Below are 113,662 nucleotides of genomic sequence, written 5' to 3'. Positions count from 1 at the left end.
ACGGTAACCCGTGAAATCGGATAAACCGCTCATTTCGCGCCCGCGGCCGCTCCTCGGCGTGCTCGGTGTCCTCGGCGTCTTCGAGGTCTCAGGCGTCGTCCGCCGAGGAGCCGGCCGTCACTCCCCGTTGAGCAGCCGCTCCCGGGACTCCTCCACATCGAAGCCGGCCTTCGGGTACTGCGGGTCCAGGGCTTCGAGGTGCTCGAGCAGCAGCTTGCTGATGGCCCAGTTGCGGTACCACTTGCGGTCCGAGGGGATCACGAACCACGGCGCCGCCTCCGTCGAACAGCGCTCCAGGGCGATCTCGTACGCCTCCTGGTACGCGGGCCACAGGGCGCGCTCGTCGATGTCGCCCGGGTTGAACTTCCAGTGCTTGTCGGGGCGGTCGAGACGTTCGAGCAGCCGGCCGCGCTGCTCCTCGTTGCTGATGTGCAGGAAGCACTTGATGACCGTGACGCCGTCGTGCGTCAGGGACTTCTCGAAGCGGTTGATCTGCCCGTAGCGGCGGCCGAGCTGGCTGCGCGGGACCAGCTCGCGGACGCGGGCGATCAGGACGTCCTCGTAGTGCGAGCGGTCGAAGATGCCGATCTCGCCGCGCTCGGGCAGCGCCTTCATGATCCGCCACAGGAACGGGTGGTTCTGCTCCTCGGGCGTGGGCGCCTTGAAGGCCTTGATCCGGCAGCCGGACGGGTTGAACAGACCGATCACGTGCTTGACCGTGCCGCCCTTGCCGCTGGTGTCCATGCCCTGGAGCACGAGCAGCACGCGGCGCCGGTCGCCCGAGGTGCTCGCGGCGTAGAGGCGCTCCTGGAGGTCGGCGAGGCGTTCACCCATACGGGCCAGGTCGGCGAGGGCCTCGGCCTTGTTCGCCGGGCCCGCGGGGGTGGAGCGCGAGTCGTACGCGGAGAGGTCGAGGCGCTCGCCTTCGGGGACGCGCAGGAGCTCGGAGAGCGGAGCGGCCTTCACGGGCTTCCCGGCCTTCGGGGCTTTGGCCTTGGCCGCGGCGGCCTTCGCGGTCGACGCCTTGCCCTTCGCCTTCACCGTCTTCGCCTTGGCTTCGCCGGCCTTGACCTTGGCTTCGCCGGCCGTGACCTTGGCCTTCTCGGTCCCGCCGGTCGCCCTGCCCGCCTTGTCGGGCTTCAGCGCCTTGCTCTTGCCCTTGCTCTTCGCCACGGCCTTACCCCTTACGTCAGTCCACTCGATCCTGCGACGGATCGGCGGCGACCGCGACCGCTGCGCACCCGCCGCCGTAGAGCATTCCGTGCCGGACGGCGCGGGTCGCGGGGCCTATGACCCGTATCGCGTCCGCATAGGGCTTCAGAGTGCAGGTCCCATGGTCCCGGGTCCCGGCCAGGGGGCGGGTGTGGTCCCGGGCCCGAGGGGCGGGCTGCGTCCACAGCCCGCCCACGCCGGCGCCTACGAGTGCCAGGGGCCCGTCACCGCGAAGGTGGTGCCGGGGGTGTAGCAGTTGACGTACATCGTGGCGTAGTCCGGCGAGAACGTGACGCCCGCGAACTCGCCCCACTCGGGCGCCTCGGGCGTCCCGATGTTCTGCCGGTTCCCGGCCATCGGATACACCTCGCCGCGCCGGGTCAGGCCGTACACATGCTGCGCGCCCTCACCGTCCTCGCACACCATCAGACCGCCGCTGGGGGCGAGGCAGATGTTGTCCGGCTCCTCGCCGGGCAGCTGGATGTCGGTGTCGGGGCCGAAGACGATCACCAGCGTGAGGCGGCGCGACGAGGGGTCGTACCGCCAGATCTGGCCGTAGTGGTCACCGGCCGAACCCTCGCGGCTGCGCGCGTAGCTGGACACGAAGTAGACCGAGCGTCCGCCCCAGTAGCAGCCCTCCAGCTTCTGGGCGTGCGTGATGCCCTTCGGGCCGAAGTCCTGCAGCCTGATGGGGGTTTCGGCGGCCAGCGGGTCGGGGACGTCGACCCACTCGATGCCCCCGAAGGTCGCCCCGGTCTCCTGGACGGAGGCGAGATCCGGTACGCCGGGCACGCGCATCGCCTGCAGCCGGCCGCCCGCACGCAGCGAACCGCGCCCGCCCTCGGGCTTGTCCGGCAGGAACCGGTAGAAGAGTCCGAAGGGCTTCTGGAAGGCGTCCTCGGTCTCGTAGACCACACCGCGGTGCGGGTCGACCGCGATCGCCTCGTGCTGGAAGCGGCCCATCGCGGTGAGCGGCACGGCACCGGTGCGCCGCGGGTCGGCCGGGTCCACCTCGAAGATGAAGCCGTGGTCCTTGGTGTAGCCGTTGGTGCCGGCCTTGTCCTCGTTCTCCTCGCAGGTGAGCCAGGTGCCCCAAGGGGTGGGCCCGCCCGCGCAGTTGACGGCGGTGCCGGCGATGCCGACGCGCTCGTCGACGACATTGCCCCGGCGGTCGAGCGTGAGGTTCGTACAGCCGCCTTTCGCGGCCGGGTCGTACGTCAGTCCCTCGACCACCGGTACGCCGATCTTGCCGGTGTGCCGGTTCTCGTGATTGCGGACCAGGTGGGTCGTGCCGCGCTTGCCGGCGAAGGCGGCCATGCCGTCGAAGTTCGTGGGCACCTTGCCCTCGCCCGAGCGCAGCGGCTCGCCCTCGCGTGAAAGCACCTTGTACGTAAAGCCCTTGGGCAGATCGAGCAGGCCGGCCGGGTCGGGCACGAGCGGCCCGTAGCCGCCCCTGCCGTGGGCGGCGGCGGACCCTGCGAACAGTTCGGTGAGCGAACCGGCGAAGGCGATTCCCGCACCCAACGCCCCACCTCGGGCGAGGACTTGGCGCCGGGACGCGGACATGCTTTTCTCGGTCATTCGGGCAACTCCCTGTTGGCGGACAGGAATGTAACCCGCCTGTGTGTACCACCTAGTCAACGTCGCGGGAACCACGCGCGTAGCATGACGTGCCTTGTGTCGCGGCCGACGGAGGCCGCGGAGCGCCCGGCTGTCCTCCCCTCCGGTGCCTGAAGTCCCCGTCCACAGGGCCTGTCGCCGCATCAGGCGGGAGATGTCGCGCCCGCGCCGAGATCTCCGCGGCACCCCGACGAACAGGTGCTTCCGGATCCCGGGCCGGAGGCCTGCAGACTGTTGCGCCGTCCGGTCACGTGAACGCCATGCACGTCCGCTTGGATCCAGCCGGCCCGGTGCTCGTCGGCGCCGGCACTCGCGAGAGCGGCAACCCTCATGGTCGGCTCCGTCCCCAGCCGGGACAGGCCTTGGCTGTCTCCCAGGTCACCACGGAGTCCTCGCCGTCCGGCCGAAGCCGCTCCGGGGCCTCCGCGGCCTCGGAACGTCGGCGGACCCGGGGCCGGAAGCGGCCACGCCCGCCGACGGGCCCGCCTCAGACGCCCTCCACCAGCCGCTTTCCGTCCCGCGCCAGCGCCGTGAGGCGGGAGATCGCGCGGAAGTACTTCTTGCGGTAGCCGCCCTTGAGCATGTCCTCGCCGAAGATCTGGTCGAAGGGCAGGCCGGAGGCGATCACCGGTACCTCCCGGTCGTAGAGGCGGTCCGCGAGGACGACGAGGCGCAGCGCCGTCGACTGGTCGGGCACCGCGTCGACCCCGGTCAGGCAGACCGCCGTCAGATCGTCGGTGAGCGCGCCGTACCGGCTCGGGTGCACCTTCGCGAGGTGGTCGAGCAGGTGCGGGAAGTCGTCCAGGCTCGCGCCCTGCGTGGCGTACGCGGTCTTCGCGACCTGCTCGTCGCCGAACGGCTGCGGCGCCTCGGGCAGCCCCCGGTGCCGGTAGTCCTCGCCGTCGATCCGCAGCGCCTTGAAGTGCGCGGACAGGCCCTGGATCTCGCGCAGGAAGTCGGCCGCGGCGAACCGGCCCTCGCCGAGCTTGCCGGGCAGCGTGTTCGAGGTGGCCGCGAGCGCCACGCCCGCGTCGACCAGCTTGCCGAGCAGCGTCGACACGAGCACGGTGTCGCCCGGGTCGTCCAGCTCGAACTCGTCGATGCACAGGAGCCGGTGCCCGCTGAGCGTGGCGACCGTCTGCTGGAAACCGAGCGCGCCCACGAGGTTCGTCAGCTCGACGAAGGTGCCGAAGGCCTTGAGCGAGGGCTCGGCCGGGGTCGCGTGCCAAAGCGAGGCGAGCAGATGGGTCTTGCCGACGCCGTAGCCGCCGTCGAGGTACACCCCGCGCGGACCGGCCGGCGCCTGGACCTTCTTCTGGAACCAGCGCTTCTTGCCCGCCCCGCTCGCGTGCGCCCCGCCGAGCGTGCCCGCGAACGTGCTCAGGACCTGCACGGCCTGCGCCTGCGAGGGCTGCGACGCATCCGGTACGTATGTCTCGAAGCGCGCCTTCTGGAAGCGCGGCGGCGGCACCATCTCGGCGACGAGACGCTCGGCCGGGACATGCGGCTCGCGCGCGCAGAGGGACTGAGGAGCCGGATCGGCTATCGGATGGCGGCCGGCGGCGGCAGGAGAAGGCGACACAGGTCCTCACTTTACGGGCCGTGCCACACTGCCGGACATGCGCAGCCTGTTCCCTGTGACCGATGTGACAGTCGCCGTGACCGATGCCGCGACCGACGAGAAGGCCGCTGAGACGGCCGCCGCGACCGGAGCTGTCGCCGGTGGGACCGCCGCCCGGTCCGCGCAGGACCGGGAGTGGAGCCTCGACGAGCTCGCCGACCTCTACGCGTATCCGCCGGGGGACACCCCGTGGCTGCGCGCCAACATGGTCTCCACCCTGGACGGCGCCGCCCAGCACGACGGCCGCTCCCAGCCCATCTCCTGCGAGACCGACATGCGGATCTTCGGCACTCTGCGGGCGCTCGCCGACGTGGTGCTCGTGGGTGCGGAAACGGTACGCCTCGAGGGGTACCGGCCGGCCCGCGCCCGTGAGGCCTTCGCCGCGCGCAGGGCGGCGGCGGGGCAGGGGCCCGCGCCCGCGATCGCCATCGTGAGCGGCAGCCTGGACCTGGACTTCTCACTGCCCCTGTTCACGGAGCCGCTCGTGCCCACCGTGATCCTCACCGGCGCCGAGGCCCCCGCCCACCGCGTGAAGGCCGCGGAGCAGGCCGGCGCCCGCATCGTGGTGGCCGGGGACTCCGCACGGGTGGATCCGGCCGCGGCCGTACGGGCTCTCGCGGACCTCGGCTTCACCCGGCTGCTCACCGAGGGCGGCCCGAAGCTGCTCGGCCAGCTGGTCGCGGCCGACGTCCTGGACGAGCTGTGTCTGACGGTTTCGCCCATGCTTGCGGCGGGTGACGCGCAGCGGATCGCGGGCGGTCCTTCGATCGCGGTGCCGCAGCGGCTTCGGCTCGCATCGTTGCTGGAAGAGGACGGGTTCCTGTTCTGCCGCTACCGTCGAAGCTGACAATCAGCGGAATCTGTCGTTCCGTTTCCCGCTCCGGTGGGCACACTAAGACACGCAGACCCCGTGCGAACACGGGGAAGGATGGTTTCCGCAGGGGCCGTGGGCCCCGAGCTTCAGCAGGTTCCGCAGGGGCCGGTAGGGCTCCAAAGGAGAAGGGCGCCGGACGTGTTCACGAGCGTATTGATGATCGAGAAGGCCCTGTCGGCCATCGACGTGGAGTTCGTCACGACCCTGCACGGAGACGACGCGGTCTCCTTCGTCGTCCTGATGCAGCCGCGCGGCGACCAGGACCGGCTCCTGCGCGCGGTGGACGATGTGGCGCTCGGCGAACTCGACCAGGCCGTCCACGAGGGCGAGGTACCCGAGGGCGAGGACGCCGTGGGCCCCGCGCAGCAGGCGCTGGACCACTCGCTGAGCGCGCTGCGCGAGGCGGGCTGCGAGGCCGTCGGGCATCTGGTCGAGGACCACCCGCTGGACGTCCTGTCCTCGATCACCGAGCAGACCGGCGCGGACGAGGTGATCGTCCTGACGGCTCCGCACTACGTCGAGGAGTTCTTCCACCGCGACTGGGCCTCGCGGGCCCGCCACAAGGTCGGCGTCCCGGTCCTGAAGCTGTACGCGCACAGCGAGTAGGGCCCGCCCCCGCGCTCGGGGGAGGCTGGGCACAGCGGCACCCCCACGCGGGCAGCGACTCGGAGGGCCCCGGCTCCGGACCGGCCGGGGGTGCTCAGACCCAGCCCGCACACCGCATAGGCTGGGTCCCCGCCCAAGCACCGCAACCCTCGGGAGACCCGTATGACGCCCGGCATCCCCCCTGCCCTGGACCGACCGCACTTCATCGGCATCGGCGGCGCCGGAATGTCAGGCATCGCGAAGATCCTCACGCAGCGCGGCGCGCAGGTGGCCGGCAGCGACTCCAAGGCCTCCGCGACCACCGACGCCCTGCGCGCGCTCGGCGCCACCGTGCACCTCGGCCACGACGCCGCCCACCTGGCCGAGGACGCCAGCGCCATCGTGGTCTCCTCCGCGATCCGCGCCGACAACCCGGAGCTCGCCGCCGCGAAGGAGCGCGGCATTCCGGTCGTGCACCGCTCGGACGCGCTCGCGGCGCTGATGGACAACCTCCGCCCGATCGCGGTGGCCGGCACCCACGGCAAGACGACCACGACCTCGATGCTCGCGGTCGCACTCTCCAGCCTGGGCCTGCACCCCTCGTACGCGATCGGCGGCGACCTGGACGCCCCCGGCTCCAACGCCGAGCACGGCAGCGGCGAGATCTTCGTCGCCGAGGCCGACGAGTCGGACCGCAGCTTCCACAAGTACGCGCCCGAGGTCGCGATCGTCCTCAACGTGGAGCTCGACCACCACGCCAACTACGCCTCGATGGACGAGATCTACGACTCCTTCGAGACCTTCGCCGGCAGGATCGTGCCGGGCGGCACGCTCGTCATCGCCGCCGACCAGGCGGGCGCTGTGGAGCTCACGCGACGGCTGCGGGACGTCTCGTCGCTGAACGTCGTCACGTACGGAGAGTCCGAGGGCTCCGACGTCCGGATCCACAAGATCACCCCGCGCGGTCTGAGCAGCGAGGTCACGGTCCTCATCGGCGGCAAGCTGCTGACCTTCACGGTCTCGGTGCCCGGCCGCCACTACGCGCACAACGCGGTGGCCGCGCTCGCCGCGGGCGTCGCGATGGTCATCCCCGCCCACAACCTCGCGGCCGCGCTCAAGTCGTACACCGGCGTCAAGCGCCGCCTCCAGCTCAAGGGCGAGGCGGCCGGCGTGCAGGTCATCGACTCCTACGCGCACCACCCCACCGAGATGACCGCCGACCTGGAGGCCATGCGCGCCGCCGCCGCGGACGCCCGCATCCTGGTGCTCTACCAGCCCCACCTCTTCTCCCGTACGCAGGAGCTCGGCACCGAGATGGGCCAGGCCCTGGCCCTCGCGGACTCCTCCGTCGTGCTCGACATCTATCCCGCCCGCGAGGACCCGATCCCCGGCGTGACCAGCGAACTCATCCTCGACGCCGCGCGCGCCGCGGGCGCGGACGTGACCGCCGAGCACGACAAGGACAAGGCCCCGGCCGTCATCGCGGGAATGGCCAAGCCCGGCGATCTGGTTCTCACCATGGGCGCGGGCGATGTGACGGACCTGGGTCCGCGCATCCTGGACCACCTGTCCGGGGACCACCTGTCGGGTGAGACCGCCACCGCCGGCGAGTGAGGAGCTGAGGATCATGACGTACGAGGTCGAAAAGCCGGACGAGCAGTGGCGCGCGGAACTGACCCCGGCCGAGTACAAGGTCCTGCGCGAGGCGGGCACCGAGCCGGCCTTCACCGGTGAGTACACGGACACGAAGACGACCGGCGTCTACTCCTGCCGCGCGTGCGGAGCCGAACTCTTCACCTCCGGCGAGAAGTTCGAGTCGCACTGCGGCTGGCCGAGCTTCTACGACCCGAAGGACACGGACGCGGTCGAGCTGATCGAGGACCGTTCGCACGGCATGGTCCGCACCGAGGTGCGCTGCGCACGCTGCGGTTCGCACCTCGGCCATGTCTTCGAGGGCGAGGGCTACCCGACGCCGACGGACCAGCGGTACTGCATCAACTCGATCTCGCTGCGGTTGGAGCCGGGCGAGAGCTGAGCCGGTGTTCCCCATCGGAGTGACCGGCCGCATCGTGTCCGGGGACCGGACCGGTGCGTACCCCCGGATCGAGGAACTCCGGCCGGAGTAGGGGAACTCCGGCCGGAGCAGCCGCAGGCCCGCTCACTCCTGGGCCGTGAGGTGTCCGAGTGCGGCGTCCCGTACGTCCGCGGCCGGGTGGCGGCGCAACGTCCGCAGGGCGTCGCGGCAGTGCGCGGGCCAGCCGGTCCGCCGGCCGACACCCGCGACCAGGGCGGTGGCGATCATGCCCTCCGCGTGACCGCCGTGCCGGGCCAGCCGGTCCGCGGTGGCCAGGGGAGCGGCCTCGTCCTTGACCCCGTGGTACGCCACGCGTCCTTGGAGGCAATCCGCCGTCTGCACGGTGAGCACGGGACGGTCCTCGTGCAGGGCGGCGAGCCGCAGCAGGGCGGCGGTCAGTTCGGGCTCCCCGGTGTCCAGGTCCAGATGGCCGGCGAGGATCTTCAGCGCCTCACGGCGGAACTCCGGGTGCTCCGCGAGAAGTTCGCCCGCCGCCAGGGCGGCCGGCCGGATCGTGGCGGCGCCTTCCAGTGTGGCGTTGTGGAGCTGCCTGACCAGGTAGTCGATCCGTTGCCGTGCCGGGCGGTCGCGCTGCTCCTCGGCGTCCGCCGCATCGGGATTCCGGTCGGCCCGCACCAGCCGGGCCATGGCCTGCGCCAACCCCGTGGCCGAAGCGGGGTGTCGGGCCGCGCGGACGAGTCCCGCCGCGGCGGAGGTCCAGCCCTGCCGCACGGACAGGTCGGACACGGCCCGGGCCAGCACATCGGCTGCCTCGGGGTGCCAGGGCGCCCACCGGCCCAGCGCGAGAAAGGCGAGGGCCGCGGTCTCGGGGTCCGGGGTGCGGCTCACGTCCCTGACGAGCCGGGCGTAGCGCGCCCGGTGGGGTTCGGCCAGTTGCTCGGGCGTCACGCGCAACACACCGCCCTGCAGGCCCGGTTCAGCCCGTGCCGCGTCAGCGAGGAGCTCCCAGATCCGCTCGTCCCCGAGCAACCCGCCTGCGACGGACACGCAGGCCGCCCGCACATCACGGTGCGCGCCGTCCTGCCCGTACGCCTCGACGAGCAACCCGGCAGCGGCGGACACCGGCAGCCGGTCGGCGGCCAGCCGGGCCGCTTCCTTGCGACTCGTCACCTTGGCGTCCGGCGAGAGCAGGACCTCCCGCAGCAGCCGGATCAGCGGGACCGGGGCGATGTCCCGAGTCACCCGGGCGGCGGCGAACACCGCGACCCGCGCCCGCTCCGTCCCGGTGTGGGCGAGGAGTTCGGGCAGTGCCTCGGCGGGCCGGTCGGTGCGCGCCAGGGCGGCCAGCGCCGCCTCGGCGACGACCACGTCCCGGGCGTCCGTCCAGCGCCGCACGCACGGCGCACCCAGATCGGGCAGGTGCGCCGACTGGACGAGAGCCGCCACCCGGGCCGACTTGGGCAGACCGGCATTCTCGACCGTCCGCGCCAACTGCCGTGCTGCCGCGGCATGCTGGCCCGGGGTCCAGCGCTTGGCCCAGGGATCCACCGCCACCGTCCACAGGCTGCCCTTGACCAGGAAGCGGCCGTACGGAGGCTCCTCGCCGAGCACGTGGTCGAGCAGATCCGTGCGACGCCGGGCGAGTACCTCGGACACGGCGGGCAGCACGGCGGCCGAGGGGTCGAGGGCGATGAGACGTTCGGTCCGCTCGTCCCGGGTGACGGAGTCCGCCAGCCACAGCTCGATCGCGTGGCGCGCGGTGGTGTCACTGCCCGTGCGGATCGCCCGCCACAGCATGTCCTGCAGCCCGGGCATCGCATACGCCCGCCGGCCCAGCGAACGGGCCAGCGCGAGGACGGGACCGAAGTCGGCCTTGTCGGCGGCCGCCTCGATCGACGGCCGCAACGCCTCGTACACCTGGTGCTCCTGGCCCCGGCGCAGCCGCTGGTCGAGGCGGCCGAGGTCGGCGCCACCCGTGGTGCCGGACACCCGGACCAGGACGCTCAGCGCCCAGTCGGTCAACTCCGGGCACCCGCCCTCCGGTTGTTCCCGCAGGACCGAAAGGGCCAGCCTGTTGAGGGCGGAGCGCGTGGTCTGCGAGCAGTCACGGGCTTCGACGGCGTCATCGACCACCCGGTCGAGGTGGGGCGCATCCTGGGCCGAGAACAGCGCGGGACGGGTGAGGGCGAGGGACTGCAGAGCGGCCGAGCGCACCGGGTCCTGTTCATTGCGCAGCCGCGTTATGTCCTGCAGCACAGCGGACACGGCGGCCGGATCGCCGGAGCGGGCAGCGTTGCGCACCAGGAGCTTCCAGGCATGCGCGCGGTCCTCGGCGGCAGCGCGACGGGTGGCCTCGACGAGCCGCTCACGTACCTCCGCCACCGGCAGAAACGACTCCGCCTCCAGCACCATGTGCCAGTCCAGGCCCTGTTCGCGGGCCAGGTCGGCCATCCGCCGGGCCTCGTCGGCGACGCAGGAGCGGGGCAGCGCGGACAGCAGAGCCGAGTCGACAGGGAAACCGCTGCGCCCGCGTCCGGCGATCGCCTGCCGGTAGCAGGCCTCGCGGCGCCCGGGCGGCAGGGCGCGCAGGGCACGCGGCAGCTCGCCGGCCTCGGCCAGAGCCTTCGTGTACGCGGGGACCTCGGGGGCGCCCGACTCGAGCAGGCTCCGCAGCGCACCCGGGGTGAACAGGCGCCCGTGCAGCAGGTCCGGGCCCATGGGGCCGAGCAGCAGCCGGAGCATCGCGGCGGGGTCCGCGGCCGCGAGCAGGGACATGTGGCGCCGGAGCGCGGACGGCAGGTGCTCCGGCGTGAACCGTTCGAGGAGGCGCAGGACGCGCAGCGGCCGGATGCCCGCGACGGCGGCGACCGCGGGTGCGTACTGCGGCCATCGCGTGGAGTACATGGTCGAGGGGAGTGCGGCCAGTTCCCGCTCGACCTCGTCGAGGACGGCGTCGGGGTGGTGCCCGGCGAGGCTCGCCCACGCCCGCACGGCATGGGACAACTCGGGCAGCAGGCGCCCGACGACCGTCGGCGAGCAGGCACGCAGCAGCCGTGCCGCCTCCACGTCGCCCCAGTCCCGGCGCACCCGGTCGATGAGCCGGTCCGCGAGGTCGCTGCGCCCCTGGGCGGCGATCGTCCGGAACAGCTGGCGCCGGACCACTTGAGGCGCGCCGTCCAGGGCTGCCTCGAAAGCCTCGTCGCTCACCCGGCCGTGCAGAGCGGCCGAGTGCGCGTGGGCTCGCACAAACGAATCCGGGTCGGCGAGGCGCTGCGCGATCCACGCGTGGTCGCCGCCCACGGACGCGGCGACCACCGCGAGGCCCCGCCCGTACGCCCCCTGCGCCTCGAGGCCGTCGAGCAGTGATCGCAGGGCGCCGGCGGGCGCGAGGCCGCGTACGTGCGCGGCCAGCGCCTGCATCCGCCGCGCATACGGAAGGGCTTCGAGGGCGGCGAGGAGGTCGGCCGCGGAAGAGTGCGAGGGATCGGGCATGGCCGAATTGTGCCTGTCGTGAGGTGGCGAGCCGCAAGGGACTTTCGTGAGCAGGCCGCACCGCGGTGCGCTGCGGCCGGGCGGTCTTGTACCGGTCGGGCTTCCTCCGCATACTCGCTGCAGCACTGCGCATTGTCAGGAGCACGCCAGCAACCCGCAGGCCGTGCCCACCGCGAGGAGGAACCTTCGTGAGACTCAAGCGCACCACTGTCGCCGCCGTCGCCGCCGGACTGCTCGGCGCCACCGCGCTCACCCTGCCGCAGGCACAGGCCGCCCCACCCCGCACCTACGGCGCGGCCGAGCTGGCCAAGGTGGACGAGGCCGTGCTCAAGGCCGATGTCGGCGGCACCGCCTGGTATGTGGACCGGGCGAGCGGCGAGGTCGTCGTCACCGCCGACAGCACGGTCTCCGATGCCTCGCTCGCGAAGATCCGCAGGGCGGCGGGCGCGGACGCCGGAGCGCTGCGCATCGAGCGCACCCCGGGCAAGTTCACCCAGCTGCTCGGACCCGGCGACGCCATCTACGGCAGCGGGTACCGCTGTTCGCTCGGCTTCAACGTCGCCAAGGGCGGCACCTACTACTTCCTCACGGCCGGGCACTGCGGCAACGTGGTCAAGACCTGGTACACCAACTCCGCCCAGTCCACGCTGATCGGACCCACCGTCGGCTCCAGCTTCCCGAGCAACGACTACGCGCTGGTGCGCTACGACAACGCGTCCCTCAGCCACCCCGGCGGCTTCACGGCGGCCGACGCGTACGTGGGGGAGCCGGTCAAGCGCAGCGGCTCCACGACCGGCACGCGGAGCGGCACGGTCACCGGGCTCAACGCCACCGTGCACTACAGCGGCGGGGGCACGGTGCGCGGCATGATCCAGACGAACGTCTGCGCCGAGCCCGGCGACTCCGGTGGCGCCCTGTACGACGGCAGCAAGGCGCTGGGCATCACCTCGGGCGGCAGCGGCAACTGCACCGTGGGCGGTACGACCTTCTACCAGCCGGTGCCGGAGGCGCTGGCGAAGTACAAGGTGTCGATTCTGTGAGCGACGGCGCTCCTGCGCACTGAGGTGTCCGCGGTCGGGGCGATGCGGCCCCGGCCGCCGGGCACGCCACACGGCGCACCGGCCTGGCGCTCCGGTGCGCCGTCGTTGTGCGCGTACTGGTCGTAGTCCACGTCGAGTTCGAGGCAGGGGAGTGGGGCCGGGGCCCGTCGACAGTACATGGACGAAATGGACAGTCTGGCCGTCGATGTCGGCGAGGTGGTGGTCGGCGGCGTTCAGCCGTCGTTCGGCCGCGCGTCAGTCGCATCCTTCGGCCCAGTGGGCCAGGAGCTCGCGCAGACAGGCGGGGTCGGCGCCGGCCGAAGCGGGTGCGCGAGATCCTCGTCCGGAGGTCGTCGAGCACCGCCTCGGGCACCGCGATCGTGAACGGGCGCGAGGCCATCGGCGGATCTCCCTCCGAGAGCGCGTTGCCGCCGTGGCAGCAGCGTCCGCACTCCGGGGGAAATCGTCAACGCCTCGTATCTCGCGGGGATTTGTTCCCGTACGGGCATCCGCGGCGCTCAGGGCCGCTCGGCCATCCGCCGGATGATGCCGGCCGGGATCGCCGGATTCAGGGCGGCGTCCTCGGCGGTCTCGGGGTCGCGCAGGAGCGAGACCAGGACGTGGGCCGGGAGGCGGGGGCTGCGGGTGGCGGCCCGGCGGACGGAGCCGTCGGGGTCGTCGAGGAGACGGACCGCGCCCAGGCGGCTCAGGCGCGGGTCGGCGGCGGCGCGGCAGCGGACTTCGTGGTGCGGGTCGAGGGTGAAGCGTTCGACGAGATCCGGGGTGGACTCCGGGTCGTCCAGGGCGAGTTGGCGCAGCCGGGGGTGGGGGTCCTCGGCGTAGTGCAGGAGATCGGTACGGGGGAACGCGGGGTGCGTGCGGGGGCGGCCGGGCGAGGACAGGCTGCCGTTCCACCAGAGCCAGACCTGGAGCAGCATCCACGGCGGGGCGTCGTCGCAGGACTCGGCGAGGAAGAGGTGGACGACACGGTCCTCGTCGTGGGCGAGCCGGTCGACGACGTCCGGCGGGAGGCGGCGGGCGCGGGCCACGGAGCGGCGGACCAGCGGGTGGGTCGAGGCGGCAAGGCGGCGCATGGCCTCGGCGTCGTCGTGGAGGGCGTGCACCCAGGGGAGAGTGGAGTAATGGCCCGCCGGGGCGAATGCGTAGGAGATCGCCGCCCGTTGGGGCTCGGTGAGGTCCGGGCGGAGGGCGAGGATGCTCCGTACGGAGCTGTCCGGGTCCTCGGCCAGTACGGCGATCACCTCCTGGGACAGCTGCGGACTGGCGGCGAGAGCGCGGCGCAGGTCCGCGTCCGGGTGGCGGGACAGGTGGTCGGCCAGGTCCGGTTCCAGCACGGAGTCCTCGACCACGCGGGCGGGGTCGCCGAGCTCTCCGCTCTCGAACACGGCGCGCGATACGGGGTGTTCACGGTGGTGGAGCCGGCGCGCGGCGGCACGGACGCCGGGCGCGGGATCCGCGAGGAGGGCCCGGCGTTCTTCGGAGTCGAGGTTCGGCCACGCGGCGGCGCAGGCGCACTCGCGGACCCGCGGCTCCGGGTCGGCGAGGAGTGTGCGGGCCACGGCGGCCGGCAGGCCTGTCAGTGCGGCCGTCTCGGCGCGGACGCGCGGGACGGGATCGGCGGCGAGACGCTCGTACGCGGCGGGGACGAACGTCGCGCGGTGTTCGACGGCGATGCCGACCAGGGCCCAGCGGTGGCGGTCGTCCTCCTCGGCGAGGACGAGGCGGCTCCACTGACTGGGCGTCAGCTGGTCGGAGCCGAGGTCGACCAGGCCGCAGCGCACCTTCCAGTCCGGGTGGGCGATCAACTCGTCGATCAGCTTCGCGGGCAGTGCCCGGCCGTGGAACCGCCGGGTGTGCAGTACGAGACCGAGCCGGAGGTCCTCGGGCAGGGAGGGGTTGTGGAGGAGCCCGAGCGCCCAGCGCTCCCGCGTGCTCTGCGGGATGCGGATGCGGCTGAACAGGCCTTCCCACGCTGCCTTTTGCTCTTCCTCGCTCTCCTCCCGCGCCAGCACCAGTGCTCGCTGCTCCTGGTACGCCCGGACGTCGGCGACCACGATCAGCCAGACCGCGTACTCCTCGGTGGTGACGCCGATCAGCGTCCTGCCGTCCGGGGAGAGCGTCATGAACTCCGGTGAGCCGGGCTGGGCCTGCAGCGTCTTCGCGAGCCGCCACCGCTCCCCGAGCCGGACCCGGAACCAGCTGCCGAGCAGGGGGACGAGGAAGCCGCCGTCCTCGCCGAACAGGCCGTGGCCGGTGGCCAGCCGGAACCATTGGGCGTCGGTTTCGGCGTACGGATCGGCCGCGTCGAGCCGTACGACGGCAGTCGGTTCGGCGGCCACCGATGCGATCGGCCGCAGCGCCGCACGGACGGGGAGCGCGTGCTCGGCACGGCCCCAGCCGCCCGCGTCCTCCAGGCCCGCCTCGGCGAGCACCGCTTCGGCCCTCTCCCGCGGAGTGGTCATGCCCCGTCCCCCTTACGTGCGCTCAGTCCAGGCAGAACTCGTTGCCCTCGATGTCCCGCATGTTGATGCACGCGTCGTATCCGTCGTAGAGGAGTCGGTCGCGGACCGCGCCGAGGGGGAGCAGGCGGGCGCACTCGGCTTCGAGGGCGGCCAGGCGCTCCTCGCCGACCAGGCCGGTGGCGATCCGGACGTCGAGGTGGACCCGGTTCTTGACGGCCTTGCCCTCGGGGACGCGCTGGAAGTAGAGGCGCGGGCCCACGCCGGAGGGGTCCTGGCAGGCGAACGAGGAGTCCCGTTCGTCGGCCGGCTGTGCCAGGTTGTACGCGTCCCAGCTGGCGAAGCCCTCCGGCGGCGGGGGGACTTCGTACCCGAGCACCTCGCACCAGAACCGGGCGAGGCGCTCGGGGGCCGCGCAGTCGAAGGTGACCTGGACCTGTCTGACCGTGGGCGCCTGCCTGCCCGCAGGAGCTTGCGTGACGGAAGGCGCCTGCGTCACGGAAGGTGCCTGCGTGACGGAAGGTGCCTGTTGGGCCGCATGCGACTGCTCTCGCGAAGTCATCGGCGCACCCTAGCAACCGGCTAGCGGTGGTGTTCGACGAGGTCGGCGGGGCTCAGCGAACCGGGGCTCGTATGCCCGGACAGGGCCAGGGTGAGGTCGAGTTCGGCGAGGAGGCAGCGGATGACGTGCTCGACGCCCGGCTGCCCGTCCAGGCCAAGGCCGTACGCGTACGGGCGGCCGATCAGCACCGAACGGGCGCCGAGCGCAAGGGCCTTGGCGATGTCGTCGCCGCTGCGGATACCGCTGTCGAACAGGACCGTGAGCCGGTCGCCGACCGCATCGGCCACCTTCGGCAGGGCATCGGCGGCGCCGATCGATCCGGCCACCTGGCGGCCCCCGTGGTTGGAGACGATCACACCGTCCATGCCCGACTCGGCGGCCTGCCGTGCGTCGTCGGGGTGCAGGATGCCCTTGAGGACGATCGGACCGTCCCAGTGCTCCCGCAGAAAGGCCAGGTCGGGCCAGGTCTTCGACGGGTCCGAGAACATGCCGACGAAATGCATCACGGCCGCGTTCGGGTCCTCGTGCACGGGCTTGGCCAGGCCCGCCTGGAACGCCGGGTCGCTGAAGTAGTTGGCCGTGCCGACGCCGTGCAGGAAGGGCAGATACGCCTCGTCGAGGTCGCGCGGACGCCAGGCCAGCATCGGGGTGTCAAGGGTGACGACCAGGACCGAGAACCCGGACGCCTTCGCCCGGCCGAGGAAGCTGCGGGCGATCTCGGGATCCTTCGGCCAGTACAGCTGGAACCAGCGCTCGGCGTCCCCCATCGCCTCCGCCACCTCCTCCATCGGGGTGCTCGAAGCGGACGACAGGATGTACGGGACCCCTTGTGCGGCGGCCGCGCGGGCTGCGGCCTTCTCGCCCTCCGGGTGCATGATCGACAGCACGCCCACCGGGGCGAGCGCGAGCGGCGCGGGCAGGGTGCGCCCCAACACCTCGACGGACAGGTCGCGTTCGCTGACGTCCCTGAGCATCCGCGGCACGATCTGCCGCCGGTCGAGGGCCGCGCGGTTGGCGGCCGCGGTGCTGCCGCTGCCCGCGCTGCCGGCCACATAGCCGACGGCCCGGGGCGGAAGCCGGTGCGCGGCCAGCTCTTCGAGGCGGGTCAGGTCGGTGGGCAGCCGGGGCGCGGACCCTGTCATGCCGTTCAGATAGATCTCGTACTGGAAGTCGGCCCAGCGCTTTCCCATGGCGGTCCCCTCCGAGGCAGTGCTGTGGTGGCGTACGTGCTGCGGGGCCGAGTCTGCCTGTCGATCCGGGCGGTGGGGAGAGGCCGGTCCGGGGTACCGGGCGTCGCATCCGGACTCCGCCCGTCCGTTCCGTAGCCATATCGCGGGTCATGCCTGCCACCTGCCCAACTGTCCGCCAGTTCGCCTCCTTCTCGCGCGGTGAGGTATATGCACAGGGTGCGCCGGTGATCTTGGCCGCGTACGGGGAGGGGAACGACCGATGGGAAAGCGTGCTGACCGGAAGCAGCGCACCACGCGACGGCGGCGCAAGGGGAGCCGGGCCCGGATAGCGTGCGGGGTCGCTCTGCTGGCCGTGATGATGGCCGGCGCCGGAGCCGCCGTGGCGCACTACCGGGACACGGGCGTGCGGGAGCGGCCCGTCGCGGACGCCGAGCCGGTGATCCTCGAGACCCCGGCGACGCACACACCCGCGCGCTCGCCCTCGCCCTCGCCGAGCCCGTCCGCGTCGAAGAAGCCCGAGCCCTCGGCGAGTTCCTCGCCGAGTCCGAGTCCGAGCAGCACCCGGATCGACGTGCCCGCCGTGGGCCCCGGCACCTTCCGTACGGCACAGGCCGACAGCTCCGTGGTCGGTGAGGGTGCCCGCGTGCGGCGCTACAAGGTGGTCGTCGAGGACGGGATCGCCATCGACCCGGGCGCGGCCGCCGACGAGGTCGCCGCGATCCTCGGGGACGAGCGGGGCTGGACCGAGGACGGGGTCAACTCGTTCCGGCTCGTCGGCTCGGGCTCGTACGACTTCGTGGTGAAGATCGCGACGCCGGGCACCGTGGACCGCATCTGCGGGGCCGCCGGGCTGCTCACGCGCGGTGAGGTCAACTGCAGTGTCGGTACGGATGTGGTGGTCAACCTCAAGCGGTGGGTGCTCGGTTCGCCGGAGTTCGCGGGACCGATCGGCGAGTACCGCGCACTGATCGTCAACCATGAGGTGGGGCACCGGATCGGGCACGGCCACGAGACCTGCCCCGGCCCCGGCAGGCCCGCACCGGCGATGATGCAGCAGATCAAGGGCCTGCAGGGGTGTGTGGCCAACGCGTGGCCGTACGACGGGTCGGGCAAGTATCTCGGCGGGCCGTCCGTGCCTTGAGCCGTAGGGACGGCCTCGGCCGGACGCACGTCAGGGCCGGGCACACCTCGACCGGCTCAGGACGCGCCGTCGAGCCGCTCGGCGATGTCCTGGCGGGACCCGACGCCGAGCTTGGCCAGGATGTGCTCCACGTGGACGTCGACCGTGCGCTTGGACAGGACGAGCCGTTCGGCGATCTCGCGGTTGCTGAGGCCCTGGGCGACCAGCTCGGCGACCTCGCGTTCCCGCGGGGTGAGGGGCTTGTGCGCCTTGCCGGCCGGGAGTTCGGGAGCCAGACCGCCCGTGGTGGCCCGCTCGACGACCGAGCCGACGGGGTGAGTGGCGCCGTCCTGCCAGCGCGCCGTGAAACGCTCCTCACCCAGGGTGTCCCGGAGCTCGCGTTCGATGTCCAGGTGCCGCTGCTCCATCACGGGGTTGCCGATCAGGCGTCCGCCCAGGCGCTGCCACTGGGTGTCGGCCGCGCCCATGAGCCAGGCGGCGTTGTCGAGGCGCTTGGTGCGGAACGCGATCCACGCCTGAAGCTCCAGGTTGCAGGCGAAGCCCAGGATGTCACCCATGACGGTCTCGATGCCCAGGGCCGCGACGGACGAGGCCGTACTGCCGGGATAGTCGGCGAGTTCGAAAAGGGACAGGGCCCGGACGTAGTAGAGGGCCGCATGGAGCCATCCCGGTTCGATGCCGTTGTCGGCAAGCAGCCGGAGGTTGCGCTCACACATCTCCAGAGCCCCACGGGCCTCGCCGCTGGCCACCTGGATGTACCCCTGCTGCACCTCGAGGACCAACGCCCCGCTCAGATCGCCGGAGGCACGCAGGGCGGGGGAGCCGTGCTCCAGCGCGGCGAAGGCCTCCTGGAACTTGCCGACGGCCAGCGCGGCCATATGCATCACCTGGTACGCCCGGCCCTTGAGCTCGGGCTCGCCGATCGCCGTGGCGATGGCAGACGCCTCCTGGGCCATCGGATAGGTCGAGGGGTCGGCCTGCGCCGCGGCCAGATAGGCGTTCGTCGCCAGCACCCAGGCCCGCTCCGACGTGCCCGGCGCGAGATGGTCGGCGATCCGGTCGCACCAGTAACGGCCTTCCGTGTTCTTGCCGGGGATGAGCCAGTACATCCACAGCGACCGGGCGAGCAGCGCCGCCTGCTGGTACCGGCCCGCGTCGATCGCGTTCTCCAGGGCCGCCCGCAGCTGGCCGTCCTGCTGCCGGAGCACGTTGTACCGGGGGATCTGTCCAGGAGCGGCGAAGTCGCGGTCGTAGATACGGGCCAGCTCCGTGTAGTAGACGCAGTGGGCCTCCCGCAGGCCGTCCCGGCTGCCCGCGGTCTGCGCCAGCTCGGCGCCGTACTCGCGGATCATGTCCAGCATCCGGTAGCTCTCGCCGTCGCGGATGAGCACGCTCTTGTCCACGAGGCCCGCAAGGGACTCCACGAGCTCGGCCGGGTCCAGGATCCCGCCGGCGCATACGTACTGCGCCGCGTCGAAGTCGAAGGGCCCCGAGAACACCGAAAGCCGTTCCCACAGGACCTGTTCGGCCTGTGTGCACAGGCCGAAGCTCCAGTCGATGGCAGCCCGCAGCGTTTCGTGGCGCGGGGTGCCGCCGCGCAGCCGTGCGAGCAGCGGCACCCCGTTCGCGAAGTGCTCGATCAGCACGGACAGCGGCAGTGCGCGCAGCCGCACCGCGGCCAGCTCGATGGCCAGCGGCATCCCGTCCAGGGAACGGCACAGCCGCGTCGCCTGCTGCCGGGCCTCCTCGTCCATGGTCAGGCCGGGAACGGCGGCCTGGGCCCGGCGCACGAACAGCTCCAGCGCGTCGCCTCCGTCCGCCTGTACGCGTAGCGGCTCGACGCTGAAGACGTGCTCCCCCGACACGTTGAGGGACTGCCGGCTGGTGGCGAGGACCGTCACTCCGCCCGCGTGCCGCAGCAGGGCCTGCGCCAGTTCGGCGCAGGCGTCCACGAGGTGCTCACAGGTGTCGAGCACAAGGAGCGAGTGGCCCGACTGCAGTCTGCGGACGACCGCTTCGAGTGCGGACACCGCTTCGCCCTGGGCCAGACCGAGCGCGGACGCCACGGTGTGCGGCAGCAGTTCGGGGTCGGTCAGGGCCGAGAGTTCCACCCAGAACGCCTCCTGCCCCGAGGTGTCACGGGACCGGCGGGCGGCCCGCAGCGCGAGCCGGGTCTTGCCGACGCCGCCGGGCCCGGTGACCGTCACCAGACGCGACTGGGTCAACGCGAGCTCCAGGGCGGCCAGTTCCGCGCCGCGGCCCACGAAGTCGGTGGCCTCCAGGGGAAGGCCTCCCATGGGTCCCACACCCGGCTGGATCACGTTCATCGGCCCCGCACCCGGCTCCCGCGTCACTTGCCATCCCTTTCATCGGCTCCGGCCTCGGGGTGCGCCGAGTGAAGCTCCGCTCCACAACTCCCCGCCTTCGTCACCAGTTTGGCCTCCGGACCGCCTCTCCCGCTCGGATCCGGCGTGCTTGGCGAGGACTCCCCGGGATCCCGCGCGACGATTTCCGAACGCCCGCGCGAGGACCGCCGGACTGTACGCAGGAGCGGGCGCGGAGCCGCACGGAGAACAACTGTGGCCCTGTCCCGGGGAGTTACCCGGGACAGGGCCACAGTGCTCGGTCAGCGAGCCTCAGCGAACCTCAGTGAGGCTCAGGAAGCCCCCACCAGGCACCCGCTCAGGCGCGGATGTCGAACCGGTCCAGGTCCATGACCTTGGCCCAGGCGGCGACGAAGTCGCGCACGAACTTCTCCTTGGCGTCGTCGCTCGCGTACACCTCGGCGAGGGCACGGAGCTCGGAGTTGGAGCCGAAGACCAGGTCGGCGCGGGTACCCGTCCACTTGACGGCACCCGAGGCGTCACGGCCCTCGAACTCGTCCTGCGCGGCGGACGTGGACTTCCAGGTGACGTCCATGTCGAGCAGGTTGGCGAAGAAGTCGTTGCTCAGCGTGCCGACCTTGTCGGTGAGCACACCGTGCTTCGAACCGCCCGCGTTCGCACCGAGGACACGCAGACCGCCGACGAGGACGGTCATCTCCGGAGCGGACAGGGTCAGCAGGTTGGCGCGGTCGAGCAGCAGGAACTCGGCCGGCAGGCGGTTGCCCTTGCCGACGTAGTTGCGGAAGCCGTCGTACTGCGGCTCCAGGGCGGCGAAGGACTCGACGTCCGTCTGCTCCTGCGAGGCGTCGACACGGCCCGGCGTGAACGGGACCTCGACGGCCACGCCGCCGTCCTTGGCGGCCTGCTCGACGGCCGCGGTGCCCGCGAGGACGACCAGGTCGGCGATCGAGACGGGCTTGCCGAAGGAGGCCTTGATGCCCTCCAGGACGCGCAGCACCTGGGCGAGCTCGTCCGGGTTGTTGACCTCCCAGCCGCGCTGCGGCTCGAGGCGGATACGGCCGCCGTTGGCGCCACCGCGCTTGTCGCTGCCGCGGAAGGAGGCGGCGGCGGCCCAGGCGGCACCGACCAGCTGCGAGACCGTCAGGTCCGAGGCGAGGATCTGCTCCTTGAGCGCGGCGACGTCCGCGGCGCTCAGGGCCTCACCCTGCTGCGCGGGCAGCGGGTCCTGCCAGATGAGCTCCTCGGAGGGGACCTCCGGGCCGAGGTAGCGGACGACCGGACCCATGTCACGGTGCGTCAGCTTGTACCAGGCGCGGGCGAAGGCGTCCGCGAACTGGTCCGGGTTCTCGTAGAAGCGGCGCGAGATCTGCTCGTAGACCGGGTCGAAGCGCAGCGACAGGTCGGTGGTGAGCATCTGCGGCTTGTGCTTCTTGGTCTCGTCGAAGGCGTCCGGAACGATCTCCGGAGCGTCCTTGGCGACCCACTGGTGGGCACCGGCGGGGCTCTGCGTGAGCTCGTACTCGTACTCGAAGAGGTGCTTGAAGAAGTCGTGGCCCCACTTGGCGGGCGTGGTGGTCCAGGTGACCTCCAGGCCGGACGTGATCGCGTCCTTGCCGACGCCCGTGTTGTACGTGGAGGCCCAGCCGAGACCCTGCTGCTCGATCGAGGCGCCCTCGGGGTCGGCGCCCACGTTGTCCGCGGGTCCTGCGCCGTGGGTCTTGCCGAAGGTGTGGCCACCGGCGATGAGGGCGACGGTCTCCTCGTCGTTCATCGCCATCCGGCGGAAGGTCTCACGGATGTCGCGGGCCGCGGCGACCGGGTCCGGGTTGCCGTTGGGGCCCTCGGGGTTGACGTAGATGAGGCCCATCTGCACGGCGCCGAGCGGGTTCTCCAGCTCGCGGTCGCCGGTGTAGCGCTCGTCGTCGAGCCAGACCTTCTCGGGACCCCAGTAGACGTCCTCCTCCGACTCCCAGACGTCCTCGCGGCCGCCGGCGAAGCCGAAGGTCTTGAAGCCCATGGTCTCCAGGGCGACGTTACCGGTGAGGATCATGAGGTCGGCCCAGGAGATCGCCTGGCCGTACTTCTTCTTCACGGGCCACAGGAGACGGCGGGCCTTGTCCAGGTTGCCGTTGTCCGGCCACGAGTTGAGCGGCGCGAAGCGCTGCTGGCCGGCGCCGGCGCCACCGCGGCCGTCGCTGATGCGGTACGTGCCGGCGGAGTGCCAGGCCATACGGATCATGAGCGGGCCGTAGTTGCCGAAGTCGGCGGGCCACCAGTCCTGCGAAGTGGTGAGCACCTCGGCGATGTCGCGCTTGACGGCCGCGAGATCGAGGTTGTTGAAGGCCTCGGCGTAGTCGAAGTCCTCACCGAGCGGGTTCGCCACGGCCGGGTTCTTCGCGAGGATCTTCAGGTTCAGCCGCTCCGGCCACCACTGCCGGTTGCCGCCGCCCTGGGTGGGGTGCAGCGCACGCTCCCCGTGCGCCACGGGGCAGCCCCCGGTGGGTGCGACGACTTCGTTGTTCTCGGACATGGAATCCCTCCGGACGGGGCGGAATGCGGTGCTCAAGTCTCAAGTGATGCGTCAGGGCCGAGGTCCAGTACGGCAGCTCGTGATGCGCTCCGCACTGCAGCTCTTCCGCGTTGCGCTCTTTGTACTGCATTGAGCTCAATGTCTTGGATCTCGTCGGGCTCGATCCTACAATGGACAGAGTCCAAGTCAAGAAACACGCTAATCCTTGTGGCCGCGATTGTCCTGCCGACCCGGCTGTGCCGATTGAGAAGAATGGTGATCCGAGATGAGCGACCTCCTTGAGCGTCTGCGTGGCCGCGGCTGGCGGATGACCTCGCAGCGCCGCGTCGTGGCGGAGGTGCTCGACGGCGACCATGTGCATCTGACGGCGGACGAGGTGCATGTGCGGGCGGCCGCGAAGCTGCCGGAGATCTCCCGCGCGACCGTCTACAACACGCTCGGCGAGCTGGTCTCGCTCGGCGAGGTCATCGAGGTCTCCACCGACGGCCGCGCCAAGCGCTACGACCCCAATGCGCACCGGCCGCACCAGCACCTGGTGTGCTCGGGGTGCGGCGCCATCCGTGATGTGCGCCCGCAGGGCAATCCGCTGTCGGATCTGCCGGCCGAGGAGCGCTACGGCTTCACGGTCGAGGCGGTGGAGGTCACGTATCGCGGGGTGTGCCCGTCCTGCGCGACCTGATCGCCGCACAGCTGTTTACGGCCGCAGCACTGCTTACGGCTGCAGCGCTTCCTGCGACTACAGCACTTTCTTCCGTACGAGCACCGAAAGCGCCAGCGCCCCCGGCAGCAGGGGCAGCCAGCCGCTGATCACGCGGTAGCCGATCACGGTGGCCGTGGCCAGGGCCATCGGCGTGCCGAAGACGACCAGGGTGAACACCATCGCGGCGTCCACCGGACCGATCCCGCCCGGCGCCGGCACCGCGCCCACCATCGCGCTCGCCGCGAGGTGGGCGAAGATCACGTGGGTCCAGGGCAGCGGCACGCCCAGCGAGGCGGCGACCGCGGCCAGGGTCGCCGCCTGGAACAGCGGCAGCGCGGCCGCACCGCCCCACAGTGCGAGGACCCGGCTCGGCCTGCTGTGCAGCAGCCGCGCGTCGGTGAGCGCCGTGCCGAGGAAGGTCATCAAGGGGCGGCGCAGCGGGTGGACGAACTTGAGCACCAGGGCCACCGTCACGAGGGCCCCCGCCGCGCAGCCGGCGATGATCAGGAAGGTCTCACCCGTGGGCAGCAGCTCGCGCACGGGCAGCGTGTCGGGGAACGCGACCAGGAACACGAGGATCAGGGCGAACTTCGCCACCGGCTTGACCAGCGAATACAGCGCGAGCGAAGCGGTGGCCCTGGCCAGCGGGATTCCGCGGGCCTGCAGAAACCGCAAGGTGACCGCGTGCGCACCGAGCCCGGCCGGCAGCACATGGTTGGCGGCGCCCGCCGCGAACTGCGAGGCGAGCAGCCGGCCCGGCGGCAGCCGCTCGGGGATCGCGCCCTGCCGGATGAACGAGGCACTGACGCTGCACAGGCCGGTGAAGACCACGGCGAGGAACAGGAGTCCTGGGTCGGCGGACGCGAGACGGGCGGTGCCGTCGCGTACGGCGTCCCAGTCGAGCGCCGCCCAGGTCCCGATGAACAGGAGGGGCAGCACGCTGAGGATCAGGCGGACCTGGCGTCCGCCGAAGGGCAGGCGCTTGAGGCGAAGGGCCGGGGAGGCGGGCCCAGGGGCAGGCAGCTCTTCGAGCCGGAGCGGGGACACGGCGCACGTCATCCTTCCGCGTCGTGCCCGCTGCTGGAGAGGCTCTCAGGCGCGGGCCGGTCGGACACAGGGGGAGAGGTCGGGGAAAGGGTTCCCTTTTTGAGCTATTCCCATCCTTGATGACGAATCGGTTTCCCGGAGCGAAATGCACAGTTCCGTACATCACACCGTCAACTCTCGGATCCGATGCGCGCGTTCACCTGGTCATCCCTGCGGGTGAGACCGGCGCGGCAGGTCCGTACGGGGGACCTCACTGGGCGATCTTCATTCCGTCACTGTCCGTGTGCTGTGAAGGAGTGCGATGTCGGTCCATTCGGCGGTTGTGGAGCAGACCGCCCGCGGGGCCCTGGCCGCCCGCTGCCGGAAGATCACCGAGGCCCGCTGGTTCGCGGTCCTCGTGATGAGTCTGATCCTGGCCAACGCGTTGCTGCTCGGTATGGAGACCTACTCGGGCCTGGCCGCAGAGTGGAGCGAGGGACTCCGGCTGGCCGAGCGGCTGTGCCTCCTCGGCTTCACCGTGGAGATCCTGCTGCGGATCGCCGCCCACGCGGACCGGCCGCGCGCCTTCTTCCGCGACCCCTGGAACCTCTTCGATCTCGCGGTGGTCCTCTGCGCGTTCCTGCCGGTGGTGAGCGAGAACACCACCTTGCTCCGGCTCCTTCGCCTGGCCCGGGTGCTGCGCACCGCGCGCTTCCTGCCGCAGCTGCGGGTGCTCCTGGTCGCGGTGGCCCGCAGCCTGCCCGGCACGCTCAGCTTTCTGCTCGTCGGGGCGCTGCTGCTCTATGTGTACGCGATGGTCGGCTGGGTCTTCTTCCACGAGCACGACCCCGCCCACTTCGGCTCGCTCGGCCGCGCGCTGCTGACCCTGCTGCTCCTGATGACGCTCGACGGGCTCGGGGACGCGGTGCACGCGGGCCTGTCGTTCTCGCGCTGGACACTGCTCTATTACGGGGCGTACGTGCTGATGGCCTCCTTCGTCCTGGTCAATGTGCTGATCGGTGTCGTCATCAACTCCCTCGAAGAAGCGAAGGAGTTGGAGCACGAGGAGGAGCAGAGGCAGCAAGGACGGCGGCAGGGGCGCGGCGAGCAGGCCGAGCAGGAGGTCCCCCTGCTGCGGCAGCGCATCGTGGCCGCCCGGCAGGCCCTGGACGACCTGGAGCAGAGCCTGCCCGCCGGGGACCCGGCACGCGCTGCCGGCCACGTCCAGGGGTGAACGCCGTGGGCGCCGCCGGACACGTTCCGTGTCGTACGGCCCGGTTCATCGTTTGATTCGTTTGATCGTTTGATGCGGGACCCCGGCGGTGTGGAGTGAGGGCGGCGGATGGCTGTGCTGTGTCTGGTGGGCCTGGGCGCCTTCGTGGCCCTGACCCCCGTGCAGGTCGCGTCGCAGGTGAACGCCGACGCGGCGGGCGTGGTGCACACGGCCGTGACGGGGCTGGTCGGGGAGTGCCGGGCGGAACCCGCACCGCCCTCCCCGCCGACGCCCGCGTCTCCCGCCGCACCGCAGCCGCATCCCGGCGCGCCGGCCTCCGAACCCCGGGCGCCCGGCACACCGGCCGACGCCGAGCCGCCGGCCCGGGACCGGCCCGCGCCTCCCGGACAGCCCCCTGCGCCGGTCGCCGCCGCCCTGCCACCCTTCGACACCGCGGCGGCCCCTGCTTTCAGGCCCGCACCTTTCGAGCCCGTGCCCCCCGAACTCTCCCCGCCCCCGCGGCCCATGGCGCACGGGCCCACCTTCCCCGTACGCCCCTACCGCTCGGCCCTGGTCAAGCGTCCCGTACCAGGCGGCTTCTCCACCGTCACGCTGATGACCGTGGTCACCGCCCCGGCCGTCCTCGCCGCCGCGGCCCTCAGGCCCGGCGGGCGGGGCCGCTCGGCCAGGGCCTGACCTGGCCGCGGCCCCGGTCCGGGCCCGTGATCGGCAAGTCTCAAGTCCCCTACGCATCCCCGGAGTTGTCCCGTGTCCGAATGGCTGGTCCTCGCCCTCGCCATGGTGTTCGTCTGCGCCGTGGTCATCGCCGTGCCGATGCTGCGGCACCGCACCCAGGCGGCCGCCGAGGACGACACCTCGCAGACGCCCGATGTCATCGAGTACATGGTGATGATGGTCGGCGTGGTCTACGCGATCGTGCTCGGCCTCGCGATCGCCGGGGTCTGGGAGGCCAGGGGTGCGGCGGAGGACTCCGTACGGCGTGAGGCGCAGGCGCTGTACGAGGTGACGCAGCGGGTCGAGGTCTATCCGCCCGAGGTGCGCGACCGGATCCGCGAGCAGGTCGCCGCGTACGCCGCGCACACCGTCCGCAGCGAGTGGCCCCAGCTCACCTCGGGCACCGCACCGTCGGGGCACGGCGCCGAACTCCTTTCGGAGGTACGCGGGGACATCACGCGTCAGGCACCGGCGTCCGATCTGCAGGCGCAGGCCTATCAGCCGCTGCTCGACCAGATCGCGATCGCCGACGACGCCCGGCATGTACGGGTGAGCGCGGCCGAGCCGACGCTGCCGGGCGTGGTGTGGTTCGGCCTGGTCGCGGGCGGGGTGGTGATCGTCGGGCTGATCTTCACGCTGCAGATCCGGCGCTCGGCGCGCGAGCTGCTGCTCGCCGGGGTGTTCAGTGCCTTGATCGTGTTCCTGCTGTTCCTGGTGTGGAACTTCGACGCGCCCTTCGGCCGCTACGGCACCGAATCGGCCGAGCCCTTCCAGGAGTTGATCGTCGGGGTGTGAGGGGTGGTCAGGCCATCGGCGACAGACGCGGGCCCGCGGGCACCTTGTTCGCGGCCTGCACCGTGGAGCCCTTGCGCCACTTCTTCCAGGACAGGTTCCAGTCGCCGTATCCGTTGTCGAAGGGCGTCATGTCCTCGCCGAGGCTGTTGACCACCTGGACGATGTCGCCGGGGCGCACCAGATCGAAGAACCATGCGGCGTTGGACATGCTCATCCCGGTGCAGCCGTGGCTGACGTTGGCGACGCCGTGCGAACCCACCGACCACGGGGCGGCGTGCACGTACTCGCCGCTCCAGGTGACCCGGGTCGCGTAGTGCACCTTCAGGTCGAAGTAGTCGCTGCTGCCGCGCGCGATGCCGATGCCCTCGCCGCGCATCCGCACCAGACGCTCCTTGGCCAGCACCGTCTTGATGCCGTTGCGGGTGCGGTAGCCGGCCTTGCCCGTGGTCACGGGGATGGTGCGGATCTCCTCGCCGTTGCGCAGCACGGTCATCGTGTGCGTGGACGCGTCGGTGATCGCCTCGATACGGTCGCCGATCCTGAGCGTCAGGGGCTTGGACCCGGCTCCGTACACGCCGTCGCCGATGTGCACACCGTCGAGCGCGCTGCGCACCGTGATCTCGGTGTGCGCGGGCCAGAAGGTGCGCGGACGGTAGTGCAGGGTCTGCTCGTCCACCCAGTACCAGGCGCCCTCGACCTGCGGCGAGGAGTTCACCCGCAGCGACTGCTCGATCCGCGCTCGGGCCTCGGTGCGCCGGGCCGGCACGGGCCGGTTGAGCGTGGCGGTGACGGGCTGGCCCACGCCGTACGTACCGGGGCCCGGGCCGAACTCGGCGGTGAGACGGCGGCCTTGAGGCGCCGCCGTACGGAACCGCAGAGTGGAGACGACCGGGTCGCCGGACGGGGACTCGGCGCGCACGGTCGCGCGGTAGCGGAAGCCGGCCGGCACCGCCCAGGTGGAGCGCCAGGTGCGGCCGTCGGCGCTGAGGGCGCCGGCGAGCGCGCTGCCGCGGGAGCCGGTCACGGAGACATCGGTGATGCGGCCGTTGGCCCGCATCGTCAGGGCGAGGCGGCCCGCGAGGGCGACCGGCTGCTCGACCGACTTGCGTCCCGCGGTCATCGGTACGGTCCACGTGTCCGCGCCCGGGTGGCTGATCAGGCAGATCCGGCCGCCGCCGGGAGCGCGGCACAACCCCTTCTTTCCCAGGGCGAGTTGGGTGTCGCGCGGCGCCGACGCCGTGAGCAGCGTGTCGACGGGGCCCTGCGGTGCGACAGCCGTGCCGTGCGGTGCGGCCCCCGTGCCGGGGGAGTGCGCGGCTGCCGCGAGCAGGAGTGCGGCGGTGACGGTGGAGACGGTGCCCAGGGTCCGGATACGTGCGCTCAACGTGACGACTCCTCCAACTCCGAGGGCGCACGAATGAGGGCACCCGGTGTGAAAGATCATCATTAATGACCGGCGTACGGGTGGAGCCCGAACGGGCGCGCGGCGCGAAGGGTTCAGCCCGAACGCAGTAACCCCGGGGCGCGGGGCACGGGTTCGGTCCCGGGCTCTCAGCGGGCGTTGCCGCCCGGGACCACGAGGCCCGACTCGTACGCGGCCACCACCGCCTGCGTGCGGTCCCGCAGTCCCAGCTTGGCCAGGATCCGGCTCACATGGGTCTTCACGGTCTCCTCGCTGACATGCAGCCGGGCCGCGAGCTCCGGGTTGGACAGACCCTCCGCGATCAGCCGGAGCACCTGGGTCTCGCGCGGGGTGAGCGCGGCGAGGTCCGCGGCCGGACGGGCCGAGGGCCGCAGCCGGGCGAACTCGGCGATCAGGCGGCGCGTCACGGTGGGCGCGAGCAGGGCCTCGCCGGCGGCGACCACGCGTACCGCGTCGAAGAGCCGCTCGGCGGTCACGTCCTTCAGGAGGAAGCCGCCCGCTCCCGCGCCGAGCGCGTCGTAGACATGCTCGTCGAGGTCGAACGTGGTCAGCATCAGGACGCGGATGCCGGTGTCGGCGAGCCGAGCCGTGGCCTCGATCCCGTCCATCACCGGCATCCGGACGTCCATGAGGACCAGATCGGGGGTGAGTTCGCGGCAGACGCGGACGGCTTCGGCGCCGTCCTTCGCGGTGCCGACCACCTCGAAGTCGGGCTGGGTGGCGAGCAGCCCGGCGTAGCCCGCGCGGACCAGTTCGTGGTCGTCGGCGATGACGAGGCGGAGCGGTGCGCTCATCGGGTGTCCTTTGTCGTCGGCGCGGTGGACTCGGGGGCTGTGGCCTCGGCGGTGGTCTGGAGGACGGTGGTCTCGGGGGTCGTCTTGAGGGTGGTGGTCTCGGAGGTTGCGGCCTCGGCAGTGCGGGTGCCTCCGGAGCCCTGCGCGGCGGGGGCCGGCAGGCGGGCCTCGATCCGGAAGCCGCCGCCGAGCGCGGGACCCGAGGCCAGTGAGCCGCCGACCATCGCGGCGCGCTCGCGCATCCCGGTCAGGCCGTGGCCGCCGCGCGCGGACGCGGACTTCGGGCCCGGGCCGTTGTCGCGGATCCGCAGATGGAGTGCGGCGTCGGTGTAGTGCAGGGTCACGTCGACGGCCGCGCCCGGCGCATGACGGCGGGCGTTGCTGAGCGCCTCCTGCACGATGCGGTACGCGGTGAGCTCCACGCCCTGGTCGAGCGGGCGGATCCGGCCGCTGACGATCAGACGGGTGGCGCCTCCGCCCGCCTCACGGGCCTCGTCGACCAGCTCGGCGAGCTCCTGCAGACCGGGCTGCGGGCGCCGGGTCGGCGGGGCCTCGGCGTCCTCGCGCAGCACCCCGAGCAGCCGGCGCATCTCGGTCAGCGCGGTGCGGGCGGTGTCGCCGATCGCGAGCAGCCGCTCGGCGCCGGCCGGCGGCATCCCGGCCGTGGTGAGCCGGGCCGTCTCGGCCTGCACGGCGATCATCGAGATGTGATGGGCCACGACGTCGTGCAACTCCCGTGCGATACGGGCCCGTTCGCCGCGCGCCGCATGCTCCTGGAGGGTCTCCGCGATGGCCCGCTCGGTCGCGCTGTGCGCTCGTGCCTCGGCCAGGGCGCGCCGGGTCAGCCCGGTGACGGCCGCGGCCAGCGCGCTCAGACAGACGAGGACGGTGGCCAGGCGGTCCCCGGGGCCGGCCACCGCGTACCCGAGAAAGGGCAGCGGAAGGAGCGTGGACGGCAGCCGCGGACCGTGCCGGCCCGCCGCGTACAGACAGAGCAGGAGCGAGGGCAGTCCGGCCACGAGGAACAGGTGGTACGGGGCGAGCGCGAGCAGTGCCGAGGCCGCGGTGATCACGGCCGACCACAGGGGCTGCGTGCGCACCGCGGCCAGCGGCACGGTCATGCCGAGCGCGAGGAACAGGGCCGGCGGGAAGCGGCCGTCGGTGTAGTAGGTGCGCAGGGTGAGCTCGGCGAGCGCGGCGAGGGCCAGGGCGGCGGCCGCGTACACCGGGGCGGCCGGGGACGAGAGGCGCGCGGCCGGGATGGAGAGCCGGCCGGGCGCGATGCGCGGGAATCTTCTGCTGCCGAGCCGCACCCACCCCTCCGTTCCCGAGCCTCGGACACCTGCCGGGCCCTGGGCCCTTGTGACGGATCGGCGCGGGCCGGTCCCGGGGGGCACCGCACCCGGGTCGCTCCGACCCGTCCATTGTCACCGAACCGGGGGCCGGGCGAGTCCCTCACGTGGGGGATACGAAGACGGCTCCGACGCGTGACGCCCCGCGGGCCCGCGCTCCCTAGCCTCACTGAGCATGGACAGCATTGATGGCACCGTTCAGGTGCGCGGACTGCGCAAGCGGTTCGGGTCCGTCACGGCACTCGACGGGCTCTCCTTCACGGTCACCCCGGGGCAGGTCACGGGGTTCGTCGGGCCGAACGGCGCCGGCAAGTCGACCACCATGCGGATCATGCTCGGCCTCGACTCGGCCGACGCCGGCGAGGCGCTGATCGGCGGCCGCGCCTATCACGCACTGCGCACCCCGCTGCACGAGGTCGGCGCCATGCTCGACGCGTCCGCCGTGCACCCCAGCCGGCGCGGCCGCGACCATCTCCTGTGGCTCGCGCACTCGCACCGTATTCCGGTACGCCGCGTGGACGAGGTCCTCGAACAGGTGGGCCTCGCCTCGGCCGGGCGCCGCCGGGCCGGCGGTTACTCGCTCGGCATGCGGCAGCGGCTGGGGATCGCCTCCGCGCTGCTCGGCGACCCGCCCGTGCTGCTCTTCGACGAACCCGTCAACGGACTCGACCCCGAGGGCATCCGCTGGATCCGCGGCTTTCTGCGCTCGCTCGCCCGCGAGGGCCGTACGGTCCTCGTCTCCAGCCATCTGATGAGTGAACTCGAGGACAGCGCAGACCACTTGGTGGTCGTCGGCCGCGGCCGCGTGATCGCCGACACCAGCGTGCGCGAGCTGCTCGCCACCGCGTCCGGCGACCGGGTGTCCCTGCGTACCGACGCCCGTACGGAGGCGATGACCGTGCTCGCCGCCGCGGGTGCGACCGTCGCGTCGACCGGACGGGACACCCTGACGGTGTCCGGGCCGAGCGCCGAGAAGGTGGTGCAGCTGCTCAGCGGGGCCGGGGTGCCGTTCTCCGAGATCTCCGCACACCGGGCCACGCTCGAAGAGGCCTATATGGAACTGACCGGGGACGTCCTGGAGTTCGCGGCCGCGCCGGTGGACGAGGAGGACGCGCGATGACCGACACCCAGACGCCGCCGGTCACGCCGTACCGCTCCACCGCGGTGCCCGCCGGCCGTGACGGGTTCGTACAGCTGCTGCGGGCCGAGTGGACGAAGCTGCGGACGGTGCGGCGGTGGGGTCTCACGCTGCTCGGCGCGGTGCTCGTGACGGTGCTCGTCTCCGTGTTCGCCGCGACCAGCTCGAAGGTGCAGTTCGCCGGCGGCGGCGACCGCGGCCCTGAGCCCACCGGGCCCGGCGGCGTGCGGATCGTCGACTCCTTCCGGTATGCCCACCAGGCGCTGCCCGGCGACGGAACGATCACCGTACGGCTCGCGGAGTTCCGTACCGGCGAAGGGAGCACGCCCGAGTGGGGCAAGGCGGGTGTGCTGATCAAGAAGGACGCGGCGCCCGGAGCCTCGTATGCCGCGCTGATGCTCACTCCGGGGCACGGCGTACGGCTGCAGAACGACTTCGTGCACGACCGGGCGGGCAGCAACTCCCCGGCCGGCGAGCCACGCTGGCTGCGCCTGACCCGCGACGGCACCACGCTCACCGGGTACGAGTCGGCCGACGGCAAGGAGTGGAGCGAGGTCGGCGCGGTGACGGTGCCGGGACTCACGGGCACCGTCCAGGTCGGTCTGTTCGTGGCCTCGCCGATGGTGGACACGATGGACCGCCAATTCGGCTCCGTCTCGGTCAGCTCGGAGCCTTCGCGGTCCACGGCCGTCTTCGACGACGTCACGGTGGACGGCGGCAGCGGCGACTGGCGCCACACCGATGTCGGCGAACAGCCGGGCGGCGACGGGCAGTCGAGCGGGCCCGTCGGCGGCGAGGGCGAGTCGAGCGAGTCCGGCGGGCGGTTCACCCTCACCGGGTCCGGTGACATCGCGCCCGCCCAGTACAACACCGACCTCGCCGCGATGAGCCTCAGCGGTACGCAGCTGGGTCTCGTCCTGATCGCCGCACTGGGCGTCCTGTTCATCACCGCCGAATACCGGCGCGGCATGATCCGTACGACCTTCGCGGCCAGTCCGCGGCGCGGCCGGGTCCTGGTCGCCAAGGCGGTGGTGATCGGTGTGACGGCCTTCGCCGCCGGGCTGGTCGCTTCGGTGGCGTCCTTCCTGATCGCCCAACCGATCCTGAAGGCGAACGGGCACAAGCCACCCCGGTTCCCCGAACTCCAGCTCACCGACGGACCGGTGCTGCGCGCCGTGCTCGGCTCCGCCGTACTGCTCGCCCTGATCGCGGTGCTCGCGCTCGGACTCGGCGCGCTGCTGCGGCGTACGGCGGGCGCGGTGGCCACGGTCGTGGTGCTGTTCGTCGCGCCGCTGGTCCTGGTGACCACGCTGCCGATCGGATTCGCGCAGTTCCTGCAGCAGTTCACGCCGCTGGCAGGGTTCGCCGTCCAGGAGACCCTGACGCGCTACGACCACGTGGCCACACTGTGTCTGCCGGAGGAGGGCTGCTATCCGCAGGGGCCCTGGATCGGCATCGGCACGCTGCTCCTGTACGCGGTGGCCGTGCTCGGGCTCGCGGTCTGGCGGGTACGGAGGCGGGATGTCTGAGGCCCTGCTCACGGGTGCGCCCCGGGTGACCGCCCGGGGCGCGGGACGGATGACCGGTGCGGTGCACGCCGAGTGGACCAAACTCCGTACGCTGCACAGCACTTGGTGGCTGCTGCTCGGCATCGTCCTGTGCACGGTCGGCGTCGGCGCCCTGACCACCGGATCGCTCTCGGCCGGCGACTGTCTGGCGCGGCGCACCTGCGACGAGGACACGGTCAAACTGAGCCTCACCGGGGTCTGGGTGGGGCAGGCCGCCATGGCGGTGTTCGGGGTGCTCGCGGTGACGGCGGAGTACGGCACCGGGACCATGCGCGTCACCCTGGCGGCCATTCCCTCGCGGCTGCGGGTGCTCGCCGCCAAGGCCGTGGTCGTGGCGGGGCTCGCGGCGGTGGTGGGGGCCGTCTCGGTCCTTGGCTCGCTCTACTTGGGCCGGGTGCTCGTCCTGGACGCCGGGTTCACCGCCGAGGCCGGCTATCCGCCGATCGGCCTCGGGGACGGGGCCACGCTGCGGGCCGTCGTGGGGGGTGTCCTCTACTACGTGCTCGTCGCGCTGCTCGGGGTCGGGCTCGGGGCGGCCCTTCGGGACACGGCCGGGACGCTGACCGGGGTCTTCCTGCTGCTGTACGGATTCCCGCTGGTGGCGGCGATGTTGTCGGACCCCGACTGGGAGAAGACGGCCAAGCGGCTCTCGCCCACGGAGGCGGGTCTTTCGGTGCTCGCGACCCGCAACCTGGAGGCCTTGCCGATCGGGCCGTGGGCGGGGCTCGGGGTGGCGGCGTCGTGGGCCGTGGGTGTGCTGGTGGTGGGGTGGGCGGTGTTGAAGGGGCGGGATGCGTGAGGGGTGTTCGTGGGCGGTGGGGGTGGCCGGTCCGGTGCGCCGGGCGGGGCCGAGTGCCCGGGCGCTCGGCCTGCGGCCCGCTCCGGGGCGCGATCCCGCTCCGGCTGCGGTACCCCGCTCCTGCTGCGCCCTGCGCTGTCGGTGCGAACGCCTGGCATGTGCCGTTCGACTTCGTGACGGAGGTGTTGCGGTGCGGGAGCTGTTCGTACGGGAAGCAGGGGCGTGGATCCGCTGGCTCCAGCTGAACCCGGCGGCGGGGGATGCCGGGCCCGCCCGTGTCTACGTGCACGGTCTCGGCTGCAGCGCCGCGTCCGACTATGCGGAGGTCGCCACGACGCCACCGCTCGCGGGCCGCGTCGGGCTCCTCGTCGACCTGTTCGGGCACGGGTACAGCGACCGGCCCGTGGACTTCGGGTACCGGATGCGGGAGCAGGCCGATGCGGTGGCCGCCGTGATCGAGCACGTGGGGCTGCGGGATGTGGAGCTGATCGGGCACTCGATGGGCGGCGCGGTCGCCATCGAACTGGCCGCCGCCCGACCCGACTTGATCGCGAAGCTGGTGGTCGCGGAGCCCAACCTCTTTCCCGGCGGCGGCTTCGTCAGCAGCGTGATCGCCTCGCAGGAGGAGCAGGCGTTCGTCGCCGAGGGGTTCGCGCGGATGGTGGCCGGGGAGAAGCTGCCCGATTACGTGGCGCGGCTTCGGCTGGCCGATGCGCTTGCTCTGCATCGCAGTGCTACCGCTTTGGTCGAGGGGACGTCGCCGAGTTGGGGTGCGATGCTGACGGAGCTTTCGCAGCCTCGGGCCTTTGTGGTGGGGGAGCGTACGCGGCCCGATGCGGAGACGGATCTGATGGCGGCGGCGGGGGTGCCGGTGGTGGATGTGCCGGATGCCACGCACAACATGATGATCGACAATCCGGGTGGGTTCGCGGAGGCGGTGGACTTGGCGCTGTCGGCGGCGGAGCCGGGGGTGTAGGTCCGCTCCGCGGGCCCACCGACCCGAGGGTCCGGGGTCGCAGCCCACGGTTTCGGGAAGCGGCGGGGTGGGGGGAGATCCGCCCGCAGCAGGAGCCCACCCCGCACCCCCACGGACCCGCACCCGACAGCTACGCGCTGGAGCCGGCCTCGCCCGTCCCGCCGCTGAGCCCGCCCAAGCGGGCGTTGAGGCCCGTGGCCTGGATGGTGAGTTCGCGGGCGACGGCCTGGGCGCCCAGCTCCTGGGCCTGGTCCTCGAGGCCGCATTCCTGCAGGGCGGTCGACCAGACCCGCAGATGGGCGACCGCTCCCGCGACGTGGCCCTCGGCGTCCTGGAGCGGGGCGCCGGACGGGCCCGTGGGGTCGTCGAGGGCGTCGGCCGTCTCGTGGCGCAGCCGCTGCAGGTGCTGCACGAGATCGTGCCGGGTCTCGCTGGGCAGGCCGCTCGCGCGGGCGATCAGGCGCAGCAGGCGGTCGCAGGCGGCGGCGACGGCGCGCAGCAGGTCGAAGTCGCGGCGCGGCGGTGTGAAGCCGCTGTTCAGGGGCCGGACGCGCAGGGCCGGGCTGTACGGAGTGAGCGGGACGGCGTCCTGGGTCCTGAGGGCCTCGCGGAAGCACGGGTGGATCTGGAACTCCTTCTCGTCCGCCTGCAGCGGCCGGTCGAACCCGCCCGCGTAGACGACCTCGTCACCGCGCCGCACTCCGAGGAAGCCGACTGTGTAGAGGATGTCGATCACCGCCTCCGGTGTGAACGACTCGCTGTACGCGGGAAAGCGGCGTTCCAGATCGCCACGTGCCTGGGCGAGCAGGCTCCCGAGGGACGCCCGGGTGACCACGTATCCGCCGTTGCCGAACAGTCCGAGGAGCGAGTCGAGGAAGGGGTGGGCGACCAGGTACTCCTGGGCCAGGTCCTGGAGCTTCCAGACCGAGAACTGCCGTCCGGCCTCCATCACGTCGCTTTCGGTGATCTGCGTGCGTCCGTTGTGGACGGCCCGATCGCGGCAGAGGTTGAGGTACTGGATCGCGTCGCGGGGGCGGGGCAGGGTCCGCGTGAAGAGGTACGAAGCCGTCTCCTCGCCCTCGACCCGGCGGGGGAAGACCCCTTGCCACAGGTCGGTCTCGCCGAGCCCGGGCCCCACCGACGCCTGGGCGCGGGACAGCGCGAGGCGGCGCAGCTGGGGGACGGGCCAGTCGATGCGCATCTCGTAGCTGCGGAACTTGTCGCCCTCGCCGAACGTGAGCGAGTCGTAGATGTCGGAGCGCAGGAAGACCAGGCAGCGCACCGCGCCGGGGTACTTCACGGCTACGTCCTTCGCGGCGAGAAGCAGCCCGATCACCATCGAGTTGGCGTCGGCCTCTCCCGACCAGACCTTCTCCAGCTGGTCCACGAGCAGCAGGAGGGGCGGATGCGTCCTGGCGCAGTCCAGTTCGCGGAAGGCGAGGGCGACGTGGTCCTCGAGGACCTCCAACTGGCGTACCGCACGGGCGCCTTCGGTCACCGCGTGCCCCAGGTCCACGCCGATCTGGAAGCCGAACGCCCCGAGCTGCAGGCCGTTGGTCTGCAGCCGCTCGCGGCCCTGCGCGGCGAAGTCGGCGAGCCGCGTGCCCGGCAGCTCGCCGTTGTCCCGCAGGAACTTCCGCAGATCCTTGACCGCATCCGGCTCGCGGCGCCCGTGGGTCTTGCGGGCGTGCTCGGTCAGATGGCGCGCGGCATGCAGCGCGAACACGTAGCGCCACATCAGGGACTTGGCGGTGTCGCCCGCGAGCCCCTGCAGTTCGAAGCGGCGGATCTCGTCGCCGGCCGCGTCGTCCGGTGTGATGGTGACGGTCGCACCCGCGTGCCCGCCCTCCGCGCCCAGGTGCACACAGATCGCGCTCTTGCCGGAGCCCTTGCGGCCGATGATCAGCATCTTGCGTCCCGATACGGCGGCGTCGTACGCGGCCGTCTGCAGAAAACCCGCCCGCAACAGTCCGTTTGCCATGTCCTGTTCGGCCTCGTCGTGGCCGAAGTACAGCCGTTCGACGACGGACGGTTCGGTCATGTGTCCCCCTGCCGGTGACGGTTCGTCACTCTTTCGTGAATCGTTCCGCGGCGGCCCGCAGGGTAGAGCATTCCGCGGAGGCCAGCCATGGAACAGACAGTGTTGCGACCCAAGCCGATGCCCGGCCGCGCACCCGCGCCGGGCCACCGTCCGCATGCCGTACGGCGGCGTGCCAGGCGGTTGAGAACCGTACTCGGTGCGACCGTGATCGCGCTTGTCCTCGTGCTCGCGGGCATCGGGCTCGGGACGGTGGGTGCCACCGTGATCGGGATGAGCAAACTCGCCGATCTGCAGAAGCAGGCGGCGGCGCAGGGGCCGCCGGGGGCGTCCGCGGGCAAGAAGGGCGCCGCGCCCGCGCAGACCCAACCCCAGGGCGGCCAGGGCGAGTCGGTGGCGCCCGCGCCCGCGACGATCGGGGTCGAGGCGGTGGATTCTTCCTCGGGCAAGGGCGCCCGCCTGGTGGGCGTCCACCAGCCCGGGCCCGGCTACAGCGCGGGCCTGGTCCGCGGCGATGTGGTCACGTCCTTCGCGGGCAAGTCCGTCGACTCGGCACAGGACCTGGCCCGCGCGGTCGCGGCCGCCCGTCCGGGCAAGGAGGTCCCGATCGCCGTACGGCACGAGAACGGGACGCGTCAGTTCCTGTCGGTGGTCCCGGGGGTGGTCACCTGAGGCCCGCCTGAACGCTGCGGAAGTGGGTGGTCAACCGCCCCTCGTCGTCCAGGACATGGAGCGCGAAACCGGGATCGGCGGCGCGGTCGGCCACCGCGTCGCCCTCCCAGGGCAGCCGCAGCGCCCAGGTCACCCCCGGGCCCACGGCCACCGGGCGGCCGGCGAAGACCGTGGCTGCCGGGGTGTGGGCATGGCCGGTGATCAACGCCCGGATCTGCGGCCGCCGTTCGAGCAGCTCCGCGAGCCGCTCGGGCTCGTGCAGCGGATACGAGTCCGGGAGCGGGGCGTGCAGGGCGACCGGCGGGTGGTGGAAGGCGAGCAGGGCCGGGACCTCGGGACCCAGCGCGTCGAGGGTCCGCCCGATCCACTCGTACGTGTCCGGGGCGAGTCGTCCGTCGTCCTGTCCGGGGATGCTCGTGTCGCACATCAGGACCGCGGTTCCCGCGATCACCTCGGCGCTGTTCACCGGGGCGTCCGATGCCTCCCGTCCGAGCAGCGCCTTGCGGTACGCGGCGCGGACGTCGTGGTTCCCGGGGCAGGTCAGGACCGGATACGGCAGCCCGTCGAGGAGCCGCGCGGCCTCCTCGTACTCGGACTCGGCGCCGGTGTCCGCGATGTCCCCGGTCACGAGCAGGGCGTCCACGGGTATCGCGCGCAGCCGCTCGGTCACGCGCCGGGCGCGCTCGCGGGCGCGGTCCGTTCCGTCGAGGTGGAGATCGCTGATCTGGGCGAGGACGAGCACAGGGCCTCCCAGGGATTAATGGTTGAGACGGATCTAACCGTTAATCCGGGGTGCGGCGCAAGATCCGCCGCAAGGGCCGCCTCCGCCTTCGTGGGAAAACGACGTGGCCAAGGCGTCCCCCGGACGGGCACCATGACTCCATGCTGAGCACCCTCATCGCCTTCCTCGGCGCCTGCACCCTCATCGCCGCGTCCCCCGGACCGAGCACCGTTCTGATCATCAAGAACTCGCTGCGCAGCCGCCGTTCCGGCTTTCTGACCGTGCTCGGCAACGAGACCGGCGTGTTCCTGTGGGGCGTCATCGCCGCCCTCGGCCTCACCGCGCTGCTCGCCGCCTCGCAGGTCGCGTACGACGTGATGCGCATCGTCGGCGCCGTCGTCCTGGTGGTCTTCGGTGCCCAGACCCTGTGGGCTGCGCGCAAGCGCAAGAAGGACGGGGATCAGGCGCAGGGCTGGGAGGCCCCGGAACGGTCCGGCTGGTCCTCCTACCGCGGCGGCCTGCTGCTCAATCTGGCCAACCCCAAGGCCGCGATCTTCGCGATGTCCTTCCTGCCGCAGTTCGTCCCGGCAGGCGCCCCCGAGCTTCCCGCGATGATCGCGCTGGCCGCGATCTGGGCCGTGTTCGAGGTGGGCTACTACGGCGTCTACGTGTGGTGCGTGGGCCGGATGAAGACCTTCCTGTCGCGGGCGCACGTGCGCCGGCGCCTGGAGCAGATCTCCGGCGGAGTGCTGCTTGCGCTCGGCGCGCGCCTGGCCTTCGAAGGCTGAGCGGCCCCTGTCTTCGAGAGCTGAGCGGCCCCTGTCTCCGGGAGCCTTCGCGAGCCGGCCGGCCCGTATCCCGCTCGCGCCCCCGCGATCACCCGGGGGAGGATGGCACCGGCGAAGCCCGTACGTCCGAAGGAGCACGCGATGTCCACCGCCCCCGCGCCGTTCACCGCTGACGACTACAAGGCCCGGATGGAGCGCGCGGCGCAGGCCGCGGCCGACGCGGGGCTCGCCGGGGTGCTGATCGCGCCCGGGCCCGACATGGTGTGGCTCACCGGCTACCAGCCGCCCGCCGAGACCGAGCGCCTGACGATGCTCGTGCTCGCCGCCGGGCAGGACCCCGTGCTCGTCGTCCCGACCCTGGAGGCGCCCGACGCCGAGAAGGCCGCGGGCGCGCCCGCGCTGACCCTGCGCGACTGGACCGACGGCAAGGACCCGTACGCGGTGACCGCGCCGCTGCTCGACGTCGACGGGCGCTTCGGCGTCAGCGACAACACCTGGGCGCTGCATCTGCTCGGCATCCAGGGCCAGCTCCCGGGCACCACCTACACCGCGCTGACCGCGTGCCTGCCGATGCTGCGCGGCGTGAAGGACGCCCACGAACTCGAGCGGCTCGCGGCCGCGGGCGCCGCCGCCGACGCCACGTACGAGGAGATCAAGAAGGTGCGGTTCGCGGGCCGCCGCGAGCTGGATGTCGCCGGTGATCTGGCCGGTCTGCTGAGGCAGTTCGGGCACGAGCAGGTCGACTTCACGGTGGTCGGCTCCGGCCCGAACGGCGCCAACCCGCACCACGAGGCGGGCGAGCGCGTGATCGAGCACGGCGACATGATCGTGCTCGACTTCGGCGGCCTCATGCACGGCTACGGCTCCGACACCTCCCGTACGGTGCATGTCGGCGAGCCCACCGCGGAGGAGCAGAAGGTGCACGACATCGTGCGCCAGGCACAGGAGGCGGGCTGCGCGGCCGTGCGGCCGGGGATCGCCTGCCAGGAGGTGGACCGGGCGGCGCGTGCGGTGATCGACGAGGCCGGGTACGGCGAGTACTTCATCCACCGCACCGGGCACGGCATCGGGGTCACCACCCACGAGCCGCCGTACATGATCGAGGGCGAGGAGCAGCCGCTCGTGCCCGGCATGTGCTTCTCGGTCGAGCCCGGGATCTATCTGCCGGGCCGCTTCGGCGTACGCATCGAGGACATCGTGACCGTCACGGAGGACGGCGGACGGCGGCTCAACGCCACCGCCCGCGAGCTGGCGATCGTCGAATAGCTCAGTCCGCTCAGTCCAGCGGCGCGACCGTGAAGTGCCGTACGTGCAGCGGGGCGAGGAGGAACTCCTCCTCGCCCGGCAGCGTCACCGGCTGGTCGCGCCACTGCTCGCCCGCGTAGTCGGCCAGATCCGCCTCGCTCCGCCAACGGCTCACGTATTGAAGCGTGTCGGGCGGCGCGACGAGCACCTCGTGGCCAAGGAGCCCGGGGTAGCGGTCGGGCCAGTCGCGCACCGTGGAGACGATCAAGTCGCGGAAGTCGTCGAAGCGTTCGGGCCGTACGCGCGCCTCGCTCACTCTGATGATCACGCCCGTCAGCGTGCCACAGCGATGGGTGAGGCTTCCAGGCCGGCGACGGAGGCAATCCAGGCCGGGGCACGAACTCCTGGGCCGGCTCCAGGCCGGGGCACGAACTCTTAGGCCGGCGCCAGCAGTACGCAGGACTCCGGGGCCAGGGCGAGGACCCCGTCCGCGCCCGGTGCCTCGGTCCGCTCCCATGCCGCGAGCACCCGTGAGGAACCGCCCTGGAGCGGGATCCGTGCGGGCTCCTTGCCGAAGTTGACCGCGATGCGCAGATCGCCGCGGCGCACCGCGAGCCAGCGCGCCTGCTCGTCGAACGCGACGCGCACCGCCCCGAGATCGGGGTCGCAGAGGTCCGGCAGCGTACGGCGCAGCGCCACCAGTTCCTGGTACCAGGCCAGGACGCGGGCGTGGTGCCCGGTGCTCGGCTCGGACCAGTCGAGGCAGGAGCGCTCACGCGTCGCCGCCTCCTGCGGGTCGGGGATCTCCGCCTCCGCCCAGCCGTGGGCCGCGAACTCCCTTCTGCGGCCGGTCCGTACGGCCTCGGCGAGCTCCGGATCCGGATGGTCCGTGAAGTACATCCAGGGCGTGGACGCCGCCCATTCCTCGCCCATGAACAGCATCGGCGTGAAGGGACCGGTCAGCGTCAGGGCCGCCGCGCACGCGAGCAGACCGGGGGAGAGGGTGCCCGAAAGCCGGTCGCCGAGCGCGCGGTTGCCGATCTGGTCATGGGTCTGGCTGTAGCCCACCAGGCGGAACGCCGGGATACGGGCCCGGTCCACGGGCCTGCCGTGCGCGCGGCCGCGGAACGAGGAGTACGTGCCGTCGTGGAAGAAGCCGGACGTCAGCGTCTTGGCCAGGGCCGCGAGCGGTGCCTCGGCGAAGTCGGCGTAGTAGCCCTGGGATTCACCGGTCAGGGTGGTGTGCAGGGCGTGGTGGAAGTCGTCGTTCCACTGCGCGTGCACGCCCTGGCCGCCCTCCGCGCGCGGCGTGATCAGCCGCGGATCGCAAAGGTCGGACTCGGCGATCAGGAAGAGCGGGCGGCCGAGCTCGGCCGCCAACTCGTCGACGGCGGTGGACAGTTCCTCCAGAAACGGCAGGGCGCGGTCGTCGCGCAGGGCATGCACCGCGTCCAGGCGGAGACCGTCGAGCCGGTAGTCGCGCAGCCAGGCGAGCGCGCTCCCCAGGAAGTACGCGCGGACCTCGTCCGATCCTGCGGCGTCGAGGTTCACGGCCGCGCCCCACGGAGTGTGGTGCGTATCCGTGAAGTACGGGCCGTAGGCGGGCAGATGGTTGCCGGAAGGACCGAGGTGGTTGTGCACCACGTCGAGGACCACGCCTAGCCCCAGCTCGTGCGCCGAGTCGACAAAACGCTTCAGCGCCTCGGGGCCGCCGTAGGGCTCGTGCACCGCCCAGGGCGCGACCCCGTCGTAACCCCAGCCGTGCGTACCCGGGAACGGGCAGAGCGGCATGAGCTGCACATGCGTGATCCCGAGCCGCTTGAGGTGGCCGAGCCGTGCGGCCGCCGCGTCGAGGGTGCCCTCGCGGGTGTACGTACCGATGTGCAGCTCGTAGAGCACGGCGTCGCGCATCCCGAGGCCGGGCCAGTCGTGCCGCCAGGTGTACGCGGCCGGGTCGACCACCGCGGACAGGCCCTCAGGGCCTTCGGGCTGCCGCCGCGAGCGCGGGTCGGGAAGCACGGGGCCGCCGTCGAGCGAGAACCCGTAGCGGTCGCCGTCGGCGGCCTCGGCCTCGGCCTGCCACCATCCCCTGCGCAGCGGATCCTGGCTCAACTCCAGCTCGGCATCGCGGAGTCGCAGCGTGACCTGCCGGGCATCGGGTGCCCACACCTCGAACAGCACGGACGATTCCCCCTCGTCGTCGTACACGTCGTCATACGCCTCGGCGCCATGCGCACCGTCGTCGTACGCATGGTCGTATCGCGCGGGACCATCGTGCTGCACAAATGATCGTGACGCCGGGGATTTTCACGGGTCCGGCACGCGATGACCGAAAGCGCGTGCCGGACCCTCAGGACATCTCCGGCTGCCTCACACGAGGTTGATCCGCTTCTGGACCACCGGGTACCCCGCCTTGGCGAAGTGAGCCGCCATCGGGAAGTTGCCCTCGTCGGTGGCTGCCACGATGGTCGTCACACCCCTGTCGACCAGGAAGTGGGTGCTTTCGGCGAGCAGATCGAAGGCATAGCCGTGCCCGCGCTGCTCCGGCACCACACCGATCAGCGCGGCGGCATGGCCGGACAGGACCCGGGCCGGCAGATGCAGCCCGACAAGATCGCCCTCGGCGTCGTACGCGAGCTGCGGCCAGGCCTCGGGGCACCAGTGGATGTAGTCCAGCTCCTCCTGCGCCGCCGTGTCGAGATCGTGCTCCTCGATGGCGCGCTGCGCATGGGCGTCGAGGGACCCGGTGTTGACCCGGCGCAGGACGTCGAAGAGCACGGCGTCGTCGCGCTCCTCGCGGAACGTCAGCCGGGTCGTGCGCGGCGGCAGGCCGCACTCCAGGGTCCACTTGTAGTGGTAGCGCTCGACGAGCATCTTCATGCCGGCGGCCTCGGCCGCCGCGATACGCGCCCGGCCCGCGGCCAGCGTCTCGGGGCGCTCGCGCCAGTCGGGCGGGAGCATCAGCTCGTACTCGACGTCGAAGGGCGCTCGGCGCAGGAGTTCGGTGCCCGCCTCCTGCTCCCCGTCGGCGAAGTCGAACCAGTTGAGCAGGACCGGCTGCTCGTTGGCCTCGGCGCCCCACCAGGCGGCGCGGGCCACGACGCGGTCGTCGCGCAGGGCCACATAGGTCCATTCGGGCCGGTAGTCGCCGCCTTCGGCGAACGTGGCGTACCGGACGCCCGCGATGGCGCGGCCCACAAGGCCCGGGGACTCAAGGGTGTCGAACAGGGAGGCGTCGCTCTCGGAGAGCGCGCGGATGACCAGGTCGGTCATGGGTTTCCTTCCGGAAGGAGATGGCTGCTCGCCCTCCTGGCCGGACTCGGTCCTTCAGGACCGGGACGCTGAGCGGTCACGGCAGGGGCGGCGGGCGGTCGTGGTGTGGTTCGCATACGTCATCGCACTTGCCTCCCTTCAAGATCCGTGGCGTCGCTGCGACCCTACGGCGGCCTTCCTCTCTCTGTCCACAGGTTTGGGCGGCGACCTGCGACGGCTCCTGAACCGGCCCTGGATCAGCGGTTTTCTGGACACCCGGAGCGCGCTGGCCGACAATCACGTACGTGACGTCCTCCTTCGAGTTCCCGACGTATCCCGCCCGGGTGTCGGACGCCGAGCGCGACAAGGTGCTTGCCGCGCTGCGCGACGGCGTGGCCCAGGGGAGGCTTTCGCACGACACCTTCGTGCGGCGGATGGAACTCGCGCTGGTCGCGCGCCGCCCGCAGGAGCTGGCCCGCCTCACCGCCGATCTGCCCTCGGCCGAGGGCGGCCGGATGATCAACGCCCTGACGGGCGCGATCGGCGCGGTCTCCGCGTTCACGGTGAAGGTGCGCCGCGCGTGGGAGGCCGAGCGGCTGCCCAAGCTGCTGCTTCCGCTGCCCGGACCCTTCCCGCTGCGGATCGGCCGCGACCCCGCCTGCGGGCTGCGGCTCAGCCACGAGACCGTCTCGCGCAGCCATGCCGAGCTGGTGCTCCAGGGCGGCATCTGGGTCCTGCGCGACCTCGGCTCGACCAACGGGACCTCCGTCAACGGTCGCCGGGTGGTGGGCGCGACGGTGGTGCGCGAGGGCGATCACATCGCGTTCGGATCGATGCGGTTCCGGCTGGCTGCGCAGTGACGCGGTAGCCGGTCCGGGCCCCGAAAGGGCCAACCGGCGCACACCAAACCCTTTCTGCAGCTCCCTTTCGGGTGAGAGGGGGTGATCGACGGGGACCGCTGTGTCGATGCATGCCTCATGACGATCAACACGACTGTGAGCAAGGGCCTGTTCGCGGCGGTGGCCGCGGGCGCACTCCTCGTCGGCGGCGCCTCGGCTGCCACGGCCGCCGACCACGACACCGAGCGCCGGACCACCGGCCGCGCGCTGCCGGGCAACTGGATGTACCTGGGCGTGATGGAGGGCGACGGCGCCTTCGGCGACCTGCAGGCCCGCCTCCTGCGCTGCCCGCCCGGCAAGGGCAACGGCCACCCGAACGCGGGCGCCGCCTGCAAGGCGCTCGCCAAGGCCGAGGGCGAGATCGCGAACATCAAGCCGGCCGATGTCGCCTGCCCCATGATCTACAAGCCGGTCACGGCAGTCGCGTACGGCATGTGGGACGGCACCCGCCGTATCTACGCCAAGAGCTTCTCCAACGACTGCGTGATGGGCGCGATGACGGGCAAGGTCTTCCAGCTCGCCGAGTGATCCCTCAGGGGTGACGAGCGGGCCGCACGGATGCGTGCGGCCCGCTTTCGTATGCGCTACCTGATCTACGCGGCGTCCGCCGCCACCCGCGCGTACTGCGCCGCCGTGAGCACCGTGCGTGCCTGGTGCTCGACCTGGTGCTCCAGGGGCACCCACCGCGCGCGGAACGCCGTCGCGAACTCCTCGCACCAGCGCGTCACGAGCCGGTCGAGCTCGGGGGCCGTGGGATCACCGGCCGCCTTGAGCACCCGCAGGAGCATCGCGGCGGCGCGCAGCGGAAGCCGGCGCCCGAAGGCGTCGATGCTCGAGACATACGTCATGGTCGCGCCGACGGGCGGCGGAAGCATCCAGTCGTCGGCAAGGCCCGGCACGAGGTCGAGGGCCCAGCGGGTCGCGCGCAGGAGCGGGGCCAGCGGGTGGGGCGCGTCGAACCGGCCCTCGCGCGAGGCCGCGTATCGTTCGGCGGTCCTGGCCCGGGACAGCACCTGCTCCACCTGGACGGCCTGGGCGCGCAGCCGCTGCGACACATGGTGGAGGGCCGCGTCCGGATCGGGATGGACATGGGTGTCGTCCACGAGATCGCTGGCCCACATGGGCACTTCGGCGATCGCGGTCAGCCCGCCGTAGCGATGGGCGTGGTACCAGGTGGAGCGGGTCACGTCCTCCGGCAGGCTGGGGAAGGGCACTTCGGAGCCGGGCTGCGGCATCACATGGACCCCGGGCCCGGCCACGGGCCAGCCGGCCGCGTCCGAGGTCCCGGTCTCGATCGGGATGTGCAGCTCGGCCGCGGACTTCGCGAACGGTTCGGCGAGCCCCGGTATGTCCCGGGTCAACTGCACCCAGGTGCCGCCCAGATCGGTGCCGTGCAGCGACACCTGGAGATACGGCTGGAGCTCGTCGATCAGCCGCAGCAGGGCCCGTGCCTCGGGCGGCAGCTGGTCCGGCGGGAGCACCGAAGGCGCCCACTCGGGCTGCTCGGGGCCCGCCGGACGGAAGAAGTACCGGTGGTAGTCGAGCAGCGATGCCGGCTTGAGGGAGCGGTGCAGACTCGCCCCGTCCGGGTCGGCGCAGAGCAGGAAGTGCCACGAGGTGTGGGTGCGAAGGCGGTGGTCGGCGGCGACCTGACGGGCCAGGTGCAGTGCGGTGGGGCCGCCGACCGGTTCGTTGGAGTGGGCGCCCGCCACCACGAGCACGGCACGGGTCGCATGACCCACCGAGAGCAGCTGCAGCGGGCGTCCGGCCCGCGAGGTGCCGATCCGGCGCAGCCGGCACAGCCAGGGCTGCTCGGCCGCCAACACCCGCGCGGACAGGACGAGTTCTTTCACACTGGGGTAGTGCTGCTCCGTCAGGTGACTCACCCCCGTATGGCCTGCCTGCCCGGTGCGCACCCGCAGTACCCCATGTGCGGGGTCCGCTGTCAAGGTGGCCGAGAACCGTCCGGGGCACGGAGTGCCTACTGCTGGTGCAGACCGCGCCCGGCGAGGGTGAGAAAGGCCTCGCCGACTGCTTCCGAGAGCGTCGGGTGTGCGTGGATGTGCCGGGCCACATCGGCGGGTTCGGCGTCCCAGCCGACGATCAGCTGGCTCTCGGCGACCATCTCGGAGACATGCGGTCCGACCAGGTGGACGCCGAGTACCTGACCGCCGCCCTGTACGGCCACGACCTTCACCATGCCGCCCTGACCGTGCACCATGCCCTTGGCCACGGCCGTCAACGGCATGGTGTTGACCACGACTTCGTATCCGCGCGCCCGCGCCTCGGCCTCCCCGAGCCCGACCGAGGCCGTCTGCGGCGAGGAGTACGTGACGCGGGGGACGGCGGTGTAGTCGACGGGCGCCGAGGGCACCCCGGCCAGCGTCTCGGCGACCAGGAGTCCTTCGGCGAACGAGGCGTGGGCCAGGCCGAGCGAGGGCGGCGGCAGCAGGTCGCCGACGACGTGGACACCGGGCACGGCCGTCTCCAGACGGCTCCAGTCGGCGGGCGCCACGAACCCGCGCTCGTCGGTGGCGAGCCCTGCGGCCGCCAGGTTCAGACCGTCGGTGACCGGCACCCGGCCGACGGCCACCAGGAGGCGCTCGGCCTCCAGGGTGCGCAGCTCGCCGCGCGCGGTGCGCACGGTGGCGCGCACGCCCCCTTCGAGGACGGCGGCTTCTTCGAGCCGCGCGCCGGTGCGCACATCGATGCCCCGCTTCTTCAGGCCGCGCGTCAAGTGCCGGCTGACATCGGCGTCCTCGAGCGGTACGAGCCGGTCGGCGGCCTCGACCAGGGTGACCTCCGCGCCCATGGAGCGGTGGAACGAGGCGTACTCGACCCCGATCGCACCCCCGCCGAGAATCAGCACCGACTGCGGAAGACCGGGCGCGAACAGCGCGTCGTCGCTGGTCACCACGCGCCGCCCGTCCGGCTCCAGACCCGGCAGGGTGCGCGGCCGCGATCCGGTCGCGAGCACGATGCCGCGGCGTGCCGTGTACGTACGGCCGCCGGCGCGCACGGTGCGCGGCCCGGTCAACTCGGCGCTCGCCCGCACCACATGGACGCCTCCGTGCCCGAGGTGGGCCTCCACGCCCTTGTGGTTGCGGGAGACGATGTCGTCCCTGGTCGCCACGAGGGCCGGCCAGTCCACCGAGTCGAGGCTCGCCTTCACACCCCAGCGCTCGCGGGCCTCGGCGATCCCGTCCACGAGCTCGGCGGCGTGCAGCATCGCCTTGCTCGGGATGCAGCCGCGGTGCAGACAGGTGCCGCCGACCTTGTCGCGCTCGGCGAGGATCACGCTGAGACCGAGGTGGGCGGCGCGCAGCGCGGTGGAGTAGCCGCCGGTGCCGCCGCCGATGACGATGACGTCCGCTTCCTGGGGTGCCGCGGCGTCCTCAGCCCGGGGTGCCGCCGTGGTCGTTGCCTGAGGTGCCGCTGTGTCCGTGTTCATGATCCATAGGCTGCCGCCCGGCCTTGATCCGCGTCCAAGGCAATGTTCTTGTGGGGTCCATGCACGGTGCTTATGAGGGGTCCTCGGGGCCCATGGGGGCGGGTGGTCGGCGATGAGTCTTCGGCAGATGGAGTACTTCCTGACGGTGGTGGAGGAGTCCTCCTTCACGCGCGCCGCCGAGGTCCTGCACGTCACCCAGCCCGCGCTCTCGCACCAGATCAAGGCCCTGGAGAAGTCGGTCGGCGGGCCGCTCCTTGAGCGGATGACCCGTGGTGTGGGCCTCACCCCGATGGGGCGGGCCTTCCTGCCGCACGCCGAACTCGCCGTCCGCAGCGCCGCCCGGGCGGAGCGCGCCGCGCGGGCCGCGGCCGGCGCCGAGGGCGGCGAGCTGCACATCGCCGCGCTGCACGCCGTGGCCGTCGGCCTGCTGCCCGAGATCTTCGCGCGCTGGCGCCGCGCCCACCCCGGCGTACAGCTGCTGCTGCACGAGTACGGCACGACCGAGCAGCTGGAGGAGCAGGTCGAACGGGGCGTCGCCGACCTCGCCATCGGCCCGCGCCCCTCCCACTGGACGGGATCCGTCACGGGCGTCGGCGAGGAGGAGATCGTGCTCGCCGTCCCCTTCGACGACCGGCTCGCGGGCCGCACCCACGTCGAGCTCGACGAACTGTCCGAACTCGCCTGGGTCCGCTGCGCGATGGAGCCGGTCGTGCACGGCCGCCGCTTCCTCGACTGGGCCTGCGCCCAGGCCGGGTTCTCGCCGCGCACCGCCGTATGGACCGAGCACACCTCGACGGCCGTACGGATGGCCGCGGCCGGCGTCGGGATCGCGGCGGCGCCCGCCCATGTCGTACGGGGAGCGGTGGGCGAGGACTGCGCGGTCGTGTCGGTGGAGCCGGCGTGGCGGCGCGAACTGACGGTGTTCACACGGTCGGAGCCGACCGGTGTGCTGGCCGCCTTCGTCCGGACGGTGAGCGAGGTCCTCGCCGTGCACGCCTGATCCTTCACAGGGTCCTAGGCGCGGTGCACGAGCAGCGCCACTCCCCACGTCCCGGTCACGTCCTTGAGGCGTACGCACCCTTCGTGGACCCGTTCGCCGGACGCGAGCTCCTCCACGTACCGGCCCGGCGGCAGCATCAGAACCGTGTCGCGCCAGCCGCCCGCCCGAGCGAGCCGCAGCGAGAGCCGGGTCGCGACGGTGACGACCGTGCCGGCGGGACCCGTGCGGGCGAACGCCACGCAGTGGTCCGCCGCCGGGCCCTCCGCCTCCAGTGGCACATAGCTGCCGAACTCGCCGAAGCACTCGACCAGTTCGCGGCGCAGACGCAGCGCGGTCGTCGTGACGAAGAGCTTCTTCTCGTCGAGCCCCCAGCGCTCCCGGCCGGCCGCGAGCCGCTCCAGGCGCGACTCCCGGAACTCCACGGGCCGCCGGTTGTCCGGGTCGACCAGGACCAGATGGTGGTGCTCCGAGCCCTGGTACAGATCGGGCACGCCCGGCATCGTCAGCTGGACCAGCGCCGCCGAGAGCACATTCGTGCAGATCGCGGACCACAGCGAGCGGTTGAACTCGGAGACCGCGTACAGCGACGGACCGCTCGGGCCGGCGTCCGCGAACTCCTCGACCGCCGCCTCGTACGCCGGATCCGGCTCCGTCCACGACGTGAACAGACCCGCCTCGCGTGCGTGCTTGAGCAGCACCGCCCGCATCCGCTCCTCGTTCGCGGGGCCGAGACCCACGGCCGTCTGCCACGCGGCCCACGCGAGCTGCGGATCGGGTGCGGGCGCGTGGTCCGCGGCCGCCGTCACCCGCGCGAGGAACTCGGCCCAGCGCTCCGGGCATTCGGAGAGCACCGCGATCGCGAGGCGCACATCGGCGCTGCGCTTGGTGTCGTGCGTGGAGAGGACGGTGCCGCCCGTGGGCCAGTCCCGCTGCATCCGCGTACAGAAGGCGTGGAACTCGGCCGGAGTGAGAGCGGGCCGGCCCGGATCGCCGCCGACCTCGGCCGCCGAGAGCAGCGGGGTGTGGCGGTAGCAGGACGTGTCCTCCACGGCCTTCGCACGCAGCGCCGAAGCGGTCTGCGCGAACCGGGCGCGCACCTCCGCGTGCGCGGCGTCCGTGTCATGACCGGTCAGCAACTCCCTTACGCAGTCGACCGCTTCGGCCTCCTGCGCCACCTCGAACGCCGCCCGCGCCTCGGCCGCCGCCTGCTCGGTGAGCACCCGGCGCACCGAATCGCCGGTCCCGTACGGGCGGTAGACCGGCATCCGTACGAGGAGTTCGCGCAGGGCGGTGCGCAGCGCCCAGGGTGCGTGGTCGCGGCGCTCGGGCGCGGTCGTGCAGCGCTGCACGGCGCGCACCAGGCGTTCGACCTCGGCGGCCAGTTCCCGCGTGACCACCTTGTACGCGGCCCGGCGCACGGTCGCCTCCCAGTGGCCGCCCCGGCCGGCCGGTGCGTCGGTGAAACGGCGGTACTGGCCGAGGAGTTCCCCCGCGCCGGACGGATCCACGAAGAGCCCGTCCACATGCCGCAGCGCGTCGTAACCGGTGGTGCCCGCGACCGGCCAGCCGGCCTCCAGTTGCTCGCCGTCGGCGAGGATCTTCTCCACGACCGTCCAGCGCCCGCCCGTGGCCTCGTGCAGCCGCTGCAGATACGCGCCGGGGTCCGCGAGACCGTCCGGGTGGTCCACGCGCAGGCCGTCCGCGACCCCCTCGTCGAGCAGCTGCAGCACCTTGGCGTGGGTGGCGTCGAAGACCTCCGGGTCCTCCACGCGCACCCCGATCAGATCCGAAATGGTGAAGAAGCGCCGGTAGTTGAGCTCCGTGCGGGCAAGCCGCCACCATGCGAGCCGGTACCACTGCGCGTCGAGCAGCTCGGGCAGCGGCTTGTCCTCCGTGCCCTTGCGCAGCGGGAACTCCAGGTCCCGGCAGCGCAGCACGCCGCCCTCCACGCGTAACTCCGCCAGCTCCTCGCCGATCCGCCGGCCGAGCACCGGGAGCAGCACCTGACCGCCGCCCGCCTGCCAGTCGATGTCGAACCAGCGGGCGTACGGCGAGTGCGGACCGTCCTTGAGCACCTCGCGCAGCGCGTGGTTGTGCTTGGCCGACGCGGACATGTGATTGGGCACGATGTCCAGGACCAGACCGAGCCCGTGCGCCCGTGCGGCCGCCGACAGGGAGCGCAGCCCGTCTTCGCCGCCCAGCTCCTCGCGTACGCGGGAAGGATCCGTGACGTCGTATCCGTGCTGCGAACCGGGCACGGCCTCAAGGACCGGCGACAGATGCAGATGCGAGACACCGAGCCGCGCCAGATACGGTACGGCCGCCTCGGCGGCGGCGAACGGGAAGCCGGGGGTGAGCTGCAGCCGGTACGTGGCTGAGGGCGCGGCGAACGGCACAGTCGTCATGCGAACGTACGTACCCGGCTGCGCGGCTTTCGTGCCTTCCCCTCATGCACCCGCCGTCGGAGGGCTGGTTAGCGTCGGACGATGACTCAGGGGAGCAGAAGTTCAGAAGGGACATTCGGTGCTTATCGCCAAGTGATCGGGCTGACCGGAGCGCTGCTCCCGGCGGTCTCGTTCCTCGGGCGACTCCCCACCGCGACCATCCAGATGGGCAGCGTGCTGCTCGTCGCCGAGACCAGCGGCTCGCTCGGCACGGGAGGCGCCGTCGGCTGCGCGCTCGCGCTCGGCCAGGTGGCCATGGGCCCCTACCTGGGGCGGCTCGCCGACCGGCGCGGACAGCGGCCCGTGGTGCTGTTCTTCGCCCTGTTCAACGCCGTCACGATCGTCGCCTTCACCCTGGCCGCGCTGCACGGCCTGCCGACGCCCGCGCTGATCGCGCTCGGCGCCCTGGCCGGCGCGGGTCAGCCCGGCATCGGACCGCTCGCCCGCTCCCGCATCGTGGCGCTCGCGCGCGCCCGCGGCGCGGACGACCGCCTCGTCGACACCGCGCTCTCGCTCGAAGGCACCATGGACGAGCTGTCCTTCGTGCTCGGCCCGGCCCTCGTCGGTGTCGCCGCCGTGGCCGGCCATCCCGCGTACGCCTTCGCGCTCGCGGCGCTCCTCGTCGCCGTCTGCGGTACGGCGTTCGCGCTGCATCCCTCGGCTCGTGCGGTGCCTCTGGCCGTACGGGGAGAGGGCGCCCGGCCGCGGCACCGTATGCCCTCGTCGGTGCACGTCGTACGCGCGGGCCTCGTCCTCCTCGGCATCCTGCTCGGCGCGTGCGGCGCCGGAATCACCGCGCTCACCCGGGAGTTGGGGCACGCGGGCCAGGCGGGCCTGGTCTACGCGGCGATGGGCGTGATGAGCGCCGTCGTCGGCCTGTCCATGGCCGCGCTGCCCGCCCGCTTCGGCCTGCGGCTGCGCTGGCGCATCGCCACGGCCGCCGCGGCCCTGCTCTCGCTGCCGCTGATCTGGACCTCGTCCATGGCCGCGCTCTACGGGGTGGTCACGGTCTTCGGCGCGATCTTCGCGCCCAACCTGATCACCGGGTTCGGGCTCACCGAACGCGCCGTGCCAAGGGACCGGCTCTCCGAGGGGATGACCTTCGCGGTCAGCGCCTTCGTCGGCGGACAGGCCCTCACCCTGGCGGTGGCCGGCCGCCTGGCGGAGACGCACGGGCCCCAAGTGGCCTTCGCCATCGGCAGTGTGGCCGCGGCCGGCGCGTTCCTCGTCTCGCTCGCCGTACGGGAGCCCGCCGCCCCCGCCGTACGGGAGAAGGACCTCAGGCCGGCCGCTGCAGCACCGTGAGACTGCGGTCGGCGAGCCGCAGCCGGTCGCCGGCCCGCACCTTCGGACCGTCCTCGCCGGGCACTCCGTCCTCGGCCGCCGTGTCCAGGACGACCTGCCACTGCCGGCCGTGGTTCAGGGGCACCACGAACTCGATCGGCTCCGGCGAGGCGTTGAACATCAGCAGGAACGAGTCGTCCTGGATGCGCTCGCCACGAGGACCCGACTCGGAGATCGCGTTGCCGTTGAGGAACACCGACAGGGCGCGGGCGTGCGAGCGGTCCCAGTCGCGCTGACGCATCTCCTTGCCCGCCGGGGTGAACCAGGCGATATCGGTCAACTCGCCCTGGGTGCCGGTCGCTTCCTCCACGCGACGGCCGTGGAAGAAGCGCCGCCTGCGGAACACCGGATGCTCGCGCCGCAGCCGCGCCACCGCCCGCGTGAAGGAGAGCAGAGCGGGCTCGTCGTCCTGCGGCCACTGCACCCAGGCCAGCTCGCTGTCCTGGCAGTACGCGTTGTTGTTGCCGTGCTGCGTCCGCGCGAACTCGTCGCCGTGGCCGATCATCGGCACACCCTGCGAGAGCAGCAGCGTGGCCATGAAGTTGCGCAGCTGCCGGCCGCGCAGCGCTAGCACCTCGGGGTCGTCGGTCTCGCCCTCCACGCCGCAGTTCCACGAACGGTTGTGGCTCTCGCCGTCGTTGTTGTCCTCGCCGTTGGCCTCGTTGTGCTTCTCGTTGTACGCGGTCAGATCGTGCAGCGTGAAACCGTCGTGGCAGGTCACGAAGTTGATCGAGGCGAGCGGGCGGCGCCCGTCGTCCTGGTAGAGATCCGACGAGCCGGTCAGCCGCGAGGCGAACTCGGCCAGCGTCTGCGGCTCACCGCGCCACATGTCCCGCACCGTGTCGCGGTACTTGCCGTTCCACTCGGTCCACAGCGGCGGGAAGTTGCCCACCTGGTAGCCGCCCTCGCCCACGTCCCAGGGCTCGGCGATCAGCTTCACCTGGCTGACCACCGGGTCCTGCTGCACCAGGTCGAAGAACGACGAAAGCCGGTCCACCTCGTGGAACTGGCGCGCCAGCGTGGCGGCGAGATCGAAGCGGAACCCGTCCACATGCATCTCGGTCACCCAGTACCGCAGCGAGTCCATGATCAGCTGCAGTACGTGCGGCGACCGCATGAGCAGCGAGTTCCCGGTGCCCGTCGTGTCCATGTAGTACTGCGGATCATCGGTGAGGCGGTAGTACGAGGGATTGTCCAGGCCGCGGAACGACAGGGTCGGACCCAGGTGATTGCCCTCGGCCGTGTGGTTGTAGACCACGTCGAGGATCACCTCGATCCCCGCCTCGTGCAGTGCGCGCACCGCCGACTTGAACTCCAGGACCTGCTCGCCCCGGTCGCCCCAGGAGGCATACGCGTTGTGCGGCGCGAAGAAACCGATCGTGTTGTAGCCCCAGTAGTTGTTCAGGCCCAGGTCGACCAGGCGGTGGTCGTTCACGAACTGGTGCACCGGCATCAACTCGATGGCCGTGACGCCCAGTTCTGTGAGGTGCTCGATGACCGCCGGATGCGTCAGCGCGGCATAGGTACCGCGGTCCTCCTCAGGGACCGCGGGATGCAGCATGGTCAGGCCCTTCACATGGGCCTCGTAGATCACCGTCCGGTGGTACTCGGTGCGCGGCGGACGGTCGTCGCCCCAGTCGAAGTACGGGTTCACCACCACCGAACTCATCATGTGCGGCGCGGAGTCCAGATCGTTGCGCCGCCCGGGGTCGTCGAAGTGGTAGCCGTACACCGCCTCGCCCCACTCGATCCGCCCGCTGATCGCCCGCGCGTACGGATCGAGCAGCAGCTTCGCGGAGTTGCAGCGCAGCCCGCGCTCGGGCGCGTAGTCGCCGTGCGCGCGGAAGCCGTAGCGCTGACCGGGCATGATCCCCGGCAGATACGCATGCCGCACGAAGGCGTCCGTCTCGCGCAGCTCGACGGCCGTCTCCGAGCCGTCGTCGTGCAGGAGACAGAGCTCGATTCGGTCGGCGGCCTCCGAGAAGACCGCGAAGTTGGTCCCGGCGCCGTCATACGTCGCGCCGAGCGGATACGCCTGTCCAGGCCACACCTGCATGGATCGACTCTTCCACTTCCGGCCGTGCGGCCTGAGGGGACTTCGACAGAGTTCCCACATAGTGAGGCAACCACCCCTGTATTCGCCCCGTCCTACAGGCCGACCACAGATACTCGGAATGTCTGCCTCTGCAAAGGGGAAGAAGCAGACACTTGAGGATGTAGGGGGAAAAGTGCGCACACTCATGCACCGCCACCTGGGCAAGGTGGTGGCCGGTGCGGCCGTCGCGGTCACGGGGACCGCGGTGATGGTCGGCATCACACTGCCGGGGACGGCGGAGGCGGGGGCGGGAAGAGCCGCAACGGCCGGGCAGCAGAAGGAAGTTGCCGCCCTGCCGCCCGCCCGGATCGAAAAGGCGCCCGTCGAGGGCGACGAGGGCGTCGGGCGGGACCCGCTGACCGACGACGAACTGCAGCGCGCCCAGGAGATCGCCTCGGGTGCGGCCCAGCTGACCGGGGGCCGCGATGTCGAGGGCGACCGCGGGGTGCAGCATCTCGCCACGAATCTGGGCGAGTTGAGCCCGGACGAGGCGGCCGGTGCGACCGTGCCGCGGCGCGCGGAGCTCACGTACTACGACTACAAGTCCGACGCGCTCATCACCAAGACCGTCGATCTGGCGGCGGGCAAGGTCGTGGCCACGGACACCCAGAAGGGGGTCCAGGCGCCCGCGAGCCGCGAGGAGAACCGCGAGGCGGTCGAGCTGCTCCTGAAGAGCCCGCTCGCCGACGATCTCGAGAAGGACTACAAGGACGCGACCGGCAAGGCCCTGACCGAGGCCTCCCAGCTCCAGGTGCACAGCATGATCTTCCGCTCCGCCGCCGACGCCCCCGCGCCCGGTGCGCTGGGCAAGTGCGGCGAGCACCGCTGCGTCCGCCTCTTTCCGAAGGTGGTCAACGGGCCCTGGATCGACGCCCGTGACCTGATCGTGGACCTCAGTTCGCGGTCGGTCGCCCGCCTTTCCTGACCGCGGCTCCACATCGGCGGGCCGACCGCCTCGATCTCGGCCCGCGACAACTGCGGCTCCCTGGAAGCCTGTTGCGCCGGAGCCGCGGAGCCACCCCCCACTTCCGTACGAGGAGCACTTCACCATGCACGTGAACAGAGCAGGCCGCGCGCGCAGCGGCCTCGCCGCCCTGAGCGCCGCCGCCGTACTCGGCGCCGGGGCCCTCGCGGCGGGACCCGCGAACGCCGCGGCACCCGAGACGCCCGCCGCCCCCGCACCGGCCGCCGACTGCAGCACCGCGTACCGCATCCAGCAGACCCTGTCCGGCGGCACCACCTGGCGGATGTGCTGGCACTACGAGACCGCGGCCGGCCTGGTCCTCGACAAGATCTCGTACCAGCCGAAGGGCGAAGCCGCCCCGATCCCGGTGCTCACCACCGCCAAGCTCGCCCAGATCCATGTCCCGTACGACGACGGCTCGGTGGAGTACGACGACCTCACGGGCGCGGGCTTCGGGCAGGGCCTGATGCCGATGAACCCGGGGGAGTGCCCGGGCGGCACCATCAAGACCGTGAAGGTCCCCGAGGCCTGGAATCCCGAGCAGGCCGACGTGAAGGGGCTGTGCGTCACGACCAAGGCCCGCGGCCACGCGTACCGCATGAGCGAGTACCAGGAGAACGGCGGCATCAAGATCCGCGAGGCGCAGGGCAAGGACCTGCTCGTGTACGCGGTCAACCAGGTCGGCTGGTACGAGTACATCACCGAGTGGCGCTTCCAGGACGACGGCACCATCCAGGCCAACGTGGGCGCGACCGGTTCGCTCTCGCCCGGTGACTACGACGCCGGTGACGGCCGGGGCTGGCCCATCGGCAAGGGCGCGAAGGACTACGCGACCAGCCACAGCCACAACGTCTTCTGGCGGCTCAACTTCGGTCTGGACGGCTCGCCGAAGGCGAAGGTCGAGCAGTACGACTCGAAGATCAGCCCGCCCGCGCGTGGCGGCTCCGCGCCGAGCAACAAGACCACCCGCACCAAGGTCGACAAGGAACTGGCCGCGGACGCGAAGACGATGCGCTGGTGGCGCGTGGTGAGCACGGCCGGCAAGAACAAGGACGGCCACGCCCGTTCGTACGAGATCGTCCCGGGCCCGCAGGCGAAGTACTCGGGCCGGCCGTTCACCAAGCACGACGTGTACTTCACGAACTACAAGAAGTGCGAACAGTTCGCGAGCAACAACATTCCGAACTGCGGGGCGGGCGGCGGCAGGAGCGTCGACAAGTGGGTCAACGGGCAGACCCTCACCCACCCGATCGTATGGGTCAATATGGGCTTCCATCACGTGGCGCGGGACGAGGACCAGCAGCCGATGCCGGTGCACTGGCAGGGCTTCTCGCTGGCCCCGCGCGATGTGACGGCTATGAATCCGCTCACTCCCGCGGACATGGCGGACGAGAACGGGCAGCCGGATCAAGGGAGTTGAGAAAGCAGCCTGTCCATCCTGCTGCACCGCCCGCCGCTCCCGGAGTACCCTTCCTTGATCGTTGAACGGGGTCCGGGCCCTGCCCGGCCCGGACGCCCGTTGCGTCAACACGACGGGATCCCAGGGGGAGCGGAAGGCGGTGCACGGGTGAGCTCGGGAGGTCTTGAGCTGCCCTCAGGCGACTCGGGTCGCGATGAGGGAGGCTCCACGGACACCCCGCCCTCAGCGGTGTCCCTGGCACGGCCTGTGGACACGGGATCCCAGATCGGACCGGAGCTGAACTGGGGCGCCGACGCCTGGCGCGAGGTGCGCACCCGCGCACAGCGCGCCGGGCGTGCCTATATCTGGCTGAACCTGGTGGAGCAGCGGCTGCGCGCCGTGGTCGCCGCCGTCCTGCGCCCCATCTACGAACCCGTCCACGGCGACGACTGGGTCGTGGCGGCCGCGGGTCCGGCCGGACAGGAGTGGGTACAGCGGGCGGTCGCGGTACGGGAAGTGAGCCGCCGCAAGGGCTACTTGCTTGACCCCGCCGACGACAATGTGCTGAGTTTCCTTACGCTGCCACAGCTGCGGGAGCTGATGGTGCAGCACTGGCCCTGCTTCGAGCCGTACTTCGACGACCGGCGCGATGTGGAGCTCGCCCTGGACGAGCTGGAGGTCACGCGCAATGTGGTCTCCCGCAACCGCGCACTGTCCGAGACGGTGCTCGCCCAGGCCGAACGGGCCTCATCGCGGCTCCTGGAGATACTCGGCGGTGATGCGGAGGTGCCCTCCGCGCGACGGCTCCCGGTGGACGCGGTGGAGGAGATCGTCGGGGACCGGTTCGCGGACGTGGTGGGCGTGCATCCGGACCGGGTGCGGCTGCTGCGCCAGTTCCCGGCGGAGGATCTCTTCGGCGGCGCGCGGCGTCTCGACGCGATCGGCATAGGGCTCAATCTCCTGGTGCAGAACTTCTCGGGCCGCCGTCTGATGCGGCTTGCGGAGGCGGGCGGCCGGGTGCGGCTGCTCTTCCTCAACCCGGCGAGCAGCGCGGTGAAGCGCCGCGAGCGGGAACTGGGCCTGAAGCGGGGTGAGTTGAGCCGCTCGGTCGAGATGAACATTTTGCATATGCGACGAGTGCGCTCACGGCTGCGCGACCCCGGCGCCTTTCAGATCCATGTCTTCGACGAGACCCCGCGCTTCACGGCGTACCTGGTCGACGGGGACGGGGCGGACGGGGTCGCGGTCGTGCAGTCCTATCTGCGCCGCGCGCGCGGGATGGAGGCGCCGGTCCTGGTGCTGCGCAGCGGCTCGCGGGTGGTCAAGGCGGACGAGGCGCGGGGCGGCGAGCACGGCCTCTTCGAGACCTACCGGGAAGAGTTCGAGTCGGTGTGGGCGGATTCACGGCCGGTGTCGTAGTCCGCTGTACGGGCGGTGGCCGGGGCCACCGTGCGGCAAGCCGCATCCGTATCCGCACCGCCCCCGCGCGGACCGCGTTGTCAGTGGGCCGTGCGATCGTGTGACACACACGGGGGAACCGCAACGAAGGAGGCGCCACGCATGGGCTGGCACCAGGAGCTGCTGATCGGCTTCGACCTCGAGACCACGGGCACGGACCCGCGCGAGGCGCGCATCGTGACCGGCGCGCTGATCGAGGTCAGGGGTGGGAAGCCGATAGGGCGCAGGGAGTGGCTCGCCGACCCCGGCGTGCCGATCCCGGCCGAGGCGGTCGCGGTGCACGGCATCAGCAATGAGCGCGCGGCCGCGGAGGGCCGCCCTGCGGACCAGGTCGCGGACGAGCTGGCCCGCAATCTGACCGGGTACTGGGACGCGGGTGTGCCGGTCGTGGCGTACAACGCGACCTTCGATCTGACCCTGCTCTCCGCCGAGTTGCGGCGCCACGGGCTGCCCTCGCTGCGGGAGCGACTGGGGGGTCACGAGCCGGGGCCCGTCATCGACCCGTACATCATCGACCGCACAGCGGATCGCTACCGCAAAGGTAAGCGCAATCTTGCGGCGGTCTGCGAGGAGTACGGCATCGTGCTCGGCGACGCCCACAATGCGACGGCCGACGCCCTCGCCGCGGCACGGCTCGCGGGCGCGATAGCCGAGCGCTACCCCAAGATCGCCACCCTGGGCCCGGCGGCACTGCACCGCCGGCAGATCGCGTGGTACGCGGAGTGGGCTGCGGACTTCCAGGAGTTCCTCCGCGCGAAGGGCGACACGACGGCGGTGGTGGAGGCGGAGTGGCCGCTGCGGGAGCTGACCGACGTACGGCTCGGCTGAGGTTCAGGGGCTGCGCCGGGCGCTCAGAACGGATACCACCGCACCGAGGGGTCTCCGTCCCGCAGCGATGCCACCCGCCGTTCGAACTCGGCGAGCGCCCGAGGGTTCGTCGGCGCATGCTGCGCCACCCACGCGCAGCTCGCCGTCTCCCGCGCCCCGCGCAGGACCGCGCAGCCGTCCCACTCGCGTACATCCCACCCGTAGACCCGGACAAAGGAGTCATACGCGGCGGGGTCGAGCCCGTAGCGGTCCTTGGACAGGGCCATGACCACCAGGTCGTGCTCACGGAAGTCGGACGAGAAGGTCTCCAGATCCACGAGGACCGGCCCGTCCGCCGTGACCAGAACATTGCGCGGCAGGGCATCGCCGTGGATGGGCCCCTTGGGCAGATGCGGCTTCAGGGCCGACACCTCCTCGGAGAACGCCGCCCGCCGCGCCCGCAGGAACTCCGCATCGGCCGGATCGATCGCGTCCCCGGCCAGTCGCAGCCATCGGGCGACCCCGCCGAGCAGCTCACGGCGGGGCAGCACGAAGGACTCCGCAGGAGGGGAGGGCAGCTCATGCACGAGCCGGATCAGTGCGGCGACATCCGCGGGCTCCGCCGGCCCTACGGCCTCGCCGAGCCGGTGCCACACCGTGACCGGATGCCCTTCGAACCCGCGGGGCTCGGACTCGGCGGCCCGCACCGCAGGCACACCCGCCTGCGCCAGCCACTCGGCGATCTTCACCTCGTGCCTGGCCCGTTCGTTCAGACCCGGTGCCGAGCGGCCGACCTTGACGACGAGATCGCCGAGCGCGAAGACCGCGTTCTCGCCGAGCGAGAGCAACTCCGCATCCTCGGTGAACCCCACACGGTCGAGCACCTGACGTGCCCTTGCCTCGTCCATCCGCCGCCTCCGTACCGTTCCTGTCGCACCTGCCGCGCAGCGGTTCCGCTTGCGGTCCCGCGTCCGCGATCGTGATCAGTCTTGCATTCGCACACTGCGTATCTCCTGCGAGGTATCTCCTGCGAGGTCGCTTGACGTATCAGGTCCACGTCAGCACGATGACCAAGGCCGCCAGGGCGGCCGTACCCCCACGTACCCGCCCGAAGGAGCCGATTCCGTGACATTGGCGACCGCGACGAAGTCGAGGCGGTCAGCGAAGAAGAAGCCCGCGCAGAGGGTGGCCGACCACGGAGCCTGGTTCCTGGTCCTGCCGGCGCTGATTCCGATTCTGGTCCTCAGCGTCGGACCGCTGCTCTACGGCATCGCGCTGTCCTTCACCGACGCGCAGTCCGGACGCACCGAACCCACCCAGTGGATCGGGCTGCTCAACTTCCAGGACCTGCTGCACGACACTCTGTTCTGGGACTCGTTCCGCATCGGCCTGCTGTGGGCGGTCGGCGTCACCGTGCCGCAGTTCTTCCTGGCCCTCGGCCTCGCCCTCCTGCTCAACCAGAATCTGCGTTTCCGCTGGCTGGCCCGCGCGCTCGCGATCATCCCGTGGGCGATGCCCGAGGTGGTCGTCGGCATCATGTGGCGGCTCGTCTACCACCCCGACGCCGGCGTGCTCAACGAGACGCTCTCCAGCCTGGGCCTGGGCGAAGGCCGCGACTGGCTGACCGGCACGGCGACCGCGCTCTTCGCGGTGATCGTGGTCGGCATCTGGGCGGGCATGCCGCAGACCACGGTCGCGCTGCTCGCCGGACTGCAGAACACCCCGCGCGAACTCCACGAAGCGGCCGCGATGGACGGAGCGGGCGCCTGGCGCAGATTCCGTACGGTCACCTGGCCGGCGATCAAACCGATCGCGCTGGCCATCTCGGCGCTCAACTTCATCTGGAACTTCAACTCCTTCGCTCTGGTCTACGTGCTCACGCAGGGCGGCCCCGGCGGCCGCACCCGCCTGCCGATGCTCTTCGCGTACGAAGAGGCCTTCCGCTACGGCCAGTTCGGCTATGCCGCCGCGATGGGCTGCGTCATGGTTGCGGTGATCTCGGTGATTCTCGCGTTCTACCTGGTGGGCCGCCTGAAGGGAGGCGACGAGTAGTCATGCGTACGTCGAAATCCGCACGAGCCGCGCAGTACGTGGCGCTGCTCGCGTATCTCGTCTTCCTGGCGTTCCCGTTCCTGTGGCTGATCTCCACGGCGTTCAAGCCGGCCAAGGAGCTGGGGTCCCTCGACCCGACGTGGATCCCCGAGAACCCCACCCTGCAGAACTTCCGGCAGGCCTTCGACGAACAGCCGTTGTTCCAGGCCGGCCTCAACTCCCTGATCGTGGCGCTGAGCGCGGCACTGGTCGCCGTCGTCATCGCGACACCCATGGCGTACGTGATGGCCCGTCACCGCAACCGGCTTGCCAAGGCCGCCACCGGCTGGGTGGTGGTGAGCCAGGCGTTCCCGTTCGTGCTCATCATCATTCCGCTCTTCCTGATCCTGAAGAACCTGCATCTGATCAACGCCCTGCCCGGCCTGATCCTGGTGTACGTGGTGTGGTCGCTGCCCTTCGCGCTCTGGATGCTCGTCGGCTACGTACGGGCGGTGCCGGCCGAACTCGAAGAGGCCGCCGCCGTGGACGGCGCGGGGAAGCTGCGCACCTTCCTTTCGGTCGTCGCCCCGCTGCTCGCGCCGGGTGTGGTGGCCACCGCGATGTTCGCGTTCATCACGGCGTGGAACGAGTTCTTCTTCGCGCTCGTCCTGCTCAAGACCCCGGAGAAGCAGACCTTGCCGGTCATCCTCAACCGCTTCATCGGCACGGAGGGCGTGGCCGACCTCGGCCCGCTCGCCGCCGCCGCGTTCCTCGCCACCATCCCCTCCCTGGTGATCTTCGCGATCATCCAGAAGCGGATCACGGGCGGCATGCTGGCCGGGGCGGTGAAGAGCTGATGCGCCGCCTCAAGTGCCTTGCCACGGCCGCCGTCTCACTCGCCCTGCTCCTGACCGGCTGCACCGGAGAAGGATCCGACAAGGACGGGAAGATCACCCTCCAGTTCCAGTCCCTCGCCTGGCAGGCCGAGTCCGTCAAGGTGAACAAGGAACTCGTCGACGAGTGGAACGCCGCCCACCCGGACATCCAGGTCAAGTACATCCAGGGCAGCTGGGACAGCGTCCACGACCAGCTGCTCACCTCCTTCGAGGGCGGCGAGGCGCCGGACATCATCCACGACGCCTCCGACGACCTCGCGGACTTCGCGTACGGCGGCTATCTCGCCGACCTCACCGAGCTGATCCCGGCGCGCCTCAAGTCCGACATCCCGCAGAACAGCTGGGACACGACGACCTTCGACGAGGGCGTCTACGGCGTGCCGTTCCTCCAGGAGCCGCGGGTCATCATGGCCAACGCCAAGTGGCTCGAGGAGTCCGGCGTACGGATCCCGACCCCGGACAAGCCCTGGACCTGGGAGGAATTCCGCACCATCACCAAGGAGTTGAGCGGCGACGGCAAATACGGCGTCGCCTGGCCGCTCAAGGACCCGGTCTCGGCCACCCTCAATCTCTCCCTCTCCGCGGGCGGGCGGCTCTTCCACCGCGAGGCCGACGGCAAGGTCGACATCCGCTTCCAGGAAGGCGACGGGGTCGTGCCCGGCACCATCCACGACCAGGTCAACACCGACCACAGCGCGTCGAGTACGACGCTCGGCATGGGCGGCTCCGACACCCTGCCCGGCTTCTTCGGCGGCAAGTACGCGATGGTGCCGCTCGGGTTCTCCTACCGCCAGCAGATCGTGCAGCAGGCCCCCGACGGCTTCGAGTGGCAGGTCCTGCCCGCGCCGGCCGGCGCCGACGGGCTCACCCAGGGCGTCTCGCCGCAGACGCTCTCGGTCTCCGAGGACACCGCGCACAAGAAGGAGGCGATGGAGTTCATCGACTTCCTCCTGCAGCCGGACAACATGGTGCGTCTCGCGCAGGGCGACTGGATGCTGCCCACCGGCACCGAGGCGCTCAAGGCGCCCGCCCTGCACGCCGAGAAGGACGGCTGGGCGACCGGCACCGCGCTCGCCGCGCATCTGACCTCGGCGCCCGCCCAGTCCGTACGGGGATATCCCGAGTGGAAGGACAAGGTGGCCACACCCGCACTGCAGGAGTACTACAGCGGGGCGATCGACGCGGACGAGCTGGAGAAGCGGCTTGTGAAGGACGGAAACCTGGTACTCAGGCGCTATCAGAGGTAGGCACCCGCCGACCCGGTACGTCGAGGGATGGTCCGTATGCGCAGTGTCGGGGTCGAAGAAGAGCTCCTGCTCGTGGACGCCGAGAGCGGCGAGCCCAAGGCGCTGTCGCAGGCCGTCCTGGCGATGGCCTCGCGCGAGGGCGACCCCGGCGACGGCGACGGCGACGGCCCCGGCGACGCCTTCGAGGCCGAACTCCACCGCCAGCAGCTGGAGTTCGCCACCAGCCCGCAGGAGGACATGACGGCGCTCGCCGACGAGATCGTCGGATGGCGGGCGGCCGCCGCCCAGCACGCCGAGACCGTCGGCGGCGCGGTCGCGGCCCTCGCCACCTCGCCGCTCCCGGTGAACCCCACCATCGGGACCGGGCCGCGCTACCAGTGGCTCGAGGAGCAGTTCGGCCTCACCACGCAGGAGCAGCTCACCTGCGGCTGCCACGTGCACGTCATGGTGGAGTCCGACGAGGAGGGCGTGGCGGTGCTCAACCGCATCCGCCCCTGGCTCTCGGTGCTGCTCGCCCTGAGCGCCAACTCCCCGTTCTGGCAGGGCAAGGACACCGACTACCACAGCTATCGCAGCCGCGTCTGGGGACGCTGGCCCTCGGCCGGACCCGTGGAGCTGTTCGCCGACGCGGCCGCGTATCACGAGCAGACCCGCGCGATGGTCGCCACGGGCGCGCTCCTCGACAAGGGGATGGTCTACTTCGACGCCCGGCTCTCGGACACCTACCCGACCGTCGAGGTCCGGATCGCGGACGTCTGTCTCGAACCGTCGATGACGGTGCTGCTCGCCATGCTCGTACGGGGCCTCGTCGAGACCGCCGCCCGGCAGTGGCGCGCGGACGAGGCACCCGTGCCGCACTCCGTGGCCCTGCTGCGCCTGGCCTCCTGGCGTGCGGCGCGCTCGGGCCTCGCGGACCGGCTTGTCCATCCGCTGCTCATGGAACCGGCCCCGGCCCGGTCCGTGGCCGAGGCGCTCTTCGACCATGTGCGCCCCGCGCTGGAGGACTGCGGTGACGCGGCGACGGCCCGCGAGCTCCTCGACCGGCTGCTGCGGGACGGCAACGGGGCACGCGTGCAGCGCGCGGCCTTCGAACGCGACGGCAGCCTGCGCGATGTCGTCGAGGCGTGCGTGCAGCGCACGGCCCGCGGAGTGTGAACCCGGGGCCGCCTGCCCACCGACCAGGCGTACACCTGAAGTCGTCACTCACTGTGAAGCCAGTGCCTGACCTGCGCCGCGCGTCACCCCGGCGGCGGGACGAACACGACCGCACGGCCCGCCGGTGTGAGACTGCCAGAGGGCAGCGGACTGCCCGGACGATACGGCGGTACCGACTCTGGAGCGGCCAGGTGACGGCGGTGGAGGGCAGCGCGGACGATCCCGATGGCGGGCTGACCGGCTTTCTGGCCGGCGGCCGGATCGCGGAACTCGACCTGAGCATGATCGTCACGCTGGCGGCGGAGGCCATGGGGCTTGCGGCGGCCGTCGTGTACCTGGCCGATCTGCAGCAGCGGCAGCTGATCCCTCTCGCGGCGCCCGCCGAGCCCCTCGCCATCGACGGCTCGGCCGGGGGCTGGGCGTACCGGAAACAGGATCTGCACATCGAGGAGGGCGCCCAGGAGATCACCGTCTGGCTGCCGCTCATCGACGGAGCCGAACGCCTCGGGGTGCTCGCCGCCTCGACACCGGCCATGGACCCGTCGTTCCTGCTGCACTGCCGGGCCCTGGCCGCCCTGCTCGCGCCGCTCATCACGTCGAAGCGCGCCTACAAGGACTCGGTGGTGCAGCGCACCCGGACCGAGCCCATGGGCCTGCCCGCGGAGATGCTCCGCGCCCTGCTGCCGCCCCGCACCATCGGCACCCCGCGGATCGTCTCCACGGCGGTGATGGAACCGGCGTACGAGATCGGCGGCGACGCGTACGACCATGCGCTGACCCCGACCACCCTGCACGCCGCGGTGGTGGACGCGATGGGCCACGACCTGTCCTCGGGCCTCACCGCCACCGTGGCGCTTGCCGCGTGCCGCAACGCACGGCGGACCGGCTCGGATCTGTCCGAGCTGACGACCGCCGTGGACGCGGCGCTGGGGGAGTGGCTGCCCGACCAGTTCTGTACGGCCGTCCTGGTCCAGCTCGATCTGGCGACGGGAGCGCTGCGCTGGATCAACTGCGGCCACCCGCCGCCGCTCCTGGTCCGCGGCCAGCACCTGGTGGCCGAGGCGATGGAGCGCGAACCGGATGTGCCGATGGGGCTGCCCGCCCTGCTCACGGACGCGCCACGGCAGGTCCATCAGATCGCGCTCGAACCGGGCGACCGCGTCCTTCTGCACACCGACGGCATCACCGAGGCCCGGCTCGCCGACGGCACGGAGTTCGGCGCGCACCGCTTCGCGCAGGCGGTGATCCACGCCGCGTCCACCGGCGAACCGGCTCCGGAGACGCTGCGCCGTCTGATCCACTCGGTGCTCGACGCCGGCGGGAACAAGCTGCGCGACGACGCCACGATCCTGCTGCTCGAGTGGAACCCTCCGCTGCCGTGACGGCGGGGGTGGGGTGCGTGCCTCACACGCAGCGCCTCACATGGTCCCGCGGATCCGCGACGCCTCCCGCTCCGCCATCTTCTGGAACTCGCCCAGGTCGTAATTGGCCAGCGTCTTGTCGAGGTTGGTCAGCGCGCCCAGGTGCTCCACGAACCCCTTGGGGTCGTACTCGATCTGCAGCGTCACCCGGCTCCTCGTGTCGCTGAGCCGGTGGAAGGTGACCACACCCGCGTGCTCGACGCCCTGGGTGGTGTGCCAGGCGATGCGCTCCTCGGGGATCACCTCGGCCAGCTCCGCCACGAACTCCTTCTCGGCGCCCGGCAGGGAGAGCTGCCAGGCGAAGGTCTTCGGGTCGATGCGCTTGACATGCTTCACATGGCTGAGGAACGAGGGCCAGCGCTCGACGTCCTTCCACAGGTCCCAGCTCACCGAGACGGGTGCGTTCACATCGACGGCTTCGAGCAGTGAGGACGACATGGGTTTCCTCCTCCTTGGTCCTTGAATGTGTACGTGTCAGGCGCCGGCCAGGGAGTCGTCGGGGAGCGATTCGCCGGCCAGGGAGTCGTCGGCCGTACGGGCTCCTGACAGCCGGTGCCGGGCCGCGATCAGGGCCATGTCGATATCCCGGGTGCCCGTGGCGACACACAGCGTGTACGCCACGTCGTCCAGTCTCCGCTGCACCGCCGGCGACCCGTTCTCGGCATCGAGGATCTTCAGCGAGGTGTACTCCTCCATGAGGTCGAGCAGTACGGCCGGATGCGCCATCAGCATGGAACTCCCCCTGTCTCTACGCCCGTTCATCACGGGGCCATCACGTCCGGTCCCCCGTGTTCCCGGGAAGACCGCGGCCATGCGCCGCAAACTTGTCCGTTTGGCCGCCATGACCCCGGGCATGCGAGCTCACGTGCTTCGGACCGGAGGCGCAGCCGCAGGGGTGGTCTGTCCGGTTCCGGATGCACGGCGGTCCGACGGACCCCCTCACTGCGGTCGAGCCCTGATGACTCCACGGCGAAGGGATTCGTATGTCTGCGCAAACCGTTACCAGCTCCGGCCACCACGCCTCTTCCGCGCCCCGCCGCGTGCGCCACCCGCACGACGACGCACCCGACACCGCGGCGCAGTTTGCGCATCTCGCGGGCCTGGAAGAGGGACCGGAGCGTGAGCTTCTGAAGGAAGAACTCGCCGAGGCCTGGCTGCCGATGGCGCACCGTATCGCCGGACGCTTCGGCCGCCGCGGCGAGGAGCTGGACGACCTGCGCCAGGTCGCGGCCCTCGGCCTGGTCAAGGCCATCGACCATTACGAGCCCGGGCGAGGCGCCTTCGAGAGCTATGCGGTGCCGACCATCACGGGAGAGATCAAGCGGCACTTCAGGGACCGCTCCTGGGCCCTGCGCGTCCCGCGCCGCGTACAGGAGCTGCGCAACCGTATCCGTGTCGCGCACCGTGAACTCTCCCAGCAGCCCGGCGCCGGCGAACCGCGGCCCGAGGAGATCGCCGAATATCTCGGCATCACCGAGGACGAGGTGAAGGAGGGCATGCAGGCGCTGCACAGCCACAGCACCCTGTCCCTGGACGCCCGTCTCGGTGCCTCCGACGACGACTTCAGCCTGGCCGACATGCTCGGCTCATCCGAACCCGGCTACGACACGGTGGTCGACCGGGAGGCGGCGAAGGAGGGGCTGCGGATGCTCCCCGAGCGCGAGCGGAAGATCCTCTACCTGCGGTTCTTCGAGGACAAGACGCAGCAGGCCATCGCCGACCAGCTGGACATCTCCCAGATGCATGTCTCGCGGCTCATCACCCGCAGCTGCGCCAAGGTCCGGGCGCGGGCGCTCGGTGACACCGACGCGCAGGACCTGCCGCGCGCGGCGTGAGGTCTCCCGTACGGCGTCGGCCCGGCGCCCCCGGTGCGGGACCGGGGGCGCCGGGGGTGCCGGGTTCTACGCACCGGGCTTGCCAGGCGCCGCTCTTGCTGCACACGGCGCTTGTTACGCACCACGCTGCGGGAGCAGCTCGGGCCGACGTCCCAGGGCGTGCAGGAACTCCAGGGCGTTCCGTACGAGGGTGTCCTCGTACCAGGCCAGCCAGCGGCCTGCCTGCCGGCCGATCTCGGTCAGCAACGCGCTCTGGCTCTGGGCCAGTTCACCGGAGGGCTCGGGCAGATGGGCCGACACCATGCCCACGCATGCGCCGTCCGTGCCGATCAGCGGCACGCTGTGGACGGCGCGGCTGCCCGCCTCGAGGATCGTGCGCCGCGCGCCGTCGGTGAAGACGGGATCTTCGGCAACGTTGCGCACCGTGACCAGCGCGCGGGACGTGGCAGCCGCGCCGCAGGCGGTGCCGGTTTCGCCGACGAACGCGAAGTAGTCCACGAAGTCGTCGGGGTGACCGGTGTGGTGCTCCAGGCGCAGACCGCGTTGCGCGGGGTCGGCCAGCTGCACGTTGCCCATGTCGGTCCCGGCGATGGCGAGCACCTGGGAGAGGACCACCCGCAGGACGCCGCTGCGGTGCGGGGGCTGGTCGCCGTTGAGCCGCAGGGCGGGCAGCTGTGGTGCACGCTGCCGCACGCGGCCGGGGAACCACAGCTCCCGCATGCTGTCCGGGCGCGGGGTGTGCAGGACCGCGTCCACCAGGGAGCGCATCTTCACGTTGCAGCGCTGCGAGGTGTGGCGCAGCAGGACGAACGCCTGGTCGGCGTCCCGCAGCCGATAGCGCTCGAGCAGGATGCCCTGGGCCATCGCGACCGCCGGCCGGCTCCGGTCGCGGGCCCGTAGATGCCGGACCTCCTCGGTGGTCCGGGCGAGCTGCTCGCGCAGCGCTTCGATGTCCCACTGGTCCGGATCCCACTGATCCGTGCCGCATCTCATGTCCATACGGTTTCTTCTCACTTCTCGTGCGCAGGCCGCGGCCTGCGTGACGCGGCGCCGCCGGCTGTGCTCTCAACCGGGCGACGCCTGGCCCACGGTGCGCACTGACAGATCTGCCCATGGGGTGTCTGACGGCTATCCCGGTGGACGGCGCGCAAACCATGAAGGCACCTCCGGGACATGAGGATCGGCCCGAGGGGCACTCGCGAGACGCGGTCGTCGGGCATCGGACCCGCGGCGCACGGGGGCGAGGCGGTCTCGGGGAAGTGCTGGCACGTCCCCGCGCCGCGCTTCCCCCAGACCGCCTAGGAGGCGCGCGATGACGGATGCCGAGCGGGGCCGGTGGGAGTTCGATCCGCAGGGCGCGACCGATCCGCTCGCCCGTGACCGGCTGATCGGCGCGATACGGGACAGCGGTGTGCGGGAGGTGATCGTGCTCGCCCACGGCTGGAACAACGATCCCGGCACGGCCGCGGAGTTCGATGCGCGCTTCTTCCGGCTCGTACGGGAAGCGGCCCCCGGCACCCGGATCGCCGAGGTGGGCGTGCGCTGGCCGGCGATGCGGTTCCTGGACGAGTCCGCGCCGCACATCCCCGAGGAGCGGCGCCGTGCGGCGCGCGACGCGCTGCCCGCCCTCGACGCGTCCACTGCGCGCGCCCTGGCGGCGGCGTTTCCCGACAGCGGCGACGTCGTGCACGACCTGCGCGATCTCCTGGCCGGGCAGTCCGCCGGCGGTCTCGCCCTCGACGACTTCGGCACGTTCCTGCGCCGCCTCGTGGAGCTGCGCCTTACCGACGCCCGCGCCGAGTTCGCCTCGGACGCCGAGCGCGATCTGCTGCCGCAGCACGATCCGGTGATGCTCTTCGACGACACCGCCGGTGTGTGCGGCGAGTTCGCGGCCGCGCTCGACGAGGCGCGCGAGGCCGCCGAGGCCACCCATCACCGGCCCGAACGCACCGAGGAGCACAGCGAGGAGGAGGCCGCCGATGTCTCGCGCCACGGCACCCACGCCGAGTCCGCGCTCCTCGGCCCGCGCGCCGCGGACGCGCCCAGCCCCCGCCTGGAGCAGTCCGGACCGGTGCAGACGGCAGGCGGCTTCGGTTCGGGAGGCGACGCGGGCGGGTTCGAGTCGGGTGCCGCGTCCGACGGCTTCGGCGTCGACCAGCCCACCGCCGGACGCGGCGAGCTGTGGCGCGGAGCGCATGAACTCCTGCGCCAGGCCGTCGGACACACCTTCCGCCGCCGGGCGGGCGTCATCGGTACGTACGGTCTCGCGCCCGTGCTCGCACGGCTCGTCGACAACGTGCCCGGTGTGCGCATCCACCTGGTGGGGCACGGCTTCGGGGCCCGCCTCGTCGCGTACGCGCTGCGCAACCAGCCCGAGGGTTCCCGCACCGTCGCCTCGATGGTGCTGCTCCAACCCGCCCTGTCCCACTTCGCGTTCGCCGATCACATGCCCCACCAGATGCGGGGCGGCGGCGCCCTGGCCGGGTCCGAGCAGCGACTGACGGGGCCGATCCTGTGCTGCTACTCGCACCACGATCTCGAACTCGGTCTGATGCACCCGCTCGCCACCCGCATGATCGGCGACTCGGCCTCGCTGTCGGGCATCGACCGCAAGTGGGGCGCGCTCGGCCACGGCGGAGCCCAGGCGACGGCGACTTTCGGCGCCATGGGCCTCGCCGAGCTGCTGCGGGAGGGGACGGGCGAGCAGCAGTGCCTCAACGTCGACGTCTCCGATGTCGTACGGGAAGGAGATCCGCCGGCCGGTGCGCACAACGACGTGTTCCACCCGGAGCTGGCCCGTCTCGTCGTGCGGGCGGCGGGGATCGGCGGGAGCTGACCGGCGAGGACCGATCCGAAATTGATTGCACGAGACGTCTCGTCTCGTCTAAGGTGATCGCATGACGCCTCACAAGCCCGCCCACATCGCCATGTTCTCCATCGCCGCATCCGGGCATGTGAACCCCAGCCTGGAAGTGATCCGCGAGCTGGTCGCCCGCGGTCACCGCGTCACGTACGCGATTCCCCAGTCCTTCGCCGAGAAGGTCGCCGCCGTCGGCGCCGAGCCGAAGATCTGGACCTCGACCCTGCCCACCGACGAGGACCCGGACGCCTGGGGCACCGAGCTGATCGACAACATCGAGCCGTTCCTGAGCGACGCGCTGCAGGCCCTTCCCCAGCTCGAAGCGCTCTACGAGGGCGACGAGCCGGACCTCGTCCTCTACGACATCACCGCGTACCCGGCCCGGATCCTGGCGCACCGCTGGGGCGTGCCGATCGTGCAGTTCTCGCCGAACCTCGTGGCCTGGAAGGGATACGAGGAGGAGGTCGGCAAGCCGCTTTTCGACCCGCTGAAGGAGACGGAGCGCGGCAAGGCCTTCTTCGACACCTTCGCCGGATGGATCGCCGGCAACGGCATGGACCTCTCGGTCGAGAACTTCATGGGCCGCCCCGACCGCTGCCTCGTGGTGATCCCCAAGGCGCTCCAGCCGAACGCCGACCGCGTCGACGAGTCGGTGTACACCTTCGTCGGCGCCTGCCAGGGCGAACGCGCCGAAGGGGAGTGGACCCGGCCCGCGGACGCCGAGAAGGTGCTGCTCGTGTCGCTCGGCTCGACCTTCACCAAGCAGCCCGGCTTCTACCGCGAGTGCGTCAAGGCCTTCGGCGATCTGCCCGGCTGGCATGTCGTGCTGCAGATCGGCAAGCATGTCGACCCCGTCGAGCTGGGCGGGATCCCGGCGAACATCGAGGTCCACACCTGGGTGCCGCAGCTCGCGATCCTGCGTCAGGCGGACGCCTTCATCACGCACGCCGGGGCCGGCGGCAGCCAGGAGGGACTCGCCACCGCCACCCCGATGATCGCGGTGCCGCAGGCGGTCGACCAGTTCGGCAACGCCGACATGCTCCAGGCGCTGGGCGTCGCCCGGCACATCCCGACCGAGGAGGCCACCGCCGAGGTGCTGCGCGAGGCCGTGCTCACCCTCGCCGCGGACCCGGAAGTCGCCCGCAGGCTGGCCGATCTGCAGACGCAGACGGCCGCGGAGGGCGGCACGAAGCGCGCGGCCGACCTGATCGAGGCGGAGCTGCGCGGCAACTGACCGGCGGGCCGGGCTCGGCGGTCACTGACCGCGACTGCCCCCTCAGGGCCCCGGGACTGTCAGTCCCGGGGCTTATCGTCGGGGCATGACGAAGACATACGCGGCGCTGCTGCGCGGCATCAATGTCGGCGGCCACGCCAAGGTCCCCATGGCCGAGCTGCGCACCCTGCTCACGGGCCTCGGATACGGAGAGGTCCGTACGCATCTGCAGAGCGGCAACGCGGTCTTCGCGAGCCCCCAGGGCGATGAGCGGACCCTCGCCGCGGAGATCTCGAAGGCCATCGAGCGGCACTTCGGCTTCCCCGTGGACTGTCTGGTCCGCGACCACGCGTATCTCAACGCCGTGGCAGAGGCCTGCCCCTTCCCGGCCGCCGATCTGGAGCCCAAGCAGCTCCACATCACGTATCTCTCCGCACAGCCGGAGCCCGGGCGGTATGCGGAGATCGAGCAGAAGGACTTCCTGCCGGAGGAGTTCCGCCTGGGCGACCGCTGCCTCTATCTCTACGCACCCGACGGTCTCGGCCGCTCCAAGCTCGGGGAAATCCTGTCGCGGCCGCGGATGACGAAGGGCATGATCGCGACCACGCGCAACTGGAACACCGTCACGAAACTTGTGGAGCTCACCTGTGACTGAGAGCACGACCGCCGTGGAGCGGGTCATCGAGGGCGAACTGCGTCTGCTGGACCTGGAGGGCCGCCGCGACCCCGAGGTGTTCGAGGCCCTGCTGCACGAGGAGTTCACGGAGTTCGGCGCGTCGGGCCGGATCTGGGACCGGGCGTCGATGGTCGCGGCACTCCACGAGAACGGCCTCCACGAGGGGGTGCCGATCATCGCGTCGAACATGAGCGGCGTCCAGCTCGCCGAGGACCTGGTGCAGCTCACCTTCGACACCGACAGCAACGGGCGGTGCGCCCACCGCAGTTCCCTGTGGCGGCTCACCGCAAAGGGCTGGCAGCTCTGGTTCCATCAGGCCACGTTGTTCACCCCTGAGAGCTGAGCCGCGCCATCTCCTCCGCGCTCAGCCGTACCGCCCCCGCGTCGAGGTTCTCCTCCAGATGCGCGAGCGTGCCCGTGCCGGGTGTCGGGCACAGGACGGGGGAGTGGTGCAGGAGCCAGGCCAGGGCGATCTGGCCGGGCGTCGCGTCATGGGCCCGCGCCACCGCTGCGCACACCGGGTCCTCGGTCAACGTCCCGTTGCCCAGCGGGAACCAGGGCAGGAATGCGATGCCGTGCCGCTCGCACAGCTTCAGGAGCGCGTCCGAGGACCGGTCCTGGAGGTTGTAGCGGTTCTGGACCGAGGCGATCGGGACGATGTCCAGTTCGAGTGCCCGCGTCAGGTCCTCGGCGGTGATCGTGTCCAGGCCGACGTGCCGGATCTTTCCCTCCGCCCGCAGTTCGGCGAGCGCCCCGAGCTGGTCGGCGAGCGTGACCTCGGGGTCGAGCCGGTGCAGCTGGTAGAGGTCGATACGGTCCACCCGCAGCCGGCGCAGACTCGCCTCGCACATCGCGCGCAGTGTGGAAGGCCGTCCGTCGACGTGCCAGGCACTCGAACTGGTCCGCACCACACCACCCTTGGTGGCGATCACCACGTCCGCGGGATACGGGTGGAGGGCCTCGGCGACCAGTTCCTCCGCGACCGCGGGGCCGTAGTTGTCCGCCGTGTCGATCAGCGTCACACCCCGCTCGACCGCCCGCCGCAGCACCGCCACCGCATCGGCGGCCGGACCGCGCGGCCCCCAGTAGCCGGGGCCGGTCAGCTGGGCGGTCCCGTAGCCGAGCCGTCGTACGTCCAGGTCACCGCCGAGCAGGAAATGATCGATCATGCGGGGACGCTATCGGACCCTGTCCGGTGCGTGAGCAGCTGGGTGGTGCTGCCGTCGTCCTCGCGGACGTCCTTGGTGTGCACGAAGCCGATCTTCTTGAGCAGCTTGAGCGAGCGGGCGTTCTCCGCGTTCACCGTCGCGTGCACCTCGGCGAGGCCCAGTTCCTCGTGCCCGTACGCGGTGAGCGCCGCGGCCAGTTCCGTGCCGAAGCCCTGGCCCCAGCTGTCCGCCGTGAGGCCGTAGACGATCTCGTGTCCCTTCAGCCAGGACTCGGGGGAGGGCTTGATCTCCGCGTGGCCGATATAGCGGCCCTCGTGGCGGACCGCCCAGACCGGGAAGCGGTCCTCGGCGTAGATCATGCTGAAGATCCGGCCGAACAGGGCGCGGTCCTCGGCGGCCGGACGCCGCTCGGGGCCGTCCCAGAACCACTGTCCGGACGCCCTGTCCTGGAAGAGGCTCACGAAGTCGCCTTCATCGGCTGGGACATACGGGGACAAGACCAGGCGTTCGGTACGCAGTTCAGGAGTCACCTGGCCGACGCTAGGCAAACCGTCGCGTCTCGGCAACCAGGTTCCGGACAAGTCGTCTCAGGCGGTGGGCACCGCCGGTCCGTCTCAGGCGGTGGGCACACCCGGTTCGGCTCACGCCGTGAGCGCAGGCAGCCGCAGGGGGAGCGCCGCCCCGCACTCGTCGTACCGGGCGAGCAGCAGCCGCGCCACCTCGGGTGCGGGCCCGAGCACATCGGCCAGGACGTCCGCGCCCGCCTCGCGCGCACCCCGCGCGATCCGGTCCGGCAGAAAGCCGGGCGCGAGGACGTACGGCGCGACGGCGATGCGCTGTATGCCCTCGGCGCGCAGCTCCCGTACGGCCTGTTCCGTACGGGGATGAGATGCGGAGGCGAACGCAGGCCGCACGGCACACCAACCGGTGCGCCGCCACTCCCGCGCGATTTCTGCGATCACTGCGATCGCCTCCGGGTCCGAAGAGCCCGCCGAGGCCAGGACGACCCCGGTCGAGCCGCGTTCACCGGGGCGCACCCCGGCTTCGTAAAGCCGTCGCTCGAGCGCCGCGATCAGGAGCGGCGACGGGCCGAGCACGGCCGCCTGCCGTATCCGCAGGCCCGGCAGCCGGACGGCCGCCTCGTGCAGGACGGCGGGGATGTCGGCCTTCGCGTGGAAGGCGTGGGTGAGCAGCAGCGGAAGCGCCACGACATCCCGTACACCGTCGGCGGCGAGGCGCTCCAACACCTGAGGAACAGAAGGGGCGTTGAAGTCCAGGAACCCGGTCTCCACGCGCAGCCCGGGGCGCTGCGCCCGCACCCGCTGGACGAGGGCGTGCACGGTCTCGGCATGGCGCGGGTCGCGGCTGCCGTGGGCGATGACGAGAAGAGCCGGGCGCATGGGGATCAGCTCTTGGCGAGGAGGCCGCGGCTGCGCAGGACGCGGCGTTCGATGGGGGCGAAGAGCAGCAGCTCGATGCCGATGCCGACCACGAGGATCAGCAGGATCGCGCTGAGCACCCAGGACATGTCCTGCAGTTCACGGCCCTGTTCCAGGAGTTGGCCGAGTCCGACGCCCAAGTCGGCGGCGTTCACGATCAGTTCGGCCGCCATCAGGGAGCGCCAGGAGAAGGCCCAGCCCTGCTTGAGGCCCGCGATGTAGCCGGGCAGGGCCGCGGGCAGGAGGACATGGCGTACGCCGTTGAATCCGGTCGCGCCGATCACGCGGCCCGCCCGCAGGTAGAGCGGTGGCACCTGGTCGACGCCGGCCACCAGGCCGTTGGCGATCGACGGGACGGCGCCCAGCAGCACCACCGCGTAGATGGTGGCGTCGCTCAGACCGAACCAGATGATCGCGGCCGGCACCCAGGCCACCGAGGGCAGGGACTGCAGACCGGACAGGATCGGCCCGATCGCCGCCCGTACGACCTTGACGCGGGCCACGATCAGACCCAGCGGCGTACCGATCGCGACGGAGATCAGGAAACCGAGGGCGCCGCGGGACAGCGAGGTCCACACGTAGTCGAGCAGGGTGCCTTCGAGCCACTTCTCCTGCAGGGTGCGGCCCACGTCGGCAGGGCTCGGGAGCAGATAGTGCTCCTTGACCTTGAAGTGGTACGCGAGCTGCCACAGGAGCAGCACCAGGCCGATCGCCACGATCGGCGGCAGCGCCTTGGAGAGCAGCTTGCGGCCGAACGCGGTGCGCTGGGCGGTCTGCGTCTCCAGGGCGTCGAGGCCCGCCTCCAGGCCGGCGAGGTCGCCGCCTTCCTTCGTGTCCGGTGTGTGGGACGTGGTCTCAGTGCTGGCCATGTCGGCGGATCTCCCCCCGCAGTTGTTCGGTGATCTCGACCGAGAGGTCGGCGACCGCGCTGTCCTCGATCCGGCGCGGCTGCGGGATGTCGACCTCCCACTCGCGGGCGATGCGCCCGGGACGCGAGGAGAGCAGGACGACGCGCTCCGCCAGCCTCACCGCCTCGCGCACGTTGTGCGTGACGAACAGGACCGAGAGCTGCGTCTCACGCCAGATACGGGTGAGCTCGTCGTGCAGCACGTCACGCGTGATGGCATCGAGCGCGGCGAACGGCTCGTCCATCAGGAGCAGTTGGCTGTCCTGCGCGATCGCGCGGGCCATCGCCACGCGCTGGCGCATACCGCCGGACAGCTCGTGCACGCGCTTGCCGTACGCGCCCTTGAGACGGACCAGTTCGAGCAGCCGCTCGGCCTCGTCGCGGCGCTCGGACTTCGCGAGTCCGCGCATCTTCAGGGCGAGTTCGATGTTCTTGCCCGCGGTGAGCCACGGGAACAGGGCGTGCTCCTGGAACATCAGGGCGGGCCGCCCGCCCGGCACCTCGATCTCGCCCGCGGACGGCTTGTCGAGGCCCGCGACGAGGTTGAGCAGCGTGGACTTGCCGCAGCCGGAGGCCCCCAGGAGCGTGACGAACTCGCCCGGCGCGACATCGATCGTGATGTCGTCGAGCACCAGCTGCTGGGCGCCCGGCCGGCCGAAGGACTTGGAGACATGAGAGATCCGCGCTGCGTACGAGCCGTCGACCGCTGTCGACTTGTCCACCGCGGTCTCGGTGAGCGTGGCTGCCATGACCGTCACCTCCTGGGGGTCTGTGTGCGGATGGGGTTACTTGGCGCCGAGACCGGCGTCGTCGACCGAGGGCTTGCCCGCGGCGCTCAGTACCTTGTTCAGCGGCCCCAGGTCGTAGATGCCGTCGAGCAGCGGGTCCTTGAGCAGTCCGGCCTTGACCGCGTGCCGCGCCTCGTCGCGCAGGGTCGAGGCCAGCGGGTCGTCGAGGAACTCGACGTTCTTGAAGGCCGGATCGAGCACGTTCGCGGGCAGCGGCTTGCCGGTCTCCTTGTCCAGTACGGAGTTGATGGCCTTCTTGGCCTCGTCCGGGTTCTCGTTGATCCACGCGTTGGTGTTCACCGAGCCGCGCAGGACCGCCTCGACGACCTTCGGGTGCTTCTCCAGGAACTCCTGGCGGACGATGATGTTCGTGATCACGAACTTGCCGTCGTCCCAGAGCTCACGCTCGTCGAGCAGCACCTTGCCGCCGTCGGCCACCAGCTTCGACGCGGTGGGCTCGGGCACCCAGGCGCCGTCGATGTCACCGTTCTTGAAGGCGATCGGGGTGACCTTGTTGTCCGTACGGGCGATGTTCACATCGCCCTTGCCGCTGGTCGCGTCGACCTTGTAGCCCTTCTCGGCAAGGTAGTTGAGGAGCGCGACGTCCTGGGTGTTGCCCAGCTGCGGGGCCGCGATCGTCTTGCCCTCGAGATCGTTGAGCGACTTGATCTTCTTGGGGTTCACCACCAGCGAGACACCGCCGGACGCGGAGCCCGAGATGATGCGCAGGCTCTTGCCGCCGGACTTGGTGTAGCCGTTGATGGACGGCGAGGGGCCGATCCAGCCGATGTCGATGGCGCCGGAGTTGAGCGCCTCGATCTCGGCGGGGCCCGCGTTGAAGACCTGGGGCTTGACCTTGGTGCCGCCCAGTTCCTTCTGGATCAGACCGCCGTCGCCGAGACCGACGAGCGCGGTGCCGTGGGTGACGTTGGCGAAGTACCCGATCCTGACTTCGGAGAGTCCCTCGATGGCCTTGCCCTGGGCGACGGGGGAGGTCTTGTCGCCCTCGTCCTCGGCCTTGGAGCCGTATCCGCAGGCGGTGACGGCGAGCAGCGGAAGCGTGATCGCGGCGACGGCGATCCGCTGGCGCGCGGTGTCACGGGCGGAACTGGCGGAGCTGGAACTGGTGGCAGGCACGGGAGGTGATTCCTCTCGGAGGCCCGGTTCCTACGTCCCCCTGAAGTGCGGGTACGCGGCCGGGAGTTCGGCGGGTCTTCGTCTGTGGCGTACGGGGAAAGCAGCGGCGCGCAGGGTGCGCGTACAGGTCAGCGCGCACATCGCGCGACACCCCCGGTCCCTGCGCCCAGGGCGCCGCTGCCGACTCGGCCGCCCTCCTTCGCGAAGGTCGCGTACACATCGATGGCCATCAGAAATCCCAACCCTCTTCGTCAGGGGCGGACTCGGTCTCGGGCTCGGCCTCCGCGGACTGCGCGAACGCCTCGCCGGACATGCCGGCCGCGAGCGTCGTCCCGTCCGCCGGGTCGATCAGGAGGAAGGACCCCGTGCGCCGCGAGTCGGCGTACGAGTCGAGTGCGAGCGGTTCGGCGGTGCGGACCTTCACGCGGCCGATGTCGTTGGCGACCAGCTGCCCGGGCTCCGGGTGCTGGGAGAGGTCGTCGAGCGTGAGGCGCGACGGGATCTCCTTGACGATCGCCTTGACCGTACGGGTGGTGTGCTTGAGCAGGACGCGCTGGCCGACGGTCAGCGGCTGGTCGGCCACATGGCAGACCGTCGCCTCGATGTCCTGGCTGGTGGCCGGGGCGTCATGGGCGGGCACGATCAGGTCGCCGCGCGAGATGTCGATGTCGTCCTCAAGGAGGAGCGTCACCGACTGCGGGGTCCACGCCACGTCCACGCTCTTGCCGAGCAGATCGATCCCGGCGATCTTCGAACTCCGGCCCGAGGGAAGGACCTTGATCTCCTCGCCGACCCGGAAGGTGCCGGCCGCGATCTGTCCCGCGTACCCCCGGTAGTCCGGGTGCTCGGCGGTCTGCGGCCGGATGACGACCTGGATGGGGAAGCGGGCGTGGCAGGTGGCCAGGTCGTGGCTGACCGGGACCGTCTCCAGGTGCTCCAGGAAGGTGGGGCCCGGGTACCAGTCCATGTGCGCGGAGGGTTCCACGACGTTGTCGCCGGCGAGCGCGGAGATCGGGATCGCGGTGATCTCCGGGACGCCGAGCTCCTTGGCGTACGTGGTGAACTCCTCGGCGATGGCGGCGAAGACGGACTCCTCGTAGCCGACGAGGTCCATCTTGTTCACCGCGAGCACCACGTGCGGGACGCGCAGGAGCGCGGCGATCGCGGCGTGCCGGCGGGTCTGCTCGACGACCCCGTTGCGGGCGTCGACCAGGATCACCGTGAGCTCGGCGGTGGAGGCGCCGGTCACCATGTTCCGGGTGTACTGCACGTGTCCGGGGGTGTCGGCCAGGATGAACCGGCGCTGGGCGGTGGCGAAGTAGCGGTAGGCCACGTCGATGGTGATGCCCTGCTCGCGCTCCGCGCGCAGCCCGTCCGTGAGCAGCGCCAGGTCGGGTGCGTCCTGGCCGCGGCTCGCGGAGACCCGCTCCACGGCCTCCAGCTGGTCGGTGAGGACCGACTTGGAGTCGTGCAGGAGCCGTCCCACGAGGGTGGACTTGCCGTCGTCGACCGAGCCCGCCGTCGCGAAACGGAGCAGCGTGGTCGCCGAGAGGCCGTCGATGTCGGTCAACTGACCGGTGGTGCTTGACATTTAGAAGTACCCCTCGCGCTTACGGTCTTCCATCGCGGCCTCGGACAGCTTGTCGTCGGCGCGGGTGGCCCCTCGTTCGGTGAGCCTGGACGCGGCGATCTCGGTGATCACGGCTTCGAGCGTGGTGGCGTCCGAGTCCACGGCGCCGGTGCAGGACATGTCGCCGACGGTGCGGTAGCGCACCAGGCGCGTCACGACCGGCTCGTTATCCTTCGGGCCGCCCCACTCGCCCGCGGTCAGCCACATGCCGGAGCGCGAGAACACCTCGCGCTCGTGCGCGAAGTAGATCTCCGGCAGCTCGATGCCCTCCCGGGCGATGTACTGCCACACGTCCAGCTCGGTCCAGTTGGACAGCGGGAACACGCGCACATGCTCGCCCGCCGCGTGCCGGCCGTTGTACAGGTTCCACAGCTCGGGGCGCTGGCGGCGCGGGTCCCACTGCGAGAACTCGTCGCGCAGCGAGAACACCCGCTCCTTGGCGCGCGCCTTCTCCTCGTCGCGGCGCCCGCCGCCGAAGACCGCGTCGAACTTCTCCGCCTGGATCTTCTCCGTCAGCGGCACGGTCTGCAGCGGGTTGCGCGTCCCGTCCGGGCGCTCCTTGAGCACACCGCGGTCGATGTAGTCCTGTACGGAGGCCACATGCAGCCGCAGGCCGTGCTGGGCCACGACACGGTCGCGGTACTCGATGACCTCGGGGAAGTTGTGCCCGGTGTCCACGTGGAGGAGCGAGAAGGGGACCGCCGCCGGCGCGAAGGCCTTGAGCGCCAGGTGCAGCATGACGATCGAGTCCTTGCCGCCGGAGAACAGGATCACCGGCCGCTCGAACTCACCCGCCACCTCACGGAAGATGTGCACCGCCTCGGATTCCAGGGCGTCCAGATGCGACAGCGCATACGGGCTGTCGGTCTCCTCGCTCACGGAAGCAACCGTCGTCACGCCAGGCCCCTCTCTCGCAGCAGCCCCAGAAGGGCCGCGGCCGACTCCGCCACCGACTGCTCATGCGCCTCGATCCGCAGATCGGGCGACTCCGGCTCCTCGTACGGGTCGTCGACGCCGGTCAGACCGGCGATCTCGCCGGCCGCCTGCTTGGCGTAGAGGCCCTTCACATCGCGCTCCGAGCACACCTCGACGGGCGTGGCGACATACACTTCGAGGTACGCCGTGCCCTCCTTCTGGTGGCGCTTGCGGACGGCCTCGCGGCTCTCCGCGTACGGCGCGATCACCGGCACGAGCACCAGCACGCCGTGCGAGGCGAGCAGTTCGGCGACGAAGCCGATGCGCTGCACGTTGGTGTCGCGGTCCTCGCGGCTGAAGCCGAGGCCCGCCGAGAGGAACTCGCGTATCTCGTCCCCGTCGAGCACCTCGACCCGGTGGCCTGCCGGGCGGAGCAGCCCGGCCAGCTCGTAGGCGAGCGTGGTCTTGCCGGCGCTCGGCAGACCGGTGAGCCAAACGGTGGCCCCAGTCACGTCGTTGTCTCCCACAGTCGTCATCCGTGCAGCCCGCATTCCGTCTTGTTCCGCCCGGCCCAGCGGCCCGAGCGCGCGTCCTCGCCCTCGGCGACCCGGAAGGTGCAGGGCGCGCAGCCGATCGACGGATAGCCGTCCATCAGAAGCGGATTGGTCAGTACGCCGTGCTCCGCGATGTACGCGTCGACATCGGCCTGGGTCCAGCGGGCGATCGGCGAGATCTTGACCTTCTGCCGCTTGGCGTCCCAGCCGACCACCGGGGTGTTCGCCCGGGTCGGGGACTCGTCGCGGCGCAGGCCCGTCGCCCAGGCCTGGTACGACGTCAGGCCCTGCTCGAGGGGCTTGACCTTGCGCAGCGCGCAGCACAGGTCGGGGTCGCGGTCGTGCAGCTTGGGGCCGTACTCGGCGTCCTGCTCGGCCACGGTCTGCACGGGCGTGAGCGTGATGAGGTTGACGTCCATCACCGCGCCCACCGCGTCCGCCGTGCCGATGGTCTCGGGGAAGTGGTAGCCCGTGTCCAGGAACACCACGTCCACACCGGGCAGCGCCCGCGAGGCGAGGTGCGCGACCACCGCGTCCTCCATGGACGAGGTGACGCAGAAGCGGGGACCGAAGGTCTCGGCGGCCCACTTGAGGATGTCGAGCGCGGACGCGTCCTCCAGGTCGCGTCCCGCCTGCTCGGCGAGGGACTGCAGTTCTTCGGCGGTTCGCTCGGCCTGAGCGGTCGTCATATGTCTTCGCCTCCACCGTCGTTGCGCTGAACGCCCCGGGCGAGGAGCCCGAGGAACTTCAGCTGGAAGGCCCGGTTGCACGCCGCGCATTCCCACGCGCCGTGCCCGGTCTCGTTGGGGCGCAGGTCCTCGTCCCCGCAGTAGGGGCAGTAGAAGGGCGCGGCTCGCTCGCTCATGACAGGGACTCCTCGGAGGCACGGGCCGCCCAGGTGGCGAAGCGCTCACCCTCCTCGCGCTCCTCCTGGAACTTGGTGAGCACGCGCTCCACGTAGTCGGGAAGCTCCTCCGAAGTGACCTTCAGACCACGGACCTTGCGGCCGAAACCGGCGTCGAGGCCGAGCGCGCCGCCGAGGTGCACCTGGAAGCCCTCGACCTGCTCGCCCTGGTCGTTGAGGACCAGCTGGCCCTTGAGACCGATGTCCGCGACCTGGATACGGGCGCAGGCGTTGGGGCAGCCGTTGATGTTGATGGTGATCGGGTGGTCGAACTCGGGGATGCGGCGCTCGAGTTCGTCGATCAGGGAGGCACCACGCGCCTTGGTCTCGACGATCGCCAGCTTGCAGAACTCGATGCCCGTGCAGGCCATCGTGCCGCGCCGGAACGGCGAGGGGGTGACCTTCAGATCCAGGGCCTCCAGGGCGGAGACCAGGGAGTCGACCTGGTCCTGCTCGATGTCGAGCACGATCATCTTCTGCTCGGCGGTGGTACGGAGGCGGCCCGAGCCGTGGGCCTCCGCGACCTCCGCGATCTTGGTGAGGGTGGTCCCGTCCACGCGGCCGACGCGCGGCGCGAAGCCCACGTAGAAGCGGCCGTCCTTCTGCCGGTGCACACCGAGGTGGTCGCGCCAGGTACCCACGGGCTGCTCGGGGGCGGGCCCGTCGATCAGGGGACGCTTGAGGTACTCGTCCTCCAGGATCTGCCGGAACTTCTCCGCACCCCAGTCCGCGAGCAGGAACTTCAGCCGGGCCCGGGTGCGCAGCCGGCGGTAGCCGTAGTCGCGGAAGATGCCGATGACACCGCCGTACACATCCGGCACCTCGTCCAGCGGCACCCACGCGCCGAGCCGCTGGCCCAGCTTCGGGTTGGTGGACAGACCGCCGCCGACCCAGAGGTCGAAACCGGGGCCGTGCTCGGGGTGGTCGACGCCCACGAACGCGATGTCGTTGATCTCGTGCGCCACATCGAGCTGGGGCGAACCGGAGACCGCGGACTTGAACTTGCGGGGCAGGTTGGAGAAGTCCGGGTTGCCGATGAAGCGGCGCTGGATCTCGTCGATGGCGGGGGTGCCGTCGATGATCTCGTCGGCGGCGATCCCGGCGACGGGGGAGCCGAGGATGACACGGGGCGTGTCACCGCAGGCCTCGGTCGTCGACAGGCCGACGGCCTCCAGGCGGTTCCAGATCTCGGGCACGTCCTCGATCCGGATCCAGTGGTACTGGACGTTCTGCCGGTCCGTGATGTCGGCGGTGCCGCGCGCGAACTCCTGGGAGATCTCGCCGATCACCCGCAGCTGCTCGGTGGTCAGCCGGCCGCCGTCGATGCGGACGCGCAGCATGAAGTACTTGTCGTCCAGCTCCTCCGGCTCCAGGATGGCCGTCTTTCCGCCATCGATACCGGGCTTGCGCTGGGTGTACAGACCCCACCAGCGCATACGGCCGCGCAGGTCATTGGGGTCGATCGAGTCGAAACCCCGCTTGGAGTAGATCGTCTCAATGCGTGTCCGCACATTGAGACCGTCGTCGTCCTTCTTGAACTGCTCGTTCCCGTTGAGCGGTGTGAAGTGACCGACGGCCCACTGTCCCTCGCCGCGGTGGCGTCCCGTCTTGCGGCGTGGCGATGCGGGGGCGGGCTTCTCGGGGGTGGCGGCCATGGCGATACGTCCTTCGGGCAGCGGAATGCGGCTCTGACCTGCGGATGCGCAGCGCTGAGCTCGGCAGGGCGCAGGGGAATCGGAAAGAAAGGGGTCTCGGCGGGGGCTGAGCGGTGAGGCGGTCAGCAGGCCGGACAGATGGCGCTGGACATGCGGCAGAGATCGACGTGCCGTCGACTCACCAGGGCATTGCCAGCTCGATTCATGGGGGAAGCGTGGCACGGGACTTTGGACCTGGTCCAGCTTCGTCCAATATGCGGACGGCGTTGTCCCGGATGGTGAGACACTGTGGCGGGGGTCACGCCCCCGCCCGTGAGCTGCGGCTTCAGCGGTCGGCGGGGGAGGCCGCCGGGGTCGGGAAAGCGCCGGGCCAGGGCCCGGGCGTCGGCAGGTCGGGCTGCTCCTCGACCTTGGTGTCGCAGAGCCGGAAGCCGCGCTTCTGATAGTTGGCCATCGCGTGCTCCCCGTCCAGATCGCAGGTGTGCAGCCACACCCGCTTGGTCGGCTCCCGGTCGGGCCAGCGCTCGGCGAGGTCCCAGGCGCGCGCGATCCCGTACGTGAGGAGGGGGCCGCCGATGCGCCGGCCGCGGAACGCGGGGATCAGACCGAAGTAGACGATCTCCACGACGCCGTCGGCCTGGGCGTCCAGCTCGACGTAGCCGGCCGGCGTGCCGTTCTCGTACGCGACCCAGGTCTCGGCGCCCGGCCGCTCCACCGCCTCCTGCCACTGCGCGTAAGTCCAGCCGAGCCGGTCGAGCCAGTGGATGTCGCCGCCGACGGAGGTGTAGAGGAACCGGCTGAACTCCGGCGAGGGCACCTCGGCGCGCTCGATCCGTACGCCCGGCGGGAACTCGGCGGCGGGGGAGAGGTCGTCCGGCGAGGTCTGTTCGAGGGACCAGGTGGTCACGGTGATGCTGCTCATGGCGGACAGCGAATCATGGGCCCGGCCGCCTTCCCAAACGGTCCCGGGGCCAAGCCCCGTGGGCTCCTCACCTGCGGCCCGTTCCCTGCGCGTCCTGGTTCCGTCCTCGACGCGCGCGGCTCAGCCCCGTTCCCCTCTCCGCGCCCGCACCACGGTGCTCGCAAGGGACTGCGGCAGCAGGTCCGCGGGGTCCTGCGGCAGGATCACCCGTACGTCGGTGCCCTCGCGGAAACGGTACGGCCGCCCGTCGAGCAGCCCCGCCAGATAGCGCCGTACCCGGGACAGCTCGGCGCGTACGGTCACCGCGCGGCCCGCGTCCCCGAACAGCTCCCCGGCCAGCGCGGAGGCCGTACGGCCCGCGGGTGCGACCGCGAGCAGATAGAGCAACTCGGCGTGCCGCGGCGTCAGTTCGTGGGTCCAGCTGCCCGCCTCGCCGCTCACCGAGACCGTCGGATGGCGCGGACTGCTCAGATCCAGGACCACGACCGCCGAGGCCCCGGCCGTCGTCCCGTCGGTGTCGTCGGGCCGCAGCAGCCACCCGCCCGGCAGCGGATCGACCTGGCAGGAGCCCAGCGAAGGCAGCCAGGTCCGGCCGGGCCCGAACGACTTGGGCAGGGCGAGCCGGCCGGTCGGCGCCATGCCGGTGACGGCGGCGGTCCAGCCGTTGCCGTCCACGACGACCGCACGGCCGGGTATCCCGGCGAGCAGCGGTACCGCGGTGGTGCGCAGCCGGTCCAGTGTGCTCAGGTGACGGGTGCGCAGCTCGGCCTCGGCGAGCCGGGTCACCGAGTTCACCAGGGCGAGCGTCGCCGGGTGCATCGTGTCGAGCGGCCCGCTCACATCGACCACGCCGATGAGACGGCCGTCCCGGGGATCGGTCACCGGGGAGCCCGCGCAGGTCCAGTTGTGGTGGGTGCGGACGAAATGCTCGGCCGAGAACACCTGGACGGGCCGGCGCGCCACCAGCGGCGTACCGACACCGTTGGTGCCGACCATGGACTCCCGCCAGTCCGCGCCCAGTTCGAAGCCGTGGCTGTCCGCCATCCGCAGCACGGCGGGCGCGCCCTCGCGCCACAGGATCCGGCCCTCCGTGTCCGCGACGACCATGATGTGCTGCGCCGCGTCCGCGATGGAGACCAGGCCGCGGCGCAGCTCGGGGAGCACCTCGGCGAGCGGTGACGTACGGCGCCGCTCCTCCAGTTCCTCCAGGCTGAGCAGCCGCGCCCGTACATCGCGGTCCGGGTCGACGCCCCGGCGCAGCACCCGGCTCCAGGACTCCTCGATCACCGGGCGCGGGTCGACCGGCGGCCGGTGTCCGGAGAGTGCGGCGTCCCGTACACCCTTGAGCAGCCGGGCGGCCCTGACGGAATCCATCGCCGCCATACCGACCAGGTCTGTCGCTGCCTTTGTCACCGGAGCCCTCCCACAACGCCAGTGCGCATCGTGCTTCACCCATCGTCTCGCCGTTCCCCCCGAACAGGGGTATCCCGGGCGAGATGCACGAGACGATGCAACCCCTTGCAACTCTCGCGAACAAGCGCGCGGTTGACCGAAAATGAACCGGCCGCCGCTTCTGCGGCGTTCATGCCCTCCTGACTTGCGGGGCTATGAGGGCGGGGGTGGTGCCGTGTCGGCGCAGCACCACCCCCGTCACTTCAACTGTCGTGCCAGGTCAGGGGCTCATGTTTCCTTCGCGCGGCCCTCAGTGGACGGGCCGCGCACGGTCGACCACCGCCGCCAGGTCCAAGGTGTGCGGCAGCGTCCCGAACGACGTTCCCCAGTCGCCGCCGAGACGTGACGCGCAGTACGCCTCCTCCACGTACGACGGAGCGAACCGTACGAGCAGCGAGCCCTGCAGGACGACGGCCATCCGTTCCACGAGCCGGCGTGCGCGTGCCTCGATACCGCTCAGATCGGCGAGTTCGGTGAGCAGCGCTTTGATCGCCGCGTCCAGGCGGTGGTCGGCACCGCGGGCGCGCCCCACCTCGCGCAGGAAGGCGTCGAACGCCGCCGGTTCGCGCTGCAGCACCCGCAGGACGTCGAGCGCCTGCACGTTTCCGGCGCCCTCCCAAAGGGAGTTGAGCGGTGATTCCCTCAGCAGTCGGGGCATACCGGACTCCTCGACGTACCCGTTGCCGCCCAGACATTCGAGCGCCTCCGCCACGAGCGGCGTACACCGCTTGGTCACCCAGTACTTGGCGACTGGCAGCGCAAGACGTAGGAACGCCCGCTCCCGTTCGTCGCCTTCGCCGTAGGCGGCGTCGTACGCGGCGGCGAGCCGCAGCGCGAGTGTGGTCGCCGCCTCGGACTCGACCGCGAGATCGGCGAGCACATTGCGCATCAGCGGCTTCTCGATCAGGACCCCGCCGAACGCGCTGCGGTACGAGGTGTGATGCACCGCCTGGACCACGGCCTGCCGCATCAGCGCCGCCGAGCCGGTCACGCAGTCCAGCCGGGTCGCCGAGACCATCTCGATGATGGTTCGCACCCCGCGCCCCTCCTCGCCGACCCTGCGCGCCCACGTCCCGGCGAACTCCACCTCGCCGGACGCGTTGGACCGGTTGCCCAGCTTGTCCTTGAGCCGCTGGATCGCGAACGGGTTGCGCGTGCCGTCCTCGAGGACGCGCGGCACCAGGAAGCAGGTAAGCCCGCCCGGTGCCTGGGCGAGGACCAGAAAGGCATCGGACATGGGCGCGGAGCAGAACCATTTGTGCCCGGTCAGGGCATACGTGCCCTCCTCCGCAAGGGCCTCGGCCCGCGTCGTGTTGGCGCGTACGTCGCTGCCGCCCTGCTTCTCCGTCATGCCCATCCCGAACAGCGCACCGGCCTTCTGCGCCACGGGCCTGAGCCCCTGGTCGTAGACGAGCGAGGTGAGCTTCGGCTCCCACGCGGCCGCGAGCGCGGGATCGGTGCGCAGCGCGGGCACCGCCGCATGGGTCATCGACAGCGGACAGCCGTGCCCGGCCTCGACCTGCGTCCACACCAGGAAGCCGGCGGCCCGCCGCAGATGGCCGTGCTCCCGCGTCCAGGCCGCGGTCAGTCCCGCGCCGACGCCCTTCGCGAGCAGCCGGTGCCAGGCCGGATGGAACTCCACCTCGTCGATCCGGTGCCCGTACCGGTCGTGCGTGAGCAGCCGCGGCGGATTGCGGTCCGCCTGTACGCCCCACTCCTGGGCCTGCGCCGAACCGGCCGCGCGCCCGAGCCCGCTCAGCTCCTCCCGTACGGAGTCCCGCAGGCCTTCGGGGAGATGCCGGGCCACGCCCTCGGTGAGGGCATGGTCGGCGGCGAACACGTCATGGCCGACCAGCGGCTCCGGCTGGTTGGTGACGGCGTGGGTGGATGCGTTCATGCGGCCACGGTAGAGAGTGCGCGGGCCGCGGGGGAACTGTCACCGTGCGGGCTGCGGGGGATCCGTCACGGTGCGGGGCGCTGCCCCGACCTGTCACGGTGCGGGGCGCTGCCCCACGCGGTGGCCGGTCTGGAAGAGCAGCCGGGTCGTGTCCCCGTCGAGTTCGGCGGCGGCCCCGCTGTCCGCACCGGCGGCGAGCGCGGCCAGATGCGTCCTGACGGCGCGCACCGTGGTGCGCAGCGCGGAGTCCGCGGCCCGGTACGAGGGGCTGCCTCCGGCGAAACCGCCGAGCAGATTGTCCAGCTCCTCGAGCTCGCTCTCGCACGCGGCCTGCTGCGTCGCGAGCGTTGCCGGGTCCGTCTCGCCGCCGAGCACACTCCCCGCGAACTCGCCGACCGGGGCCAGGGCTTCGGACACGGCGGTGACCAGGGTGAAGTTCTGTGTGTAGTGCTTCTTGGCCTGGCCCTTGGGCACCCGCGGCGCCTCGGCCACCGGGACGGCCTGCTGCGCGGCGGCGTCGAGCCCCAGCTCCGCACTGGTGCCGACCATGAAGGCACCGACGTCGGTGCTGAGGTCCGCGGCGGCCTGCTCGGTGCCTGCGTCGTCCGTCGCCGCGACCAGGCGGTCGAGATGGCCCTTGAGGGAGTCGACGCGCGCCTTGCGGTCCGGCCCGGGCGTCGCGCCGGTGCCCTTGCCCGGCGCCCGGGCGAGGAACTTGTCCAGGCCGGCGTGGCCCGCGGTCTGCTTGCCGTGCAGCCTGTCCTTGTTCTTCTCGCCGCGCAGCACCGTCCCGGCGGCGTCCCCGACGGTGACGAGGGCCGCCGAGGCGTCGGTGAGCAGAGCGAAGTGCTCGGTCAGCACCGCGTCGCGAGCGGTGCGTTCGGGCAGGGTGACATCGGGGACGGCGGTGAACCCGGTCGTCACCGTGGCACAGAGGAGGGCGCCGGCCGTGGCCGCGCACAGAGTGGCTCTCTTGGGCATGGTCTTGGTCATGCGGCAAAGTTCGAACGCGCGCACGCTCTTTGCAACTGCACAGCTACCGAACGGGGTGTGGTTCCGCGAGGTCCGCGCGGTGGCGCGGGGCGGATACGGTTAGCACGTGCACCAGGCAAAAGAAACACCCGAGCGGCCCTCGGGCCGGCTACACAGGGCCCGCGCCGTGTATCGCAACGTGTCCAAGCGCAGGACCGCCTGGCTGCTTCTCAAGGACACGGTCAACTCCTGCATCGAGTACCGCATTCTGGGCCTGGCCGCCGAGGCCGCGTTCTTCACCCTGCTCTCCGTACCGCCGTTGCTCCTCAGCCTGGTCGGACTGCTCGGCTACGTGGACGCCTGGACCGGCGCCGAGACCATCCAGTCCGTACGCGACAACATCCTCGAAGCCGCCCGCACCGTGCTCTCCGACAAGGGCGTGCACGACATCGCCGAGCCGATCCTCGACGATGTGCTCAAGGGCGGCCGGCCCGATGTGATCTCGCTCGGGTTCATCCTGGCGCTGTGGTCGGGCTCGCGGGCCGTCACCGTGTTCATCGACACCATCACCGTGATGTACGGCCTCGACGGCGTACGCGGCATCGTCAAGACCCGGCTGCTCGCGTTCCTGCTGTTCCTGGTGGCCCTGGTGATCGGGTCGGTGGCGCTGCCCTTGATGGTGGCGGGACCCGACGCGATCCTGGAGATCCTGCCGATGCGGGACACCGTGGTGCAGGTCCTGTACTGGCCCGTGGTGATCGTCCTCGGCATCGTCTTCCTGACCACGCTCTACCACGTGTCGGTGCCCGTGCGGTCGCCGTGGATCGAGGACGTGCCCGGCGCCCTGGTGGCGCTCGGGATGTGGGTGCTCGGCAGCTTCCTGCTGCGGATCTACCTCACCAACACCGTGGAGGGCCCCACGATCTACGGCTCGCTCGCGGCCCCGGTCGCGGTGCTCCTGTGGATCGGTGTGTCCGCGTTCGCGGTCCTCGTCGGCGCCGCCGTCAACGCGGCGATCGACCGGGTCTGGCCGTCCATCGCGACGGCCGCCGCCCGTGAGGCCAACGAGCGCATAAGGGAGGCCAAGGCCGCCGAGATGGTGGCGCGGGCGGCCGCCGCGCGGGCCGCGCAGGAGGACGACCCCGACGATCCCGACATGCCCTCGGAATTCCCCGAGCGCTGGGCCCAGTTCCTGCCGCCGGACGATCTCTCGTCGCGGCTGCGCACGCATGCGAAGCGGCACCACGAGCAGCGCTCCCCCAAGCAGCCGCCCGCGGAGGAATCCTCCACGAAGCAGCCGCCGGGGGAGCGCAGCCAGCCCTGAGCCTTCGGAGCCCTCGGCGTCAGGCCTTCCAGGTGCCGGCCGCCGCGTGCTCCCGTACGAACTCCTCGAAGGTGCGCGGCTCGCGCCCGAGCACCTCACGGATGCCGTCCGTGGTCGACGCGTTGTGGCCGTCGAGCATCGTCTCGAAGAGCTCCACCAGGAACGCCGTCTCCGGCTCGGGCACGCCCATCTCGACGAGGATCTCGCCGAAGGCCCGCGCAGGGACCGGGATGTACGGGATCTCGCGCGAGGCCGCGGCGTTGATCTCCTCGACGGCCGTACGGAACGACAGCAGGCGCGGACCGGTGACGTCGTACGCCTTCCCGATGTGGGCGTCGTCTAGCAGCGCGGCCACCACCACATCGGCGATGTCCCGTACGTCGATGAACGGTTCGAGCGTCTCGCCCGCCGGGAAGGCCAGCTCCCCGGTCGCCTGCACGCTCTCGTGCAGATCGCCCTCGCTGAACATCTGCATGAACCACGCCGCCTGCACGAGCGTCCAGTCCGCGCCCGACTCCCGCAGCGCGCGCTCGGCCGGCTCCGCCTGCGGCTCGCCGCGTGCGGAGAGCATGACGATCCGCCGTACTCCCTTCTCCAGTGCTTTGCTCGTGATGGCCGCGATGTCCTCGGCCGTACCCGGTGCGCCGATGTCGACGTGGTGCGCGAGATAGACGGCGTCCACGCCTTCGAGCGCGGCGTCCCAGGTGGAACGGTCCGTCCAGTCGAAGGGGATCGGCGCGGACCGCGATCCCCTTCGCACCTTCAGACCCGCCTGCTCGGCGGCCTGCGCCACGATGCGGCCCGTCTTCCCGGTCGCCTGGGTCACGAAAACGGTCTTGTCACTGACGGTCCGGTCATTGAGGTTCTGGTCACTGAGGTTCTTCTTCGTCTCTGTCATGACTTCAGTGAACTGCCGTACGGGGGTGGCCGACCATCGCCGAGAACCTCAGCGCCATAAGCAGGCGTCTCACCTCGCCCCGGCGCCTACGCTGCTCGGCATGGACGCTCTCGCCGGCTTGCTCGAAGGTCCCCGCGCCAAAGGCGCGTTCCTGATCCGTGCCTGCTTCGATCCGCCCTGGTCCGTACGGATCGAGGACGAGGCGCCGGTGAGCGTGATGGTGATGCTGCGCGGCGAGGGGTGGCTGATACCCGACGAGGGCGAGAAGCTCCTGATGCGGCCCGGCGAGATCGCGATCGCCCGCGGCCCCGATCCGTACACCTGCGCCGACGACCCGGGCACGGCGCCGCGCGCGGTGATCCACCCCGGCGGGCGCTGCGCGGCGCCGGACGGCAGCGAGATGAAGGACTACATCGACCTCGGTACGCGGACGTGGGGCGGGCGGACCGACGGGGAAGCGGTGATGCTGGTCGGCACGTATCAGATGCAGGGCGAGATCAGCGCGCGGCTGCTCGATGCGCTGCCGCCGCAGCTGGTCCTGACGAAGGACATCGTCGACTGTGCGCTGATTCCCCTGGTGGCGGACGAGATCGTACGGGACGAGCCGGGCCAGGCCGTCGTGCTCGACCGGCTGCTCGACCTGCTGCTCATCGCGTCGCTGCGTGCCTGGTTCGCGAGGCCCGAGGCGGAGCCGCCCGCGTGGTACCGGGCCCTGGGTGATCCGGTGGTGGGGGTTGCGCTGCGGCTCATCCAGGACGATCCGGCGCATCCGTGGACCGTCGCCGAGCTGGCCGCTCGGGCGGGTGTCTCGCGGGCGGCCCTCGCCCGTCGCTTCACGGACCTGGTCGGCGATCCGCCGATGGCCTACCTCACGGGGTGGCGCCTCGCCCTGGCGGCCGACCTGCTCCGCGACACCTCGCTGACGCTCGGGGCGATCGCACGGAAGGTGGGCTACGGCAGCCCGTTCGCGCTGTCGACCGCGTTCAAGCGAACGTACGGCATGAGCCCGCTCGAACACCGGGAGACGTAGCCGCTCCGGTCTGCCTCGCGGTGGGTGGCCTCGGGCTGCCTCATGGCGGGTGGCCGCGGTCTGCCTCACCGGGGGTGGCCACGGGCGCTGCGCACCCTGAGCTGCTCTGCCGCTCCGCGACGGTGGGCGGTGCGGGGGCTGACGCCCCGGGCCCCGCACCGTTGGTGACTTCGGCGCGCTGCACACGCACGCTGCTCCGCGGCTCTGCGACGGGGGAAGTGGGGGGCTGACGCCCCAGGCCCACAGACCTCAGGCCTCGTGGCCTGCGATGGTTGGCCGTGCGGGGGCTTCGCCGCGTACTCGCGGCGTGGGCGGGGGAGCGGCATACCCTTGGTGTATGTACAGCGAGCGAGTCTCGGCTTATGCGGGGGCCGTTGTCTGGAGGAACAGGCCGTCCGGGGCGGGCGGGGTGTATCCCGTGTTGCCCGATGGGTGTATGGATTTGTTGTGGGTGGACGGGCAGTTGGTCGTCGCCGGGCCAGATACCAGGGCGTATCGGCCCCTCCCTGGGCCCGGGCGTGAGGCGGCCGGGATTCGGTTCGCGCCCGGGACCGCGCCCGCTCTGTTCGGCGTGCCGGCCCGTGAACTGCTCGACCGGCGGGTCGAGTTGAGCGATCTGTGGCCGGCCGCACGCGTGCGGCGCCTGGCCGGCCGGGTCGCGGCGGCGGCCGATCCCCGTACGGGACTGGAGGAGCTCGCCCTTGCAACCGACGCCGCCCCCGCCGACCCGGCGCTCCTGCACGCGGCCCGCCGCCTCCGCCAGGGCGCCACCGTCGCCGCGATCGCCGACGAGACCGGGCTCGGCGCCCGCACCCTGCACCGCCGTTCCCTCGCCGCCTTCGGCTACGGGCCCAAGACCCTCGCCCGGATCCTCCGCCTCCAGCGCGCCCTGGCCCTGGCCCGCTCGGGCCTGCCCGCGGCCGACACCGCCGCGGCCGCCGGGTACGCGGACCAGCCTCATCTGGCCCGCGAGGTGCGGGACTTGGCGGGCATGACCCTCAACGAGCTGCTCTCCCTGACGCCTTGATGCTTCGAGCGGTCCCCTCGCCCTGATGTCGTAAGCGAGCCTCGCGTCCCGACGCCCCGGGCGAGCCTCGCGCCCTGATGCCCGAGCGAGCCCCGCGCCCCAACGCCCCGAGCGCCCCCCACCTCACCCCGCAAGCAGCTCGTCCACCACCCCCGTCGTCCCCTCCTCGCCGCTGCCCACGTCAAGCCGCCGGCGCATCAACGCGAAGTAGGGCGCGATCAGTTCGGGGCTCACGCCCTGCTGGGCGGCCGTGTCGAGGAGGGTGTGGGTGCTCGCCACCTGCATGGCGAGGTTGGAGTCGACGTCCGCGGTGTAGTCGCCGCTGTTCAGATGCTGGGCGGTCTGGTGCACCGAAGGGGCCATCGCCCCGAGCCAGTCGGCGAGCAGCGGCGCGAGCGACGCCGGGTCGATATCCTCCTTGCGGATCAGGGCGAAGGCGTGCGCGATACCGCCGAACATCCCGTACATCGCACTGAGCAGCGCCACATCGTGCAGCGCCGCGAACCCCGCGTCCGCCCCGACGAAGGTGGCACCGGCCGGCACGGACAGCACCTCCCGGTGCTCCTCGTACAGGTCCTGCGAGCCGCTGTAGAAGACATAGCCGCCCGCCTCCGGCACCCCGATCATCGTGGGGATGGCCATGATCCCGCCGTCGAGGTACCGGGCGCCCCGCTCGCGCGCCCACACGGCCCGCGCGCGGGCCTGCTCCGGGGTGCTGGTGATCAGGTTGACCACGTCCTTGCCGGTCAGATCGACGCCGGCCAGCGCCTCGTCGACCGAGGAGTCGTCCAGGAGGCAGACGACGATCAGGGAGTTCGCCGCCACCGCGTCGGCGGCGGTCCGCGCCACCGTGGCACCTTCCGGAGCCAGCGCCTCGGCACGGGCGGCCGTGCGGTTCCACACGGTCAGGGGATGCCCGGCGGCCAGCCAGGTGCGGGCCAGGGCGGTACCCATCGCGCCCAGGCCGAGCAGGGTCACGGGGGTCTTCTCGGCTGTGTCAACAGCGTTCTGTGTCATGCCGATTAGACTCGTTGCGGAACAGAAGATGATCAAGTACGCACTTCGGAGTGGGTGGTTACTCCGCGGTGAGCGAGCAGGTCGGAGGGGTGGGCATGGCGACGGTGAACCGGCCGGGAGCCGAGGTGGGACACCACTGCGGCATCGACACCGCCATGGAAGTGATCGGCGGCAAGTGGAAGGTCCTGATCCTCTGGGCCCTCCACGAGCGCCCGCACCGCCGCTTCGGCGAATTGCGCCGGCTGCTGCCCGGCGTCACGGAGAAGGTGCTCGCCTCGCATCTGCGCGAGATGGAGGAGGACGGCATCGTCCACCGCGTCTCGTACGACGAGGTGCCGCCCCGCGTCGAGTACTCCCTGACGGAGGCCGGCACCCGCCTGAACACGGCACTCGAACCCTTGGCGGCCTGGGGCCGCGACCGGGCCGCCGGGCACGAGGCCTGAACAGGGCCGCTCAGTCCTGGCCGCCGAGCGGCGCGAACAGATCCACGCCGTTGCCGTCCGGATCGAGGACCGTCGCATAGCGCTGGCCCCAGAACGCGTCGAACGGCTTGAGCTCCGTGCCGGCCCCGGCCGCCGTCAGCGCCTGGTACTGCGCATCGACATCGGCCGCGTCCGCGCACAGGAAGGCGAGACCGACCCGCCCGCCCGGCGCCGGCGGCTGCCACCCTGGCATGAACGAACGGACCGTGGCCTCCGTGTCCAGGGCGAACCGCAGCCCGCCCGGCAGCGTCACCTCCACATGCGGCTCCTGTTCGGCGCCCTCGGCGAAGTCGAGCCCGAGCCGCCGGTAGAAGGCCACGGACGCGGCCATGTCCGAGACGACGATGCCGATCATGTCGAAGCGTGGTGTGGGTGAGGAGTGCGTAGTCATGCCTCGACCGTAGAGCGCCCGTCCCGGGGGAGTCTTGAACGAATCGGACACCGGGCGGGTGGCAGCAGGGTCGTCCGGCGGGCCGGACGGGCTCTAGAGTCGGTCCGGTGATCGAGACCAGCCGTTTCGGCGTCGACGCCCTGCCGGACGAGCCGCCTCGGGTCGCCGAGGTGTGGGCCGTGCGCGGTCCGCAGGGGTACGCGCCCTTGCTGGATGCCGATGAGCAGCGCAAGGCCGAGGCCTTCCGGCGTGCGCGGGACCGTGAGATCTACACGGCCGCGCACACCGCGGTGCGCGTTCTCGCGGGCGCGTATCTGGGCCTCGACCCGCAGGAGGTGCGGGTCGTCCGCGAGGACTGCCCGGGCTGCGGCGGCCCGCACGGACGGCCCGCGCTGCCCGGCGCACCGCTGCACTTCTCGCTCTCGCATACGCGGGACCTCGCCCTGCTCGCTTTCGCGCCCACCCCGGTGGGTGTCGACGTGGAACCTCTGCCGGCCGAGGACCTGGTCGCCGATGTGGCCACGGCCCTGCATCCGCAGGAGCAGCGGGAGCTCTCGCAACTCCCCGTGTCCGAAGGCCCGTCGGCCTTCGCGCGCTGCTGGACGCGCAAGGAGGCGTATCTGAAGGGCACGGGCGAAGGCCTGGCCGGCGGCGGACTGAGCCGCACCCTCGTCGGGACCGGACCGCACCCGGTCCCCGTCCCCGGCTGGACCCTGGCCGATGTCCGTGCCCCGCAGGGGTACGCGGCGGCGGTGGCGGTACGCGACTGACGCACAGCCCCACGCGAGCGGTCCGCGTCGTACCGTGGGCCCCGCCGCCCCGCCGCCCCGCCGCCCCGCCGCCCCGCCGCCCCGCCGCCCCGCCGCCCCGCCGCCCCGCCGCCCCTGGAGCGCCCATGCCCCGCGTCCTGCTCTGCACCCGCACCACGGACTACCGCCATGACGCGATCCCCGCGGCCGCCGCGGCCGTGACCGCCCTGCTCGCCGAACACGGCTTCCGGGCCGAGGTGACCGAGGATCCGCGCGCGCTCGAAGCGGATCTCAACCGGTACGCCTGTGTGGTCTTCCTGCTCACCAGCGGCGACATCCTGACCGAGACCGCACGCGGTGCCCTGCGGGCGTACGTCGAGGGCGGCGGCGGTTTCGCCGGGGTGCACTCGGCCGCCTGCACCGAGTACTCCTGGCCGTACTTCGGCGACCTGCTCGGCGCCCGCTTCACCCGCCACCCCGCCTGCCAGCCGGGCCGCGTGGACGTCGTCGACCGGTCGCATCCCGCGATGCAACACCTGCCCGGACACTGGGACTTCACCGACGAGTGGTACGACTTCGACCGCCACCCCGCCGGCGCCCACGTCCTCGCCCACGCCGACGAGTCCTCGTACGACAAGGAAGGCGGCGGCATGGGCGGGGACGGGCATCCGCTCGTGTGGTGCCGGGAGCAGGGGGCGGGGCGGGTGTTCTACACCGCGCTCGGGCACGCCGAGGAGGCGTACGCGGACGACCGGTTCCTGGCGCACCTCGCCGGCGGCTTCGCCTGGGCGGCCGGGCGCGCATGACGCCCGCCGCCGGGCGGGTCGGTGCGGCGGCCTACGCCGGGCGGCGCGGTGTGCCCGAGTCCCGGGCCGAGAACTGGACCGAGAACCGCTCCGACCGCACCTTCAGCCGATGGTCCGGCAGCACTCCCGGGCCGCAGGACTCGGATCCGATGCCGTGGTGGCGGGCGTCGAGGTGCAGCCACACCGTGTCGCCCGCCACCAGATCCGTGCGGTGCGCGGCCGCGTCGAGCTCCTGGGTCGACCAGGGGCGCGCCGTGAAGGAGAAATGACCCCCGTCGACCAGCAACGGCCGTGTTCCGTCCGTGAGTTCGAGCCATCTGACCTCGGCCCGCGCCCCGTTCTCCTGCGGACGCACATACGGTGTCTGCAGCTCGGGCACACTCGCCGACCAGATCCCGAGCATCGCCGCGGCCCCTGTGTCCGGATAGGCCTCGCCGGGACCCGCGCCGAACCAGGTCGCGCGGTCGTACACCGCGGGCAGCCCGAGCCGGATCCCGAGCCGGGGCAGCGGGACCTGCCAGTCCCCCTCGGGCTCGACGTCCATGCGCAGGGCGAGCCGGATTCCGTTGGAGATCCAGTGGTACGTGACGCGCAGGGCCACATCGACGGCCGCGGGTGCCACCCGGGTGCGTACCGTCAGACCGTCGGGGCTCGACTCCACAGCCTCCACCCGGTGTTGCACCCGGTGCAGCCCCAGTGCCCGCCAGCTCGCGGCGACTGAAGCCCCCGTCACCCACGACATGCCGTTGTCGTTGTCCGTGGGCGCCCGCCACACGTCCAGACCGAAGCCGTGCACCGGAACCTCGCCGACGGCGAGCAGGGCGCCCGTGCGGGCGTCGAACACCCCCGAGCCGAGGGTGATGCGCGAACCGTCCCGTACGGGCGCCCTGCCGCCCGGGATCGGCGGGATCATGCCCCATGCCACCGGCAGTTGGGCCCACGCCACCAGATGCCCGCGCTCCGCCCACGCCGTGTCCTTCGCCAGCCGCGCCCGCAGCGTCCACTGGGTCTCGGCGTCCGGATCGCGGCGCGGCGGTGCGGGCAGCCGCACCTCGACGCTGCCGCCCGCGGGCACGGCGGGCACGTCGAGCACGCCTTCGCGGACTGTCACGCCGTCCTTCTCGTACGACCAGGTGAACTCCAGATGCGACAGATCCGCGAAGTCGTACAGATTCCGCACCCGTACGAGGCCCTCGCGGCCGTCCCCGTCCATGCGGACGGGCTGGATGACCGTCTTGTAGTCGAGGAGCCCCGGCGACGGAGTGCGGTCCGGGAAGAGCAGCCCGTCGCAGACGAAATTGCCGTCGTGCAGCTCCTCGCCGAAGTCGCCGCCGTACGCGCAGCCGTACTCGGGGTGCGCGAGACCGTGGTCGATCCACTCCCAGACGAAACCGCCCTGCAGCCGCGGGTACTTCTCGAACAGCTCCTGGTACTCGACGAGCCCGCCGGGCCCCGTGCCCATCGCGTGCGCGTACTCGCACTGGAGGAACGGCAGCCGGCGGCGGCGCGCGTCCGACTCCGCGTCCTCCAGGGGCTCTTCCGTGCCCCGGCCGATCTGCTCGACCTCCGCGTGGTCCGCGTACATCCGCGAGTAGAAGTCCGTGTCCGCGCAGCTCGGGTCGCCCTCGTAGTGGATCGGCCGGGACGGGTCGCGGTCCCGGATCCAGGCGGCCATGGCGGTCAGACCCTCGCCCGTGCCGCACTCGTTGCCCAGCGACCAGATGACCACCGACGGGTGGTTCTTGTCGCGCTCGACCATGCGCTCCGCGCGGTCGAGCAGCGCGGGCGTCCAGCGCGGATCGGCGACCGGGTTGCCGCGCCATTCCACGTGGACGAAACCGTGGGTCTCCAGATCGCACTCGTCGATCACCCAGAGCCCCAACTCGTCGCACAGGTCGAGGAACGCGGGATGCGGCGGGTAGTGGCTGGTGCGCACGGCGTTGATGTTGTGCCGCTTCATCAGGAGGACGTCCGCGCGCATGGTCTCCAGGTCAAGGGTGCGGCCGGTCTCCGGATGGAACTCGTGCCGGTTGACGCCCTTGAACAGCAGCGGCCGGCCGTTCGCCTTGATCAGCCCGTCCTCGACCCGGACCGTACGGAAGCCAACCCGCAGCCGGACCCGCTCTCCGGACGTGACCAACTCACCCTCGTACAGCCGTGGTTGCTCGGCCGACCACGGCTCCACGGCTACCGTCGCGCTCTCGCCGGCGGCGATGTCGATGCCCAGCTCGGGGACGAGGACCCGGCCCGCCGGTTCGCTGTCGACGCGCAGGGTGCCCTCGCCGCGCTCATGGTCGTACGAGGCGTGCACGAAGTGGTCGCGTACGGCGCCGGCGGGGCGGTGCAGCAGGGTCACGTCACGGAAGATGCCGGGCAGCCACCACTGGTCCTGGTCCTCCAGATAGCTTCCGGAGGACCACTGGTGAACCCGTACGGCCAGCACGTTGGCGCGCTCGCGCAGGAGCGGTCCGACCGTGAACTCGTGCGGCAGCCGGGAGCCCTTGAACTCGCCCAGCTCGGTGCCGTTCAGCCAGACGCGGGCACAGGATTCGACCCCGTCGAAGCGCAGCACCGTATCGCCCCCGGCCGGCCAGTCCTGTGGCAGGTCGAAGGTGTGCAGATGGTCGCCGGTCGGGTTCTCGGTCGGGACGAACGGCGGGTCGAGGGGGAAGGGATAGACGACGTTCGTGTACGCGGGAGCGCCATGGCCCTGGAGCACCCAGTGCCCGGGCACCCGCAGCTCGCCCCAGGCGGTGGCGTCGTAGCCGTCCGCGGCGAAATCCGTGTCCGCGCCCGCGTGCGGGGTGAGCCGGAAACGCCAGGTGCCGTCGAGGGAGAGCCGGGCCGCGTCCGAGGCCGGGGGCCAGGCGCGCGGGGGCAGGGTGCCGGTGCCGGGGGAGACGTCGACGAGATACGCGAGGTCGGTCATGGATCCGATCCTCACCTGGTCCTCGATCCGCAAGGAAGGGCTCAGGGCTTGGACATTCAGGGCAATGGTTGGACGAATGAGCTTACGTGCAAAGGGTCTTGGGCATGCCGAAGGGCCCGTCGGTCAGGCCGCCACAGCCGGCCGACGGGCCCCTCCACCCCGGTGCCCGGCCAGGCACCGGCTCTACCGGTGAGGGAGGTCGTTCACACAACTCCCCTTACCGGAAGCTGGTGTTGATGTGCGCGGTGCACCGCATGGCGCACCGCGCACCGCGCGGATCAGCGGAACCCGTTCCGCTTGGCCTCCATGGCCTCGCGGCCGATGGCGCCCTTGATCTTCCAGTCCCGACGGATCTCCGCCCGCAGCCGGGCGTCGGTCTTGGCGAGGATGCGCTGGTTCTCGCGGATCAGCTTGCGGTAGCTCTCCAGACGCCGTTCGGACAGCGAACCGTCCTCGAGAGCGGCGAGCACCGCGCAGCCCGGCTCCGCCTCATGGGCGCAGTCGTGGAAGCGGCACTGCCCGGCCAGCTCCTCGATCTCCGAGAAGACCTGGCCCACTCCGGTTTCGGCGTCCCACAGACCGACACCCCGCAGACCGGGCGTGTCGATCAGGACTCCGCCGCCGGGCAGGGCGAGCAGATTGCGCGTGGTCGTGGTGTGCCGGCCCTTGCCGTCCACGTCACGGATGGCCTGGACCTCCATGACCTCCGCGCCGAGCAGCGCGTTGGCCAGCGTGGACTTGCCCGCGCCGGACTGGCCGAGCAGCACGCTCGTGCCGCCCGCCACGATGGCCTGCAGGATCTCGATGCCCTCGCCCTCGGCGGCGCTCACGGTGAGCACCTGCACGCCGGGAGCGGTGGTCTCGACGTCCTGGACGAGATACGAGAGCACCACGGGGTCCGGCACCAGGTCCGCCTTGGTGAGGACGACCAGGGGCTGGGCCCCGGACTCCCAGGCGAGCGCGAGGAACCGTTCGATCCGGCCGAGGTCGAGATCCCCGGTCAGCGGTACCGCGATGATCGCGTGGTCGACGTTGGCGGCGAGGATCTGACCCTCGGACCGCTTGGACGAGGTGTTGCGTACGAAAGCCGTACGGCGGGGCAGGTAGGCGCGCACCAGCGGCGGGTCGGCGACGGTGTCGACGGCGGCCCAGTCACCGGTGCAGATGACCTTCAGGGGATCGCGGGGGGTGACGAGCGCGGTGTCCGCGCGCAGCGTGCCCTCGGCGGTCACGATGTCGCACAGCCCGCGGTCGACGCGCACCACACGGCCCACGACGAGGCCCTGCTCCGCATACGGCGCGAAAGTCGCCTCCCAGTCCGTGTCCCAGCCGTAGCCGGTGAGCGGGAGGGAGGAGGAAGAAGCGATATTCAACTCAGGGGGACCCTTCGAAGGGAAGTGGCCCCGGCAGTGCGCCGCTCAGCCGGCGGCGCTCGATGTGCCTGTGTGGGATCAGCCGGAGACCACGAGGGGGTTGGTGATGGTCTTCTGCGTGCGGACGGCGTCCGCCGTGGCGACGACAGTCATCAGTCACACCTCCCGGTTTCTCCAGCGAATACGTTCCGAGCCGTGACCTTCGATGTCCCGGTCCTCGGTTCGACTGGTGAACGGTAACCCGGCGGGCGGGGTCGGTGCCAAGTGTTTTTCCGGACCCGCCGAACGTCATGTCCGATTCCCGCCAGCCGCGCCCCGTGGGGACCCGCACACTGGAGGGGTGATCGACCAGGAAACCGCCTATGAGGCGGTACGCAGCCGGGACCCCCGCTTCGACGGGGAGTTCTTCTTCGCCGTGGCGACCACGGGCATCTACTGCCGCCCGAGCTGCCCGGCCATCACGCCCAAGCGCCACAACGTCCACTTCTATCCGACCGCGGCCGCGGCGCAGGGCGGCGGCTTCCGCGCCTGCCGCCGCTGCCGCCCCGACTCGGTGCCCGGCTCCGCCGACTGGAACGCGCGGGCCGATGTCGTGGGCCGCGCCATGCGCATGATCACCGACGGTGTCGTGGACCGCGAGGGCGTCCCCGGCCTCGCGACCCGGCTCGGCTACAGCGCCCGCCAGGTCCAGCGCCAGCTCACCGCCGAGGTGGGCGCGGGGCCCGTCGCCCTGGCCCGCGCGCAGCGCGCCCACACCGCCCGGGTCCTGCTGCAGACGACCGCGCTGCCCGTCACGGACGTGGCCTTCGCCGCCGGTTTCGCCAGCGTGCGGCAGTTCAACGACACGATCCGGCAGATCTACGCGCGCACCCCGAGCGAGCTGCGCACGGAGACCGGCACCAAGACCGCCAAGCCCGCCGCGAGCGGCGCCGGAGTCCCGCTGCGGCTCGCCTACCGGGGCCCGTACCACGCCGCCGCCGTCTTCGATCTGCTCGCCGCCGAGTCCCTCGACGGGATCGAGGAGGTCGCGGGGGAGCCCGGCGCCCGCACGTACCGCCGCACCCTGCGCCTGCCGCACGGCACCGGCATGGCCGCCGTCGACGAGCACGCTCCCGGACCCTGGCTGGAGGCCCGGATCCACCTCACGGATCTGCGGGACCTCACCACCGCGGTGCAGCGGCTGCGCCGGCTCTTCGACCTGGACGCCGATCCGTACGCCGTCGAGGAGCGGCTCGCCGATGACCCGCGGCTCGCGGCGCTGATCGAGCGGCGGCCCGGACTGCGCTCGCCCGGCGCCGCCGACCCCGAGGAGTTCGCGCTGCGGGCGGTGCTCGGCCGCGCGGAGTCCGCGCGTGTGCTCGCCGAGTACGGCACCCCGCTGGCCCAGCCTTGCGGGAGCCTCACCCGCCTGTTCCCCGAACCCGCCCTGCTGGCGGGGGAGTTGCCGCTCGCGAAAGAGCTCGCCGATGGCTCCGTACGCCTTGATCCGGGCGCCGACCGCGACGACGCCGAAGCGGCGCTGCGGACCGTCGCCGGGGTGCACCCGACGACAGCCGCGCTGATCCGGATGCGTGCGCTCGGCGACCCCGATGTCGCGCCCCCGGACGAGCCGTCCGAGGACGGCTGGCGACCGTGGCGCTCCTACGCGCACCGCCACCTGTGGACCGCCCGTACCGACTTGGAGAACCAGTGATGACCACCGGCACAGAGATGACCGCCAGCCCGGAGACGACGACCTACTACACCACCGTCCAAAGTCCTCTCGGCGAGCTCCTGTTGACGGGCGACGGGACCGGCGCGCTCAGCTCGCTCTCCGTGCCGGGCCAGAAGGGCGGCCGCACGGTGCAGGACGGCTGGGTCCGGGACCCGGAGGCCTTCGCCGAGGCCGAGCGGCAGCTCGGCGCGTACTTCCGGGGTGAACTCAAGGAGTTCCGGCTGGAGTTCCGCACGCAGGGCACAGACTTCCGCGAGCAGGTGTGGGCCGCGCTCGACGCCGTCCCGTACGGCGCGACCACCACGTACGGCGAGATCGCCCGCACCATCGGCGCCTCGCGCGCGGCCGTACGGGCGGTCGGCGGCGCGATCGGCGCCAACCCGCTCCTCGTCGTGCGCCCCTGCCACCGCGTGATCGGCGCCGACGGCACGCTCACCGGTTATGCGGGCGGCCTGGAACGCAAGGAGCGGCTGCTCGGCCTCGAAGGCGTGCTCTGAGCACACCCCTCGCGGGGCCGGGCAGCCGCCCGGTGGTCCAACTCCCTTGCCGCAAGGCCGAGTCGGTGACGCTTCCTCTCTTGCGAGTCCTGCGAGTCTTACGAGGCCGAGTCGGCGCTTTCCTCACGAGTACGCCGCACCACGTACCAGCCGCCCGCGACAAGCAGCGCGGCCGCACCGGCGAGCGAGGCAACGGTCACACCGGTCGAGGCCAGCGCACCGCTGCCCGAGCCGTCCGTGCCCGTACCGCCGGCGGATTCTGCCGACGACCCGCCCGTCGAGCCGCCCGCGGAGTCCGCGCCGCCATCGGTGCCCGCGGACGAGCCGCCCGACGCGGAGCCCACGCCGCCCTTGAAGTCCACCGGCACCCGCACGTCGGCGGAGCGGTCCGCGGCCGCCGTGTGATCGGCGCGCGTGACGATCGCACAGCGGGTCTTCATGCAGTCGGTGTACTCGTCCTTGGCGTCCACGGTCAGCTCGACCTCGAAGGAACCGCCCTGCCCGTACGGCACGGTGGCGTCCTCGTAGCCCGCGGGAGGATCGGAGTTGACCCAGGACGAGGCGCCGCCCTCGCCGCTCATGTCGACTCCGCCGACGCAGGGGGTGGGGACTTCGCCGGGGCCGTTGTCGACACAGAGGGCCACGTAGATGCCCTTCTTGTCGTCGTAGCCCGTGCCCGAGACCTTGATCTTCTGGTCCTCGGCGGCGAGTTCGTGCACCGGGGTCACGGTGAGCTTCTGGCCCTTCGGCCCGGTGACGGTGGACGTGTTGTCCTCTTCGTTCCCGTCCCCGTCGCCACCGCCGCTGCCGCCGCCCGGCCCCGTCGGTGCGTTCACCGTCAGAGTGGCCGCGCGGGTGCGGGTCTTGCCGGCCGCGTTCTCGAACTCGGCGCGGTACTGGTAGCCGTCCTGTGCGGCCTTCGCCGCGAAGTCGAACGTCGTGCCCGTGGCGCCCGCGATGGTGTTCCAGGTCTGCCCGCCGTCCGGGCTGACCTGCCACTTCACGGTGGGCTCGGGCTCGCCTACGGCCTTCGCCGAGAGCGTCACGGCGTCACCGGATTCCACGGAGAGGTCCTCGGGAGCCTGCGTGACCTTGGGCGAGGTCTGCCGGACGATCCGGTGCACCTTCGACTTCAGGGGGTCGCCGATGTAGACGGCGGCGCCACCGGGGGCGACGGCGAGGGTGGCGGAGCCGCCGCCGCCGTCCAGGCCGTCGAGTGCGAGCGCCTTGACCGGTTCGGCCGGCTTGGCGGTGTCGTGGACGGTCAGACCGCCGTTGTCGTCGGAGCCCGGCTCACCGCTGCTGCCGTGGTCGACCCAGGCGATGTAGGCGCGGTTGCCGTCGAAGGCGATGTCGTGCGGCAGATCGGCGCCGTTGCCGTCGATGGTGCCCTGCGGGGCGCCGTCCTTGGTGCGGACGTACACCTTGGTGCCGTGGCCGTACCAGATGAACCCCGTCGCCGGGTCGATCTCGACGAAGGTCTCGGCGCCGCCGCCGAACCCGAGATCCACGGTCTTCATGACGGTGAAGGAAACGGCTGCGGCGAGTGCGAGGGAGGCGGCGGTCGCGGCGGCGCCCGACCGTCCGAGGCGCTGGGAACGCCCGTCGTTCGGCCTGGAGTTGGGTCTCATGGGTTCCTCGTCGGAGGCGGAGGCGGAGGCGGAGGCGGAGCGGAGGTGGCGGCGGAGGCGGAGGCGGAGGTGGAATCGGATGCGGAAGAGGAAGCAGGAGCGATGTGCGGGCGGGGGCGCACGTGCCTGTGGCGCGGAATCCGAGGAGTGGCTCGGATCCCGCGCCGGGGGAGCGCCGGACTGCCGGACGAGGTGGGGGCTCGGGAAGTCCGCGCGGGACGTGACCGAAGCGGGACTACTCGAAGCTGACCGGGACGACCACGTCGGAGTTGCGGTTGTTCGGGGCGAAGTGGTCGGCCTTGGTGACGACCGAGCACTCGACGGTGTCACCGCAGACGTTGCCGCCGCCGAGGTCGGCCTTGACGAAGATCTGCGCGGAGAACGAGCCACCCGCGGTGAACTTCGAGCTGTTGGCGACGGTGCCGCCGAAGAGGTTGTTCACCCAGTGCGAGGCCCCGGTGGTGCCGGTCTCGTCCTGGCCGCCCAGGCAGGGGGTCGGCTTGTTGGTGCCGACCGCGCCGGCCGGCGTCACGCACAGTGCCACGTATATGCCGCGCGCGGTGTTGTAGCCGCTGCCGGTCACGGTGATGACCTGACCGCTCGCACTCAGCACGTCAGGCGAGTTGAGCGTCATGGTGTAGGTCGTGCCGCCCTCGGTGACGCTGCGGGTCCCGGTCGCGGCCGAGGCGGAGCCGGCGAGGGAGACGGTGAGCGCGGTGGCGGCGAGTGCGGTGACGCCGGTACGTACGAGGGCACGGGCAGACAGAAGCGCACGCATGGATACGGGCACCTTTCACGTCATGAGCGCCGCGAGGGTGGCGCTTAGGTAAGGCATGCCTAAGCTCGGCTTTGTTCATGTGTCAATCGTGTGCCCGAGTGCCTCCGTTGCACCGCAACTCCCTTACGCCACCGTTGCCTTGATGCCTTTCGCTCGTCCTCGAGGCGCCAGCTGTAGATCCACTCCGGGACGATCCGGATCACTTCCTCGCTGAAGTGCGCCCCCAGCTCATGCGGACCGACGAGCAGCTCCGCCACCCCGCGGATCTCGACCCCGCGCACCTTCCAGGGCCGCACGCTCACGATGTCGTCGACGACGAGCGAGATCCGCGGATTGCTCTGCAAGTTGCGCCACTTCTTCGACTTGCCCATGGCGAATCCGCCGATCAGGACCGTGTCGTCGTCCTGCAGGAAGAACCCGACGGGGTTGGCCTGGGGCTGGCCCTCCGGGTCGACGGTGGCCATCCGGCCGAGGTGCCGGCTCTTGAGGTACGCGCGCTCGACTGCGCTGAATCCGGTCATGGCACGACCCTCGCACCGGGAGGGTCGTGCCGCATCGGGCGTCTGCCCTATGCGGGTCCTAGGTCCAGGGGACGAGGCGCCCCGACAGCGCCCCGAAGCGCCCCGACTACCGCGCCACCCAGCCCCGTTCGTACGCGTGCCAGCCGAGCTGCAGGCGCGTGGTCACGCCGGTCAGTTCCATCAGGCGCTTCACGCGGCGCTGCACCGTGCGCAGCCCCAGGTCGAGCTGTTTGGCGACGCTCGCGTCCGTGAGGCCCGCGAGCAGCAGCGAGAGGATCTCCAGGTCGGTCGCGTCCGGTCCTTCGCCCTCCTCGGCGTACACCGAGTCGTCCTCGCCGAGCCGCAGCGGCAGCGCCTCACGCCATACGGAGGTGAACAGACCGTAGAGCGATTCGAGCAGTCCGCTCGCATGCACCACGAGCGCGGCGGGCTCCGCGTCGCGCGAGGTGAGCGGGACCATCGCCAGGGCGCGGTCGGCGATGACCAGCTTGGTCGGCACCCGGTCCACGACCCGTACCTGCTCGTCGCGGCGCAGGGCCGTGGAGAGTTCGAGCAGCCCGGTCGGCAGATCGAGCACGCCCCGCTCCACGATCACGCGATACGTCACTCCGCGCGCCGTCGCCTGTTCCTCGGCCTCGTTGTCGTACCCGGAGACCACCGTGGGCCGCCCGGTGACCAGCGCGCAGACCTCCTGCGTCGCGCCGAGCTGGAGCTGCAGGAAGCGCTGCGAGACCGCGCCCGCGCCGGTGACGACCTCCACGAGATCGTGCACGGAGGGCTCGTCGACCTGGGCGCGGTACTCCTCGGCGAGCAGCGCCGCCGCCAGTTCGGCCCGCTCCAGCTCATGGCGCTGCTGGGTGAGCAGCGCGCCAAGCGCGACACCCGGGGGAGCGGCGACCCAGCGGCCCTGGCGCGCGGTGGACTGGGCCGCGAGACCGTGGTGTTCGAGCCGGCGCAGCGTCCGCTCGGTCTCCGGCTCGGCCAGCGAGAGCCGGTGCGCGAGATCGGCGACATCGGCCGCGCCCAGCATCACGAGTGCGCGATAGGCCGTCTCCTGCGCCTCGTCCAGACCTATGGCCCCCAGCATCCGCGCTTACCCCTCACCCGGTACGGATCCGGCCCCGGCCGGACACCGCCGCTCCGGGTCCAGGGCCTATGTGCAAGACATCCCCTGGACAGGCCCCTGTGTGGCGGGAAACAGCCACGGCGGGAACCCGCCCGTCCACATCATCCCTGCACCAGGCGCCTCTCTGCCAATGTGTCGCCACCGCAGTTCCATGTGAGGGAGAGGTATGCGCCGGATATCCCGAAAGGCCCTGGGGGTGGCCACCGCCGCCACCCTGGCCGCCACTCTGGCAACACCCTCCGCGGCGGAGCCGCGGCAGGACGACCGGCCCCTGGTCGGCAGCCGGGCCGCCCACGACGAAGGACGCCAGCGCGTCGTCACCCTGGTCACCGGTGACCGGATCCTGGTGACCACGAACGCCAAGGGCCGCAGCGCCGCCACCGCGCTGCCGCGCGAGGACGGCACGGTGCCGTTCCTGCAGACCCGCGAGAGCGGCAAGGACCTGTACGTCTACCCCGAAGGCGCCACCCACGCGCTGGCCGCGGGCAAGGTCGACGAGCAGCTGTTCAACGTCACCGGCCTGATACGCCAGGGCTACGACGACGCGAGCGCCAGGACTCTCCCGCTCATCGCGCTGTACGACACCTCGGTCGCCCGCTCCGTGCCCGTCACCCCGCGCGGCGCCGAACGCGAGCGCGTGCTCGACGTGGTCGACGGTGTGGCGCTCAGCGCCGACAAGAAGCAGGCCGCCGACTTCTGGGCCGACCTCACGAACCCCAGGTCCCGCGCCGCGGGCGACCTGAAGAAGCTCTGGCTGGACGCCAAGGTTGCCACAAACCTCGACAAGTCGACCCAGCAGGTGCACGCCCCCGAGGCCTGGGCCGCCGGCTACGACGGCAAGGGCACCAAGGTCGCCGTGCTCGACACCGGCACCGACTCCGAGCACCCCGATCTCAAGGGCCGGGTCACGGAGCTCAAGAACTTCACGGACTCCGACACCGCCGAGGACCGCGACGGCCACGGCACCCACACCATCTCCACCGTGGGCGGCTCCGGCGCCGCGAGCGACGGCAAGAACAAGGGCGTCGCCCCCGGCGCCGAACTGATCAGCGGCAAGGTGCTCAACGACTCCGGCTCCGGCCTTCTGTCCTGGATCATCGCGGGCATGGAGTGGGCCGCCGTCGAGGCCGGGGCCGATGTGGTCTCGATGAGCCTCGGCACCAGCGAGCCCAGCGACTGCGCGGACCCGATGAGCCAGGCCACCGAGGAACTCGCGCAGAAGAACGGCACGTTGTTCGTGATCGCCGCGGGCAACATCGGCCGCGCCGGACACAACACCGTCTCCTCGCCCGGCTGCGCCCCGAGCGTCCTCACCGTCGGCGCCGTGGACCGCGACAGCGTCTCCGCCGACTTCTCCAGCCGCGGCCCCGTCGCCGGCACCCACACCCTCAAGCCCGAGATCACCGCGCCCGGCGTGGGCATCTCCGCCGCGAAGGCAGGCGGCCGCGGGGACGCGGCGTACCAGTCCATGAGCGGTACCTCGATGGCGACCCCGCATGTCGCCGGCGCCGCCGCGATCCTCAAGCAGCGCCACCCCGACTGGAACGGGCAGCAGATCAAGGCCGCGCTCGTCTCCGCCGCGGACACGGATGTCACGGGCGATGTACGGGAGACGGGCGGCGGTCTCCTCGACGTCAAGGGAGCCGTCGACCAGCAGGTGGTCTCCTCGCCCGCCCTGGGGGCCGGCAGCTACAACTGGCCGCAGCACAGCAGCGACCGCACCACCGTCGACGTCCCGTACACCAACCACTCCGACCGCGAGATCCGCCTCGACCTCGCCGTCGAAGGCGTCACGGGCAACGACGGTTCGCGGATCCCCGCCAGGCTCGCGTCCTTCGGCAAGCGCTCCGTGACGGTGCCCGCGGGCGCCACGGTCAAGGTCCCGCTGACGGTGGACCCGAGCGTGCCGCTGGCCGCGCACCAGTACGGCGATGTCACCGGCCGGGTCGTCGCGACGGGCGGCGGCACCACCGTTTCGACCCCGTTCGCGCTGTACGTACAGCCCGAGACGGTCACCCTGCGGGTCAAGATGATCGACCGCAACGGCAAGCCCGCCGACGGGGTCTCCTCCGTCGACGTGGTCTCCACCGACGTCCACAAGGGCGAGCGCCGCTTCAACGAGGGCGCCACGGACCTGACGTACGAACTGCGGGCCGGCTCCTACTTCCTGACCGGCTATCTCGCCACTCCGGACGCCGGTGAGGGCGCGACGGCCACCGACTCGCTCACCTACTTCGGCCGCCCGGAGATCGACCTGCAGCGGGACACGACCATCGTCCTGGACGCCCGCAAGGCGCACCGCCTGTCCGTCGACACCGACAAGCCGGTCGAATCGCGCGGCACCACCCTCTCGTTCAACCGCACCTGGGGCGAGAACTGGTGGCACGGCGGCACCGCCGCCGGCGGCCGCACCATCCGCGCGTACTACGCCTCGGTCCAAGGCGGCGCGGACGACGGCGAGTTCGAGTGGGGCAGCCACTGGCGGGCCGCGGCGCCGCAGATCGACGAGCTGAAGGTCGAGGGCGGCCCGGTCCTGCACCCGACCACCGCGTCCACCACCTCCGTGAACCTGGACGGCACGGACAAGGCGCAGCTGGCCGACGCCAAGTCCGGTACGCCCGAAGAGCTCGCGGCCGCGGACGTCGCGGGCAAGATCGCGATGATCAGGATCCCGGACGGCAGCAACTCGGTGTCGACGGTGATGCGCAACGCGCAGAAGGCCGGCGCCCGCGCCATCCTCGTCCACCACGACGCACCCGGCCGCTGGTACCCGAGCGCCGGCTTCGGCGGCGGCTCCCTGCCGGCGCTCGCCGTGCAGAGCGCCGAGGCGAAGGACCTGCTCGGCAGGCTCGCGCAGGGTGCGGTCACGCTGGCCTGGAAGGCCACGGCGAAGAGCCCGTACATGTACAACCTGTCGTTCCCGGACGAGGGTTCGGTGTACAGCGCCCGCACCCACCGTGTGCGCGACAGCCGGCTCGGCAAGGTGGACTCGACCTACCACGCGATGGGTGTGACCGGGGACTTCCTCGACATGGTCGCGTCCGTACGCCCGGACGGTCAGATGTACTACTTCGGCGACCTCACCCAGTGGGTCCCCACGCCCGGCAGGCGCACCGAGTACTACTCCACCGAGGACGAAGGCGCCTGGCAGCGCACGCTGTCCAGCTCCTTCCCCTTCGGTGAGTTCATGAACGACCGGATCCGCACGTACGAGCCCGGCTCCTCCCGCAAGGAGAGCTGGTACGACGGCGTGATCACGCCGCGCGCCCGGCTCGACGACAGCGGCGCGCAGACGCTCGCGGCCGAGCGGCAGGGCAACCTGATCGGCTTCGACTCCTCGGTCTACGGCGACGGCGAACACAGCGGTGAGCAGGGCTCGTTCGGCGACATCGGCGGTCTGACCCTGCGCAAGGACGGCGAGGTGATCGGCGACAGCCCGTACCCGTTCGGCGTCTTCGACGTGCCGGCCGAGGAGGCCACGTACGAACTCACGCAGTTCCTGACGAAGATCGGCGCCCCGGCGCAGGTCTGGAAGCGCTCGCCGGAGATGCAGACCACGTGGAAGTTCCGCTCGAAGCTGGACGATGCGGTGTTCTCACAGGGCCTCGGCATCCTCTTCCCGCGCTACACGCTGCCCGAGGACGGTCTGAAGACCCTCGCCGCCGAGGACGGACTGCGGATCGGCCTCTCCGTCACCGGGCACGCGGGCCACACCCCGGGCCCCATCGAGTCGGCGAAGCTCTCGTACTCCTACGACCAGGGCGCCACTTGGACCGAGGCGAAGATCTCCGGCTCCGGTGACACCCGTACCGCGACGGTGGACCACGCGGGGGCGTCGGGCAGCCAGGTCTGGCTGAAGACCGAACTGACCGACACCCACGGCAACTCCGTCACCCAGACCGTGGCCCGCGCCTACGACGTGCGCTGACCTCCGGTACCCGCAAGACCGGTCCGCCGGGCGTCCTTCCCGTGGGGGGTGGGGTCGTCCGGCGGACCCTTTGCTGCCCGGCCGGCAACCGGCCGCTACCCGGAGTGCTCGCGCAGAAAGCTCTCGAGGCGTCCGGCGAAGCCGGGCGCCCGGGCGACGAAATGCCCCGCGCCCGGGTGCACCGTGCGCTGCGCGCCCAGCGCCTCGGCGAGCGCGTCCCCGACCCGCTCATGCGCGGCCGCATGCCCACCGGACGCGACGAGCACGGGCACCCCGGCCGCCCGGATCAGGTCGAGCCGGGGCCGCGCCAGGCTGGGCAGCCGGGCCCCGTGCGCACGCCGCACGCCCGCCACCACACCCTCGGGCAGCGGCCCTTCGCCCACGGCCGCGCCCGCGATCCGGAGGAACTCCCGCAGCACCGCGGGATCCGCGTCCATGCCGTACGTGAGGACCTCGTCGCCGATGCGGTCGAGCCGGGCCACGTCCGGATCGCCGGGGACGAGGTAGGCGAGCGGTGGCTCGATCACGGTGAGGGACCGCACGTCCCCCGGTGCGGCGGCGACGGCTAGCAAGGTGGCGAGGACGCCGTAGGAATGGGCGACCACATGCGGTCGGCCGGCGAGCAGCGGCGCCAGGTCCCGGGCGTCCGTCTCGAAGTCCTGGCCGCTTTGCGGCGGCGGGCTCGGCCGGTAGCCGCGGCGGTGCACCCGCGCCAGCGTCCACCGGCGGGCCAGCGGTTCGAGACCGCCCCAGGTCGTCCGCGGCCCGGCCCCGCCGTGCACCAGCAGGACCTCGGGGCCGGCCCCCTCACGTACCACCACGATCTCGCCCATGGGCGGGGAGCCTAGCGAGGCCTGACGAAGATCCCCGGGCGCTGGCGAGGCATGACGCATATCCCCGGGCCTGGCGAGGCATGACGAAGGCCCCCCGGCGGGTGGCCGGGGGGCCTCAAGTCGATGGTGAGGAAAGCGAGATGGCTAATTCTTTTGCATAAAGGATGTGAGAAGGAAGCCACCTCATGGCCTCGCCGGACCGAGGAGAGCGAAAGCGCTACGAGTCAGATCCCCAACGGGGTGAGAAGGAAGCACTTTCATGGCCTCGGTGCTCCGCACGCTACCAGTCAGGCCGGAATCACGTCGCGGAGATTTTCCGGCGTCAGAATCCGCGACTCGGGGTGCAGACCCTCAGGGCGCTGCATACCGACGTACGTGACCGGACCCTCCGGCACGCTCCCGCCGTCCCACACCGTCACCTCGGCACCGGTGAGCCCGAGCAGCCAGCGCACGGTGAGCTGCTCCCGCTCCACGATCCCGCGAAGGAGCGATTCGACGGTCACCCTGGTCTCCTCCACGCGGTTGGCCGCGGGGGAGCCCTTCAGGTACAGGTGCAGCCAGTGCGCCCACCACCGTCCGTCCGCGTCGCGCCGGAACACGAGCGGCAGCGCCACCCGGCCCGGGCCGCGCAGATCGGACTTCATCCGTACGGTGCGCGGTTCGAACGGCCGCCCCTGCTGCTCGCTCTCGCGCAGCATGAACCCGAAGAAGGACTCCTCGACGTCCAGGAAGCTCTCTCCGGAGTAGAGCAGCACCTGCGGCACGACGAATGTGCCGCGCACCGCGCCGAGCCGCAGCTCGATGAACTCCGAGGCGCCCTGCGGTGCTTCGGTGACATCGCCCGAGTGCTTCCCCTCGACCTCGGTCAGCTGCGTGTACGAGAGCCACGTGACCTGCTGGTACTCCTCGTCCAGAATTGTCGCGGACAGGTCGTAGTCGGTGGTCTCCCTGCGCTGCTTCCAGTACGTGAAGAAGCGGAGCAGCTCGCCCTCGACCGGCGACACCGAACCGCGCGGCAGCACACCGATCCCGGCCGCGACCCCCTTGCCGCTGAGCGGCAGGGCCACGTCGAGCACGTCCGGGTCCACCAGGACGGGACCGGTCTCCGGG

General features: G+C 71.5%; 97 protein-coding genes and 1 pseudogene (1 of these 98 running past the window's edge). 44 read left to right on the top strand and 54 right to left on the bottom strand.

The window, feature by feature from the left end; all coding sequences use genetic code 11:
• Positions 1–117: 117 nt before the first annotated feature.
• The 3 genes from H9Y04_RS10905 to zapE form a co-directional block, all read right to left on the bottom strand.
• Positions 118–966 carry a polyphosphate kinase 2 family protein gene (locus H9Y04_RS10905; RefSeq protein WP_308800954.1) on the bottom strand — a complete coding sequence of 283 codons (849 nt, stop codon included), beginning with the start codon at positions 964–966 and terminating at the stop codon, positions 118–120.
• A 450-nt stretch (positions 967–1,416) separates the two neighbouring features.
• A complete protein-coding gene (locus H9Y04_RS10900; protein ID WP_187813530.1) occupies positions 1,417–2,793 on the bottom strand; it encodes an alkaline phosphatase PhoX in 1,377 nt (458 codons plus the stop codon).
• A gap of 526 nt (positions 2,794–3,319) precedes the next feature.
• Complete coding sequence (gene zapE / locus H9Y04_RS10895) at positions 3,320–4,414, bottom strand: cell division protein ZapE (RefSeq protein ID WP_187813529.1); 1,095 nt, start codon at positions 4,412–4,414, stop codon at positions 3,320–3,322.
• A gap of 37 nt (positions 4,415–4,451) precedes the next feature.
• Here zapE and H9Y04_RS10890 point away from each other — a divergent pair, with 37 nt between their 5' ends.
• The 4 genes from H9Y04_RS10890 to msrB all read left to right on the top strand — a co-directional run bounded on the left by H9Y04_RS10890 (position 4,452) and on the right by msrB (position 7,947).
• Positions 4,452–5,300: a pyrimidine reductase family protein gene (locus tag H9Y04_RS10890; RefSeq protein WP_187813528.1), complete on the top strand. Its 849-nt coding sequence runs from the start codon at positions 4,452–4,454 to the stop codon at positions 5,298–5,300.
• 165 nt (positions 5,301–5,465) lie between these two features.
• Complete coding sequence (locus tag H9Y04_RS10885) at positions 5,466–5,933, top strand: indole-3-glycerol phosphate synthase (protein WP_187813527.1); 468 nt, start codon at positions 5,466–5,468, stop codon at positions 5,931–5,933.
• Between the two features lie 162 nt (positions 5,934–6,095).
• On the top strand, positions 6,096–7,526 hold the full coding sequence (murC, locus tag H9Y04_RS10880; RefSeq protein ID WP_187813526.1) for a UDP-N-acetylmuramate--L-alanine ligase: 1,431 nt from the start codon (positions 6,096–6,098) through the stop codon (positions 7,524–7,526).
• A 13-nt stretch (positions 7,527–7,539) separates the two neighbouring features.
• Positions 7,540–7,947 carry a peptide-methionine (R)-S-oxide reductase MsrB gene (msrB, locus tag H9Y04_RS10875; RefSeq protein ID WP_187813525.1) on the top strand — a complete coding sequence of 136 codons (408 nt, stop codon included), beginning with the start codon at positions 7,540–7,542 and terminating at the stop codon, positions 7,945–7,947.
• A gap of 123 nt (positions 7,948–8,070) precedes the next feature.
• Here the strand turns inward: msrB and H9Y04_RS10870 are convergent, their stop codons facing one another.
• Positions 8,071–11,439, bottom strand: coding sequence for a hypothetical protein (locus tag H9Y04_RS10870; protein WP_187813524.1), 3,369 nt, complete (start codon positions 11,437–11,439; stop codon positions 8,071–8,073).
• A gap of 125 nt (positions 11,440–11,564) precedes the next feature.
• Here H9Y04_RS10870 and H9Y04_RS10865 point away from each other — a divergent pair, with 125 nt between their 5' ends.
• Entirely contained in the window at positions 11,565–12,479 is a 915-nt protein-coding gene (locus H9Y04_RS10865; RefSeq protein ID WP_214661137.1) for a S1 family peptidase, read from the top strand.
• 518 nt (positions 12,480–12,997) lie between these two features.
• Here H9Y04_RS10865 and H9Y04_RS10860 read toward each other — a convergent pair.
• The 3 genes from H9Y04_RS10860 to H9Y04_RS10850 all read right to left on the bottom strand — a co-directional run bounded on the left by H9Y04_RS10860 (position 12,998) and on the right by H9Y04_RS10850 (position 16,711).
• Positions 12,998–14,962, bottom strand: coding sequence for a PE-PGRS family protein (locus H9Y04_RS10860; protein ID WP_236070714.1), 1,965 nt, complete (start codon positions 14,960–14,962; stop codon positions 12,998–13,000).
• A gap of 22 nt (positions 14,963–14,984) precedes the next feature.
• Positions 14,985–15,458: a VOC family protein gene (locus tag H9Y04_RS10855; protein ID WP_308800953.1), complete on the bottom strand. Its 474-nt coding sequence runs from the start codon at positions 15,456–15,458 to the stop codon at positions 14,985–14,987.
• An 83-nt stretch (positions 15,459–15,541) separates the two neighbouring features.
• Entirely contained in the window at positions 15,542–16,711 is a 1,170-nt protein-coding gene (locus H9Y04_RS10850; RefSeq protein ID WP_187813521.1) for a lactate 2-monooxygenase, read from the bottom strand.
• Between the two features lie 259 nt (positions 16,712–16,970).
• Between H9Y04_RS10850 and H9Y04_RS10845 the strand changes: the two genes are divergently transcribed.
• A complete protein-coding gene (locus H9Y04_RS10845) occupies positions 16,971–17,852 on the top strand; it encodes a DUF3152 domain-containing protein (RefSeq protein ID WP_187813520.1) in 882 nt (293 codons plus the stop codon).
• 56 nt (positions 17,853–17,908) lie between these two features.
• On the opposite strand, the gene H9Y04_RS10840 is transcribed toward H9Y04_RS10845, so the two are convergent.
• Positions 17,909–20,149, bottom strand: a complete 2,241-nt coding sequence (locus tag H9Y04_RS10840; protein ID WP_187813519.1) for an ATP-binding protein — start codon at positions 20,147–20,149, stop codon at positions 17,909–17,911.
• A gap of 385 nt (positions 20,150–20,534) precedes the next feature.
• Positions 20,535–22,727: a catalase/peroxidase HPI gene (gene katG / locus H9Y04_RS10835; RefSeq protein ID WP_187813518.1), complete on the bottom strand. Its 2,193-nt coding sequence runs from the start codon at positions 22,725–22,727 to the stop codon at positions 20,535–20,537.
• Positions 22,728–22,992: 265 nt separating this feature from the next.
• Here katG and H9Y04_RS10830 point away from each other — a divergent pair, with 265 nt between their 5' ends.
• On the top strand, positions 22,993–23,406 hold the full coding sequence (locus tag H9Y04_RS10830) for a Fur family transcriptional regulator (protein ID WP_187813517.1): 414 nt from the start codon (positions 22,993–22,995) through the stop codon (positions 23,404–23,406).
• A 57-nt stretch (positions 23,407–23,463) separates the two neighbouring features.
• Here the strand turns inward: H9Y04_RS10830 and H9Y04_RS10825 are convergent, their stop codons facing one another.
• The gene (locus H9Y04_RS10825; protein WP_187813516.1) at positions 23,464–24,474 is read right to left on the bottom strand and encodes a lysylphosphatidylglycerol synthase transmembrane domain-containing protein; all 1,011 of its coding nucleotides are present in this window, start codon (positions 24,472–24,474) and stop codon (positions 23,464–23,466) included.
• A gap of 301 nt (positions 24,475–24,775) precedes the next feature.
• Between H9Y04_RS10825 and H9Y04_RS10820 the strand changes: the two genes are divergently transcribed.
• The 3 genes from H9Y04_RS10820 to H9Y04_RS10810 all read left to right on the top strand — a co-directional run bounded on the left by H9Y04_RS10820 (position 24,776) and on the right by H9Y04_RS10810 (position 27,196).
• A complete protein-coding gene (locus tag H9Y04_RS10820) occupies positions 24,776–25,687 on the top strand; it encodes an ion transporter (RefSeq protein ID WP_187813515.1) in 912 nt (303 codons plus the stop codon).
• Positions 25,688–25,795: 108 nt separating this feature from the next.
• The gene (locus H9Y04_RS10815) at positions 25,796–26,362 is read left to right on the top strand and encodes a hypothetical protein (RefSeq protein WP_187813514.1); all 567 of its coding nucleotides are present in this window, start codon (positions 25,796–25,798) and stop codon (positions 26,360–26,362) included.
• 72 nt (positions 26,363–26,434) lie between these two features.
• Positions 26,435–27,196: a bestrophin-like domain gene (locus H9Y04_RS10810; protein ID WP_187813513.1), complete on the top strand. Its 762-nt coding sequence runs from the start codon at positions 26,435–26,437 to the stop codon at positions 27,194–27,196.
• Positions 27,197–27,203: 7 nt separating this feature from the next.
• Here the strand turns inward: H9Y04_RS10810 and H9Y04_RS10805 are convergent, their stop codons facing one another.
• The 3 genes from H9Y04_RS10805 to H9Y04_RS10795 form a co-directional block, all read right to left on the bottom strand.
• Complete coding sequence (locus tag H9Y04_RS10805) at positions 27,204–28,580, bottom strand: L,D-transpeptidase (RefSeq protein WP_236070713.1); 1,377 nt, start codon at positions 28,578–28,580, stop codon at positions 27,204–27,206.
• A gap of 167 nt (positions 28,581–28,747) precedes the next feature.
• Positions 28,748–29,413, bottom strand: coding sequence for a response regulator (locus H9Y04_RS10800; protein ID WP_187813512.1), 666 nt, complete (start codon positions 29,411–29,413; stop codon positions 28,748–28,750).
• On the bottom strand, positions 29,410–30,726 hold the full coding sequence (locus tag H9Y04_RS10795) for a sensor histidine kinase (protein ID WP_308800937.1): 1,317 nt from the start codon (positions 30,724–30,726) through the stop codon (positions 29,410–29,412). Before H9Y04_RS10795 ends, H9Y04_RS10800 begins: the two co-directional genes overlap by 4 nt.
• 214 nt (positions 30,727–30,940) lie before the next feature.
• Here H9Y04_RS10795 and H9Y04_RS10790 point away from each other — a divergent pair, with 214 nt between their 5' ends.
• The 4 genes from H9Y04_RS10790 (at position 30,941) to H9Y04_RS10775 (ending at position 35,246) form a co-directional block, all read left to right on the top strand.
• On the top strand, positions 30,941–31,885 hold the full coding sequence (locus H9Y04_RS10790) for an ABC transporter ATP-binding protein (RefSeq protein WP_187813511.1): 945 nt from the start codon (positions 30,941–30,943) through the stop codon (positions 31,883–31,885).
• The gene (locus tag H9Y04_RS10785; protein ID WP_187813510.1) at positions 31,882–33,432 is read left to right on the top strand and encodes an ABC transporter permease subunit; all 1,551 of its coding nucleotides are present in this window, start codon (positions 31,882–31,884) and stop codon (positions 33,430–33,432) included. The genes H9Y04_RS10790 and H9Y04_RS10785 overlap by 4 nt, the downstream gene beginning before the upstream one ends.
• Positions 33,425–34,270, top strand: coding sequence for an ABC transporter permease (locus H9Y04_RS10780; RefSeq protein ID WP_236070712.1), 846 nt, complete (start codon positions 33,425–33,427; stop codon positions 34,268–34,270). Before H9Y04_RS10785 ends, H9Y04_RS10780 begins: the two co-directional genes overlap by 8 nt.
• A gap of 190 nt (positions 34,271–34,460) precedes the next feature.
• Positions 34,461–35,246: an alpha/beta fold hydrolase gene (locus tag H9Y04_RS10775; RefSeq protein ID WP_308800936.1), complete on the top strand. Its 786-nt coding sequence runs from the start codon at positions 34,461–34,463 to the stop codon at positions 35,244–35,246.
• Positions 35,247–35,376: 130 nt separating this feature from the next.
• On the opposite strand, the gene H9Y04_RS10770 is transcribed toward H9Y04_RS10775, so the two are convergent.
• Positions 35,377–37,287 carry a P-loop ATPase, Sll1717 family gene (locus H9Y04_RS10770; RefSeq protein WP_187813508.1) on the bottom strand — a complete coding sequence of 637 codons (1,911 nt, stop codon included), beginning with the start codon at positions 37,285–37,287 and terminating at the stop codon, positions 35,377–35,379.
• A gap of 87 nt (positions 37,288–37,374) precedes the next feature.
• Between H9Y04_RS10770 and H9Y04_RS10765 the strand changes: the two genes are divergently transcribed.
• Positions 37,375–37,956, top strand: coding sequence for a PDZ domain-containing protein (locus tag H9Y04_RS10765; protein ID WP_187813507.1), 582 nt, complete (start codon positions 37,375–37,377; stop codon positions 37,954–37,956).
• Here H9Y04_RS10765 and H9Y04_RS10760 read toward each other — a convergent pair.
• Positions 37,949–38,698, bottom strand: coding sequence for a phosphodiesterase (locus H9Y04_RS10760; protein WP_187813506.1), 750 nt, complete (start codon positions 38,696–38,698; stop codon positions 37,949–37,951). The genes H9Y04_RS10765 and H9Y04_RS10760 overlap by 8 nt on opposite strands.
• Positions 38,699–38,838: 140 nt before the next feature.
• On the opposite strand from H9Y04_RS10760, the gene H9Y04_RS10755 reads away from it, so the two are divergent.
• Positions 38,839–39,465 carry a LysE family translocator gene (locus H9Y04_RS10755; RefSeq protein WP_187813505.1) on the top strand — a complete coding sequence of 209 codons (627 nt, stop codon included), beginning with the start codon at positions 38,839–38,841 and terminating at the stop codon, positions 39,463–39,465.
• Positions 39,466–39,606: 141 nt separating this feature from the next.
• Positions 39,607–40,731: an aminopeptidase P family protein gene (locus H9Y04_RS10750; RefSeq protein WP_187813504.1), complete on the top strand. Its 1,125-nt coding sequence runs from the start codon at positions 39,607–39,609 to the stop codon at positions 40,729–40,731.
• Between the two features lie 10 nt (positions 40,732–40,741).
• Here the strand turns inward: H9Y04_RS10750 and H9Y04_RS46645 are convergent, their stop codons facing one another.
• The 3 genes from H9Y04_RS46645 to H9Y04_RS10735 form a co-directional block, all read right to left on the bottom strand.
• Complete coding sequence (locus tag H9Y04_RS46645) at positions 40,742–41,038, bottom strand: antibiotic biosynthesis monooxygenase family protein (protein WP_308800935.1); 297 nt, start codon at positions 41,036–41,038, stop codon at positions 40,742–40,744.
• Between the two features lie 107 nt (positions 41,039–41,145).
• Entirely contained in the window at positions 41,146–42,891 is a 1,746-nt protein-coding gene (gene treZ / locus H9Y04_RS10740) for a malto-oligosyltrehalose trehalohydrolase (RefSeq protein ID WP_308800952.1), read from the bottom strand.
• A gap of 189 nt (positions 42,892–43,080) precedes the next feature.
• Positions 43,081–43,983: a GNAT family N-acetyltransferase gene (locus tag H9Y04_RS10735; RefSeq protein WP_187813502.1), complete on the bottom strand. Its 903-nt coding sequence runs from the start codon at positions 43,981–43,983 to the stop codon at positions 43,081–43,083.
• A gap of 284 nt (positions 43,984–44,267) precedes the next feature.
• On the opposite strand from H9Y04_RS10735, the gene H9Y04_RS10730 reads away from it, so the two are divergent.
• Complete coding sequence (locus H9Y04_RS10730) at positions 44,268–44,822, top strand: FHA domain-containing protein (protein WP_187813501.1); 555 nt, start codon at positions 44,268–44,270, stop codon at positions 44,820–44,822.
• A 117-nt stretch (positions 44,823–44,939) separates the two neighbouring features.
• Positions 44,940–45,389 carry an SSI family serine proteinase inhibitor gene (locus H9Y04_RS10725; RefSeq protein WP_187813500.1) on the top strand — a complete coding sequence of 150 codons (450 nt, stop codon included), beginning with the start codon at positions 44,940–44,942 and terminating at the stop codon, positions 45,387–45,389.
• A gap of 65 nt (positions 45,390–45,454) precedes the next feature.
• Here the strand turns inward: H9Y04_RS10725 and H9Y04_RS10720 are convergent, their stop codons facing one another.
• Positions 45,455–46,747, bottom strand: a complete 1,293-nt coding sequence (locus H9Y04_RS10720; protein WP_187813499.1) for a M14 family zinc carboxypeptidase — start codon at positions 46,745–46,747, stop codon at positions 45,455–45,457.
• A 95-nt stretch (positions 46,748–46,842) separates the two neighbouring features.
• Positions 46,843–48,312, bottom strand: coding sequence for a dihydrolipoyl dehydrogenase (gene lpdA, locus H9Y04_RS10715; protein WP_187813498.1), 1,470 nt, complete (start codon positions 48,310–48,312; stop codon positions 46,843–46,845).
• Positions 48,313–48,424: 112 nt separating this feature from the next.
• On the opposite strand from lpdA, the gene H9Y04_RS10710 reads away from it, so the two are divergent.
• Entirely contained in the window at positions 48,425–49,312 is an 888-nt protein-coding gene (locus H9Y04_RS10710; RefSeq protein WP_187813497.1) for a LysR family transcriptional regulator, read from the top strand.
• 14 nt (positions 49,313–49,326) lie between these two features.
• On the opposite strand, the gene treY is transcribed toward H9Y04_RS10710, so the two are convergent.
• Positions 49,327–51,717: a malto-oligosyltrehalose synthase gene (treY, locus tag H9Y04_RS10705; protein ID WP_187813496.1), complete on the bottom strand. Its 2,391-nt coding sequence runs from the start codon at positions 51,715–51,717 to the stop codon at positions 49,327–49,329.
• A 132-nt stretch (positions 51,718–51,849) separates the two neighbouring features.
• Between treY and H9Y04_RS10700 the strand changes: the two genes are divergently transcribed.
• Entirely contained in the window at positions 51,850–53,061 is a 1,212-nt protein-coding gene (locus H9Y04_RS10700; protein WP_308800934.1) for an MFS transporter, read from the top strand.
• On the opposite strand, the gene glgX is transcribed toward H9Y04_RS10700, so the two are convergent.
• Positions 53,036–55,156, bottom strand: coding sequence for a glycogen debranching protein GlgX (gene glgX, locus H9Y04_RS10695; RefSeq protein WP_187813494.1), 2,121 nt, complete (start codon positions 55,154–55,156; stop codon positions 53,036–53,038). The genes H9Y04_RS10700 and glgX overlap by 26 nt on opposite strands.
• 172 nt (positions 55,157–55,328) lie before the next feature.
• Here glgX and H9Y04_RS10690 point away from each other — a divergent pair, with 172 nt between their 5' ends.
• The 4 genes from H9Y04_RS10690 (at position 55,329) to H9Y04_RS10675 (ending at position 59,844) form a co-directional block, all read left to right on the top strand.
• A complete protein-coding gene (locus tag H9Y04_RS10690) occupies positions 55,329–56,120 on the top strand; it encodes a Tat pathway signal sequence domain protein (protein WP_308800933.1) in 792 nt (263 codons plus the stop codon).
• 124 nt (positions 56,121–56,244) lie between these two features.
• On the top strand, positions 56,245–57,579 hold the full coding sequence (locus tag H9Y04_RS10685; RefSeq protein WP_187813493.1) for a copper amine oxidase: 1,335 nt from the start codon (positions 56,245–56,247) through the stop codon (positions 57,577–57,579).
• A gap of 147 nt (positions 57,580–57,726) precedes the next feature.
• Positions 57,727–58,977: a DUF5919 domain-containing protein gene (locus H9Y04_RS10680; protein ID WP_187813492.1), complete on the top strand. Its 1,251-nt coding sequence runs from the start codon at positions 57,727–57,729 to the stop codon at positions 58,975–58,977.
• Between the two features lie 141 nt (positions 58,978–59,118).
• The gene (locus H9Y04_RS10675) at positions 59,119–59,844 is read left to right on the top strand and encodes a 3'-5' exonuclease (protein ID WP_187813491.1); all 726 of its coding nucleotides are present in this window, start codon (positions 59,119–59,121) and stop codon (positions 59,842–59,844) included.
• Between the two features lie 23 nt (positions 59,845–59,867).
• On the opposite strand, the gene H9Y04_RS10670 is transcribed toward H9Y04_RS10675, so the two are convergent.
• Entirely contained in the window at positions 59,868–60,731 is an 864-nt protein-coding gene (locus H9Y04_RS10670; protein ID WP_187813490.1) for a phosphotransferase enzyme family protein, read from the bottom strand.
• A 223-nt stretch (positions 60,732–60,954) separates the two neighbouring features.
• On the opposite strand from H9Y04_RS10670, the gene H9Y04_RS10665 reads away from it, so the two are divergent.
• From H9Y04_RS10665 to H9Y04_RS10645, 5 genes are all read left to right on the top strand, one after another.
• Positions 60,955–61,875, top strand: coding sequence for a carbohydrate ABC transporter permease (locus tag H9Y04_RS10665; RefSeq protein WP_187813771.1), 921 nt, complete (start codon positions 60,955–60,957; stop codon positions 61,873–61,875).
• Between the two features lie 2 nt (positions 61,876–61,877).
• Entirely contained in the window at positions 61,878–62,711 is an 834-nt protein-coding gene (locus tag H9Y04_RS10660) for a carbohydrate ABC transporter permease (RefSeq protein ID WP_187813489.1), read from the top strand.
• Complete coding sequence (locus H9Y04_RS10655) at positions 62,711–63,997, top strand: ABC transporter substrate-binding protein (RefSeq protein WP_187813488.1); 1,287 nt, start codon at positions 62,711–62,713, stop codon at positions 63,995–63,997. Before H9Y04_RS10660 ends, H9Y04_RS10655 begins: the two co-directional genes overlap by 1 nt.
• Positions 63,998–64,033: 36 nt before the next feature.
• Positions 64,034–65,152 carry a glutamate--cysteine ligase 2 gene (locus H9Y04_RS10650; RefSeq protein ID WP_187813487.1) on the top strand — a complete coding sequence of 373 codons (1,119 nt, stop codon included), beginning with the start codon at positions 64,034–64,036 and terminating at the stop codon, positions 65,150–65,152.
• Positions 65,153–65,343: 191 nt separating this feature from the next.
• Entirely contained in the window at positions 65,344–66,534 is a 1,191-nt protein-coding gene (locus H9Y04_RS10645; protein ID WP_308800932.1) for a PP2C family protein-serine/threonine phosphatase, read from the top strand.
• 36 nt (positions 66,535–66,570) lie between these two features.
• Here H9Y04_RS10645 and H9Y04_RS10640 read toward each other — a convergent pair whose 3' ends face one another.
• Together H9Y04_RS10640 and H9Y04_RS10635 are read right to left on the bottom strand one after the other, a co-directional pair.
• A complete protein-coding gene (locus tag H9Y04_RS10640) occupies positions 66,571–67,011 on the bottom strand; it encodes an SRPBCC family protein (RefSeq protein ID WP_187813486.1) in 441 nt (146 codons plus the stop codon).
• 36 nt (positions 67,012–67,047) lie between these two features.
• Positions 67,048–67,305, bottom strand: a complete 258-nt coding sequence (locus tag H9Y04_RS10635) for a DUF5133 domain-containing protein (protein WP_187813485.1) — start codon at positions 67,303–67,305, stop codon at positions 67,048–67,050.
• Positions 67,306–67,556: 251 nt separating this feature from the next.
• Between H9Y04_RS10635 and H9Y04_RS10630 the strand changes: the two genes are divergently transcribed.
• On the top strand, positions 67,557–68,408 hold the full coding sequence (locus H9Y04_RS10630) for a SigB/SigF/SigG family RNA polymerase sigma factor (protein WP_187813484.1): 852 nt from the start codon (positions 67,557–67,559) through the stop codon (positions 68,406–68,408).
• A 114-nt stretch (positions 68,409–68,522) separates the two neighbouring features.
• Here the strand turns inward: H9Y04_RS10630 and H9Y04_RS10625 are convergent, their stop codons facing one another.
• Complete coding sequence (locus H9Y04_RS10625) at positions 68,523–69,407, bottom strand: ANTAR domain-containing protein (RefSeq protein WP_236070711.1); 885 nt, start codon at positions 69,405–69,407, stop codon at positions 68,523–68,525.
• 313 nt (positions 69,408–69,720) lie between these two features.
• Here H9Y04_RS10625 and H9Y04_RS10620 point away from each other — a divergent pair, with 313 nt between their 5' ends.
• The 4 genes from H9Y04_RS10620 to H9Y04_RS10605 all read left to right on the top strand — a co-directional run bounded on the left by H9Y04_RS10620 (position 69,721) and on the right by H9Y04_RS10605 (position 73,500).
• On the top strand, positions 69,721–71,244 hold the full coding sequence (locus H9Y04_RS10620) for a hypothetical protein (protein WP_187813483.1): 1,524 nt from the start codon (positions 69,721–69,723) through the stop codon (positions 71,242–71,244).
• A gap of 61 nt (positions 71,245–71,305) precedes the next feature.
• A complete protein-coding gene (mgt, locus tag H9Y04_RS10615; RefSeq protein ID WP_187813482.1) occupies positions 71,306–72,502 on the top strand; it encodes a macrolide-inactivating glycosyltransferase in 1,197 nt (398 codons plus the stop codon).
• 85 nt (positions 72,503–72,587) lie between these two features.
• A complete protein-coding gene (locus H9Y04_RS10610) occupies positions 72,588–73,136 on the top strand; it encodes a DUF1697 domain-containing protein (RefSeq protein ID WP_187813481.1) in 549 nt (182 codons plus the stop codon).
• Positions 73,129–73,500 (top strand): nuclear transport factor 2 family protein, encoded by a 372-nt coding sequence (locus H9Y04_RS10605; protein WP_187813480.1) that lies wholly within the window; start codon positions 73,129–73,131, stop codon positions 73,498–73,500. The genes H9Y04_RS10610 and H9Y04_RS10605 overlap by 8 nt, the downstream gene beginning before the upstream one ends.
• Here H9Y04_RS10605 and H9Y04_RS10600 read toward each other — a convergent pair.
• The 17 genes from H9Y04_RS10600 to H9Y04_RS10525 form a co-directional block, all read right to left on the bottom strand.
• Positions 73,484–74,326, bottom strand: a complete 843-nt coding sequence (locus tag H9Y04_RS10600) for an aldo/keto reductase (protein ID WP_187813479.1) — start codon at positions 74,324–74,326, stop codon at positions 73,484–73,486. The two genes, H9Y04_RS10605 and H9Y04_RS10600, sit on opposite strands and share 17 nt — an antisense overlap.
• Positions 74,323–74,856, bottom strand: a complete 534-nt coding sequence (locus H9Y04_RS10595; protein WP_187813478.1) for a GNAT family N-acetyltransferase — start codon at positions 74,854–74,856, stop codon at positions 74,323–74,325. Before H9Y04_RS10595 ends, H9Y04_RS10600 begins: the two co-directional genes overlap by 4 nt.
• A 111-nt stretch (positions 74,857–74,967) precedes the next feature.
• A complete protein-coding gene (locus H9Y04_RS10590) occupies positions 74,968–75,726 on the bottom strand; it encodes a sirohydrochlorin chelatase (RefSeq protein WP_187813477.1) in 759 nt (252 codons plus the stop codon).
• Positions 75,727–75,731: 5 nt separating this feature from the next.
• Positions 75,732–76,634: an ABC transporter permease gene (locus H9Y04_RS10585; protein WP_187813476.1), complete on the bottom strand. Its 903-nt coding sequence runs from the start codon at positions 76,632–76,634 to the stop codon at positions 75,732–75,734.
• Positions 76,621–77,421, bottom strand: a complete 801-nt coding sequence (locus H9Y04_RS10580; RefSeq protein ID WP_187813475.1) for an ABC transporter ATP-binding protein — start codon at positions 77,419–77,421, stop codon at positions 76,621–76,623. Before H9Y04_RS10580 ends, H9Y04_RS10585 begins: the two co-directional genes overlap by 14 nt.
• 36 nt (positions 77,422–77,457) lie before the next feature.
• Positions 77,458–78,597 carry an aliphatic sulfonate ABC transporter substrate-binding protein gene (locus tag H9Y04_RS10575; protein ID WP_187813474.1) on the bottom strand — a complete coding sequence of 380 codons (1,140 nt, stop codon included), beginning with the start codon at positions 78,595–78,597 and terminating at the stop codon, positions 77,458–77,460.
• Between the two features lie 229 nt (positions 78,598–78,826).
• Complete coding sequence (locus H9Y04_RS10570; protein ID WP_187813473.1) at positions 78,827–80,188, bottom strand: sulfate adenylyltransferase subunit 1; 1,362 nt, start codon at positions 80,186–80,188, stop codon at positions 78,827–78,829.
• Positions 80,189–81,124 (bottom strand): sulfate adenylyltransferase subunit CysD, encoded by a 936-nt coding sequence (gene cysD / locus H9Y04_RS10565; RefSeq protein ID WP_187813472.1) that lies wholly within the window; start codon positions 81,122–81,124, stop codon positions 80,189–80,191.
• A complete protein-coding gene (cysC, locus tag H9Y04_RS10560; protein WP_187813471.1) occupies positions 81,121–81,693 on the bottom strand; it encodes an adenylyl-sulfate kinase in 573 nt (190 codons plus the stop codon). Before cysC ends, cysD begins: the two co-directional genes overlap by 4 nt.
• Positions 81,675–82,385, bottom strand: a complete 711-nt coding sequence (locus H9Y04_RS10555; protein WP_187813470.1) for a phosphoadenylyl-sulfate reductase — start codon at positions 82,383–82,385, stop codon at positions 81,675–81,677. The genes cysC and H9Y04_RS10555 overlap by 19 nt, the downstream gene beginning before the upstream one ends.
• Complete coding sequence (locus tag H9Y04_RS10550) at positions 82,382–82,561, bottom strand: hypothetical protein (protein ID WP_187813469.1); 180 nt, start codon at positions 82,559–82,561, stop codon at positions 82,382–82,384. Before H9Y04_RS10550 ends, H9Y04_RS10555 begins: the two co-directional genes overlap by 4 nt.
• Entirely contained in the window at positions 82,558–84,255 is a 1,698-nt protein-coding gene (locus tag H9Y04_RS10545; RefSeq protein WP_187813468.1) for a nitrite/sulfite reductase, read from the bottom strand. Before H9Y04_RS10545 ends, H9Y04_RS10550 begins: the two co-directional genes overlap by 4 nt.
• Before the next feature lie 122 nt (positions 84,256–84,377).
• Positions 84,378–84,461, bottom strand: coding sequence for a putative leader peptide (locus H9Y04_RS48430; protein WP_368858431.1), 84 nt, complete (start codon positions 84,459–84,461; stop codon positions 84,378–84,380).
• Positions 84,462–84,580: 119 nt separating this feature from the next.
• Positions 84,581–85,177, bottom strand: a complete 597-nt coding sequence (locus H9Y04_RS10540; protein ID WP_187813467.1) for a GNAT family N-acetyltransferase — start codon at positions 85,175–85,177, stop codon at positions 84,581–84,583.
• Between the two features lie 120 nt (positions 85,178–85,297).
• Complete coding sequence (locus tag H9Y04_RS10535; RefSeq protein ID WP_438818094.1) at positions 85,298–86,590, bottom strand: GAF domain-containing protein; 1,293 nt, start codon at positions 86,588–86,590, stop codon at positions 85,298–85,300.
• 289 nt (positions 86,591–86,879) lie between these two features.
• Entirely contained in the window at positions 86,880–88,526 is a 1,647-nt protein-coding gene (locus H9Y04_RS10530) for an acyl-CoA dehydrogenase family protein (RefSeq protein ID WP_187813466.1), read from the bottom strand.
• 93 nt (positions 88,527–88,619) lie between these two features.
• Positions 88,620–89,519: a hypothetical protein gene (locus H9Y04_RS10525; protein ID WP_187813465.1), complete on the bottom strand. Its 900-nt coding sequence runs from the start codon at positions 89,517–89,519 to the stop codon at positions 88,620–88,622.
• 106 nt (positions 89,520–89,625) lie between these two features.
• Here H9Y04_RS10525 and H9Y04_RS10520 point away from each other — a divergent pair, with 106 nt between their 5' ends.
• Complete coding sequence (locus H9Y04_RS10520; RefSeq protein WP_187813464.1) at positions 89,626–90,822, top strand: YihY/virulence factor BrkB family protein; 1,197 nt, start codon at positions 89,626–89,628, stop codon at positions 90,820–90,822.
• Between the two features lie 19 nt (positions 90,823–90,841).
• Here the strand turns inward: H9Y04_RS10520 and H9Y04_RS10515 are convergent, their stop codons facing one another.
• A complete protein-coding gene (locus tag H9Y04_RS10515) occupies positions 90,842–91,720 on the bottom strand; it encodes an NAD(P)H-binding protein (RefSeq protein WP_187813463.1) in 879 nt (292 codons plus the stop codon).
• 100 nt (positions 91,721–91,820) lie between these two features.
• Here H9Y04_RS10515 and H9Y04_RS10510 point away from each other — a divergent pair, with 100 nt between their 5' ends.
• Entirely contained in the window at positions 91,821–92,750 is a 930-nt protein-coding gene (locus tag H9Y04_RS10510) for an AraC family transcriptional regulator (RefSeq protein ID WP_187813462.1), read from the top strand.
• Positions 92,751–93,087: 337 nt separating this feature from the next.
• Positions 93,088–93,777 carry a helix-turn-helix domain-containing protein gene (locus tag H9Y04_RS10505; protein WP_187813461.1) on the top strand — a complete coding sequence of 230 codons (690 nt, stop codon included), beginning with the start codon at positions 93,088–93,090 and terminating at the stop codon, positions 93,775–93,777.
• Between the two features lie 123 nt (positions 93,778–93,900).
• On the opposite strand, the gene H9Y04_RS10500 is transcribed toward H9Y04_RS10505, so the two are convergent.
• Positions 93,901–94,794 (bottom strand): NAD(P)-dependent oxidoreductase, encoded by an 894-nt coding sequence (locus tag H9Y04_RS10500; RefSeq protein WP_187813460.1) that lies wholly within the window; start codon positions 94,792–94,794, stop codon positions 93,901–93,903.
• Between the two features lie 95 nt (positions 94,795–94,889).
• Between H9Y04_RS10500 and H9Y04_RS10495 the strand changes: the two genes are divergently transcribed.
• Positions 94,890–95,237 (top strand): winged helix-turn-helix transcriptional regulator, encoded by a 348-nt coding sequence (locus H9Y04_RS10495; RefSeq protein ID WP_187813459.1) that lies wholly within the window; start codon positions 94,890–94,892, stop codon positions 95,235–95,237.
• 10 nt (positions 95,238–95,247) lie between these two features.
• On the opposite strand, the gene H9Y04_RS10490 is transcribed toward H9Y04_RS10495, so the two are convergent.
• Positions 95,248–95,667, bottom strand: coding sequence for a VOC family protein (locus H9Y04_RS10490; protein ID WP_187813458.1), 420 nt, complete (start codon positions 95,665–95,667; stop codon positions 95,248–95,250).
• A gap of 107 nt (positions 95,668–95,774) precedes the next feature.
• On the opposite strand from H9Y04_RS10490, the gene H9Y04_RS10485 reads away from it, so the two are divergent.
• Positions 95,775–96,437 carry a 4'-phosphopantetheinyl transferase family protein gene (locus tag H9Y04_RS10485; protein ID WP_187813457.1) on the top strand — a complete coding sequence of 221 codons (663 nt, stop codon included), beginning with the start codon at positions 95,775–95,777 and terminating at the stop codon, positions 96,435–96,437.
• A gap of 125 nt (positions 96,438–96,562) precedes the next feature.
• Positions 96,563–97,222 (top strand): ThuA domain-containing protein, encoded by a 660-nt coding sequence (locus H9Y04_RS10480; RefSeq protein WP_187813456.1) that lies wholly within the window; start codon positions 96,563–96,565, stop codon positions 97,220–97,222.
• A 31-nt stretch (positions 97,223–97,253) separates the two neighbouring features.
• Here the strand turns inward: H9Y04_RS10480 and H9Y04_RS10475 are convergent, their stop codons facing one another.
• Both H9Y04_RS10475 and rsgA read right to left on the bottom strand, forming a co-directional pair.
• Positions 97,254–100,151, bottom strand: a complete 2,898-nt coding sequence (locus H9Y04_RS10475; RefSeq protein ID WP_187813455.1) for a glycoside hydrolase family 2 TIM barrel-domain containing protein — start codon at positions 100,149–100,151, stop codon at positions 97,254–97,256.
• A 278-nt stretch (positions 100,152–100,429) separates the two neighbouring features.
• On the bottom strand, positions 100,430–101,524 hold the full coding sequence (gene rsgA / locus H9Y04_RS10470; protein WP_187813454.1) for a ribosome small subunit-dependent GTPase A: 1,095 nt from the start codon (positions 101,522–101,524) through the stop codon (positions 100,430–100,432).
• Positions 101,525–101,867: 343 nt separating this feature from the next.
• Here rsgA and H9Y04_RS10465 point away from each other — a divergent pair, with 343 nt between their 5' ends.
• Both H9Y04_RS10465 and H9Y04_RS10460 read left to right on the top strand, forming a co-directional pair.
• A complete protein-coding gene (locus H9Y04_RS10465; RefSeq protein ID WP_308800950.1) occupies positions 101,868–103,217 on the top strand; it encodes a DNA-3-methyladenine glycosylase 2 family protein in 1,350 nt (449 codons plus the stop codon).
• The gene (locus H9Y04_RS10460) at positions 103,217–103,735 is read left to right on the top strand and encodes a methylated-DNA--[protein]-cysteine S-methyltransferase (RefSeq protein WP_214661073.1); all 519 of its coding nucleotides are present in this window, start codon (positions 103,217–103,219) and stop codon (positions 103,733–103,735) included. Before H9Y04_RS10465 ends, H9Y04_RS10460 begins: the two co-directional genes overlap by 1 nt.
• Before the next feature lie 98 nt (positions 103,736–103,833).
• On the opposite strand, the gene H9Y04_RS10455 is transcribed toward H9Y04_RS10460, so the two are convergent.
• From H9Y04_RS10455 to H9Y04_RS10440, 4 genes and pseudogenes are all read right to left on the bottom strand, one after another.
• Positions 103,834–105,366, bottom strand: coding sequence for a DUF8696 domain-containing protein (locus H9Y04_RS10455; RefSeq protein WP_187813452.1), 1,533 nt, complete (start codon positions 105,364–105,366; stop codon positions 103,834–103,836).
• A 235-nt stretch (positions 105,367–105,601) separates the two neighbouring features.
• Positions 105,602–106,144 carry a hypothetical protein gene (locus H9Y04_RS10450; protein WP_187813451.1) on the bottom strand — a complete coding sequence of 181 codons (543 nt, stop codon included), beginning with the start codon at positions 106,142–106,144 and terminating at the stop codon, positions 105,602–105,604.
• A 155-nt stretch (positions 106,145–106,299) separates the two neighbouring features.
• Positions 106,300–106,665, bottom strand: a pseudogene (locus H9Y04_RS10445) (PPOX class F420-dependent oxidoreductase); the annotation flags it as partial.
• 106 nt (positions 106,666–106,771) lie between these two features.
• Positions 106,772–107,752, bottom strand: coding sequence for a helix-turn-helix transcriptional regulator (locus H9Y04_RS10440; protein ID WP_187813449.1), 981 nt, complete (start codon positions 107,750–107,752; stop codon positions 106,772–106,774).
• Positions 107,753–107,957: 205 nt separating this feature from the next.
• Between H9Y04_RS10440 and H9Y04_RS10435 the strand changes: the two genes are divergently transcribed.
• Entirely contained in the window at positions 107,958–111,719 is a 3,762-nt protein-coding gene (locus H9Y04_RS10435) for a S8 family serine peptidase (protein ID WP_187813448.1), read from the top strand.
• A 95-nt stretch (positions 111,720–111,814) separates the two neighbouring features.
• Here the strand turns inward: H9Y04_RS10435 and H9Y04_RS10430 are convergent, their stop codons facing one another.
• Together H9Y04_RS10430 and H9Y04_RS10425 are read right to left on the bottom strand one after the other, a co-directional pair.
• A complete protein-coding gene (locus H9Y04_RS10430; RefSeq protein WP_187813447.1) occupies positions 111,815–112,552 on the bottom strand; it encodes an alpha/beta fold hydrolase in 738 nt (245 codons plus the stop codon).
• A gap of 287 nt (positions 112,553–112,839) precedes the next feature.
• On the bottom strand, positions 112,840–113,662 hold the 3' portion of the coding sequence (locus H9Y04_RS10425; protein WP_187813766.1) for a TerD family protein. The gene runs 1,349 nt beyond the window's last position; 823 of the gene's 2,172 nt are visible here — the last part of the coding sequence; its start codon lies off the right edge, out of view; it ends in the stop codon at positions 112,840–112,842.

Origin of the sequence: Streptomyces polyasparticus, assembly GCF_014493765.1 — a bacterium.
In the GTDB taxonomy this organism is placed as follows: domain Bacteria; phylum Actinomycetota; class Actinomycetes; order Streptomycetales; family Streptomycetaceae; genus Streptomyces; species Streptomyces polyasparticus.
The sequence above is the reverse complement of the archived record's forward strand: the minus strand, read 5'-3'. Positions and strand labels throughout refer to the sequence as shown.

Excerpts from the sequence above, each read along its gene's own strand:
- H9Y04_RS10900 (WP_187813530.1), bottom strand. The coding sequence starts at position 2,793 with ATGACCGAGAAAAGCATGTCCGCGTCCCGGCGCCAAGTCCTCGCCCGA.
- H9Y04_RS10890 (WP_187813528.1), top strand. The coding sequence starts at position 4,452 with ATGCGCAGCCTGTTCCCTGTGACCGATGTGACAGTCGCCGTGACCGAT.
- murC (WP_187813526.1), top strand. The coding sequence starts at position 6,096 with ATGACGCCCGGCATCCCCCCTGCCCTGGACCGACCGCACTTCATCGGC.
- msrB (WP_187813525.1), top strand. The coding sequence starts at position 7,540 with ATGACGTACGAGGTCGAAAAGCCGGACGAGCAGTGGCGCGCGGAACTG.
- H9Y04_RS10870 (WP_187813524.1), bottom strand. The coding sequence starts at position 11,439 with ATGCCCGATCCCTCGCACTCTTCCGCGGCCGACCTCCTCGCCGCCCTC.
- H9Y04_RS10860 (WP_236070714.1), bottom strand. The coding sequence starts at position 14,962 with ATGACCACTCCGCGGGAGAGGGCCGAAGCGGTGCTCGCCGAGGCGGGC.
- H9Y04_RS10850 (WP_187813521.1), bottom strand. The coding sequence starts at position 16,711 with ATGGGAAAGCGCTGGGCCGACTTCCAGTACGAGATCTATCTGAACGGC.
- H9Y04_RS10845 (WP_187813520.1), top strand. The coding sequence starts at position 16,971 with ATGGGAAAGCGTGCTGACCGGAAGCAGCGCACCACGCGACGGCGGCGC.
- H9Y04_RS10840 (WP_187813519.1), bottom strand. The coding sequence starts at position 20,149 with ATGGGAGGCCTTCCCCTGGAGGCCACCGACTTCGTGGGCCGCGGCGCG.
- katG (WP_187813518.1), bottom strand. The coding sequence starts at position 22,727 with ATGTCCGAGAACAACGAAGTCGTCGCACCCACCGGGGGCTGCCCCGTG.
- H9Y04_RS10830 (WP_187813517.1), top strand. The coding sequence starts at position 22,993 with ATGAGCGACCTCCTTGAGCGTCTGCGTGGCCGCGGCTGGCGGATGACC.
- H9Y04_RS10820 (WP_187813515.1), top strand. The coding sequence starts at position 24,776 with ATGTCGGTCCATTCGGCGGTTGTGGAGCAGACCGCCCGCGGGGCCCTG.
- H9Y04_RS10815 (WP_187813514.1), top strand. The coding sequence starts at position 25,796 with ATGGCTGTGCTGTGTCTGGTGGGCCTGGGCGCCTTCGTGGCCCTGACC.
- H9Y04_RS10800 (WP_187813512.1), bottom strand. The coding sequence starts at position 29,413 with ATGAGCGCACCGCTCCGCCTCGTCATCGCCGACGACCACGAACTGGTC.
- H9Y04_RS10790 (WP_187813511.1), top strand. The coding sequence starts at position 30,941 with ATGGACAGCATTGATGGCACCGTTCAGGTGCGCGGACTGCGCAAGCGG.
- H9Y04_RS10785 (WP_187813510.1), top strand. The coding sequence starts at position 31,882 with ATGACCGACACCCAGACGCCGCCGGTCACGCCGTACCGCTCCACCGCG.
- H9Y04_RS10780 (WP_236070712.1), top strand. The coding sequence starts at position 33,425 with ATGTCTGAGGCCCTGCTCACGGGTGCGCCCCGGGTGACCGCCCGGGGC.
- H9Y04_RS10770 (WP_187813508.1), bottom strand. The coding sequence starts at position 37,287 with ATGACCGAACCGTCCGTCGTCGAACGGCTGTACTTCGGCCACGACGAG.
- H9Y04_RS10765 (WP_187813507.1), top strand. The coding sequence starts at position 37,375 with ATGGAACAGACAGTGTTGCGACCCAAGCCGATGCCCGGCCGCGCACCC.
- H9Y04_RS10755 (WP_187813505.1), top strand. The coding sequence starts at position 38,839 with ATGCTGAGCACCCTCATCGCCTTCCTCGGCGCCTGCACCCTCATCGCC.
- H9Y04_RS10750 (WP_187813504.1), top strand. The coding sequence starts at position 39,607 with ATGTCCACCGCCCCCGCGCCGTTCACCGCTGACGACTACAAGGCCCGG.
- H9Y04_RS10735 (WP_187813502.1), bottom strand. The coding sequence starts at position 43,983 with ATGACCGACCTGGTCATCCGCGCGCTCTCCGAGAGCGACGCCTCCCTG.
- H9Y04_RS10725 (WP_187813500.1), top strand. The coding sequence starts at position 44,940 with ATGACGATCAACACGACTGTGAGCAAGGGCCTGTTCGCGGCGGTGGCC.
- lpdA (WP_187813498.1), bottom strand. The coding sequence starts at position 48,312 with ATGAACACGGACACAGCGGCACCTCAGGCAACGACCACGGCGGCACCC.
- H9Y04_RS10710 (WP_187813497.1), top strand. The coding sequence starts at position 48,425 with ATGAGTCTTCGGCAGATGGAGTACTTCCTGACGGTGGTGGAGGAGTCC.
- treY (WP_187813496.1), bottom strand. The coding sequence starts at position 51,717 with ATGACGACTGTGCCGTTCGCCGCGCCCTCAGCCACGTACCGGCTGCAG.
- glgX (WP_187813494.1), bottom strand. The coding sequence starts at position 55,156 with ATGCAGGTGTGGCCTGGACAGGCGTATCCGCTCGGCGCGACGTATGAC.
- H9Y04_RS10685 (WP_187813493.1), top strand. The coding sequence starts at position 56,245 with ATGCACGTGAACAGAGCAGGCCGCGCGCGCAGCGGCCTCGCCGCCCTG.
- H9Y04_RS10675 (WP_187813491.1), top strand. The coding sequence starts at position 59,119 with ATGGGCTGGCACCAGGAGCTGCTGATCGGCTTCGACCTCGAGACCACG.
- H9Y04_RS10670 (WP_187813490.1), bottom strand. The coding sequence starts at position 60,731 with ATGGACGAGGCAAGGGCACGTCAGGTGCTCGACCGTGTGGGGTTCACC.
- H9Y04_RS10660 (WP_187813489.1), top strand. The coding sequence starts at position 61,878 with ATGCGTACGTCGAAATCCGCACGAGCCGCGCAGTACGTGGCGCTGCTC.
- H9Y04_RS10655 (WP_187813488.1), top strand. The coding sequence starts at position 62,711 with ATGCGCCGCCTCAAGTGCCTTGCCACGGCCGCCGTCTCACTCGCCCTG.
- H9Y04_RS10650 (WP_187813487.1), top strand. The coding sequence starts at position 64,034 with ATGCGCAGTGTCGGGGTCGAAGAAGAGCTCCTGCTCGTGGACGCCGAG.
- H9Y04_RS10640 (WP_187813486.1), bottom strand. The coding sequence starts at position 67,011 with ATGTCGTCCTCACTGCTCGAAGCCGTCGATGTGAACGCACCCGTCTCG.
- H9Y04_RS10635 (WP_187813485.1), bottom strand. The coding sequence starts at position 67,305 with ATGCTGATGGCGCATCCGGCCGTACTGCTCGACCTCATGGAGGAGTAC.
- H9Y04_RS10630 (WP_187813484.1), top strand. The coding sequence starts at position 67,557 with ATGTCTGCGCAAACCGTTACCAGCTCCGGCCACCACGCCTCTTCCGCG.
- H9Y04_RS10625 (WP_236070711.1), bottom strand. The coding sequence starts at position 69,407 with ATGGACATGAGATGCGGCACGGATCAGTGGGATCCGGACCAGTGGGAC.
- H9Y04_RS10620 (WP_187813483.1), top strand. The coding sequence starts at position 69,721 with ATGACGGATGCCGAGCGGGGCCGGTGGGAGTTCGATCCGCAGGGCGCG.
- mgt (WP_187813482.1), top strand. The coding sequence starts at position 71,306 with ATGACGCCTCACAAGCCCGCCCACATCGCCATGTTCTCCATCGCCGCA.
- H9Y04_RS10610 (WP_187813481.1), top strand. The coding sequence starts at position 72,588 with ATGACGAAGACATACGCGGCGCTGCTGCGCGGCATCAATGTCGGCGGC.
- H9Y04_RS10600 (WP_187813479.1), bottom strand. The coding sequence starts at position 74,326 with ATGATCGATCATTTCCTGCTCGGCGGTGACCTGGACGTACGACGGCTC.
- H9Y04_RS10590 (WP_187813477.1), bottom strand. The coding sequence starts at position 75,726 with ATGCGCCCGGCTCTTCTCGTCATCGCCCACGGCAGCCGCGACCCGCGC.
- H9Y04_RS10585 (WP_187813476.1), bottom strand. The coding sequence starts at position 76,634 with ATGGCCAGCACTGAGACCACGTCCCACACACCGGACACGAAGGAAGGC.
- H9Y04_RS10580 (WP_187813475.1), bottom strand. The coding sequence starts at position 77,421 with ATGGCAGCCACGCTCACCGAGACCGCGGTGGACAAGTCGACAGCGGTC.
- H9Y04_RS10570 (WP_187813473.1), bottom strand. The coding sequence starts at position 80,188 with ATGTCAAGCACCACCGGTCAGTTGACCGACATCGACGGCCTCTCGGCG.
- cysC (WP_187813471.1), bottom strand. The coding sequence starts at position 81,693 with ATGCGGGCTGCACGGATGACGACTGTGGGAGACAACGACGTGACTGGG.
- H9Y04_RS10555 (WP_187813470.1), bottom strand. The coding sequence starts at position 82,385 with ATGACGACCGCTCAGGCCGAGCGAACCGCCGAAGAACTGCAGTCCCTC.
- H9Y04_RS10550 (WP_187813469.1), bottom strand. The coding sequence starts at position 82,561 with ATGAGCGAGCGAGCCGCGCCCTTCTACTGCCCCTACTGCGGGGACGAG.
- H9Y04_RS10545 (WP_187813468.1), bottom strand. The coding sequence starts at position 84,255 with ATGGCCGCCACCCCCGAGAAGCCCGCCCCCGCATCGCCACGCCGCAAG.
- H9Y04_RS48430 (WP_368858431.1), bottom strand. The coding sequence starts at position 84,461 with ATGAATCGAGCTGGCAATGCCCTGGTGAGTCGACGGCACGTCGATCTC.
- H9Y04_RS10540 (WP_187813467.1), bottom strand. The coding sequence starts at position 85,177 with ATGAGCAGCATCACCGTGACCACCTGGTCCCTCGAACAGACCTCGCCG.
- H9Y04_RS10530 (WP_187813466.1), bottom strand. The coding sequence starts at position 88,526 with ATGAACGCATCCACCCACGCCGTCACCAACCAGCCGGAGCCGCTGGTC.
- H9Y04_RS10525 (WP_187813465.1), bottom strand. The coding sequence starts at position 89,519 with ATGACCAAGACCATGCCCAAGAGAGCCACTCTGTGCGCGGCCACGGCC.
- H9Y04_RS10515 (WP_187813463.1), bottom strand. The coding sequence starts at position 91,720 with ATGACAGAGACGAAGAAGAACCTCAGTGACCAGAACCTCAATGACCGG.
- H9Y04_RS10510 (WP_187813462.1), top strand. The coding sequence starts at position 91,821 with ATGGACGCTCTCGCCGGCTTGCTCGAAGGTCCCCGCGCCAAAGGCGCG.
- H9Y04_RS10505 (WP_187813461.1), top strand. The coding sequence starts at position 93,088 with ATGTACAGCGAGCGAGTCTCGGCTTATGCGGGGGCCGTTGTCTGGAGG.
- H9Y04_RS10500 (WP_187813460.1), bottom strand. The coding sequence starts at position 94,794 with ATGACACAGAACGCTGTTGACACAGCCGAGAAGACCCCCGTGACCCTG.
- H9Y04_RS10495 (WP_187813459.1), top strand. The coding sequence starts at position 94,890 with ATGGCGACGGTGAACCGGCCGGGAGCCGAGGTGGGACACCACTGCGGC.
- H9Y04_RS10490 (WP_187813458.1), bottom strand. The coding sequence starts at position 95,667 with ATGACTACGCACTCCTCACCCACACCACGCTTCGACATGATCGGCATC.
- H9Y04_RS10480 (WP_187813456.1), top strand. The coding sequence starts at position 96,563 with ATGCCCCGCGTCCTGCTCTGCACCCGCACCACGGACTACCGCCATGAC.
- H9Y04_RS10475 (WP_187813455.1), bottom strand. The coding sequence starts at position 100,151 with ATGACCGACCTCGCGTATCTCGTCGACGTCTCCCCCGGCACCGGCACC.
- H9Y04_RS10460 (WP_214661073.1), top strand. The coding sequence starts at position 103,217 with ATGACCACCGGCACAGAGATGACCGCCAGCCCGGAGACGACGACCTAC.
- H9Y04_RS10455 (WP_187813452.1), bottom strand. The coding sequence starts at position 105,366 with ATGAGACCCAACTCCAGGCCGAACGACGGGCGTTCCCAGCGCCTCGGA.
- H9Y04_RS10450 (WP_187813451.1), bottom strand. The coding sequence starts at position 106,144 with ATGCGTGCGCTTCTGTCTGCCCGTGCCCTCGTACGTACCGGCGTCACC.
- H9Y04_RS10440 (WP_187813449.1), bottom strand. The coding sequence starts at position 107,752 with ATGCTGGGGGCCATAGGTCTGGACGAGGCGCAGGAGACGGCCTATCGC.
- H9Y04_RS10435 (WP_187813448.1), top strand. The coding sequence starts at position 107,958 with ATGCGCCGGATATCCCGAAAGGCCCTGGGGGTGGCCACCGCCGCCACC.
- H9Y04_RS10430 (WP_187813447.1), bottom strand. The coding sequence starts at position 112,552 with ATGGGCGAGATCGTGGTGGTACGTGAGGGGGCCGGCCCCGAGGTCCTG.